At 41.1% G+C, this 115,343-nt stretch carries 90 protein-coding genes, 1 pseudogene and 1 riboswitch (1 of these 92 running past the window's edge); of the genes and pseudogenes, 28 read left to right on the top strand and 63 right to left on the bottom strand.

Translation table 11 applies throughout. The features are described 5' to 3' along the window. Positions 1-1,792, top strand: partial view of a glycerol-3-phosphate 1-O-acyltransferase PlsB gene (gene plsB / locus FQV37_RS04395; protein WP_420876976.1) — the 3' portion only. It extends 854 nt beyond the left edge of the window; only the last 1,792 of its 2,646 coding nucleotides appear in the window; its start codon lies off the left edge, out of view; its stop codon occupies positions 1,790-1,792. Positions 1,793-2,051: 259 nt separating this feature from the next. Here plsB and ettA read toward each other — a convergent pair whose 3' ends face one another. Further along, positions 2,052-3,713, bottom strand: coding sequence for an energy-dependent translational throttle protein EttA (gene ettA / locus FQV37_RS04390; protein ID WP_160021447.1), 1,662 nt, complete (start codon positions 3,711-3,713; stop codon positions 2,052-2,054). Positions 3,714-4,115: 402 nt separating this feature from the next. On the opposite strand from ettA, the gene FQV37_RS04385 reads away from it, so the two are divergent. From FQV37_RS04385 to FQV37_RS04370, 4 genes are all read left to right on the top strand, one after another. After that, complete coding sequence (locus FQV37_RS04385; protein WP_240990940.1) at positions 4,116-5,366, top strand: flavin reductase family protein; 1,251 nt, start codon at positions 4,116-4,118, stop codon at positions 5,364-5,366. A gap of 141 nt (positions 5,367-5,507) precedes the next feature. Then, positions 5,508-6,956 carry a fatty acid desaturase family protein gene (locus FQV37_RS04380; protein WP_160021446.1) on the top strand — a complete coding sequence of 483 codons (1,449 nt, stop codon included), beginning with the start codon at positions 5,508-5,510 and terminating at the stop codon, positions 6,954-6,956. Between the two features lie 200 nt (positions 6,957-7,156). Beyond that, positions 7,157-7,450: a GNAT family N-acetyltransferase gene (locus tag FQV37_RS04375; RefSeq protein ID WP_160021445.1), complete on the top strand. Its 294-nt coding sequence runs from the start codon at positions 7,157-7,159 to the stop codon at positions 7,448-7,450. A gap of 157 nt (positions 7,451-7,607) precedes the next feature. After that, positions 7,608-7,901: a 4a-hydroxytetrahydrobiopterin dehydratase gene (locus tag FQV37_RS04370; RefSeq protein WP_057757953.1), complete on the top strand. Its 294-nt coding sequence runs from the start codon at positions 7,608-7,610 to the stop codon at positions 7,899-7,901. Between the two features lie 132 nt (positions 7,902-8,033). On the opposite strand, the gene FQV37_RS04365 is transcribed toward FQV37_RS04370, so the two are convergent. After that, positions 8,034-8,189 carry a DUF1328 domain-containing protein gene (locus FQV37_RS04365; protein ID WP_082624527.1) on the bottom strand — a complete coding sequence of 52 codons (156 nt, stop codon included), beginning with the start codon at positions 8,187-8,189 and terminating at the stop codon, positions 8,034-8,036. Between the two features lie 472 nt (positions 8,190-8,661). Between FQV37_RS04365 and FQV37_RS04360 the strand changes: the two genes are divergently transcribed. Next, positions 8,662-9,948, top strand: a complete 1,287-nt coding sequence (locus tag FQV37_RS04360) for a saccharopine dehydrogenase family protein (RefSeq protein ID WP_160021444.1) — start codon at positions 8,662-8,664, stop codon at positions 9,946-9,948. A 750-nt stretch (positions 9,949-10,698) separates the two neighbouring features. Further along, the gene (locus tag FQV37_RS04355) at positions 10,699-11,295 is read left to right on the top strand and encodes a hypothetical protein (RefSeq protein ID WP_160021443.1); all 597 of its coding nucleotides are present in this window, start codon (positions 10,699-10,701) and stop codon (positions 11,293-11,295) included. Positions 11,296-11,411: 116 nt separating this feature from the next. Here the strand turns inward: FQV37_RS04355 and FQV37_RS04350 are convergent, their stop codons facing one another. Further along, on the bottom strand, positions 11,412-13,958 hold the full coding sequence (locus FQV37_RS04350) for a Tex family protein (protein ID WP_160021442.1): 2,547 nt from the start codon (positions 13,956-13,958) through the stop codon (positions 11,412-11,414). Positions 13,959-14,336: 378 nt separating this feature from the next. On the opposite strand from FQV37_RS04350, the gene ompR reads away from it, so the two are divergent. Together ompR and FQV37_RS04340 are read left to right on the top strand one after the other, a co-directional pair. Further along, complete coding sequence (gene ompR, locus FQV37_RS04345) at positions 14,337-15,095, top strand: osmolarity response regulator transcription factor OmpR (protein ID WP_057757943.1); 759 nt, start codon at positions 14,337-14,339, stop codon at positions 15,093-15,095. A 79-nt stretch (positions 15,096-15,174) separates the two neighbouring features. After that, positions 15,175-16,422, top strand: coding sequence for a CobW family GTP-binding protein (locus FQV37_RS04340; RefSeq protein ID WP_240990939.1), 1,248 nt, complete (start codon positions 15,175-15,177; stop codon positions 16,420-16,422). A 253-nt stretch (positions 16,423-16,675) separates the two neighbouring features. Here the strand turns inward: FQV37_RS04340 and FQV37_RS04335 are convergent, their stop codons facing one another. The 5 genes from FQV37_RS04335 to ubiG all read right to left on the bottom strand — a co-directional run bounded on the left by FQV37_RS04335 (position 16,676) and on the right by ubiG (position 20,674). Next, positions 16,676-16,942, bottom strand: coding sequence for a DksA/TraR family C4-type zinc finger protein (locus tag FQV37_RS04335; RefSeq protein ID WP_101204603.1), 267 nt, complete (start codon positions 16,940-16,942; stop codon positions 16,676-16,678). A gap of 177 nt (positions 16,943-17,119) precedes the next feature. Beyond that, positions 17,120-17,914, bottom strand: a complete 795-nt coding sequence (locus FQV37_RS04330) for a substrate-binding domain-containing protein (RefSeq protein WP_025651116.1) — start codon at positions 17,912-17,914, stop codon at positions 17,120-17,122. Between the two features lie 242 nt (positions 17,915-18,156). Continuing rightward, complete coding sequence (locus FQV37_RS04325; RefSeq protein ID WP_227526659.1) at positions 18,157-18,993, bottom strand: YciK family oxidoreductase; 837 nt, start codon at positions 18,991-18,993, stop codon at positions 18,157-18,159. A gap of 75 nt (positions 18,994-19,068) precedes the next feature. Next, positions 19,069-19,779 carry an HAD family hydrolase gene (locus FQV37_RS04320; protein WP_102093348.1) on the bottom strand — a complete coding sequence of 237 codons (711 nt, stop codon included), beginning with the start codon at positions 19,777-19,779 and terminating at the stop codon, positions 19,069-19,071. Between the two features lie 67 nt (positions 19,780-19,846). Continuing rightward, positions 19,847-20,674 (bottom strand): bifunctional 2-polyprenyl-6-hydroxyphenol methylase/3-demethylubiquinol 3-O-methyltransferase UbiG, encoded by an 828-nt coding sequence (ubiG, locus tag FQV37_RS04315; protein ID WP_160021440.1) that lies wholly within the window; start codon positions 20,672-20,674, stop codon positions 19,847-19,849. Between the two features lie 505 nt (positions 20,675-21,179). On the opposite strand from ubiG, the gene FQV37_RS04310 reads away from it, so the two are divergent. Beyond that, positions 21,180-21,800 (top strand): thiol:disulfide interchange protein DsbA/DsbL, encoded by a 621-nt coding sequence (locus tag FQV37_RS04310; RefSeq protein ID WP_102093345.1) that lies wholly within the window; start codon positions 21,180-21,182, stop codon positions 21,798-21,800. 183 nt (positions 21,801-21,983) lie between these two features. On the opposite strand, the gene yjgA is transcribed toward FQV37_RS04310, so the two are convergent. The 8 genes from yjgA to mazG form a co-directional block, all read right to left on the bottom strand. Then, on the bottom strand, positions 21,984-22,496 hold the full coding sequence (yjgA, locus tag FQV37_RS04305; protein WP_057757930.1) for a ribosome biogenesis factor YjgA: 513 nt from the start codon (positions 22,494-22,496) through the stop codon (positions 21,984-21,986). 49 nt (positions 22,497-22,545) lie between these two features. Then, positions 22,546-23,511 (bottom strand): RNase adapter RapZ, encoded by a 966-nt coding sequence (rapZ, locus tag FQV37_RS04300; protein WP_160021439.1) that lies wholly within the window; start codon positions 23,509-23,511, stop codon positions 22,546-22,548. A 51-nt stretch (positions 23,512-23,562) separates the two neighbouring features. Then, positions 23,563-24,465, bottom strand: coding sequence for a pantoate--beta-alanine ligase (gene panC, locus FQV37_RS04295; protein WP_160021438.1), 903 nt, complete (start codon positions 24,463-24,465; stop codon positions 23,563-23,565). 66 nt (positions 24,466-24,531) lie between these two features. Then, the gene (gene panB / locus FQV37_RS04290; RefSeq protein WP_160021437.1) at positions 24,532-25,332 is read right to left on the bottom strand and encodes a 3-methyl-2-oxobutanoate hydroxymethyltransferase; all 801 of its coding nucleotides are present in this window, start codon (positions 25,330-25,332) and stop codon (positions 24,532-24,534) included. Between the two features lie 119 nt (positions 25,333-25,451). Then, positions 25,452-25,973 carry a 2-amino-4-hydroxy-6-hydroxymethyldihydropteridine diphosphokinase gene (gene folK, locus FQV37_RS04285; protein ID WP_160021436.1) on the bottom strand — a complete coding sequence of 174 codons (522 nt, stop codon included), beginning with the start codon at positions 25,971-25,973 and terminating at the stop codon, positions 25,452-25,454. A gap of 1 nt (position 25,974) precedes the next feature. Further along, a complete protein-coding gene (gene pcnB, locus FQV37_RS04280; protein ID WP_160021435.1) occupies positions 25,975-28,197 on the bottom strand; it encodes a polynucleotide adenylyltransferase PcnB in 2,223 nt (740 codons plus the stop codon). Positions 28,198-28,363: 166 nt separating this feature from the next. Beyond that, a complete protein-coding gene (locus FQV37_RS04275; RefSeq protein ID WP_160021434.1) occupies positions 28,364-28,738 on the bottom strand; it encodes a ComEA family DNA-binding protein in 375 nt (124 codons plus the stop codon). Further along, entirely contained in the window at positions 28,722-29,603 is an 882-nt protein-coding gene (mazG, locus tag FQV37_RS04270) for a nucleoside triphosphate pyrophosphohydrolase (protein WP_160021433.1), read from the bottom strand. Before mazG ends, FQV37_RS04275 begins: the two co-directional genes overlap by 17 nt. A 234-nt stretch (positions 29,604-29,837) precedes the next feature. Here mazG and FQV37_RS04265 point away from each other — a divergent pair, with 234 nt between their 5' ends. From FQV37_RS04265 to FQV37_RS04255, 3 genes are all read left to right on the top strand, one after another. Next, a complete protein-coding gene (locus FQV37_RS04265; RefSeq protein WP_160021432.1) occupies positions 29,838-31,322 on the top strand; it encodes a phosphohexomutase domain-containing protein in 1,485 nt (494 codons plus the stop codon). A 154-nt stretch (positions 31,323-31,476) separates the two neighbouring features. Then, positions 31,477-32,871, top strand: coding sequence for a glycosyltransferase family 4 protein (locus FQV37_RS04260; protein WP_160021431.1), 1,395 nt, complete (start codon positions 31,477-31,479; stop codon positions 32,869-32,871). An 11-nt stretch (positions 32,872-32,882) separates the two neighbouring features. Further along, a complete protein-coding gene (locus FQV37_RS04255; protein WP_160021430.1) occupies positions 32,883-34,304 on the top strand; it encodes a glycosyltransferase family 2 protein in 1,422 nt (473 codons plus the stop codon). Between the two features lie 58 nt (positions 34,305-34,362). Here FQV37_RS04255 and FQV37_RS04250 read toward each other — a convergent pair whose 3' ends face one another. The 12 genes from FQV37_RS04250 to FQV37_RS04195 form a co-directional block, all read right to left on the bottom strand. Continuing rightward, positions 34,363-35,643, bottom strand: a complete 1,281-nt coding sequence (locus tag FQV37_RS04250) for a UDP binding domain-containing protein (RefSeq protein WP_160021429.1) — start codon at positions 35,641-35,643, stop codon at positions 34,363-34,365. A gap of 25 nt (positions 35,644-35,668) precedes the next feature. After that, on the bottom strand, positions 35,669-37,327 hold the full coding sequence (gene pgi, locus FQV37_RS04245; protein ID WP_160021428.1) for a glucose-6-phosphate isomerase: 1,659 nt from the start codon (positions 37,325-37,327) through the stop codon (positions 35,669-35,671). A gap of 176 nt (positions 37,328-37,503) precedes the next feature. Continuing rightward, positions 37,504-38,376: a UTP--glucose-1-phosphate uridylyltransferase gene (locus FQV37_RS04240; RefSeq protein ID WP_160021427.1), complete on the bottom strand. Its 873-nt coding sequence runs from the start codon at positions 38,374-38,376 to the stop codon at positions 37,504-37,506. Between the two features lie 77 nt (positions 38,377-38,453). Further along, complete coding sequence (locus tag FQV37_RS04235) at positions 38,454-39,431, bottom strand: DHH family phosphoesterase (protein WP_160021426.1); 978 nt, start codon at positions 39,429-39,431, stop codon at positions 38,454-38,456. 11 nt (positions 39,432-39,442) lie between these two features. Then, on the bottom strand, positions 39,443-40,045 hold the full coding sequence (gene cysC, locus FQV37_RS04230; protein WP_160021425.1) for an adenylyl-sulfate kinase: 603 nt from the start codon (positions 40,043-40,045) through the stop codon (positions 39,443-39,445). Between the two features lie 64 nt (positions 40,046-40,109). Continuing rightward, positions 40,110-41,837: an SLC13 family permease gene (locus FQV37_RS04225; protein ID WP_160021424.1), complete on the bottom strand. Its 1,728-nt coding sequence runs from the start codon at positions 41,835-41,837 to the stop codon at positions 40,110-40,112. A 62-nt stretch (positions 41,838-41,899) separates the two neighbouring features. Beyond that, positions 41,900-43,342, bottom strand: a complete 1,443-nt coding sequence (locus FQV37_RS04220) for a mannose-1-phosphate guanylyltransferase/mannose-6-phosphate isomerase (protein WP_160021423.1) — start codon at positions 43,340-43,342, stop codon at positions 41,900-41,902. Between the two features lie 205 nt (positions 43,343-43,547). Continuing rightward, the gene (locus tag FQV37_RS04215) at positions 43,548-43,649 is read right to left on the bottom strand and encodes a hypothetical protein (protein ID WP_167514295.1); all 102 of its coding nucleotides are present in this window, start codon (positions 43,647-43,649) and stop codon (positions 43,548-43,550) included. Between the two features lie 326 nt (positions 43,650-43,975). Continuing rightward, positions 43,976-45,037 (bottom strand): hypothetical protein, encoded by a 1,062-nt coding sequence (locus FQV37_RS04210; RefSeq protein WP_160021422.1) that lies wholly within the window; start codon positions 45,035-45,037, stop codon positions 43,976-43,978. Between the two features lie 140 nt (positions 45,038-45,177). Continuing rightward, entirely contained in the window at positions 45,178-45,828 is a 651-nt protein-coding gene (locus FQV37_RS04205) for a glycosyltransferase family 32 protein (protein ID WP_160021421.1), read from the bottom strand. A gap of 222 nt (positions 45,829-46,050) precedes the next feature. Further along, the gene (locus tag FQV37_RS04200; RefSeq protein WP_160021420.1) at positions 46,051-46,785 is read right to left on the bottom strand and encodes a sulfotransferase family 2 domain-containing protein; all 735 of its coding nucleotides are present in this window, start codon (positions 46,783-46,785) and stop codon (positions 46,051-46,053) included. Positions 46,786-46,788: 3 nt separating this feature from the next. Then, positions 46,789-49,491 carry a glycosyltransferase gene (locus FQV37_RS04195; protein WP_160021419.1) on the bottom strand — a complete coding sequence of 901 codons (2,703 nt, stop codon included), beginning with the start codon at positions 49,489-49,491 and terminating at the stop codon, positions 46,789-46,791. A 369-nt stretch (positions 49,492-49,860) separates the two neighbouring features. Between FQV37_RS04195 and FQV37_RS04190 the strand changes: the two genes are divergently transcribed. The 6 genes from FQV37_RS04190 (at position 49,861) to FQV37_RS04165 (ending at position 59,561) form a co-directional block, all read left to right on the top strand. Continuing rightward, complete coding sequence (locus FQV37_RS04190; protein WP_160021418.1) at positions 49,861-50,646, top strand: sulfotransferase family 2 domain-containing protein; 786 nt, start codon at positions 49,861-49,863, stop codon at positions 50,644-50,646. Between the two features lie 51 nt (positions 50,647-50,697). Beyond that, the gene (locus tag FQV37_RS04185; protein ID WP_160021417.1) at positions 50,698-54,387 is read left to right on the top strand and encodes a rhamnan synthesis F family protein; all 3,690 of its coding nucleotides are present in this window, start codon (positions 50,698-50,700) and stop codon (positions 54,385-54,387) included. Continuing rightward, entirely contained in the window at positions 54,387-55,346 is a 960-nt protein-coding gene (locus FQV37_RS04180; protein WP_160021416.1) for a hypothetical protein, read from the top strand. Before FQV37_RS04185 ends, FQV37_RS04180 begins: the two co-directional genes overlap by 1 nt. A gap of 1 nt (position 55,347) precedes the next feature. Then, positions 55,348-56,349 (top strand): hypothetical protein, encoded by a 1,002-nt coding sequence (locus tag FQV37_RS04175; RefSeq protein WP_160021415.1) that lies wholly within the window; start codon positions 55,348-55,350, stop codon positions 56,347-56,349. 68 nt (positions 56,350-56,417) lie between these two features. Further along, positions 56,418-58,598, top strand: a complete 2,181-nt coding sequence (locus FQV37_RS04170; protein WP_160021414.1) for a glycosyltransferase family 2 protein — start codon at positions 56,418-56,420, stop codon at positions 58,596-58,598. 36 nt (positions 58,599-58,634) lie between these two features. Beyond that, a complete protein-coding gene (locus tag FQV37_RS04165) occupies positions 58,635-59,561 on the top strand; it encodes a sulfotransferase family 2 domain-containing protein (RefSeq protein ID WP_160021413.1) in 927 nt (308 codons plus the stop codon). A 99-nt stretch (positions 59,562-59,660) separates the two neighbouring features. On the opposite strand, the gene rfbC is transcribed toward FQV37_RS04165, so the two are convergent. The 19 genes and pseudogenes from rfbC to sdhC all read right to left on the bottom strand — a co-directional run bounded on the left by rfbC (position 59,661) and on the right by sdhC (position 84,604). Then, entirely contained in the window at positions 59,661-60,200 is a 540-nt protein-coding gene (gene rfbC / locus FQV37_RS04160) for a dTDP-4-dehydrorhamnose 3,5-epimerase (protein ID WP_160021412.1), read from the bottom strand. Positions 60,201-60,294: 94 nt separating this feature from the next. Beyond that, the gene (gene rfbA, locus FQV37_RS04155; RefSeq protein ID WP_160021411.1) at positions 60,295-61,164 is read right to left on the bottom strand and encodes a glucose-1-phosphate thymidylyltransferase RfbA; all 870 of its coding nucleotides are present in this window, start codon (positions 61,162-61,164) and stop codon (positions 60,295-60,297) included. A 113-nt stretch (positions 61,165-61,277) separates the two neighbouring features. Beyond that, positions 61,278-62,186 carry a dTDP-4-dehydrorhamnose reductase gene (gene rfbD / locus FQV37_RS04150; RefSeq protein WP_160021410.1) on the bottom strand — a complete coding sequence of 303 codons (909 nt, stop codon included), beginning with the start codon at positions 62,184-62,186 and terminating at the stop codon, positions 61,278-61,280. Then, the gene (rfbB, locus tag FQV37_RS04145) at positions 62,186-63,259 is read right to left on the bottom strand and encodes a dTDP-glucose 4,6-dehydratase (protein ID WP_160021409.1); all 1,074 of its coding nucleotides are present in this window, start codon (positions 63,257-63,259) and stop codon (positions 62,186-62,188) included. Before rfbB ends, rfbD begins: the two co-directional genes overlap by 1 nt. Before the next feature lie 122 nt (positions 63,260-63,381). Beyond that, the gene (gene sat / locus FQV37_RS04140) at positions 63,382-64,632 is read right to left on the bottom strand and encodes a sulfate adenylyltransferase (RefSeq protein WP_160021408.1); all 1,251 of its coding nucleotides are present in this window, start codon (positions 64,630-64,632) and stop codon (positions 63,382-63,384) included. Between the two features lie 86 nt (positions 64,633-64,718). Beyond that, positions 64,719-65,823, bottom strand: a pseudogene (galE, locus tag FQV37_RS04135) (UDP-glucose 4-epimerase GalE). A 46-nt stretch (positions 65,824-65,869) separates the two neighbouring features. Then, positions 65,870-66,997, bottom strand: a complete 1,128-nt coding sequence (locus FQV37_RS04130; RefSeq protein ID WP_160021407.1) for a stealth family protein — start codon at positions 66,995-66,997, stop codon at positions 65,870-65,872. Between the two features lie 61 nt (positions 66,998-67,058). Then, the gene (locus FQV37_RS04125) at positions 67,059-70,127 is read right to left on the bottom strand and encodes a CDP-glycerol glycerophosphotransferase family protein (protein ID WP_160021406.1); all 3,069 of its coding nucleotides are present in this window, start codon (positions 70,125-70,127) and stop codon (positions 67,059-67,061) included. Positions 70,128-70,356: 229 nt separating this feature from the next. Beyond that, complete coding sequence (locus FQV37_RS04120) at positions 70,357-70,713, bottom strand: transposase (RefSeq protein WP_160021405.1); 357 nt, start codon at positions 70,711-70,713, stop codon at positions 70,357-70,359. A gap of 40 nt (positions 70,714-70,753) precedes the next feature. Continuing rightward, entirely contained in the window at positions 70,754-71,104 is a 351-nt protein-coding gene (locus tag FQV37_RS04115) for an IS630 transposase-related protein (protein WP_160021404.1), read from the bottom strand. 336 nt (positions 71,105-71,440) lie between these two features. Next, on the bottom strand, positions 71,441-72,316 hold the full coding sequence (sucD, locus tag FQV37_RS04110) for a succinate--CoA ligase subunit alpha (RefSeq protein WP_160021403.1): 876 nt from the start codon (positions 72,314-72,316) through the stop codon (positions 71,441-71,443). Positions 72,317-72,466: 150 nt separating this feature from the next. After that, entirely contained in the window at positions 72,467-73,633 is a 1,167-nt protein-coding gene (sucC, locus tag FQV37_RS04105) for an ADP-forming succinate--CoA ligase subunit beta (RefSeq protein WP_057757869.1), read from the bottom strand. Between the two features lie 158 nt (positions 73,634-73,791). After that, the gene (lpdA, locus tag FQV37_RS04100; protein ID WP_160021402.1) at positions 73,792-75,246 is read right to left on the bottom strand and encodes a dihydrolipoyl dehydrogenase; all 1,455 of its coding nucleotides are present in this window, start codon (positions 75,244-75,246) and stop codon (positions 73,792-73,794) included. Positions 75,247-75,507: 261 nt separating this feature from the next. Continuing rightward, a complete protein-coding gene (gene odhB / locus FQV37_RS04095; protein ID WP_160021401.1) occupies positions 75,508-76,755 on the bottom strand; it encodes a 2-oxoglutarate dehydrogenase complex dihydrolipoyllysine-residue succinyltransferase in 1,248 nt (415 codons plus the stop codon). Between the two features lie 155 nt (positions 76,756-76,910). After that, entirely contained in the window at positions 76,911-79,787 is a 2,877-nt protein-coding gene (locus FQV37_RS04090) for a 2-oxoglutarate dehydrogenase E1 component (RefSeq protein ID WP_160021400.1), read from the bottom strand. Between the two features lie 907 nt (positions 79,788-80,694). Next, positions 80,695-81,405, bottom strand: coding sequence for a succinate dehydrogenase iron-sulfur subunit (locus tag FQV37_RS04085; RefSeq protein WP_055123743.1), 711 nt, complete (start codon positions 81,403-81,405; stop codon positions 80,695-80,697). A 223-nt stretch (positions 81,406-81,628) separates the two neighbouring features. Further along, positions 81,629-83,479 (bottom strand): succinate dehydrogenase flavoprotein subunit, encoded by a 1,851-nt coding sequence (gene sdhA / locus FQV37_RS04080; protein WP_057757857.1) that lies wholly within the window; start codon positions 83,477-83,479, stop codon positions 81,629-81,631. Positions 83,480-83,810: 331 nt separating this feature from the next. Next, entirely contained in the window at positions 83,811-84,215 is a 405-nt protein-coding gene (sdhD, locus tag FQV37_RS04075; protein WP_057762261.1) for a succinate dehydrogenase, hydrophobic membrane anchor protein, read from the bottom strand. 2 nt (positions 84,216-84,217) lie between these two features. Then, entirely contained in the window at positions 84,218-84,604 is a 387-nt protein-coding gene (gene sdhC, locus FQV37_RS04070) for a succinate dehydrogenase, cytochrome b556 subunit (protein WP_082624524.1), read from the bottom strand. Between the two features lie 1,017 nt (positions 84,605-85,621). On the opposite strand from sdhC, the gene gltA reads away from it, so the two are divergent. Next, positions 85,622-86,902, top strand: coding sequence for a citrate synthase (gene gltA / locus FQV37_RS04065; RefSeq protein ID WP_160021399.1), 1,281 nt, complete (start codon positions 85,622-85,624; stop codon positions 86,900-86,902). Between the two features lie 128 nt (positions 86,903-87,030). Here gltA and FQV37_RS04060 read toward each other — a convergent pair whose 3' ends face one another. Both FQV37_RS04060 and FQV37_RS04055 read right to left on the bottom strand, forming a co-directional pair. Continuing rightward, on the bottom strand, positions 87,031-87,960 hold the full coding sequence (locus FQV37_RS04060) for a hypothetical protein (RefSeq protein ID WP_160021398.1): 930 nt from the start codon (positions 87,958-87,960) through the stop codon (positions 87,031-87,033). A gap of 211 nt (positions 87,961-88,171) precedes the next feature. Then, positions 88,172-88,705 (bottom strand): type IV secretion protein Rhs, encoded by a 534-nt coding sequence (locus tag FQV37_RS04055; RefSeq protein ID WP_160021397.1) that lies wholly within the window; start codon positions 88,703-88,705, stop codon positions 88,172-88,174. A gap of 453 nt (positions 88,706-89,158) precedes the next feature. Between FQV37_RS04055 and FQV37_RS04050 the strand changes: the two genes are divergently transcribed. After that, entirely contained in the window at positions 89,159-90,448 is a 1,290-nt protein-coding gene (locus FQV37_RS04050; protein WP_160021396.1) for a replication-associated recombination protein A, read from the top strand. A gap of 354 nt (positions 90,449-90,802) precedes the next feature. Then, positions 90,803-91,915 carry a bifunctional 3,4-dihydroxy-2-butanone-4-phosphate synthase/GTP cyclohydrolase II gene (gene ribBA, locus FQV37_RS04045; protein ID WP_057757842.1) on the top strand — a complete coding sequence of 371 codons (1,113 nt, stop codon included), beginning with the start codon at positions 90,803-90,805 and terminating at the stop codon, positions 91,913-91,915. Positions 91,916-92,056: 141 nt separating this feature from the next. Here the strand turns inward: ribBA and FQV37_RS04040 are convergent, their stop codons facing one another. The 6 genes from FQV37_RS04040 to FQV37_RS04015 form a co-directional block, all read right to left on the bottom strand. Further along, positions 92,057-92,548 carry an acyl-CoA thioesterase gene (locus FQV37_RS04040; RefSeq protein ID WP_160021395.1) on the bottom strand — a complete coding sequence of 164 codons (492 nt, stop codon included), beginning with the start codon at positions 92,546-92,548 and terminating at the stop codon, positions 92,057-92,059. A 52-nt stretch (positions 92,549-92,600) separates the two neighbouring features. Next, a complete protein-coding gene (locus tag FQV37_RS04035; protein WP_160021394.1) occupies positions 92,601-93,635 on the bottom strand; it encodes a hypothetical protein in 1,035 nt (344 codons plus the stop codon). A 60-nt stretch (positions 93,636-93,695) separates the two neighbouring features. Continuing rightward, complete coding sequence (locus FQV37_RS04030) at positions 93,696-94,610, bottom strand: uroporphyrinogen-III synthase (protein ID WP_420876975.1); 915 nt, start codon at positions 94,608-94,610, stop codon at positions 93,696-93,698. A gap of 183 nt (positions 94,611-94,793) precedes the next feature. Next, the gene (gene hemC, locus FQV37_RS04025) at positions 94,794-95,828 is read right to left on the bottom strand and encodes a hydroxymethylbilane synthase (RefSeq protein ID WP_160021392.1); all 1,035 of its coding nucleotides are present in this window, start codon (positions 95,826-95,828) and stop codon (positions 94,794-94,796) included. Positions 95,829-96,056: 228 nt separating this feature from the next. After that, positions 96,057-96,794 carry a LytR/AlgR family response regulator transcription factor gene (locus FQV37_RS04020; RefSeq protein ID WP_134292274.1) on the bottom strand — a complete coding sequence of 246 codons (738 nt, stop codon included), beginning with the start codon at positions 96,792-96,794 and terminating at the stop codon, positions 96,057-96,059. A gap of 329 nt (positions 96,795-97,123) precedes the next feature. Continuing rightward, positions 97,124-98,149, bottom strand: coding sequence for a histidine kinase (locus FQV37_RS04015; RefSeq protein ID WP_227543656.1), 1,026 nt, complete (start codon positions 98,147-98,149; stop codon positions 97,124-97,126). A 227-nt stretch (positions 98,150-98,376) separates the two neighbouring features. Between FQV37_RS04015 and argH the strand changes: the two genes are divergently transcribed. Together argH and FQV37_RS04005 are read left to right on the top strand one after the other, a co-directional pair. Beyond that, a complete protein-coding gene (gene argH / locus FQV37_RS04010) occupies positions 98,377-99,750 on the top strand; it encodes an argininosuccinate lyase (RefSeq protein WP_134292393.1) in 1,374 nt (457 codons plus the stop codon). 316 nt (positions 99,751-100,066) lie between these two features. Then, positions 100,067-100,357 carry an oxidative damage protection protein gene (locus FQV37_RS04005; RefSeq protein WP_057757820.1) on the top strand — a complete coding sequence of 97 codons (291 nt, stop codon included), beginning with the start codon at positions 100,067-100,069 and terminating at the stop codon, positions 100,355-100,357. A 97-nt stretch (positions 100,358-100,454) separates the two neighbouring features. Here FQV37_RS04005 and phoU read toward each other — a convergent pair whose 3' ends face one another. From phoU to pstS, 5 genes are all read right to left on the bottom strand, one after another. Then, positions 100,455-101,240, bottom strand: coding sequence for a phosphate signaling complex protein PhoU (phoU, locus tag FQV37_RS04000; protein WP_134292272.1), 786 nt, complete (start codon positions 101,238-101,240; stop codon positions 100,455-100,457). 115 nt (positions 101,241-101,355) lie between these two features. Beyond that, positions 101,356-102,192, bottom strand: coding sequence for a phosphate ABC transporter ATP-binding protein PstB (gene pstB / locus FQV37_RS03995; protein WP_134292392.1), 837 nt, complete (start codon positions 102,190-102,192; stop codon positions 101,356-101,358). A 172-nt stretch (positions 102,193-102,364) separates the two neighbouring features. Beyond that, complete coding sequence (gene pstA / locus FQV37_RS03990; protein WP_102078265.1) at positions 102,365-103,270, bottom strand: phosphate ABC transporter permease PstA; 906 nt, start codon at positions 103,268-103,270, stop codon at positions 102,365-102,367. 71 nt (positions 103,271-103,341) lie between these two features. Continuing rightward, positions 103,342-104,295, bottom strand: a complete 954-nt coding sequence (gene pstC, locus FQV37_RS03985; protein ID WP_160021391.1) for a phosphate ABC transporter permease subunit PstC — start codon at positions 104,293-104,295, stop codon at positions 103,342-103,344. A 209-nt stretch (positions 104,296-104,504) separates the two neighbouring features. Then, positions 104,505-105,671, bottom strand: coding sequence for a phosphate ABC transporter substrate-binding protein PstS (gene pstS / locus FQV37_RS03980; RefSeq protein ID WP_160021390.1), 1,167 nt, complete (start codon positions 105,669-105,671; stop codon positions 104,505-104,507). A gap of 293 nt (positions 105,672-105,964) precedes the next feature. Beyond that, positions 105,965-106,109, top strand: a riboswitch (TPP riboswitch). Positions 106,110-106,358: 249 nt separating this feature from the next. Here pstS and thiC point away from each other — a divergent pair. Beyond that, positions 106,359-108,473, top strand: a complete 2,115-nt coding sequence (thiC, locus tag FQV37_RS03975) for a phosphomethylpyrimidine synthase ThiC (protein WP_240990942.1) — start codon at positions 106,359-106,361, stop codon at positions 108,471-108,473. A 124-nt stretch (positions 108,474-108,597) separates the two neighbouring features. Here thiC and FQV37_RS03970 read toward each other — a convergent pair whose 3' ends face one another. Together FQV37_RS03970 and FQV37_RS03965 are read right to left on the bottom strand one after the other, a co-directional pair. Then, the gene (locus tag FQV37_RS03970; RefSeq protein WP_160021389.1) at positions 108,598-109,488 is read right to left on the bottom strand and encodes a fructose bisphosphate aldolase; all 891 of its coding nucleotides are present in this window, start codon (positions 109,486-109,488) and stop codon (positions 108,598-108,600) included. A gap of 175 nt (positions 109,489-109,663) precedes the next feature. Continuing rightward, positions 109,664-110,512, bottom strand: coding sequence for an EamA/RhaT family transporter (locus tag FQV37_RS03965; protein WP_160021388.1), 849 nt, complete (start codon positions 110,510-110,512; stop codon positions 109,664-109,666). Between the two features lie 369 nt (positions 110,513-110,881). On the opposite strand from FQV37_RS03965, the gene FQV37_RS03960 reads away from it, so the two are divergent. The 3 genes from FQV37_RS03960 to FQV37_RS03950 all read left to right on the top strand — a co-directional run bounded on the left by FQV37_RS03960 (position 110,882) and on the right by FQV37_RS03950 (position 114,411). Further along, the gene (locus tag FQV37_RS03960) at positions 110,882-112,798 is read left to right on the top strand and encodes an ABC transporter ATP-binding protein (RefSeq protein WP_160021387.1); all 1,917 of its coding nucleotides are present in this window, start codon (positions 110,882-110,884) and stop codon (positions 112,796-112,798) included. Between the two features lie 84 nt (positions 112,799-112,882). Further along, positions 112,883-113,773 (top strand): alpha/beta fold hydrolase, encoded by an 891-nt coding sequence (locus FQV37_RS03955; RefSeq protein WP_102092667.1) that lies wholly within the window; start codon positions 112,883-112,885, stop codon positions 113,771-113,773. A gap of 20 nt (positions 113,774-113,793) precedes the next feature. Continuing rightward, positions 113,794-114,411: an alpha-ketoglutarate-dependent dioxygenase AlkB family protein gene (locus FQV37_RS03950; RefSeq protein WP_160021386.1), complete on the top strand. Its 618-nt coding sequence runs from the start codon at positions 113,794-113,796 to the stop codon at positions 114,409-114,411. Between the two features lie 32 nt (positions 114,412-114,443). Here FQV37_RS03950 and FQV37_RS03945 read toward each other — a convergent pair whose 3' ends face one another. Next, the gene (locus tag FQV37_RS03945) at positions 114,444-115,256 is read right to left on the bottom strand and encodes an EcsC family protein (RefSeq protein WP_160021455.1); all 813 of its coding nucleotides are present in this window, start codon (positions 115,254-115,256) and stop codon (positions 114,444-114,446) included. Positions 115,257-115,343 lie beyond the last annotated feature (87 nt).

Below are 115,343 nucleotides of genomic sequence, written 5' to 3'. Positions count from 1 at the left end.
TCGCAGTCAGGCCAGAGGCTATGCTAATGAGATGGTCAATGACTACTCTCATTCTATCATCCGTGGTTTTTATAAATTTTTGACATGGTTGTGGACGCAGTTGTATGACGGCGTAGAAGTCCATCATTTCGAGCGAGTACGTGACCTTGCGACCGATTATGAGCTGATTTATGTGCCTTGTCATCGCAGCCATGTCGACTATCTATTACTGTCTTATGTCATCTACAAACGTGGCCTGAGTATCCCTTATGTCGCTGCTGGTGACAACTTAGACGTGCCCGTATTGGGGCCATTACTACGCGGCGCCGTTGCATTCTATATTCGTCGTAGCTTCCGTGGTAATGCCCTCTATACCGCAGTATTGCGCGAGTATATGCACACCCTTATTACCCGCAATACACCGATTGAATACTTTATCGAAGGCGGTCGCTCACGCTCAGGTCGCCTGCTACCGCCAAAGATGGGCATGCTAGCGATGACGGTACATAGTCAGTTACGCCATACCAATAAGCCTGTGGTATTTATTCCGACTTATATTGGTTACGAGCGCATCATGGAAGGCGGCACCTATGTTGGTGAGTTAAAAGGTAAGCCAAAAGAATCTGAATCGCTCATCGGTTTACTAAAAGTTGGCCGTAAGATTGAGCGTATCTTTGGTAATGTGCATTTAAGCTTTGGCACACCGCTGCACCTTAGCGATTTTATGACCAAGTTTGACGTGCCAGCCAATAGCTTGCCTGCCGATCGTACTGATACGCCACTCGATGACAAAACCAGTGCCATGGTCGATAACATCGGCGTAAAAGTCATGCAGCACATCAATAAAGCCGCTGTGGTCACGCCAGTATCACTATTGTCACTGGTATTGCTTTCAGCACCGAAAGCAGCATTAGATGAAGATATCTGCCGTGAGCAAATCGCCCTCTATCAAGGTCTTGCTCAGCAGCTATCCTATTCAGAAGATACCGTCATCACTGAGATGAGCCCGCAGCAAATCATTGATTATGGTATTAAGCTTAAGCTTATTGAGCGTACGCCGCATATCTTGGGTGACATCATTCAAGTCGCTGGTAAGCAAGCAGCGTTACTTAGCTACTTCCGTAATAATATATTGCATGTCTTTATTTTATTGTCGTTCTTATCTGCCTTAGTAGCTCGTAATGGCCGTATCGAACGCAGTCGTCTAGACAGTATTGCCGAGCAATTATATCCATTCTTACAAAGTGAGCTGTTCTTATACTACCCAGCACATGGCTTGGCCGAGACGCTCAACAAAAAAATCGACAGCCTACTCTCTCATGGATTGATTGTTGAATTGAGTGACGGTGTCCTTAGCGTGCCCGAGTCTAATAGCAAGTGCTATCAGCAGCTACAAGTACTCGCTACACCTGTCGAGCAGAGCCTTGAACGTTACTTTATGACGCTGGCACTACTGGCTCAGCAAGGCTCGGGCAATCTAACCGAAAACGAAGTCGTTGACTTGTGTCATCTGCTTGGGCAGCGTTTGTCTGTGCTGTATGCCGACGACATCCCTGACTTCTTTGACCGGGCATTATTTACCAGCTTTATCAGTGCGTTGACGCGTCTTGATTACTTGCAGAAAGATGATGAAACAGGGGTATTAACCTTTGATCATCGCATCAATGACATCGCCCATCATGCCAAGTACGTCCTAACGCCTGATATGATGCAAATCTTGCAACAAGTGGCGAGCTTAGATGAAGAAGAGATTACCCATGCGATTACTGAGATTAGCAATAAAAAGCAGCGTAAATTTGGCCGTAAACGTTAATTTATAGCAGCTACCTTGATTATCTTAAGTACAAAAAAAGACCTCTAATTGATCAGAGGTCTTTTTTATTATCAATTTTAGATTCCTAAACAGCCAATTTTTATTAGCTGCTAGATAGTTATAGTCAAAATATCCTAAAAACGCTACGGTATTGCTGATATCAATTTTTTGTAGCCTCTGTCTGCGTAGGCACAGCAAGCAAGAAAAATTAATATCAGCAGCGCGTGATGTATCGATATTACTTTTCGCTGACTATATCCTAGGTAGTAATCTTTTTATACTTCATACGCTTAGGAGTAGCATCATCACCCATGGTCTTTTTGCGATAGGTTTCAAACTCAGAATAGTTACCATCGAACCAAACTGGGCCTTCATCTTCGAATGCCAAGATATGAGTCGCGATACGGTCAAGGAACCAGCGATCATGCGAGACCACCATGACGGTACCTGGGAATACTTGAATCGCATCCTCTAGGGCACGTAGGGTTTCGATGTCCAAATCGTTTGAGGGTTCATCAAGAAGCAATACGTTTGCGCCCTGCTTTAGCGTCTTAGCAAGCTGCAAGCGGTTACGCTCACCACCTGATAATTGACCGACATGCTTTTGCTGATCTGAGCCTTTAAAGTTAAAACGTCCGATATACGCGCGGCTTGGCGTGGTGTAATCACCAACGGTAATGATATCAAGGCCGTCAGAAACTTCTTCCCATACGGTTTTGTTATCATCTAGATGATCACGTACCTGACCAACATAGGCAACTTTAACACTTTCACCCAAATCAACTGAACCTGTATCTGGGGTATCGCGCTCAGTAATCATGTTAAATAGCGTGGTCTTACCTGCACCATTTGGACCGATAATACCAACGATACCACCAGCTGGTACGTTAAAGCTTAGGTTTTCATACAGCAGACGATCGCCGAATGATTTAGAGATGTCATTGATCTCAATAACCTTGTTACCCAAACGTGGACCAGGTGGAATATAAATCTCAGAGGTCTCATTACGTTTCTGGAACTCAGTTGAGTTCAATTCTTCAAAACGCTGTACACGAGATTTAGACTTAGCCTGTTGGCCTTTTTGGTTTTTACGAATCCACTCAAGCTCTTTTTTCAGCGCTTTAGCAAATGACTCTTCTTGCTTATTCTGCTGCTCTAGACGCGTGTTCTTTTGCTCTAGCCACTCAGTATAGTTGCCTTCATACGGATAGCCATGGCCACGGTCAAGCTCCAAAATCCACTGAGCAACATTATCCAAGAAATAGCGATCATGGGTAATGGCAACGATAGTACCGCTGTAATTCTGCAAGAACTGCTCTAACCACGCAACAGACTCGGCGTCCAAATGGTTGGTTGGTTCGTCAAGTAATAGCATATCAGGGCGCGACAATAGCAGACGACATAGTGCCACACGGCGTTTTTCACCACCAGACAGTTTGCTAACGTCCGCATCCCATGGTGGCAGACGGAGCGCATCGGCTGCTTTTTCTAGCTGGTTATTTAAGTTGTGCGCATCCCAAGACTGGATGATATCTTCCATCTTGCCTTGCTCTTCAGCAAGCTTATCAAAATCAGCATCAGGCTCTGCGTATTCAGCATAGATAGCATCTAGACGTGCAAGCGCATCTAATGCTTCGCGCATACCGTCTTCGACATTACCACGAACGTCTTTGCTGTCATCTAGCTGTGGTTCCTGTGGCAGATAGCCAACTTTGGTACCTGCTTGCGCGCGTGCTTCACCACTAAACTCAGTATCCACGCCTGCCATAATACGGAGCAAGGTTGATTTACCTGAACCGTTGATACCCAAGACACCAATTTTGGCACCAGGGAAAAACGATAGGTTGATATTTTTTAGGATTTCACGCTTAGGGGGAACAAGTTTTGACACGTTGTTCATCGTGTAAATATATTGAGCCATTAACACTCCGATAGACTGCATAGAAGAGAACAGCAAATGCAACTCAGCGATGATGCCAAGCGTGCCGTACCTCAAAATCAGGGTTACAAATTATAGGTCATTATCGCATTGTGGCGCATACCCTGCAAGCTGACAGGTTGTTTTACCAGTTGTTTTACTGTTTTTGACAGCAGGCTATGCCTTTTGGCTATAAAACTCGCTTTAAAAAATAACTCAAGGAGTCTTATCTTAATGAACTAACTTAACATTTTGATTCATTAGCGTTTTATAAAGACCACAAAAAATAGCATCAAAACTTTCGCAAATTTAATCAATAGCCGTTAGCATATTAGTGTGGCTTAACAAGGTCTATCGGCTCGATTTCATTTTCGATTATTAGAATGAATTATGAACTGACTTTGTATGCGTTACATCATTCACTTTCATAGCAATCATACAGGTACTGATAATATGGCCAACGGCTATCGCCCTGAAATTATTCAACGTGCGTTTGTCGATTTTATCGGATCGCGCTTACATCCGTTTTGGTCATTGACGACTCCTAAGTTACGCCTGATCGCACGCTATACATTAAGTGATAATTTGATAGCACTTCGTTTTGAGACCAATAGAGCCTTTAAACAGCAGACTTCTGAGATGATGGGTGGTTGGCAAGGCGGTCAATATCTTGATTTGCGCGTTTGTATCGATGGAGTTTATCACCAGCGTAGCTACTCGATAGTGGGCTTGGCGCATCAACCCCTCTGGTGGCTCGACGATGCTACCGAGAGACATACGGCAGACCAACGTCATACGGTAACTATCGCGATTAAACCACAAGGGTTGGTATCTGACTATTTAACTAAGCAGATGCCACTGGCTAGTGTCGTTGACACAAGCTTGCCACTTGGAAATTTCACTTTGGAACAAACCTCAATACTAAGGCAGCAAATATCAGAGAATAAGCAACCCTCTCCTTTGCTATTCATCGCTGGTGGTAGCGGTATCACGCCTATGCTCGGACTTATCACTCAAGCCTTGAGTAATGGACATCAGGTAACGCTGTTGCATTATAGTCGGACTGTTTCATCCAAGCTGCAACATCAATGGCAACAGCTGAGCGATATATATCCAGACTTTATTTATTATCTAATCCATACTGAAGATCCGACTACCTATTTGGCTGTTACAAGATACTTAAGTGCAGAGGGTCTGCTGTCGCTAAACTTACCTCTAGCAGATACGCAAATATTTGCCTGCGGTTCACAAGCGTTATTAGCTGGCTTATATAAAGCCGCCGCAGAGATAACCTTACCTATAGACGAACAGCTGCGCGATAAAATCATCGTAGAGAACTTTGGTAATGCCCTAGCTAATGTTGATAACGATAGCAATCAAATATTTGACAAAACGATACCTGTAGAAGAACACACTGTCTATTTGCGGTCACGGCAGCGGCAATTTGTCAGTGACACGACCATACTGACTGCTGCTGAAAATGCAGATATACGACTAGCATATGGTTGTCGGCAAGGTATTTGCCAGTTGTGCCGCTGTAATAAAGTCAGCGGCGTGGTCAAAAACGTCCAAACAGGGAAAGTGAGTGGTGATGGTTACGAGTCTATTCAGACTTGTATCAACATTGCCATGACTGATGTGGTACTCGATGTTTAATGACTGGCTTAATAGAAAGCATATGCTAGACAACCTATGAGAAATAAAAGACAAACGTCACTTTATAGGCTAAAACTCAGATAACTTATCAAACCGGATGCAGTGCTGCTTATTCATGCCGTTTCGGTTAAGGATTTATTTATGCGCTTATTACCACCCGTTACTACGCCACAATCTGCTGTGCCTATCTTGACGCACCTGTCCGATACACAGCTAGCGAAAAACGCGCCTCTGCCTTTGACGCCGCAAACGCCGTACTCGCAGCTTAATGTTGAAGCAATCAATGATAGCGATCAGTCAGACACGTTAATACGGACTCGCTACCCAACGTTGACTGGCGCACCTTTATCAAAGCTTCAAAGTGATGCTTTAGCCGTAGAGCTCAATGCCCTATATAAAAGCGTCATGGACTCGCTAGGCAGTAAGGATGCACGCTATATACAGCGGATATATGCCACCGTGGTATATAGTGAAATTATCGCCCGTGGTCTACTTGCAGCGGCTGGGCGTATGCCATCGAAACGCAGTCTAGTCGCTACTTGGCTACTAGGCACGTCTTTACTTAGCTTTAGCAAAATATTGAACAACATGGAGCTGGGTCATAACGTCATGCATGGTCAATATGACTGGATGCAACACCCGCACCTTAATAGTCAAAAATTCGACTGGGATATTGTCTGCCCTGCTCCATTATGGCAACACTCTCATAATTATCTACATCATACTTTTACCAATATTGTTGGCCGTGACCATGACGTAGGCTATCACTTAATTCGAGTGACTGACGAGCAGCCTTGGACGCCAGAAGATCGCTACAATATGTTTAGTACAGCGGTACTGGCATTTGGCTTTGAATGGGCAGTAGCTTTTCACGACATCCAAATCAGTGCCGATGAATACGCTGACTCCCCTGATCTACACAAAATCATGCAACAAAAGTCTCGCGCCTTATTTGCCAAAATTGGGCGACAAATAGGCAAAGACTATATCGCACTGCCATCTGTAGTAGCGCTGACACTAGGTCGTCGTAGCGCCTTGAGTACGTTGAGCGGTAACATGACTGCCAACACTGTCCGTAATCTATGGACGTGGGCGGTAATTTTTTGTGGGCATTTCACTGAGCAAGCGCATATCTATACCCATCTCGATGCCAATGAAAGTAAAGGCGACTGGTATGTACGCCAAATCCTTGGCTCTAGCAATATCAAAGGCAGCAAATGGTTCCATCTTTTGACAGGTAACTTGTCCCACCAAATTGAGCATCATATATTTCCTGATATGCCAGCTGGCCACTATGCAAAGATTGCGCCGCAGGTACAGGCCATATGCCGTAAGTATGGTTTAAGCTATAACACTGGCCACTTTGGCACACAACTCAAGCAAGTACTGGGACGTATTTATCACTTTAGCAAACCTAGTGAAAAAGAATGGCAAGCCTATGTACAGTCAACGAAAAATGCAGATAGTACTACTCATAAAGATGATAGGTCAGCTGTCAATTTAGAAAACAAATTAGCGATAGAGAACACTGATGGTCTCACTCGCTTTTTGCCTCCAGTCGTCCGTAAAGCTATCTCCTATGCATGGTGACATATTCATATTTGCAACTAGATACGGCCATGATAAGGTAGGACAACAAACATAGGTGACGTTAACAGTCGTCCCATCAACCATTACGGTAAGCGTCTAGATTGTTAAGTATCAAAACTACATACTAAACTGGCACTATCGAAATTAATAAAATATTTAGTTCATAATAAAAATTTGATAATAAGAAATGGAGTATATTAGTGAGTAATCAAGCCTCTAAACCAAATCTAGAAATTGTTCATAATCAAGCAGCGAACCGCTTTGAGACATCTATCGACGGTCAGACAGGTTATATTAGCTATCAGGACAGTGCTGACAAATTGGTCTACGATCATACTATCGTACCGCAGCAATTAGGCGGTCAAGGCATTGGTTCAGCACTCGTTAAGCACGCATTGAATTATGCACGTGAGCAAGACAAGAAAGTGATACCACAATGCTCATTTGTCGCGTCATACATTAGCAAACATCCTGAGTATCAAGATTTGATTTAACTAGCTAAGTAATCGGCTCAATTAATTCGTTAACTAGGCTTAGTTAAGTGATATCGGGCGAAGCAGAAAAAATATGTAGATATTTATTTAGCATAGGAGACATACCCTAGTACCACTTTTAATAAACCAATTCGACATAACAATAAAGGTTATTAATATGAGTAGTTTATCTGACAAACAAATCAATCTACAGCTAGAAGAGCTTGCTGGTTGGCAACGTGACGGCAATAGCATCGTCAAAACCTATCATTTTAGCGATTTTATCGAGGCTATGAGCTTTATGAATCAAGCGGCATTTCATGCTGAAGCGCTTGAGCACCATCCAGAATGGCGTAATACCTACAATATCGTTGAAGTTCGTTTAACCAACCACGACACAGGTGGCATATCTAGTCTGGATATTCGTTTAGCCAAACGCATGGAGCATATTATTCAGCCCAAACGGTTGTAGTAGCAAGTCTACAACGTATGCCTTGATGCCGATTATTTTAGCTTTCTAACGATTACCTTCGTTAAAGCAGACAAAAAAGACCCTCAATTGAGGGTCTTTTTTATAGTAGGTATTTACAACGATAAGCTGTGTTTACATCTTACGACTGACAAAGGCAACGATAAACAAAATCACAGCGACTGCTAAGAAAATGTATGCCAAATTAGCAGACAATCCTGCGACACCGCCAAAACCTAGGAAACTCGCTAATAATGCGATCACTGCAAAAATAATAGCCCAACGAAACATAATCTTCTCCTCAAATAATGGTAAAAAACAGATATTAGAATTTATATAGCATCTATTTAACTTGTTTTTATCTAATGCTAGTTATTACTGTTTACGCTTATAGATTAGCAACGTTCCTCTCTAGAAAACGTTCATTTTAGTAATAATACCGGTAGGTTATGTAAAGTTTGTAGTAACTGTTAATGTCTCATACCTCTTTTTCTTTAATAGATGATATTTTCGAAATAGAATTATATTTCTGAATGCAGCGTTATTTAACTGAGAGTTGTTTAACTACATGTTTTTTTACTGAACTCTATTTCTCTAGCTGTATGCAGAACTATTTTAAATTCCTCACGTTATATGTGATGTTGTATGTGAGGTGGGCTGCAAACTATAAACTGTAGCGACCTCACAAACCTCTAACCTAATCAAACGACTTGGTTTATAGTTTACTATCCACCTATTCTCAAATCTATTAAGGACAATACATATGGATACCAATACGGATACTGAAAACCCTACACAAAAAACCAGCAGCGACACACGCCCTTATGCAGTCGTTCTATATGGTGCGACTAGCTTCGTCGGTCAGATCACTGCCCACTATTTAACCAATTTTTTGTCAAATAATAAGAACGAAGATGGCTCAAACGTATCATGGGCGATCGCAGGTCGTGATGAAGACAAGCTCAACAAGTTGCAGGCCAAACTTGAGAGTAAGGTAGACATTATTATTGCTAACAGTAACGATGCTGCCAGCCTTGATGAGATGACCAAACAAACTCAAGTCATCATCTCAACTGTCGGTCCTTATCTAAAATATGGTGAGCCACTGATCAAATCTTGTGCTGAAAACGGTACAGATTATGTTGATCTTACTGGTGAGGCCATTTTCATCAAAGATATGATGGACAAATACCAAGACACTGCCAAGCAAAGTGGTGCTCGTATCGTCAATTCTTGTGGTTTTGATTCTATTCCATCAGATTTGGGCGCGTACTTTACCCAAGCCAAGGCAGAAGAAAAATTCGGCGAGACCTGTAATGTCATTCATATGCGTGTCAAAGCAGCGAAAGGTGGTATCTCAGGCGGTACTATCGCATCGATGGCATCGATATTTGAAGAAGCTGGTGAGGACAAAGCACGTCGCAAACAAGTGGCCAATCCTTATTTGCTAAACGATGATACTGATGCACCAAACGTACGTCAGGACAATGTCAGCAAACCAGTATATGACAGTAATCATAAGCGTTGGTTAGCACCGTTCGTCATGGCGACCATCAATACACGTATTGTCCATCGTACTAATCAATTACTCAGCTATGAGTACGGTCGCGATTTCAAATATGACGAAGCAATGTGGATGAAAGATGGCGTCAAAGGAAAACTGTCTAGCTATGCTATGAGTGCAGGTTTACTAGGCTTTGCTACTGCAATGATGATTAAACCAAGTCGCGAGTTACTATCCAAGCACGTTTTACCAAAAGCTGGTTCAGGTCCTTCTAAGGACGAGCAAGAAAACGGCTACTTTGATATTCGTCACTTTGGCCAAACGGCCAAAAATGACACTATTACTGTTAAGGTAACAGGTGATAGAGATCCTGGTTACGGCAGTACCTCTCGTATGATTTCGCAGGCCGCATTATGCTTGGCACAAGATATCAGCAAAGTGGACATTGGCGGTGGATTCTGGACACCAGCATCTGCGATGGGAGATAAGCTCATAACACGTTTAGAAGCGCATTCTGGTCTTAGCTTTGAAGTGATTGAGAGCTAATCTATTGAGTGATAATAAAGGCTAAATGTCTTTATGACCGTATCTTGGTTTCGAGATACGGTTTTTTATTGTCTACTCTAAAATTGAGACAAAAATTAAATTAAGAATAACGTATTTTTTTGGTGAACAATGTTTCTGTTTCCCAATTATTTAATACTTTATGATACTAACCATTAATCCAATATTGCTACTATCGTTTTATAAATATTGTAGAAAAATTATATGTAAACATTAATGTAATGAAGTATATATTATCAAAGAATTTATATAATAGAATTTAAGAACTATCTAAACATTGGCTTTGAATTATAAATAAAAACTACTGATAAAAATCTCTGTAATACTGACAAATAGCACTTAAAAAATTATTAATAACAGTTGCCTAAGTTCAAATAACAACTATGAGCAACCAAATATCCATATTTTTAATACTAGAGACATCGGTAAATATTTATTATTATCAGACTCATTTATTAACAGCTTTAATAACACAAGAAACCTTTACTATTAATGAGTTTTGGGGAAATCTAGAAGTTAATATAACGACTAGACTTTAAGTATGGCAGTTTCATAACGTCACAAGAAAACATTAAACTGTTAGAACCTTAATGAGTTCGCTACTGAAATATAAACCACATCGTTGATAATTTGCATACAGTATTTACAGACACCTTTGAGTAAAAACGGCTTATCATTAAATATGAGTTATCGTTTTTAATTATTACTAATAATACATATGGGAGCTTTATAATGAAAAAGAATATTTTATCGTTAATTTTAGGTACTACGCTTGCATTGCCTACACTTGCAATGGCTATGCCGACCAACAGCAGTGATTCTATGCAATCACGTATGCCAAGTAGCTCTGTCAAAAGCAATGTACAAGTCGGTGTAGAAGGACCAACTGGTAAATTGGGAGCTGCACAGCCTAGCCATGTCAATATCAATGACTCTAGCAATAAGATGAACGACTCTCGTAGTGAGATGAATGATTCGAACAAGAGTATGAACAACTCTGACAACAGAGTGAACGAATCTAATGACAAGATGAATGATAAAGCTGGCACTATGAGCAATAGTAATATGCCTACTATGAACGGTAACGTGCCAACGACAACGGGTGCAGCCTCTACACAGTCTACCCAACGTACGCAAACGCCAAACATGCAGCATAGCAATGCAGACTATCAGCCTTTAATCGCTGGTGAAGCCGCTTCTAACAATAAAACGGCAAATGCTACTAGTACATTACAAGAAAAGAAAAAAGACAAGCGTGGTGAGTTATTAGCTACTCAGCCAGCAAACGTACAGTTCAAAGAGAACCGTCGTATCGCTGTATCACGCTAAGCAGGCAACTAGTTTAGTAGATTAGTTTGTAAGCATATTACTTATATAAAAAGGCAGCCATATGGCTGCCTTTTTTATTATACCCAACTATAAATTTTAGCTATTTTTAGCAGTATTTACTTCTTAGTTTTAGTCACACCAGCTTCTTGTAATAAAGCGCCGAGTGTACCCATTTTACTTGGGGCTTCAGCTTTATCATTTTTTACTGGCTTACTACGATTGCTCGCGTTGTCTTTATCCTGACGCTTGCCACGCGGCTTAGACGGACGTTTATCAGCAGCTGGACGGCTATTATTTGGACGGTCACTATTTGCGTTATTATTGCGTGAACGACTGGTTTTCTCGCCATCTATACTAGCTGTCGTAGACTTGGCAGCCGTACGTACAGGTTTTTCAGATTCAGGTTTCATGCTAAAGCCGATACGACCACGTTTTTCATCGATAGAGATAACCCGTACCGAAACGATATCGCCAGGTTTGACACGATTCATAGGATCTGCGACAAAGTCATTGGCCATCTGTGAGATATGTACCAAACCATCCTGATGCACACCGACGTCAACGAAACAACCGAAGGCTGTTACGTTCGTTACCACGCCTTCTAAGGTCATACCTTCGCTCAAATCTTTGATACTATTGACGTCATCACGGAAATTGGCCGTTTTAAATTCAGGACGAGGATCGCGAGCAGGTTTGGCAAGCTCTTCGATAATCGCTTTTACGCTGACATTATCGTCATTAGCAGCCAGTGTAGTCGTATCAATCGTATTTAACACGCCATCATTACCGATGACTTCTGACAATGGCTTGCTCGCTTGTGCAAGTAAACTATCGACCAATGCATAGCTCTCTGGATGCACACCAGTGGCATCTAATGGATTGCTACCATTATGAATACGCAAGAAACCAGCTGCCTGCTCAAATGTCTTAGCGCCTAGACGTGGGACGTTTTTAAGCGCTTCACGACTATCAAATGCACCGTGCTCTTTGCGATAGGTTACAATTTGCTGTGCCACATTGCGGTTAAGACCAGCGATATGAGCCAAGATAGCTGGACTGGCTGTATTTACATCAACGCCAACCGCGTTTACGCTGTCTTGAGTTACTTTATCAAGGCTATCTGCAAGCTGGTTTTGATTGACGTCATGCTGATATTGACCCACGCCAATGGCTTTTGGATCAACTTTAACAAGCTCTGACAATGGATCTTGCAAGCGACGCGCAATAGAAACCGCTCCGCGTACAGAAACGTCTAGATTGGCCAGCTCATCACTAGCAAGTTCACTCGCTGAATAAACAGACGCTCCCGACTCATTAACGATAACCGCTTTGGCTGTTAGTGCATCGTTCGCGGCTAGAATCTCTTTGATCATTGCATCGGTTTCGCGACTTGCCGTACCGTTGCCGATGGCGACCAAATCAACGTTGTAAGTGCTTAATAGCTCATCGATGATTTTTTTGGCTTCAGTCATTTTGTTGTCAGGTGCAAACGGATAAACCGTCGCGATAACAGGCTTCTCTTCGTTATCTGACATCACATGACCTTGCGCATCGACGATGGCCATTTTTACGCCATGACGGATACCAGGATCAACGCCCAAGATCACTTTAGGACCTGCTGGCGCAGACATCAGCAGATGCTGTAAGTTGCTAGCAAACACATCAATCGCATCCGCTTCTGCAGCTAGACGCTTTTCAGTCAATAAACGATGCTCGATATGCGGACGCCATTTGTCTTTCCATAAGCTACTGGCTGCTTCTACCAAAAACTCACGGCGTTCTGCTGGCGCTTTGGCATCGACGTCGAAATGACTGATGATCTTTTCGATAAATGGAGCGTCTTCGCCTTCAATTTTTAGACCCAAGACATTTTCTTGACGACCCCGCAACATCGCTAATAGGCGATGGTTAGGTAGACGGGCAAGGCTTTCACTATGTTCAAAGTAGTCTTTGAATTTTTCGCCGACTTCACGCTTTTCCTCACTCGCAACGCTCGATACGATACTGGCAGTCTTCGCAAACCCGCTGCGTAAGTTGTCCAACAAACCCAATGCTTGTGTCCATTCATCAACGATAATGGCTTGTACGCCTGCGAGTTGTTTTTCGATATCGCTAAAATCAACTTCGATTTCATTACCACTGTCATCAGTGATACTTGACTGGACTTGATAATCAGCCAAGGCATCCATCGGGGTGATTTCTTGGGTCAAGACCGCTTGGGCAGCAGTATCAAGACCAGCGGCGCGAGCTTTGGCAGCAGGTGAACGACGACGCGGACGATATGGCAGATAGATGTCTTCAAGCTCAAGCTTAGACGTCGCATTATCGATACGCGTCTGTAGCTCGTCAGTCAGATTGCCCTGTGTGCTTAGCAGCTCAGTAATTTTGAGTCGACGTGTTGCCATGTCACGCTCATAATTAAGAGACTTCTCTAAAGCACGCAGCTGCGCATCATCAAGATTCTGAGTCTTTTCTTTGCGGTAACGCGCAATAAAAGGAACCGTCGCGCCTTCATCATAAAGTTTGACAAACGCATTGACTTGAGCAGTCTTAATGCCAAGCGCGCGAGCAAGCTTGTCGTGAATATTCGCGTGTGTGGTTGCATCTAAAACCTGTGCATTTGTCGAGGTTTGAGATGACGTTAAGGTATCAGTGCTACTCATATACGTATCAATCGTTGAGAAATGTAGCTTTGCATTATAGCAAAAGCTGCATGAATAAAAATCCTTTTTATCTTTTCGTTATTTATTGCGCATTTTAGGACGCAAATCGTTCTATATCACACATCCTATGGACTTGTTAAACAAACGCATACAGCATTTATTATCATGGGTGATGCAATTCTCGGTGCAATCTTATACACTAAAGTATCAATAACACAAATATTGATATGTGCTGACATATTGAACAATAGTTTTTAATTTTATGAAGTGCTTATTCTTAACCAATAATTAAATAATGATAATTAATGGCAGTGTTTTTGCTCATAGCTATTTACTTGTAGTTTCTGATAACAATAATTTTTATAAAAGGATGCCTGTATGACTGATAACAACAGCCCTGACACGTTGACTCAGCGTATTTTAGTCGTCGATGATGACGCTCGTCTGCGCTCTTTGTTGCAACGCTTCCTAGAAGACGACGGTTTTGTCGTTCGTACCGCTCATGATGGCAGTCAGATGGACAAACTCATGCAACGTGAGCTTTTCTCACTAGTGGTATTAGATTTAATGCTACCAGGCGAAGATGGCATCAGCATCTGTAAGCGTCTACGTGAAGACAATGCAGATATTCCTATCATTATGCTGACTGCCAAAGGTGGCGATGCTGACCGTATCGCAGGTCTAGAAGCGGGTGCAGATGATTATCTGCCTAAGCCTTTTAACCCAAAAGAGCTGTTGGCTCGTATCAAAGCTGTATTACGTCGTCAAAACCGTGAGTTGCCAGGTGCACCAAGTCATCAAATGGAAGTGGTCGAGTTTGGTCCATGGACACTAGATCTATCGACTCGTACGCTCAAACGCGATGGTAACGTAGTCACTTTGACGACAGGTGAGTTTTCAGTGCTAAAAGCGCTCGTACAGCATCCACGTGAGCCATTGACCCGCGATAAATTGATGAACCTTGCCCGTGGTCGTGAATGGGGTGCGATGGAGCGTTCTATCGACGTCCAAGTATCACGTTTGCGTCGTCTGATTGAAGACAACCCTTCACAAGCGCGTTATATCCAGACCGTCTGGGGCGTTGGTTATGTGTTCGTTCCTGATGAAGCTGAGGTAGAAACCATCAAGAGTGAATAACTTTTGACTGATCTAATTTCTTTTAATATAGGCCGTGTTTGTTTACTCACAAACATGTGCCAATATGATGAGCCTATTTGTGAAAAACCCAATTATTTTTCAAAACATACCCTGCACATTAGTGACAGGGTTTTTAGGTGCTGGCAAAACCACCGTAATTAATCAGTTACTGGCCACAAAATCTGATGACGAGCGCTGGGCTCTCTTAATCAATGAGTTTGGCCGTATCGGTATTGATGGCGCACTCCTTGCAAGCTCCCAAGATAACGATCTTGAGCAAAAGAATATCGCCATTCGTGAAGTCAGTGGTGGCTGTATTTGCTGCACCAGTCAGCTGCCCTTACAGATTGCAATCAGTCGTCTGCTCAGTGAGCATCATCCACAGCGATTGTTAATCGAGCCCACAGGATTGGCACATCCACGTGAGCTGATACTACAACTCAGCGCGCCGCACTGGCAAACCGCCCTAAAAATGAATGCGGTGATAACCGTGCTAAGTGGCGAGCAGTGGCAACAGATTAGGTATCGTGATCATGATGGTTTTCAAGCGCATGTCCATGATGCCGATGTGCTGATAATCAATCGTTATGTCCAATTAGATACTAACGAAAAACAAGCCTTGGTAGAATGGATAACCAAGCTAAATTCACAAGTAAAAATTATTTGGGCAGCATCAGGACTAATGGCATCTGAGACAACAGCTTCATCAGATGTCCATTCATCAGATAAGTTTGTAGCAAATAAACTTGTAGCAGATGCATACTCGTCTACTTTAAACGACCAACTGAATAAGCCCAGCTCTATCATTTCGAATCAACGAAAAATCAGTATTGCTCATCCTCAAAAATCGATGATTGGTGTACAGTCTCAAGCCAATTCTTTAGCAGCTGCGCCATCATCGAGTTCATCTACCGATGATGGCGCAGCTCAGTCCAGTGCTGATAGTGATCTGCCCTATCGCTACCATGAAGAGCAGCAAGACTTTCAATTGGCAGGATGGCGACTACCCGCTCACTACATATTAAACGCTGATGATTTACAGAATTGGTTGTTAGCATTGCCAAACTGGCAACGCATTAAAGGCGTGGTACATACTTCTGATGGATGGATGAAGATCAATTTTAACCCTGGTAGTCTAACCACCAGAACTATTGACCCACAGACTGATAGTCGATTGGAAATTATTTTGCAATTAGGCAATACTGTCGATACAAATGCTGTCGACAAAGCTACAGAAAAATCAGAAACTGAGAATGATGCCAAAGCGTCATCGGCCTTGATAGATTGGGAAGAGTGCGATCGCGAACTGATGGCACTGGTTATATAGCAATAAGCATAAAAAGGGCAGGCATTGCTATTTTATCTAGCCATGTCCGCCCTTTCATTTTTCAACGCAACTAGGGCGTGTCCTCATTTTAAAAATGGTGATAAACATGAGATAAATCGCAGTCAAACAAGGAAAATAGCGCAGATAATATCGAGATATTAGTCAGCTATTTGACGCCGTTTGGCAAGATTTAGCCATTTTTAACCCATTTAGATGACTATCGATTGAATTGAGGACACGCCCTAACTATTTTTTAACGCAATTGACTGTCTTTACTACCACGACGATTAAATAGCTCGGCTGCTTTTGCTTCTTGTTCAAGCTCCGTCTGACAGCTAACGCAGTGCTGAATCCCGGGCACTGCCAGTCGCCTTGCCTCTGGAATAGGCTTACCACATTCGTCACACAGCTCAGCACTTACACCTGTCGGTAACGAACGTCGCGCTCGCTCCAATGCATCATTTACCGTTGCATCCATTTGTTCGTGCTCAGCACCATCTCTTGACCAACCACCTGCCATAATCCCATCCTATTTATTTTTTAATGATCATTGCTTTATAGATAAATTCTTTAATAACAAATAGATGGGGTGGTTATTGCTAATTACAATATGCAAATAACAAATGTGTTTGAACGATTAGTGAGAATTATATTTAGGGTATTTACTTTTTAAGAGTGTATGCCTAAAACCTTCTACTCAGCGTTGCCACCCTTCTGTTTTCATGATTTTTTGTCCTTTTTTAGTGATTAAAAAGTTAAGAAAATCTTTTGTTTGAGGATCAGCTTTTGGTGATACAACGATGTTTAAATCACGCCAGATAGCTCGATCCTTATCTATACTAACCATGTCCATATCTTTGGAATTATTAAGCGGCCAATTCGGCCAAGTTATCCAAGCATCTGCTTTTTCATCTTTAAATGCTTTAAAACTGGCTCCAGATCCTAAAGAATACGCTACTATATTATCTCGAAAACGAGCAATATCGTTTAAGCTTCCTTTGCGTCCTGCGAGATCCTCCCAAACTCCAGTACCCGAAGTGTTATATGTTCCTTTACCTTCGGTCACAACTATTTTAATCCCCTTAGCTAATAAATCATCAAAGCTACGTATATTTTTAGGATTTCCTTTTTGTACAGCTATGATTGCTGGTCGGATATAAATGGGTTCAACTTTTTCATGATCAAAAGTTTCGTATGTCTCAAGAAATGCAGTCATTGATTGCTCAGAAGTTCCCCACAGAGCATCGGCATCAGCTTGAGCGTCAGCCGACCATTTGTCTTCAGGTCCTGCTATTAATTCTACCTTGGTACCACCTTGCTTTTCCCAGACATCTGCCACTTTTCTTAAAGCGGTATGTGGGCCACCTGCTCCATACAGCTTTATGACACCATCCTGAGGATTGTGCTCGATGGAAGGATCAAAAAGCGTGGTTTGCGCAAAAGCTGAAGTACAACTTAGCAGCACACATGCAGCAGCAATGGACTTATTCATAAGTATTATCCTAAGTAAAAATCATTGGTAGTTTTGACAAAAAACAGAGTCGTATTTACTATAAAACAGATATCTTGCTGTTGGTATATATTTTTTGTAGCTTCTATTAGCACATCAAGCAACTAAAGAAAATTTATACCAGTTTCGCATCCTAGTACGACGCATCTATTTCATTTAGTATCAACTATAGCTACCCAAATTACTTTTACGCTTTGTATTCATGCAAGTTTAAGTAACACCTCTTAATCTTTTGGCTGTAGCTCAACCACTTGCCCGCGTACACCAATACTTTCGTTACTCATCAAGCAGACGTAGGCTGACATGATGTCTTCCGGCGTTTTTAAACTCATGGGATTTTCTCCTGGATAAGCATGAGCACGCATGTTGGTGCGGATACCACCCGGATTGATACAATTAAATCGCAAGTTGGTCGTGTTTTGCGTCTCTTGAGTAAAGATATCACTCATACCTTCTACTGCTTGTTTGGAGAGTGCATAAGCTCCCCAAAATGCGCGAGGATGTGTACCTACAGTGCTAGAGGTGAAAACAACAGAACCATGATCAGCATCTTTTAATAGTGGCAATAGCGCTTGAGTCAGCATAAAAGTCGCTGTGAAATTTACTTTCATCACTTGGGCAAAAGTATCGACGTCATACATCTCAAGCGGCGTCAGTTGTCCTAATACACCAGCATTATGTAAGATACCATCTAACTGGCCGACTTCTTTATTGATTAGCCCTTCGAGCTGCTGCATTTCGGCGTAAGTTGCCCCTTCTAGATTCATCGGCAACATAGCAGGCTGCTTACCTCCAAGGCTTTCAATCTCATCGTAGACGTATTCAAGCTTGCTACTAGTGCGTCCTAACAATAAGACAGTGGCGCCATAACGCGCATAGGTCAATGCGGCAACACGGCCAATACCATCCCCCGCACCAGTCACCAAAATAGTCTTACCATCTAAGCAGTTACTTGACGGTACAAAGCTACGAATATCATCATGAGTCAAAGGCTGAATAGGACTTTGAACCGTTTTTTTATTGTCTTGTGGATCGACTGGTTGATTATTATTGTCACTCATGGCATTACTCACTACTTATCATTAAATCGTTGAGGATATGTGCTTATGGTTGTAAATCTGGTGATATATAGCAGTCTATAAATACTCAAACTTACCAGACGATAGCAGCAATTTATTTAGCTGCTCAGGCGTATCCGTAATATAGTCGGCGCCCCATTTTTTCAAAGACTTTTGATCTTCAGGTGGAATATATCCATAAGCGGCCAAAATCGTTGGCATGCCAGCAGCGTTGCCAGCTTCAATATCACGTACATGGTCACCGACATAAAGTACGCAGCCTGCAGCCCCTCGCGGAATACCGAGTTTTTCTAGCGCCATGTACATTGGCTCTGGGTCTGGTTTGGTACGTGATACGTCATCTGGACAGACCAAAACCGCACAGCGTTGATCCAGTTGCATCTCACTTAATAGCTTTTCGGCTAAATAACGTGGCTTGTTGGTAACGATACCCCAAGGCACGCCCTTTGCTTCAAGTTCAGTCAGTACCGCTTCAAGCGCCTGAAACACGCAGCTATCGACACAGATATCTGCTTCATAATCATCTAAGAACTGCTGACGAAACTCAAGCAACGCTTCTTCGCTGACTTCGAGTTGATTGTTATGTCTTAGCATCAATTGCACCATGGCCGAGGCACCCGCAGAGACTTGCTCGCGGATTTCCGCTTCAGGCGGTGCCTGCCAGTCATTTTCGAGACTCATTTTACCAATGATACGAACAAAATCAGCAGCAGTATCGATTAATGTCCCATCAAGGTCAAATAAAACAGCTTTTACAAATTGGGTCATAGTGAATGCTCTTGAGATTGATGACGTGTTTAGTGAAAGTATGGCAAATAAATGGCTGCGTGCAGCATTAAACCAATGGCTTTTGTACGGCTATCATATAATTAACATCGACGTTTTGGGCAAGCCAGTAGCGTTTGGTCAGCGGATTATAATGCAAACCGATAATATCCTGACGAACAAATCCAGTATTGAGTGCCATTTTGTCTAATTCTGCTGGCGTAACAAATTTGGCATAGTCATGGGTGCCGCGATCAAGCAACCGCAGTACATACTCTGCACCAACGATGGCAAACAGATAAGACTTAGGATTGCGATTAATCGTTGATAGTACACAGACACCGCCAGGAGCTAACAACTCATAACAAGCCTGCACGATCGAGCTAGGATCTGGCACGTGCTCTAGCATCTCCATACAAGTCACTACATCAAACTGACCAGCATGTGTTTTTGCTAACTCTTCAACAGGTATATGCTGATAGCGAAGCGTATTCTCTAACTGGCTTTGCTCTGCATGTAACGCAGCAGCTTTTAGGTTTTCTGTACCTAAATCAATTCCTGTCACATCAGCACCGCGGCGTGCCATAGATTCTGACAATATTCCGCCGCCGCACCCTACGTCGAGTACTTTTTTGCCAGAAAGTCCTTGCTCAGTGGTTTTATTAGCATCGTTTTGATAGCCACGTTTGACGTTTTCTTCTATCCAGTTTAAACGTAATGGATTGATCTCGTGTAGCGTTGCAAACGCCCCTGTGTTGCTCCACCACTCACTCGCCAAGTTATTAAATTTTTCGACTTCGCTAGGATCTACGTTGATGGTGGTAGACTCTGTACTATTGAAAGCGCTATTATTATTTTGATCATTTGAAGTTGATGAAGAATTTAAAGCAGAGCTCATGGTATGTTCCTTGATTGTCACTATCGTTATTATCGTTTACAGTGCATGATTATGTGCTTAATATTAGCATGAGAGTAGCAGTTTTGTCGTAAGCACATCGTCAGCGATTGTGAATAGGCTTAAACTTTACCCTGTTTTTTGGGCAGTATCTTGATATAGAAAAGATACGTATCCTTGTGACAATATCGCATTCTGATACTTTTGAATCTCTTAAGTTCCATATAGAAATAAAGCAGACACTTGAGAAACAGTAGATTCAAAAAGTAACAAGCAATATACCTTAAATAATAGCTAACCGCTTTACAACTATCGGTTAAGAATGCGATTCACAAGTACATATATTTTACGTTATCATAGTCGATACTTTGTTATTGTTCGATTATACTCGACACTGTCTGGTTTAGACGCTTTAAAAGCTATATATTTTAGAGTGTCACATGTTTAACAACCATATAGACACCAACCTCTTAACCCATTCTAAGTCTCCACACCTCAAGGATAAAGTATGAAACGTGTCATCACACTGACTGGTCTAGCCATGGCCATTGGACTTGCCTCTATGGGCGCACAAGCTGCAGACTATGTCGCTGGAAAAGATTACCGTGTGCTAGACAACCCAGAGAAAATCAGCGGTGATGCTATCATTGTTCGTGAATTCTTTTGGTATGGTTGCCCACATTGTAATGTGCTTGATCCGCATATGGAAAAATGGGCAAAGACTAAAGACAAAGATGTTGCATTCTTCAAAACACCAGCGGCACTTAACCCTGTTTGGGAAGCCAATGCACGCGGTTTTTATGCGGCTCAGCTTTTAGGGTTCGAAGACAAAACTCATTCTGCATTATTTGATGCTATCCACAAAGATGGTAAAAAACTGTTTGATCAATCATCATTGAGCAAATGGTACGCGTCAAAAGGCGTGAATGAAAAGAAATTTAACAGCCTATATAACTCATTCGCTGTTGGTACAAAAATTGGTCGCTCACAAGAAGGCGCTAAACGTTATCAGCTTTCTGGCGTACCAGCTGTGGTGGTGCAAGGCAAATATGTAGTCACTGGTGAGAGTGCTAAAGTACCTAAAGTCGTCGACTACTTGGTCGACAAAGCCCGTGCTGAAAAGAAATAACTCAAGCAATAAATACTTGAATAATAGACATAACGCACAGTACATCCGTACGTCATGCACAAAAAAGCCAATCATAAATTGATTGGCTTTTTTGCATCTTAACATTTTAGCTATTCATTTTTTAACTACTAACCTGTCAACTAATAATCTTTCAATTAATAACCTTCTAGCTTGGTGTAGGTATTATTTTTTCAGCTGCGACAAAATAGCCACTTCACGAATATAACTCGCTAAATCTGCTTTAGATTCTGCCAGCAACTCATCGTCTTGCATATGTTTGGCATATTCTATCCACAACAGCAACTGATACATACTGTGGTGCTCAGAAGCTTTATATTGCTTCACAAACTGCTTGAGCGTACCTTCATCATTGATATTTAGACGCTCGTACCAGCTCTCTATTTTTGAGACTTGCTCTTTAGGAAAGAAGGCATCAAATAACGCCTTTATCAGCTCATGGCGATTCTCTTCAATCATCAGCTTGCCAACACGTTTGGTCTGACGATTGCGGGCATTGGCACTGGTAATATCAGCAAGTGCCATTAGCTCCGCCATAAAATAATCACTGGCAGGTAAGGCTTTTAGCTGTTTTTTCGATAAGCTAGCAAGCGGTATAGATAACTGCTGTAAGCGCTCATGGGCTTTTTTGAGTTCTGTGCGCGAGACGCGCATATCCTGTTCTTTCCAGTCAATCATAAAAGCTTTCCAAAATAATAATTAATAAATTAAATAGTATCTGACATCACTACCAACGACTTTTTTCGCGGTGTTTTGCCAATACCTTCACACCTTTAGGCATAGCGTCAGCAAGGCGGCGTTGTAGATGATCAGTGATAAAAACAGAGCGGTGTTTTCCGCCCGTACAGCCTATGGCAACTGTGACCGTATGACGATTATTGTGCAAAAACTCTGGTAGCCAACGAGTTAAAAACTTATCAATGTCATTCATCATTTCTGCTACTTCTGGATAATCTGAGAAGAATGCGCCTACTTCGGTATCCAATCCTGTCGAGTCACGTAACTCAGGGTTCCAATGTGGATTCGGTAAAATTCTAACATCGAATACAAAGTCAGCATCGATAGGACTACCGTATTTAAAACCGAAAGACAGTAGATTGATGACAATCTGATTGTCCATGCCTATATGTTCACGCAAGCTGTCTTTTAATTGATGAATATTTAGGCTACTGGTATCAATCCTAATATCAGCATGACCAGCAATTGGCTCTAATAGCTCAACTTCTTTTTTGATAGCAGCAGGTAAATTAAAGGCTATATGCTTAGCGTTATCACTATCGATATCTTGTGACATCAAAGGATGTACACGGCGCGTCGCGTTGAAACGGGCTATCAGCGTACTCTCTTGTGCAGTCACATATAAAATTTGTACCGCATGAGATCCATAAGTTTCCTTGAGAGAAGCATACGTTACTGCAAAGTTAGATAAATCAGCACGTGGCGTTCGAATATCGACACCCAGCGCAATACGATAAATGCCGCTTTCATTGACCAGTTTATGAGCAGCATTAGGTAATAAAGACAGCGGCAGATTATCAATAGAGTAATAGCCTAGATCTTCTAAGATATTCAATACTGAGGTTTTACCAGATCCTGAACGCCCTGAGACCACCAATATACTGAGCTTATTCGTAGACGTTTGATCCGCTATCGTTGCTGCTGCATTACTATTTTGATCCTGACTTACACCCATGATCTACTCATCCAAGTCTATTATATCTAGTCTACTGCTACGTCATAAAAGCTAATTTACCACTACCAACTGATTGTCTAATAAGCGTGCTCGTCCTAGCCATGCTGCGACTAAAATAACGATGTTTTTGTTTTCTATATTAAAGGTTGTAGAGTCGCTCATAATAGAACCTAACTCATCAGTCTTTATTTCCAAATAATCAATAACAAAGCCTGCGTCACTAATACGTGTCCGCGTATCTACTAATAGCTTATCAAATGCTTGCTGACTAAGAGCCGTACTTTTCAAACTCTGCGCTAATTCTTGCAATGCTTGATGTAATACAGGAGCTACTTGTCGCTCATTTGCACTTAAGTATTGATTGCGCGATGATAGCGCTAAGCCATCATCAGCACGAACAATAGGCGCACCAATGATATTAATAGGATAACTCAAGTCACGTACCAACTGCTTAATGATAGCAAGCTGCTGATAGTCTTTTTGTCCAAATACTGCCACATCTGGTTGTACGATATTGAACAGTTTAGCGACAACAATACCAACACCATCAAAGTGTCCAGGACGTGATTGACCACATAACTGATTGGCAATAGCACCAGACAATACAGCAGTAGGTGGTGGTAATACTGGATACATCGCATCAATGCTAGGTGCAAACACATAATCTGCATCAACTGTCGCAAGCTTAGCCACATCTGCATCTAGTGTACGCGGATAGCTGTCAAAATCTTCCCCAACGCCAAACTGAGTGGGGTTAACGAAGATACTGACCACCACTACATCTGCATGCTGTTTGGCAATCTTTACTAGCTCAAGATGACCGTCATGCAGATTACCCATCGTTGGTACTAACGCAATGCGCTGCTGACGGCCCTGTTTGTCATTTTGCTGACCACGATAAGGCTGCAGCGCTTCACGTAGTGACGAGATATCATGATAAATAATTGGAGACATGATTACTTTTCTTCTATTCAAACGTTCTGTTGTTCAATAGCGTAAATAACTTTAATAACTTCAAAATCAGCTAAATTGGTGCTGCTCAGTCGGGAAGCTACCTTCGCGTACTGACTGCTGATAGAGCGCAAAAGCACCTTCGATACTGTGTGCACTATTGCGATCATCTGTTAAAAAATCATGGATAAAACGTGGCACTCGGCCATGCGCCATACCTAGCATATCGTGCATAACCAATACCTGACCATCAGTATCAGCTCCAGCACCAATACCGATAACTGGCACGGCAACCGCATCTGTCACTGCTTTTGCAAGCACGGCTGGAACACACTCTAGCACTAGCAGTGCAGCACCTGCAGCGACAACTGCTTTGGCATCGGCAAGCAGTTTATCAGCCGCTTCATCACCGCGACCTTGAATTTTATAGCCACCAAACACGTTCACAGACTGTGGGGTCAAACCAAGATGTACACAAGTTGGTGTGCCTGCTTGTGCCAAGGTCGTTACCAATTCACACAGCTCACTGCCACCTTCGATTTTTATGACATGCGCACCTGCTTGCATCAGCGTGCGGCTATTAGCAACGGCTTCTGGCAGTGTCACATAACTCATAAACGGTAGATCAGCCAATATCAGCGCGTGTTTGTTACTACGGGCAATATTGGCAGTGTGATAAGCCATATCATTGACTGTCACAGGTAGTGTTGAATCATGGCCTTGTACAACCATGCCCAAGCTATCCCCAATTAAAATCGTATCAATTTCGGCTTTTTCCATCATTCGTGCAAACATCGAGTCATAACAGGTCAAGCACGTGAACTTGGTACCGGCTTTTTTAAACTTATTTAGAGTAGATAATGTTGTCATATGACCCTCAATTAATCTGCAATGCCTTTGATTATCAATACTGGTACTATTCTAGCTATAATCGAGAAATCTTAGACCAATATCCCAATCACCTATTACTTAGCATTAGTTATTTATAATTAATCGCTTGATAGTAATGTTAAACCTGTCCAATCACGACTTTGTGAACAGTCACTTATCGACTTACCTGCGATGGTTAAATTTGGTGCCAACTCTCGCAGTGGTATTAAAACAAAGTTGCGCTCACTTAAGCCAGCGTGCGGTATCGTCAGTGTTGGATCTGTAATCTGTATCTCACCGTATAGCAAAATATCAACGTCCAGACTACGTTCACCCCAACGGCGTAAACGTGCTCGCTTGGCCATGCTCTCTAACTGCTGACAAAAAGCAAGCAGCTCATAGGGTGTGAGCGTTGTCTCAAAACCAGCCACTGCATTAACAAAATCTGGCTGATCTTGTGGCCCCATCGGTGCTGAAGCGTAAAAAGAAGAGACACTTACCTCACGTATCTGCTCATGTGCTCGCATCATTGCAAGCGCCTGCTGTAAATGATCGATTGGCGAACCCAGCTCATTAGCGAGGTTGCTACCCAAGCCCACATAACAGGTAACCCAGTTACTATTATCTGTACTGTTATCCATATTATGCGCTTTCAGTACTAGGCTGACGGCGGCGGCGCTTCGATGGTACAGGGCCTTTGTTATCAGTGACTTTCACAGCAGGCATCTGATCATTCGTATCTTGCTTCGCTTTAGCAGCCTTTGCAGTAGTTGCTTTTACCGATTTCTTGGCTCTCGCAGGTGCAGCGGTTTTTGTAGCGTCTTTGCTATCTACTGCCTTGCTACCTACTTCCTTTACACTTTTAGTATCGCTTTTATCAGTCGATTCAACTGCAGGTTTAGGCGCTTTTTTCGCATACTTCGCTGCTGGCTGTGCTTTGCCATTACTGCCCTTCGCATCGCTATTGCCTTGTACTTCGATATTGCTCGCACTATCTACAGTAGGTTGACGACGGCGACGCTTGTGCGGGATCGGCTCGTTATTCATACTAACTAACGCAGGTGATCTTGCGATCGAGCGAGCCGGTCTAGCTGATGCTTGAGCTTCTGGCTGGCTGGTATTAGACAGCTGAGTGCTACTATTTACGCGCTCGGCTTTAACCGCTTGCTGTGGTGCATCTTGATCGGTTGATGCTGGCTTTCGTACAGGTGCTTTGCTGCGCTTCGACGTATCGTCAGCTGACAGTTGCTTCTGCAATGGCGGCACAACATTCTCGTGCTCGATAACAAATAATGGCTTAGGCTTTACCTGTTGACTTGCCGATTGTTTGTTATTAGCAAGAGACAACTGCTGTAGCTGAGCAAGCTCGTTATTGTCTTGCTCTACTTGCTGCACATTGTGTCTGCTACTGTCGTTGCGGCCAGCTTTAGGTTGGCTGGCAGCGCGGCGGCGGCGAGCTGGAATATTTGACGAATCATTTACCATTGTTTGATCACTTCTACCTTTTTCAGCACGGTCATCGGCTTTGTTTTGCTTTGTACTGTTCTGATTAGGTGCTGCATTATCAGTAGTCTGTGTTTTTGATTCTTGACGATTACGTCCGCGACCACGTTGCCCTTTTTTATAAGCACCTCGGCGAATATTTTCGTCAAATTCATCAATCGCCTGCTGTTGCTCTTGTTCAGACAAGGTTTGATACGTCTGCCACCAGTCACCCATATCGTTGGTTGACTCTGATAGCGGATGCTCAGCATCGCCACATTGCTCACGCAATAACAAAAAGTCAAAGCCAGCACGGAAACGCGGATGCTCAGATAGCTGAACGATTTGCTTGCTACGCGGGGCTGCAAGTTTTGGCTGCAATATCCAGATATCTCGAATGAATTGCTCAGCAAATTTCGGAATAGCGGTTTTGATACGCTGACGGTCAATGACTTTACCAGCAGCATGCATTTGCGCTTCGGCAAACGGCATATTACGTTTCTTGGCTTTTGCCAATTGATGTAGGTAATTTTCCCACAGTAAGGCAGCATAGAAGAACGCAGGGTTGATACTCTTGCCTGCTGCAATGCGCTTATCAGTATTAATAGCTACCTGATTGACTAAAGCACTTGGCTCAGATGGTGGATAGATAATGAGACTATCAATCGCACCTGATTCAAACAATAGCGGTAACAGAGGTACTAGATAGCCACCAGTAAACATCTTTTGCGTTTCATCATAGAGACGATGCGGTGATATTTGCTCAAGCAGCGCCCAATTCCCATCATTAAATTGCTCAGACAACGCTTCATCAAACTCAAAACCTAACTTGGCTTTGAAACGTAAGGCACGGAGCAAGCGCACAGGATCTTCTTCGATACGTACTGGCGCATTGCCCAATAGACGAATGATTCTGTTATCAATATCATCAAGCGCGCCGCAGAAATCATGGACGATGCCTTTGAGCGGTTGATAATAAAGCGCATTAATAGAGAAATCGCGACGGGAGAAATCTTGCTGGATATCGCCCCAAACATTGTCGCGCAGAATCATACCGTCTTGATTGGTATTAGCATCATTGGTTGGTGGACCACGGAAAGTAGCAACTTCAATCAACTCGCGACCTGAATACACATGCGCTAACTGGAAGCGGCGACCGATAATGCGGCAGCGCTTACCAAAGACATCTTTAATCTCATGTGGCTTGGCATCGGTGACGGCATCAAAGTCTTTTGGGCGCAGACCTAATAAAGTATCGCGCACACCACCACCGACGATATACGCATCAAACCCAGCACGGGTCAATGTGGCAATCACTTCAGTAATGGAATTGGGTAATTCAGATTTGTTCAGTTCTAACTGCTTGGCGGCACGCTCGGCCATGCATCTACTCCTCGCCGGTATTCTTTAACTACCCCTGAATAACACAGCGTTTATCAGGCGGATGTACCCGCTAGTTTAACAAATTTTGGACCTACTGGGGGTGTTATGACATTTACTTACATGCTATTTTGTCAATATTGGGGTTAATTAATGCAAAACACCGTCATTAATCGCGCACGCTTAAACGTCTTTGGTTTTTTTCGACTGTTTTTGCACCGATACCTTTCACCTTTGCTAACTCATCCACCGTCTTAAAATCGCCAAACATATCTCGATATAAAATTATCGCCTGCGCTTTACTGCTACCGATACCATCTAACGAAACCAGATCGCCTTCATTGGCTCGATTGATATTGATGACTTTCTGCTCACGCGCTTGTGTGATAGATTTTTCTCTTGCGATTAAATACTCATAGGCACGCTGAGGGTCGTCAAAACAAGGATCTGCATTCGCATTACTGAGTGCGACCACAGACAATAGGAGACTAAAAGCGGTGGTCATCAGTAAGCTGACAAATGAAAATTTACGATGAGCGTTCATATTGTTTCGCCGCTTCCCACAGTGCATCCATTTCTATTATATCGCTGTCTTCAATACGCTTGCCAGCGAGTTCTAGCTGCTCCTCAATATAACCAAAGCGTGACTTAAACTTGTGCACGCAAGTTAAGGTTGCTGTCTCTGCATCGAAATTTAATTTGCGTGCGACATTGACCAGCGCAAACATACAATCACCCAGTTCCTTTTCAATATCAATAATATTGGCTTTGCTTATGTCATATCCAACAGCAGTTGTAGAACTATCTGTCAGCTCATGCTTTAGCTCAGCAATCTCTTCATCCAGTTTATCAAAAGCACCGCTAACACCTTCCCAATCAAAACCCAGTTTAGACGCTTGTTTTTGTACGTCTTGCGCTTGCATCAATGCACTACCCGCTTTGGTATTATCCAAACGGCGTTTTAATTTACCACGTGCCTCGCGTGATTGCTGCTCCTCCGCTTTAATCTCATCCCAGCGTACTTTTACCGCTGCATCGTCTGTTAGAGTTTCGGCTTCAAACACATGAGGATGACGACGAATCAGCTTCTCTTGTAGAGTAGTAATGACGTCACTCATATCGAAGCGCCCTTGCTCAGCATACATCTGACAATGAAACACAACTTGCAGTAGCACATCGCCTAGCTCGCCTTTGATATCTTCATCATCATCGGTTTGTACCGCTTCGCCTAGCTCATAAGCTTCTTCGATGGCATAAGGAATCAGGCTATGATTGCTTTGCTTTTTATCCCATGGACAATCAACTCGCAGCCGTGCCATCAATGCTAAAAGATCATCAAGCTGTCCTGTGGCTTCTGGTGTTCCTTGTACTGGTGCAGGCACTGTGATTTTATTATCAGGAGTATTCATAAGGGAGGCTCTTATTTTTGCTTATTGCTTAATGTAATAATTGTGGCTTATTCAATGTACAAAGGGGATAAAGCAATCAAATGCAGCTGTATACATGGCATTTCACGCCAGGTTAACGCTTTCACTCTTTTGTAATAAGTTGACGATAGTGTAGCATTGAACACTTATTAGCTTATAATTGTGCCATCTACCTTATTATTTTACCATTGCTCACGCGCAAGGAATTTTCTTATTATGTCTACTTCTACGACCATTATCTATCAGCCAAAAACTGAATTTAATCCTATTACGATCAGCTCATTCAAAGCTTATGATATTCGTGGTGAGCTTGGCGTTAATTTGGATGAAGAAATTGCTTACCGTATTGGGCGTGCTTTTGCTCAGATTTTGTATCAACGTTATCATGCCGCTAGCACTCAGCCCGATGATACAACGTCGCTACGACCTGCTATCGTTATCGGTAGCGACATTCGTCACTCGAGTGAACAACTAAAGCAAGCAGCGATCGCAGGTATGATGGATGCAGGCATCGATGTAATCGATCTGGGCATGAGTGGTACTGAAGAGGTGTATTTTGCCACCAGTCATTATCAGGCATTAGGCGGTATTGAAGTCACTGCCAGTCATAATCCTATCAACTATAATGGCTTAAAATTGGTCAAAGAGCATTCAAAACCAATCAGTGCCGATGATGGTCTGGCAGAAATTCAGGCGCTTGCTGAGTCTGGCAAATTCACGACTGACAATCCATCAGGAAAACTACAATTACTGACCGATAAAAGTACTTATGTCGATCATGTCATGACCTTTATCGATACTGATAAACTAAAGCCACTCAAGCTGGTCATTAATTCAGGCAATGGCAGCGCCGGGCCAGTGGTGGACTTATTAATTGAGAAGCTAGCACAAGCTAATACACATGTTGAAGTCATTAAGTTACATCATGCCCCTGATGGCAGCTTCCCTAACGGCATTCCCAATCCTATGATTGAAGCCAATAGAGTGGCTACCCAGCAAGCTGTTTTAGAACATAATGCCGATCTTGGTATTGCCTTCGATGGGGATTTTGACCGTTGCTTTTTATTCAATGAAAAAGGCGAATTTATTGATGGAAGCTATGTGGTCGGTATGCTCGCGCAAGCCTTTTTAAATAAGTACCCTAACGAATCTATCGTCTATGATCCACGAGTAATTTATAACACCGAAGCCGTTATTAACGACCATGGTGGCAACGCTGTCATTAGTAAATCAGGGCACTCTTTCATTAAGCAGGTCATGCGTGACTCTAGCGCTGTATATGGTGGCGAGATGTCTGCCCATCACTATTTCCGTGATTTTTTCTATTGTGATAGCGGCATGATTCCGTGGCTACTGACCATTGAGTTACTGTCTATCACGGGTAAAACCTTGTCAGAGTTGGTCGCAGGTTATATCGAGGCATATCCTAGCTCAGGTGAACTGAATTTTCGTCTCACCACTCACGATGCACCAGCTATCATCAACGCGATTGAAAAGAATTTTAGCGTGCAGAATCCAGTCAAATCAACGTTAGATGGCTTAAGTCTTAATTTTGGAGAATGGCGCTTTAATTTACGAGCATCTAACACAGAGCCACTTATCAGATTAAATATCGAAAGTCGTGGCGATAGGAAATTATTGGATACTAAAATACAAGAAATAAATGAATGGTTAGCAGCACAAGGTGCGAGGCCAGCTTAACCTTAGTTCTCCATAACCGTACTTCTGAATACTATGTGGCTATTTACAGCTAATAGTATTCAGAGTATCTCTTAAATTGATCTTACTCACTATGAAAGTATACTAATACCCAATGTGTGGAATGATTACTTAGTACAAAACCAAGGTAGATAGCTTGTTTTTACTCAATCAAATAAATGCTAATTACTATAAGTATCAGGCAGAAAAAGCCTATCGAAAAAAAGATTGGCAACAATGTATTTATCAGTTTTCTGGTACCTTAAAACATAAAGCCACACTAACAGACTTCCAAGCTGATATGTTTAATGATGCTAAAAAACAACTTCAGCTTGAGAACTTTAATAAAGGAAAAAAAATAGCCGTCTGTGGCTGGGATTTATCACATAATGCTGCTGGTAGAGTACTCACTTTAGCTGAGCTCTACCAGCATTGTGGATACGATATCTCTATTATTGGATGTGTCATTTCATCTAACCCCAAACGTCCAAAGCAACTGTGGGAGCCGATGCAGCTTTCAGATATTCTTTGCAGTTTCATAACAGTAAAAGATACTGCAGAACTAATTTATAAAGCCTTTGATTTCGTCCGATCACATCCTTTCGATATCATACACTTGTCAAAACCGCGATTACCAAACTTAATCATAGGTAGACTATATCAACTGATTTGGAATACTCACATAATTATGGATGTTGATGACGAGGAGTTAGGATTTGGTCAATTTGACAAGGGTTTTCTTCCAAAGAATACAGATATAACTAATATTCGTAGTGATTACTGGCTTAATAAAAGTGTCAGTTTGGCCAACACTTTTGATGCTATCACTGTATCCAATGCCGCACTACAGTTTAGATACTCAGGTACAGTAATCCCTCATGTTAGAGATGCTAATAAGTTTTTACCCTCAAAACAGCTTACTTTAGAAATGCGAAATAAGTATGACGTACCACCTGCACAGAAAGTATTATTGTTTTTTGGTACACCTAAACCACATAAAGGCATAATTGAGACTGCGCAAGCTCTAGCTCGAATAAAAGAAAACGACTTTTTGTTCCTCATTATCGGTGATTTTATTAGTAAAGCCTTTCAAGACAAACTCACAGCTATAAAAGGGGTTAATTTTAAGTTCTTACCAAACCAACCCTATCATAGTATCAGTAAGTTTGTTTCGATGGGTGATGTATGTGTCATCTTACAAGATACTGACTCAATCATTAGTGAGTTTCAACTGCCTGCAAAACTTATCGATGCTCTAGCCATGGGCTTAACTGTTGTATCAACTGAAACATCGGCTTTAAACTCGTTAATTGAAGCTGGAGTCATTATTCCAACTAATAAAGAACAGCTGCCATCTACATTGATACAGATATTTTCTGAGCCAAGCAGGTCAGCGTTTAACCGTGACTATTTTTTACAAAACCTAAGCACTCAAGTCTTTGTCCCAGTACTTACAGGCTTATTAAAAGAATTGCGATCACAGAACCATCCCATCTACTCAAACAAATGTTACGATATTATCACCTTAACTGAGTATCACTCATCTCCGTAGGACATATCCATATGCCTAAATTCATATTTAGAATACCTACTTATTATCAGCAAATCCAAAAACGCAATTTCGCGCAAGCTTTAGCCCTGTTGCCCAACTATCAATGGACATCAACAAGTAAGCGACGTTGGATGTGTGCACGGTTAGGTATTTATACCCCACTATTAGAAGCTGAGTGGCAAGGGGGTAGTGTCAGATCTGGTGTGGCTTATGTACAAGCACTATCAGCTTACGGCAAACTAGAGGAATGCGAAAAGGTTATTAATCGACTTATAAAAAGGCCAAACATATCCCGCTATTTGCCAGAGTTGATAAGAGAGCTTGCAAAGTACAACTTACCTCTAGCAATCAAACTTATACATACACTACCCACAACCAAGTTTACGATCTATCATCGTGCATTGCAGTCAGCCTATTTACTTCAAGGCACCACTAAAAAAAACCATCTAGAGAAATTTTTTGACTGTCAAAAATACATGGCTCATAAAGATTTAGTATCTAATAGTATTGAATACCCAGATCTCCTACTATTAGAGAGCAATTGGCAAGCGAATACTCATACGGATAAATTATATTATCTAAATAACTATCAATCACACTTTGATTTACCTAACTATGAAGTCATTGATGATAATGCCGCGTTTAACAGTCTAAATTTGCAAGTAGAAAATACCATTTATACCGCCCCCTTGTCCATGAACAAAGAAAAACAATTCAAGGTCAGTATTTTAACTACTATGTATAATGCAAGTCAGTATATTCGATCCACTCTAGAGAGCTTTCTAAATCAGAGCTGGCATAATATTGAAGTGATATTGATAGATGATGCCAGTACCGACGATAGTTTAAACATAGCGCAGGAAGTCGCCATCAAAGACACTCGTATAAAAATTATCCACCAAGAAAACAACACAGGTACCTTTTTGGCAAAAAATAACGGGTTAAAACACGCATCTGGTGAATTTATTATCTGCCATGATTCAGATGACTGGGCTCATCCTTTAAAGATTGAACAACAAGTAATGCCATTATTTTTAGACCAAACCTTAATGGCTACTACTTCAGATTGGATCAAAATTGACAATCGAGGCAATTACTTCGCCCGCGCAGCATTCCCTTATAAGCAAAAAAACCCGGCTTCTTTGATGTTTCGGCGTCATACTTTAAAATATATGTTACAAGATGATTTTTTATGGCAGCCTGTCCGTACAGGAGCAGACAGCGAGTTGTTTGAGAGGTTTAAGTTAGTATTTGGCAACCAAAGCATTCGTCACATTAGTAAACCATTAACGTTAGGGGCTCATCGCTCTGACTCATTGATGAATGCAAAACATACAGGCACCCAAAGTACTGACTCTCGTATTCAGAGACTACAATACTGGGAAAAATGGCGATTAGAACATATCGAGATGTTGCGACGAGCACACTATTAACTATATGCTCATTTACTTATCATATTGAAAATCAGTAGAAAACAATAGAAACAGCCATCTAGCCGATTCCTCGGCCAATGCCTGTGTAATAACCTTCTAACTGCTGAATTTCTACTCGCCTAAGTAGGTTTTTAGCATCGAAAATAGGAGTCTTATTCTGATTTATTAAGGAGATATCTGGACGATATTCCTCCGACCAATTTATAATAATAATAGCATCGATATGCTCAAGGTTCGCATAAGGAAAGTCGGTAAACTTCAGACGTTCATCAGAACTGTACTCTTCACTCAATTCATCTTTAGCTAAAGGATCGTAAACAGTCGTGATAGCATTGTGTCCCCATAGCAAAGGTAACACATTGTGAATCGCACTCCCTTTAGTTCTTCCTGTTCCTTCTTTATAACCAGCACCCCATATCATTATAGATTTACTGGCAATATTTGAATCGAAATATTGCCATAACTTACGGAAGATTAGTTCTTTCTGGTCATTATTTATATACACTACTTCATCAACAATATTGGCAGACAGCTTTAAATCTAGTAGGTGCTTTTTTAAAATCTCATTTTCTTTAGGTAACGTACTCCCACCGTACCCCCAACCTGCTTTTAAAAATCCTACGCCCAAGCGATTATCTAGTTTTAATAGTGATTCGACTTCTAACATGTCTACAGAACAGTGGTCAGCCAATCTTGCTAGCTCATTTATTAAACTAAGCTTACTGGCCATCAAATTCATCATGCAGCTTCGTGTAAACTCGATAGTTTTTAAGTTATGTAAGCAATAATTGTCGGTATGCTCTAAAAATGCTCTACAAACCACATTATCCTTAGCAGTTTTTTCTGTTTTCTCACCTATCAGCAATAATCTTGGCTTAATAGTGGCCAAAAATATTGAAGCATCATTAAGAAACACAAACGGAATATAAAATACATTTTCTGAAGTTAATTGTTCAGCAATGCTTTCTATACGGCCAATTTGGACAATACCACTCAAACACACATCGCAAGATTGATACTTTAAATAATCCAACACTGTCTGCTGAACATCATCTGTCATTTGATCTAGAAATAACCAGTAGGTATCGAAATTTATTGAAGGAAGAACCGCTTGATCAAATGTACAATATATCAGGCTACCATCGTCAAGACTTTTTTGCCATTGATTGCACAGTGTTTTATCAAATTGATATCGGCGTACATGCTCATCTGCTGATTTAGATAGAGCATAAAAGGTAACTGATAGCCCAAAATAAGTAAGAGCCATAGCTCCTGCTACTGCTTTAGCATTGTTACCAATAATACAAATACTACTTGCTTGTGTAGATGTTTTTTTCATAGTTTATTATCAGGGTTGAAGATAGTTATAGGTTGCAAATACGCTTGAGCAATGCATTCGTCGAGTCGTCATAATCTAAAGATTGTTGATGAATAGCATCATTTAACTGCTTTGCCATCACCTTACCAATTTCCACACCCCATTGGTCAAATGGATTGATTCCCCACATTACAGACATCACATAGACTTTATGTTCATACATAGCAAGTATCATGCCCAGTGTTTTTGGTGATAGCTTATCAATTAATATGGTAGAAGATGGTTGGTTTCCTCGATAGTTTTTGTGCATAGCAGACATTGCGCTACATACCTCTTGTAAATCGACAGCTTCATTGCCAAATGCTAAAACTCGACTTTGGGCTAAACAGTTGGCCAAACTTAGTTTATGTTGTAGTAGTAGCTGTTGGTCGATATCTTGACGCTCTTCGTCATAGCGATTGATGAAAGCAATAAAGTCACAAGCCACTTCTTGGGTACCTTGGTGCAGAAGTTGGTAAAAAGCATGTTGAGCATTTGAACCAACTTCTCCCCATAATATAGGACAAGTATTAAAAGTGATCTTTTGACCTTTTAAATTCACTGACTTCCCATTACTTTCCATCTCTAATTGAGTCAAATAGTTAGGAAAATATTTCAAACGCCCATCATAGGGTAGGATAGCATGAGCATTTATATCCAAAAAACTACTATTCCATACAGCGAGCAACCCCATCATAACAGGGATGTTATCTGTAAAAGGAGTTTCGATAAAGTGCTTATCCATTAGATGTGCACCTGCTAATAGCTCATTGAAATTTTTCATTCCAATTTTAATAGCAACTGTCAAACCAATAGAAGACCACATGGAAAAACGTCCGCCAACCCAATCCCATAGATTCAACTGATTAGCCTTATGTATACCCCATGCATTCATTTTCTTAACATTTGCAGAAATACCAATAAAGTGATTTCTTTTGATACTCTTCTCATTATCATAGTTATTAGATAACCATGCCAAAGCAGTCTGAGCATTTGAAAGTGTATCAGAAGTGGTGAAAGACTTAGATGAAATAATAAAGGCAGTAGTTTCAGGATTAAGCGTGCTTAACAACTTATCTAACTGTGTACCATCCATATTAGAAACAAAATGAGTTTCAATACAATTATAAAAAAGTCCTTCTTGTGTAATCTGTTCCTCTCCTGTCCATTCTGACAATGCCATACAGGTCATCAGCGGCCCAAGATCAGACCCTCCTACACCAATATTAACAACATCCTGGATAGCCTTACCCGAATAACCCCTCCAAGTGCCCGACGTCAATCTTTCTACGATAACGGCCATGCTATCCAAGCTTTGATGAACCTGTTTAGTCACATCAATGTCATCCACTATTAAACTAGCACCTTTAGGTAATCTTAAAGCAGTGTGTAATGCGGGACGGTTCTCTGTAGTATTTACTTTGTATCCAGATATCAACTTATCAATAGCATCACTCAAACCCATCTGCTCTGCAAATTCAATCAGTAATTTTTTAGTTGATTTGTCAATTAGTTGCTTTGAGTAATCAAAGCACACACCCTCAAAATCAATTAGTAAATCCTCCGTTCTTCTATCGTTATTTTCGAAAAGAGTTACTAAATCTGCAATTGTATTAGAGTGGTTAACCAATTTTTGCCATTGTGGAGCTAAAGTAGGATCATTCATGGCTTTGTCCAATATTGTATCTAAAAATATTTATATTCGTCGGCTTTATCTTTTATTTCCAATGAGCACTTAGCATGATTGTAAAGAACTATCGCCTAGGAGTTGTCACACATAGATTTATGAAGAGTAATAAAGAGAAATTTAAATATAGCGCAGACACTGATTTGATAGATTAACTATGTTTGTTGCTCAGAAAAATAAGCAAAAGCTTTGAGGTAGGTGGACATACTACCTGCATCAAAACTATCTCCAATCATGGTAGTTACATCAACTCTTGTTGATGCAATCAATGCATCAATAGCATCTGTCAGTTGAATTTCCCCTTTTTTATCAGGTGCTGTTCTATCTAAATAATCTAAAATCTGATGATCAAACACATACCGTCCCACTACAGCCAAGTTCGAAGGAGCATTTTTAGCTTCAGGTTTTTCTACAAATCCGGCAACTGCTATACTTTGGTTTACTTTAGACTTGCTATAAACTTGGTTCTGTCCATCTAATCTAGCAATACCATATTTATGGATATTCTCTTTTTCAACAGGATCAACAAGTATTTGAGAGTACCCAGTTTCAGAGAACTTCTGAGTCATATAGGCTAAATTTTGTTTTGCATAATTAGTTTTGAAAGGATCAATTACCACATCGGGCAGTAATACTGCAAAATCATGACCTTCGATGATAGGTCTAGCTGCCGCAACCGCATGACCAAGACCCAATCGCTTGCCTTGTCGTATACTAGAAATCTTCACATCATCAGGTAGCCATTGTAAATTATCTGCTAAAGATATTTTGCCATCATCACGCAAGGCTTCATCCAATTCGACATTGATATCAAAATAATTTTCAATAGCCTGCTTTTGTGGATGTGTGACCAATACGATATGCTTAATGCCTGCTGCAATAGCTTCTTCAATGACGTAGTGGATAACAGGAAGATTACCTAAGGGCAACAGCTCTTTGGGAATACTCTTTGACAAAGGTAGCATGCGTGTACCAAAACCGGCTACTGGTATCACTGCATGTCTTACTTTCCTAACTTTATTAGTCATATTAAATCCATCCCGCTAATTTTTGTCTTTTTTTGAGTAAGCATACTTGCTTCATAATGAGATAATAGTATTTATATCTACGTATAGTACTTGCGCACTACTTCTACAAATTTATTTAAATCATTCTTTGGTAGTGCGTTGATTCCTGCAGCCCCTTCACGACCACCTCCAGTATTAAACTGACTGCATATAGTGCTTGCACCATAAGGATTATTTTTAGGTGCTCTTAGGCTTATTGCATATGAACCTTTAGCGTTATCAGTTACGATTACGACAGGCTTGCCTGGATTGGTCGCTGCTAACTGGTTACCATAGGTACCACTGATTCTACGAGCCCAGGGAGCGTCCTCTAGTATTACTACAATAAGGTCGTCATCAACCAACTGTTCACTGGCATCAGCTTTTGCAATGTCAGCTTCATAGCCCTGCTTGAGCAGCTGATACGGAGATTCTGAATCATTGACGACCTCTAATGGGTTATCATAATTCACTAATCGTTGGTACAAATCTGCGGGATCAAAGTACAAGTCAGCAACCGAGTTACCATAACCATTGTAGTTGACTAAAATGCCTAGTTCTTTTAGCTGCTCACATTGTGTTTGAGTTAACCCTAAACGTTTGACATGTTCACTAGCAACACTGTCTAAGCCATCACCATAAATCGCAGCCAATGCCCATAATACATTTTTATCATTCAACATATTATTAACCAATAGCCCTGTACATACTGTGGGCTCGGTATTAATGACTGTCATTAAATTCTTATGCTCAAACAGCTTATCAGCTTTATGATGATCACAATAGAATAATGACTGGCAATGCTCTAAGACTCGCTTTACATCTTTGTCGTTTTTATCAAATGATACATCTAATACGGTGATCTGAGCATCATTTGCGAGGTTTTCATCAATCTTACTAACTAAAGCAATATCACGTTTTACACCAGTAATGAGTATTTGCTTATCATAAGCAGTGATAGGATGCGATTTCCTCAATTGTATTAAAGAAAAGATTCCATCAGCATCACCATTAAATACATCTATATACTTACTCATTAGTGAGCTGCCTATTTGATAAACTGATTATTGAGCAAGTAGTCCACTACTTGACTGGCACATTGTTCGATGTCATCACAATTGGTCGATAGATGGATACTTGGAGCAAGTGGTGATTCATATGGTGAATCAATCCCTGTAAAGTTTTTGATCATACCATCACGTGCCTTCTGATAAAGACCTTTAGGATCACGCTTTTCACAGGTTTCGAGTGGCGCGTCAACAAAGACCTCAATGAAACGTTCATCACCGATCAATGCTTTTGCTTGCAACCTATCAGCTCTGAAAGGTGAGATGAAAGCTGTGCTTACGATGAGTCCGGCATCCAAAAAAAGGTTACTGACTTCAGATATACGGCGAATATTCTCTACCCGGTCTACATCACTAAATCCTAAGTCTTTATTTAGACCATGGCGCACATTATCACCATCTAGCAGATAGGTAGTATAGCCCTTATCAAACAGCAATCTATCTACAGCGTTCGCCACAGTCGATTTTCCAGAACCTGAAAGCCCTGTATACCATAGTATGCAAGGTTTAGAACCTATTTTCTCTTGTCTCTCTTCAGGACACACACCTGCATCATGCCATACAATATTGGTAGCCTTACTCATACTTCATCCTTAGTTTCAATAAAATTTCTAATACAACTATTAATTAAGTCTATTTAGTGGGTGTTTAAAATGGATAAATGATAGGAATCATAATAACACAGACTAAAGTGTACACTACGGTGATCAATCCACCCACTTTTACAAAGTCTTTTATCTTATAAAGTCCTGTGTTATATACCATCAGATTAGTCTGATAACCAAAAGGACTAATAAAAGAGCAAGAGGCTCCAAAGCACACTGCCAATATCAATGGAAAAGCATTGACATCCATACCAATCGCTAAGCTATAGGCTATTGGAAACATCAAAGCAGCGGCCGCATTATTGGTCAAAAGCTCAGTTATCATGATTGTAAGAACCATCACGCCCAGTAATGTCCATACAGGTGCATAACCTGACAAGCTATTAGCAGCGAAGCTAGCTATCTGTCCATCCATGCCTACAGCTTGCATCGCGTTTGCTAAACTCAGTGCACTGACTACAATCAGCCAAATACTCACAGGAAAATGACGTTTTATTTCGTCGACACTAATACAACCTGTAAATAATAAAGCCGCAAATAAAAACAGTGATAAATCAAATAGCGATCTGCCCGTGACGACTGAGCCAATAATCATCGCTACAAAACCTACCATGACAAGTTTTTCGCGCCAGCCTGAAATCATATTATCTGGCGTGACTCCTGATAGTATGTAAAAGTTTTTGCGTAAATTGTCACGGCTGGCGAAGTCAGTACCTGTCGCTAGTAGCAATAAATCACCTGCTCGTAAGTGCACTTCTCCCAACTTACCACTGACCTGCTCCCCCTCGCGACGTATCGCCACGACAGCAGCATCGAACTTTGCTCTAAATCCCGTCTCTTTTAAGCTTTTTCCGACCAAGTTAGAGTCTTGCTTAATAGCAACCTCTGTCAGCTCTTGAGTTAACAATCCAGTTTTATGAGCAAAAAGCTTCAGTCCATCAAACTGATCCAACACTTGTATTTTTTTTACATTACCGCTGAACAGTAGCTTGTCCCCAGCCCTCAGCATTTGAGAGTGTGAAACAGGCCTAACTAACCGGTCGCTGCGTATGATTTCTACTAAAAACAAATCGACTAGGTTTCGCAGACCTGCCTCTTCCACTGTTTTACCGACTAAGCTTGAAGTGCTTTCTAATTTTGCTTCTACAAAATACTCCTCAACATCCTCTTCAACCATCTCTTTTTTGGGTAACATAAGACTGGTGAAATAAAGAACAATAGCACCCAGCAAAAAGACAATGAGTCCGATTGGGGTTAAATCAAAAAATCCGATAGCGTCATGACCTTGCTTCACCCACATACTATTAACGACTAAGTTAGTAGAGGTACCTATCAGTGTCATCGTACCGCCTAACGTTGCAGCAAAGCACATAGGTAGCAGTACTCGAGCAGTATTCACTTGCGGGTTTTTTTGTATGCTGCTTATCATCGCAGCTACCACAGCTGTATTGTTTAATAACGCTGAGGATATGCCTGAGAAGCTAATGGTGCGTACTATCGATGAACGTTCAGATTTAGAAAACAATGAGCGAGTAAGCTGTGTAAGGATACTGGTCTTCTCTAATGCATATGCAATAAGGATTAACAACACCAACGTTGCTAATCCTTCGTTTGCTGCATTACCGAGTAATGTCTCGCTGTCCACCCACCCTAATGCAAATATCAAGACAAGCACACTGCCAAAAATGGCTGTAGTATGTTGTTGAAACTTGACAAGTAAAACAACTAAGCCAACTAAAATAATAGTTAGCAACCACATGGATAGGGTCATATAGGCTTTTATCCCAACCTAAAACAAAACTGTATATAATATCATAAACAATAGTTTATCTGTTAATGGTCATTCCGACCATAGATATCACTGAATCTGACAATATCATCCTCTCCAAGGTATGCACCAGACTGCACTTCAATGATCTCAAGCGGCACTTTACCTGGGTTTTCAAGAGAGTGTATCTCCCCTATTTCTATATAGATAGACTCATTCTCACGTAGTAGATGTTCAGTTAACTTGTCTTTATCAAACCCTTTTTTGACCAAAGCAGTACCACCTACGACCACCCAATGTTCCGCTCGATGATAATGCATTTGCACCGACAGCTTTTGTCCGGGTTTCACAGTGATACGTTTTACTTGGTAGCGGTTGCTACTATCCACACTATCAAACTGCCCCCAAGGTCTGTGTACCTCACGGTGATAAATGTATTCAGGGCGCTTCTCTTGTTTTAACGTGCTAACCAAATCTTTGACTTCCTGTGAGCAGTCGAGGTTTGCAACTAGTAAAGCATCATCTGTTTCTATGATCGCAACGTTATCAAGGCCAATGGTGGCAATCAGCTTTTTGTTTTCAGAACGAATGATACTATTGGTCGTTTTTATGGTGATGGTGTCAGCGTCGATAACATTGCCATCTTTATCTTTGTCTCGGTAGTCCCAAATAGCATTCCACGAGCCGAGATCATTCCAGTTGACATCGAGCTTGGCAACCAGACCTTTGTCAGTATGCTCCATAATGGCATAATCTAAAGAATCATCAGGACAACTGGCAAAAGCTGCTTCATCTATAGTATAAAAATCTGGATGAGTCTCATCAGCTGTGTAGGCAGCCTGACAAGCCTTTAAAATGGCAGGCTGATACTTTTCCATCTCCGCGACTAAAGTACTCGCTTTGAACATAAAAATACCGCTGTTCCACAGATAGTCGCCATGTTCTAAGTATTTATTTGCGGTCTCTAAGTCTGGTTTTTCTACAAACTGAGCAATCGCACGCAATTTGTTTTGGTTCTGCGCATTTATATGCGCGCCCATCTGAATATAACCGTAACCTGTCTCAGCTACAGTGGGAGTGATGCCAAACGTAATAATATGCCCAGACTCTGCATAAGAAAAACTCTGGTTAATGCTATCGAGCAAATCTTCGATATTGGCAATGGCATGATCAGAAGGTGACAACAATATGATACCGTCATCATGATGCGCTATGATATGTAATGCCGCTAATAATGCCGCCGGCGCGGTGTTTTTGCCCATGGGTTCAAGAATGATATCTGCTTCAACGCCGCTATCCGTAATAGCATCAGCAGCAAGGAACTTGTGATCTTGGCTACACAGTAATAAGTTACCCGCGATATCAATACCCGATAGCCTAGTCAGGGTATCGGCTATCATTGATTGATCACTGGCCAGATTAAAGAATTGTTTTGGATAGGCTTTACGAGATAGTGGCCATAGACGACTGCCAACACCACCAGCCATTACTGCATGGAATAACTTCATTACATAACCTTATTTAATTAGAGATAACTGTCTATTAAGTTTAGTCACTACCAAATAAATCTCGTATATAGAATTTATCACTGATATCTTTTATTTCATTGCCATGACTACGTCAGGATTTATTGTCATAATATCTTTTATAACAGGATCTACTGACTAAGTATTAAAATAATTTGTTTTGATTGATTAATCAATTGAAGTCTTTTTATTTTTTATCAATATCGACTGCCACAAATTCATTATTCTGAGCGAGCGACAGAGCGCTCGATATCCCTACATAACCTATGCCTACTACTGCAATCTTCATATTAAAGCTCTCTCAAGGAACTAAAAGATAGAGTTATGGCTTAACTTCACTCTTGTTCTAAAAAAATACCGATGTTCTAAATATTTATTTGTGGTTTTTAGGTCTATCCTTGCTCCAAACTGAGAATTCATACAAATTTTTTTGCTGATAACTATTTTTCAGTTAAAATGGATGAAATATATTTTATACTTTCATTAATATAAAAAAACTATCCGATACTATTGATTCATTGCTGAGTACATTAACCTTACATAGCTATTTTACAGTGACTTTACAAGGCAGAAGGCATTTACTATTAAAAATCTCAAAAACTCTTACTGCTTTAATCAGCGTGATTGATTGAGCTTATTTATATCTGTTAAATACTCAGAAAACTCTTTTGAAACATTTAAAAGATCTTTACTTGTATAAATAAAATGGTCTTTTTCTTTAGGATAACTATCGAAACTAGTGTCAAACAGTTGCTCGGTACTATTTCCTAATTCCAACAGTAGTTTATTATTAACTTTTTCAAAGAAACCATACCACTCACTTGCTTCGCTTTGAGTAGGTAAATAACCATTGCCACCATAATTTCTCTCTAAAAACTCAATTAAATGGCGTCTTTGTTTGTGAAGCCTTGGGTCTAACCCTTTAGGATTGATAGCGTTATAATATCTCAAGTATGACTGCCCAAGTGCATTCAATGATGGATTTGCTTTTGCAGGCATTAGCCACTGCGTACCATTTATTACATTTTCATGGAAACCTACTGCCTTTAAAAAATCTAACGTTAAGTCTTTTTTATAAAACTTATCTCGTTCAAATATGCGTACATCAATATAGTTCTTACCAAAAACCTCTGACCACTTAGAATACATCATATGATAATCAAACCTACCATTCACTGGATTCCTATAATTGAATGTAAATTCATGTACAGAACCAGCTTTCAAAGCTGTAGAGTATAGGCTAACTGCATATTTATCCTGCCGCCTGATATAAAGAACAACCTCAATAGTATCGAAAAATCTTTGAAGATATACTTTCAAGCGTGTAATTTCGTCTATACTAACGAGCCTAGAAGATAAATGTTCACTACTAAATATATAATTTTTATAAGTATTGTTATTATTAATTTCCTCCGATAACTGATCAAGAAAAACATTACGCCAAGTATTAAATGAATCAGCATCTTGAATTTCAAGTGCTTTTCTAGCATCATCTACATGATCCATGTCTAGCATAGCTGTAGCAAGCTTACGATGATTGAAATTTCTAGAAGATATAGCGGGAGCTATTGGAATATAACAATCATTATCTGAAAATATTCCTCTATTTTTTTGCAGAAAGCTCTGTATTGATGTAGTTCCAGACTTTTCAGTTCCAATATGTAAAACACATTTCAAAGCAGATACCTTTTATATTACTGTAGATACATTATAATTTAGGTTGTAGTTACAAAACTTTGGTTTAGATTAGAATTATAATACTTATATATTAGAGTTACTCTAAATAGTAACATGACCTTGAATGAAGTAGATAACCCCTATCTAAAATCATTATTATTGTAATAAGCATTTTCGATACTATTAATAGTTGTCCAGTGGTCGTTTTTTCTCTCATATAACTTATCTCCACTTATATACTTTAGGACATCTTGCTTCTTTAATACAACACAATTTTCATTACTAAGAACTTTATTAAAGTTAGCCGGTCCTGTTACATGGTAAGCTCTATAGTCATCTCTACGGGATATATTTCCCAATATGTTCTCAAATATAACTCTCAATAAGCTGTTATCTTTAGGTGTTAAAATCATACCATTGATGATAGACCCTGAATCTCTGCTAAAAACTATTAGCTTATTTATCTTAAATATTATCTCATTTAACGGTTTATGAGCTTTTTGAGATATATCCATGTACATGCCGCCATTAGCCAATAGATAAGCTATTCTAAATAAGTCTGACTGCATTGCTGGAACTTTTAAAACCTCAAAAGCATTTACAACTTCTCGGTTATAATTTTCTGTTAAGAAATCAATGGCTGACTCTCTATTATATAATTTGTAATTATAGTCAGGATATACTTCTACCCACGAACTACTTAGCTTTTTCAAATTCTCAGATATATTCCTATCTGACCAATACTGTACAATATTTTTTGGTATTTTTTGCTGTTCACTTATATTTGACATTCAAACCTCTTTTTAAAATAACATGACTGACTTGAAGATTAGTCTTTTTCGACATCAGAAAAATCATGTATGATCATACTAATATAAAAAAATACAGAGGAGCGATACTAATTTTTCTTATCCTCTTTCTGAATAGACATAGAAGACAATAAAGAAATCTATATATCACACAGCATAATATACATTTTATTTAGTATCGACTACAACTTCAGACGAGAAAAACTATCTATTATTATCAGACAAAAACTCATACAATTCTAAATCTTCTTTATTAGCAGCCATCAGCTTGTTATAAAGCTCATCACCCATACTCTCATGCAGGCTCTTTAGCTTTTCATCGATAGTCTTTGGCTGTCTTGACACATTCTTTCTCTCTGCTGTCAGATCTACCTCTAAACCATTATCTTTCAACAATGCCTCTAACCGTTTGATAGAGTTATCAAAATCCCCCACATCACCAACGAAAGGCAAAGCTTCGATGGCTTTTTTTGCATTCACAAGTCGCTGTGTAAGGCTGTTTCCTTTACCAAACATTCGGCTAAACTTTTCGACATGAAAATTGCGGCACTGATGATCATTAGGTATTGATAGGCGGGTCTCAATATAGCCACTGAGTGCCGTATTTCGAGCCAGAGTCGAGCCGAAGGTATCTGCACCTTGATCACGCTCAAACGAATAAGCAGATATAATACGATCGATGGGATGACGCATAAATATCACTGGGATAATAGTGACATTTTCGATTTCTGGTGGTGGCAAAAAAGCAGTATGCGATGAAAAACAAATGGCTTGCGGTTCGTCGATAATCCACTGCTTAAGTTGTTCTGCATTACTTTTAGGATCACTTGGGAACTCTCTAGTGACCCATAAATCACCAGGGAAGTTTCTGTTTAAAGTCGCATCCATCGAAGTGCCAGCATTCTTAAACAAGTGATAATGCAATATAACTGTTCTCATAAGTTACCCCGTATAAATACCAATATAATTGAATATTTTTTGCATCATCTCTACACCATGTTTGTAACTAAAGGATTCTTGCGCAATGATTTGAGAGTTTTCTGAACACTTATTCCATAGTTGTTCGTCATTGTAGAGCTGCAACACACCCTCAGCCAACCCTTGTTCCTCATCTTTAATCCAAGCACTGATTTTGTGATTTAGACCAGTAGCTTCCGCACCAACGCTTGTCAATACCTGAGGCACACCATAAGCCATAGCTTCTAACACTTTACCCTTGATACCAGCACCTGATAACAAAGGCGCCACGATAAGTCTATGATTATGGAATACATCATCTAGGTTTTCAGCAAAACCCACTATTTTAATATTGTCTGACTCAAGCATTTTAATTTGCTCAGGTACATGACTGCCATAGACATAAAATATAATGTTTGGGTTTGCTTTGGTAATCAAAGGCATCACTTTCATCGCAAAGAACTCAACAGCTTTTACGTTAGGATGGTGGCGATATCCCCCTAAGAAAGCGATACCCTCACGCTCTGCAAAGGACTTGCCCGCTGTTTTGGGTGAAAGCACCCAAGGGCATTTGAAAATATTATCTTGCTTCAATATATGCGATAAGATAACTGCGTGCTCTGTCTCATTATAGCTGAGCACAGCGTCTACCTTACCTAACACATCGAGCTCTCTGCCACGAGTTGCTAGCGCTTGCTCTAGCGTATACTCATTAGTTTTGCCAACTGTTCTTAACTCTCTTAAGAAGTGTAGGTCTGCATTATTGAAGATAATTTTCGCTTGAGTACGGGCGCGTATAGCGTCAAGATACTTTTCGGCAACTGAGAATCTGGTGATATAAATAGCATCGAACTCATTGATGCGTTTCTCAATAGCATCAAACACTGAGTTATAGAAAGGCGCATATAACACCTCAACCCCCATGCGTTGTAAGTCATGGGTTAGACTGCCCAAATGCGCCATGTTTTCAGGAACGAAAGTAACTTTAATGCCCAGTGCTTGTATTAGCTTAATCTCTTCTACCGCTGCATAACTACCAGCATCAGTGGTTGGATTGGGAGTGGCATAATCAATCATCAATACTCGGTGATCGATACCTCTATCTTTTTCGATGTCTGGGGCGACCCCTTGCTTGCCATTGTGTTTGTATTCTTGGAACCACTTAGACTTAAAGGTAGATTCATTGACCACTTGATAAGCTTTGAGCCCTTTAGTGACATCGGTACCATGGCTCTGCCCTTCAAAGTGCACCACACGAGACAGTGGACAGTAGATAGTCGTGTAGCCATGCTGACGAACTTTAAAGGCAATGTCTGTATCTTCATAATAACAAGGCACAAGCTCGGTACTAAACCCCCCTACCTGCTGCCAAACGGTTTTTGGTATACAAAGTGATGCACCTGATAAGTAATCTGCTTGACGGTTGTAGTTATACTTAGGCTCCGAAGCATTGCCGCCATTTCCATAGTTCCAAGGCTGACCACTGCCCCAAATAATTCCTCCGGCCTCTTGTAGAGTACCATTGGTATTCAGTAGCTTAGAACCCGTTAAGCCAACCTTATCATCTGTTTTGAAAGGAGCGATTAACTCATCTAGCCAATAGCTGGTTACTTCAGTATCATTGTTTAAAAAGACAATATAATCGCCTTTGGTATACTCGGCCGCATTATTACAGTTTAGTAAAAACCGCAAGTTGTCTTTACTTTTAACATGTACCACATTGTCTACAAAATCTTCTAAATCACTGGTTTCATCGCTAGAGTTATCATCTGCTACTAGCACCTCGTAGCTGGTTTTATTGAATGCTAAGATGATCGATGCAATACAATTGTAGGTGAGTTCAAACTTATTATAAGCAGGAATAATGATTGAGACATCCGGATTGTCATGCTTAGGTAATGTCAGTTTAGGGAATTTTTTCCTTCCCTGCCAGCCTTCAGCGATAACGTTATGCGCGGCGCCAACCACACTACTCTTTATCTGATTGTTCAAATTCAGCGCCAATGACTCATAACGGAACTGCGCTTGCTTGGATAACGCCATCATACCTTGGCTATTAGAAGAGCTCTTTAGATACTCCCAAGGCGTTAGGTTGTCTGCGAAATAAATATAATCTGACCATAAAAGGAAAGGAAAACCATCCACTCCTAGAGATATGAGCTTGCTGGTATTATCAAATAGAGCATGTGGTATATTAACCTTAAAAAAGTTTTCACCTTTATTCAGCATCACCGGTTGTCTATAAATAATACCCTCATTGTGGTATAACGAGATATTACTTTCACCTTCAAAACTCTCAGAGACGATGGTACAGTTCAATTCACTGGTTGGCAGCTTAAGCACGGCCCCCCAAAAATAACCGTTATGATATTCTAAGGTTGCTTTGCCACTTTTTTCTACTAAATTACCGTTAACATATAAATTGAGCTTAGAATCTGGTTTGAGTTTTGCATCTATATGGATTGGTAGCTGAAAGCCATTTGTGCCCTTTTCTGCTATACCCTTTTTGACTAAGTCCCCACGGAAAATTTCTGTGACACCTTTAGCTACTATTTGACCGTCGCTTGTCTCTATCATAATGGTAGATACATCATTGTTACTGTCTTTATCCAAACCCCAACCAAAGATAAAACCAGAATCAATTCTATCAATATATCCCATTACTTCATTTGCAGGTGCGACTGTCATATCGTTATATCCTCTACCATCTCATATAGCTTAGATTCAAAGACGAATCCAAGTAAAATTAAATTATTAAATTTTGCGGTTATCCATATTTGTAAAGTGCCAACCTGTAAGAAACTAGAGCATTTCTCAATTATTTCCTAAATAGCATCATCGGTCAGTTTGTTACACTAGTAAGTACTGAATGTATCATTATACATAAAACCCTATCCTAGGTACTAGGCATTTGCTAGGTTCTCCAGATATTCATACTCATTGTGAATATCTATTAACTTAACCCTAAGCTCAACAGATAATGCATTCGAATATTTCTTACTTAAAGTTCATGATATACTTTTATTAACTACATCTGAATAGAAATTATGGGGTTTTATGGACACTCATTTCCTACATCACGTTTTGCTACATCTGCATATTTTTAAAAATGCAGGTACCACCTTCGATCGTGCTTTATCAAAACTCTTTCAAGATCAAATGACTTCTTACGATACTGAAAATCCGGGTGCCCGTATTAGCATCGAACATCTAACTCAAATACAACAAGCTCATCCAGAATCTCGGGTCATTACATCACATCAAGTAGGGCTACCCGTACCTGTCTACTCAGGTGTAATATTCCATCCTGTCTTTTTCTTACGTAACCCTATAGAGCGTATCCAATCATGCTATCACTTCGAAAAAGACGTACAAAAGTTGATGAATGATGACGTTACGATGGAGATGTATGTTCGCCGAAATTTAAATAATCCAAAAATTAATGCATGCTTTGGAATACAACTTGCGACCATTGCAGACAACCGTTATATAAAGAACTGGAATCGTGATGAGCTGACTGACATCGTTGTCAATAGCGCATTAAATAACATGCAGACGGCTAGATGTTTTGGTTTAGTAGATCGTTTCGATGAATCTTTTGAATTCATTTGTCACCGTTTAGAGACTTACTTTCCTGAGCTTACAAAAAACATTAAACCTGCTCAGCAGAATATATCAGAAGCCTCCAAAAATATCGATGACAAAACCAAATATGTTCAAGACAACCTTTCCAAAGAGACTTATTCTAAGATGTTAGATGCGTTGAAGGGAGAAATTATTTTATATGAAACTGCTCAAAAAGTATTTGAGAACAGATACAACAAGTACTCAAAAAGAACCTAACTGAAAAGACAGACGGTCAACATAAAAAAACTGATAGGAGTGGTGATATAAATGTTCGTTTATAAATACAATAAACTCACTAAAAAGCAACTAGAAATAGTTCGCCAAATAAAAAATTCAAAATTATTTAATGAAATTTGGTATAAAGCCCATTATCCAGATGTTGTCGAAAACAATTTTCACCCTATCACTCATTATGTACTACATGGAAATGACGAAGGCCGTGACCCTAGTCCTCATTTTAATACCAATTTTTATAAAAAACATGCGGGTATCGCAGATGGCGTTAACAGTCTATACCACTATATAACGCACCCAGATAACCAAGAGTACGTGACTGAAAGCCAACTAGCACGTATCGACCAGGATATGACGCGACTTAAAAAAAGCAAGCTTTTTGATGCAGATTATTACTTGGACACCTATCCTGATGTCATCAATGCTGCAGTAGACCCTGCTCTACATTACCTGAATAACGGTTGGAAAGAAGGCCGAAACCCTTCTAAGCTTTTCGATACAGGGTTTTATTTGTCCAAGCATCCTGATATCAGACAAGCTGGTGTTAATCCGCTCATACATTTTCTTCTTCATGGCGTTCATGAAGGTCGACAAACGTCCCCTGCGATATTTCATCAAAACCTGTCTAAACTCCCTGCATCGTTGAGAGAGGATTATTTATTGGTTAAAAGTAGCAATACTTTTGATCCTCATTTTTATTTGAATAAATATCCAGATGTTCTAAATGCAGGAATGGACCCGCTTACCCATTACTTACAGTTTGGGTCTTTCGAAAATCGTGATCCGAGTGCCACTTTCAACAATCGCTATTATAAAGCTCAAATGACTCCTGATGAGGTTAAGACACTCAACCCTCTAGTCCATTATATAAAGATTGGTCAAACTCAAGGCTATTCTACCAATGCTTTGAGTCAAACCATCCCTCAAGCGTTGGCAACGGGGCACTTTTTTGATGTCGTGGCTCAGCCAGATGCGCCAGGTACTATCGCCGTTATGGCTCATATGTATTATCCAGAGCTTAGTGACACCTTTGTCAGATACTTAAATAACATACCCTACCCTTTTGATCTATTGGTATCCACCGATACTGCAGACAAAGCCATTATTTTAAAGAACACATTTAATAAAATTGATAACTTAGATACTCTAAACATTAAGGTACTACCTAATCGTGGTAGAGACATTGCTCCGATGGTTATTGGGTTTGCCAAAGAGATGCTAGAGTACGATTTTGCCTTGCATCTGCACTCCAAGAAGAGCCCCTATGGAAGCGCTTTATCAGGTTGGCTTGATTATAGTCTTGATAATTTACTACATAGCCCCGTCTATATAAGTCATCTGTTGGATAAACTGGCGGATAAGAAGAAAAATATTGGCGCCTTAACTGCCCTACCATTTCCAGCAATTGTAGAACACATGCACTGGGAAAGCATGTTGGATTATGGGAAGAGCACCCTGACCAAACTTGGCATAGATAACAACATACTCAGTCGCTTTGAGCTGCAATTTCCAGCAGGCTCTATGTTCTGGTTTAGACCAAAAGCAATGGCTCCCTTATTCTCAGGTAAATTAAGCTTAGAGGACTTTGAGACAGAAGATAGCCAGATGAACGCTACCTTAGCACACGTTATTGAAAGACTGTTTCTTTACATTGCTGCAGATAGTGGTTATGACTTTGAGGTTATTCGCCCTGCCAGTCCATTTGAAGGTGCTACGCCATTCTTACTCAGTCATCAACGCGATCGAGGTTACCAAATCTCTCATGTTGATGAACCAATGGTATCGATCATTGTACCTGTTTATAACGAGTGGTCTTATACAGCAGATTGTTTGGCCTCTATACTTGCCTTTACCAATCAAGATGAAACGCCATACGAGATTATATTAGCAGATGACTGCTCAACCGATGAGACAATCAACGCCAGCAATCATTTTAAAAACTTAATCATATCGCGCACACCAAAAAACCTAGGCTTCTCTGGTAACTGTAATCTAGGGGCAAGTAAAGCTCGTGGGAAATATCTTCTATTTTTAAATAATGACACCCAAGTTCAGCCTCATTGGCTCTCGAGCTTAACGTCTGTTTATGAGAAGTACCCAGAGACACTCATCACAGGATCAAAGTTAATTTATGCTGACGGTAGCCTACAAGAGGCAGGTGGTATTGTTTGGGAGAATGCAGGCGGCGCCAACTATGGCCGTAATGATGACACACCTAGTAAACCTGAATATTGTTATATCAAACCTTGCGACTATATTTCAGGCGCAGCCTTAATGGTCACCCACGAGTTTTGGGGAAAGGTTGGCGGTTTTGATAAGTTATTTGAACCCGCTTATTATGAAGACACTGACCTATGCATGCAGGCGAGAGATAATGGTGGTCAGGTAGTTCTGCAGCCAGCCTCCCAAGTAGTTCACTTTGAGGGCAAATCGCATGGTACAGACACAGGCTCAGGCATCAAAGCTTATCAAGTTATTAATAAACAGAATTTTTTCGAGAAATGGGAAGAAACCTTAGCTCGTGAGCATACTACTGGTGCGCATATTCTTAATGCGCGAGAGCGCAGTATAGACAAGCCTGTTATCGCCATTATTGACTATCTATTGCCCGAATACGATCGTCACGCAGGTGCTAGACATACCTTTAACTATATCGAGCTGCTACTAGATAAAGGCTATGTTGTGAAGTATCTTGCTTGCAAAGTAGAGAACTTAAGACAGTTACAATTTGCACGTGAGCTTGAGCAGATGGGTATAGAAACCTTTTACCCACCAGCACTCGGTGTAGAGTATGATTGGAATAACTGGCTGATTGGTACTAAAGGCTATGTGGACGCAGTTATATTAAATAGACCTCATGTGGCAGCATCTCATGTAGTAACGTGCCAAGAGCATCAAATACCAATGCTTTATTTTGTCCACGATATCCACTCTTTGCGTGAATACCGACAAGCGATCAATGCTGGAGATACAAAGCTAGCAGAGCTAATAAAACGAAATGAACCAAATGAAGTGAAGCTCATTGCCAGTATGGATTTTGCCTTTACGCCAAGCGAGTATGAAAAGCAGTATTTAAGAGATAAATATAAACTTGATAACGTGGGTGTCTTACCACTTTATATTAGCAAAGATATGAATCAGATCCCCACATATAATGAGGCACCAACTGGTCATGAAGTAACTTTTGTAGGTGGCATGAACCATAAACCAAATCAAGAAGCTGTTATTTGGTTGATAGAGTCGATATTGCCTCATATAAGTGACAATAGTATCATTATCAATATTGTCGGCCCAAACCCAAGTGATGAGATATACAAACTAAGTGAAAAACATCATAACGTTATTATTCACGGCGCGGTGTCTGATGATGAGTTAGATGCTATTTATCACCGCAGTCGTGTAATTGCTATACCTTTACTATCAGGCGCTGGTGTTAAAGGAAAGGTTATCGAAGGATTTAAGAATGGCATCCCTATTGTGTCGACAGCTATAGGCTTAGAAGGAATCAAAAATGTGGCAAGCATACTATCAGCTTACGACGAACCTGAACTATTTGCCGAGCAAATTGCTACTATCATGCAGATGAGTGATGAGCAATGGTTGCAGGCATCTACAAATATGCAAAACTTCTACCGTAGCAACTACTCATTTGATGCTGGCTGGCTGGCGCTTTTAGAAGGATTAAATAGAATATCCTTATCCCATCAAGAAGAAGGTCTGTAATGAAAAAGGTAATACTGCACATTGGGCGTCATAAATCTGGCACATCATCTCTACAAGGCTTTTTGCATACTAATAGCGATATTCTAAAAAACATGGGGGTTTTGTACCCTAATACTGGTCGAGGCAAACAGGTCGCACATCATCGTCTAGCTTCTTTCCTTGAAAGACCGGAACGCGATAGCAAAGAATATCAACAACTAAAAGCCCAACTAAAACGCGAGGTTAGAAACTTTGATAATATCATAATAAGCAGTGAAGGCTTTCAAAACTGTAGGGACTTAGACGGACTTCGCGATTTTTTTAGTGACTACCACTTGCATATTGTTGTGTACTTTCGTGAAATTTTAGACTACTTGCAAAGCGCTTATGCTCAAAGAGTACAAAACACTAATGAGTCTAGAGACTTCGAGCTTTATGCGGAACAGACTCAGCTCAATTATCAAGCCTTCTATAATAGGTGGGCAGAAATTGCAGACAGTATATCGGCACACTATTTTCATAGAAGCGCACTGAAGAATCAAGATATTATAGATGACTTTCTATCTATTTCAGGACTAGACTTGCAAAAACCAGAGAGTGGATTTAAGCAACTAGAAAGCGAATCAAATCCGTCTATAGGTGGCAATCTTTTATATTTTAAACTCCAGTATAATCGGCTTGGATACAGTTCAGATGCACCGCTATATCGAAGACTCTCAAAAATTGCTACGACTAACAAACCCCTCTTTGCAAATGGTTTTTTTATTGCTGATAGCGTCGCTACAAAATTACGTGAGTTATATCACGATAATAATCAATTCCTAAGTAACCGATGCACTACCTTAATAATGCGAGATTTCGCTGATAAACCAAAGTGTCCAAACACTGCTACTCTTGAGGAAGATTTAGAAACTATTATTCAGCTTATTCCTGAAAAAAAGCTGTTATTAAGTAAGTTTATTGACGAAAAGGTTGAGTAAAATGTCGAAAAGCACCAAGCTTTCTGAAATAGTATTAACTAAAAAAAATATTACACGCCCAGGTTTTTCCAACCTAGCTTTTGAAGAAGTAAAAATATTTTCAGAGGATGGCCCTCTATTTGATAGATTTAATAATATTATCGATGATTTGGTTGAAAGCAACTTGTCAAAACCGGAGTGTGAAGATTTACTCATCGCTAAATTGCAAGAGTACATATCCACCTATAGACCTTTTTCTCTGATTAGGCTTGGGGATGGAGAGGGTAATATATTATTTTGGTACTACAACTCTGTCAAATATCCATATTTGGCAAGTTACTGTATGTATTATATATTGGATATGATGTTCGGCAATAATGCACCAGAGGCCAAGCAGTGGGATACCTTTTCAGAGTATTTGATCAAAGCCATACTCAATGCAGACTTTATTGGCATACCAACTAAGGCTCAGCATAACCAGCAACTTCAGAACATCACAACTCTTCCTAAACAAGAGCTAAAACTTAGGGGGTCTACTGGTGTGGTTAGTGTGAGAGCGTCTCTTATGCAATTGCCCGCCTATACTCTCTCTCAAAAGATATTATGCCAATGGCATGTACATAAACAACTTGCACCCTGTCTACCTGAGCTATTGAAATATGCTCATAGAATATCCGTAATTACTTGTTATCCAAACCTACTATCTACGATGGAAAAAGCTTTTGCGATAAACCCAGGTAAAACCATTCTGATCCCTCCCCAGGCTTTAAATATTAGCTCAACACCTGAAAACATTCATTACCCGAATAGGTTTGAAGAAATTATAAACAGTGAACTTATTGATAATGTAGAAAATGGTGAGTTATTTTTAGTCAGTGCTGGGCTATTAGGAAAGTATTACTGCTCCGTAATTAAAGATCAAGGAGGGATGGCTATAGACATCGGTAGTCTAGCTGATGTTTGGTTAGGACAGTCTGTTAGAAACTATCATAAAAGTAGCTTTATTAATGAGAATAAAATTTGATAGATATGACTTAAAAGGATCGAAAATGCGTTACTTAATATCTCTAAAATATAATGATATAACTGTCTATGAAAATCCTTTCTTGGCTTAACTATAAAATCACCCCTCAAGTTAGAGCAGCAGCTTCTTTTAATTTTGTCGACACTGAACTAACCACGAGACAACCTACTATCTATCAATTGCTTTTTTCATCTTTTGAAAAAAGCCTACTATATGGTTTCTATTTTTTTGAGCTGGATGCGAAATGTGAGTGCTCACTAGGTTATTATAAAATTCATATTCAGTTGAAATCTGATAAATCGGTTTACTACTCACTACCAGTAGTTAGAAAAGGGAAGCATAAACGTCTGATATGGCTGCCTGAGTCTATTCAAGAAATCTTCTTATCATCTGATAAACCTTCAAAAACGATAGATATATCGATAACAATCAATAAAGTTTCTCAAAATTTTGCAAGGAAAAAAATTCAGCAAAAGATAATCAAAAAATCAGAATATTCTAATGATGAACTGAAAGAGTTATCCTTTGAAGAGTGTTGGGAGCTATACGATACTTTCTTTCCTACTCATAAAAACCAGAGTAACTATATACAATGGATTAGATTTAAAGAGCCCAAACTATGGTTCCCCGTCATATCCGATACATTAGAGTTTCAAATCATCTTGATGGCACGTACTCCCTCGCAGCTTCGTAACTGTAAACAACTCATAAATCAGTTGATGCACTTTGAGACAAAAAATAAAGTCTTATTATTGAGCACCATTGCTTGTGACAAAAAAAGCATCCTAAATGAACATACTTCTGAAACCCTTGATGTGATAACGGTAAGTGTCGATAAAATTGTATACCGCTTAAACATTTTTCTAAGTGTTAACAAACCTTCACATTGTCTTTTCATCGACAGTACTCAAGCTTGCACACTGTCACCATATATCTTTAGCGAGCTAACTCATTATATAAAACAACAATCAAACTGTGAAATTATTTATTTTGATGAAGACCGTCTCTATAAAGAGCAAAGAGTGCATCCTATCTTCAAGCAAAATTTAAATATTGATCTACTCTATTCACAAAACTATATTGGCAATAGTTGCTACATCTCTTATTCTAGCTTTGTAAAACAATGTGGCTTTGACCCTGTACTCCAAGATTCATTTCTATATCATCATTATTTAAAAACGAGCCAACAGTCACCTCACAATATTGCTCATATTTCTAAGATATTATTGCATAGGGTTTTGAGAGATAAAACAGATAGTACCGCAAGTACATATTCTCTAAGCTATGAAGGGCCTATAGAGTTGCAGCATTTTAGTAGCTTGCAATGCATTACACAGTTCTTTAAAACAGTAAACCCCAGTGTCACAATCAATGCAGGCATGCTTCCAAATACTCACCATATTATTTGGCCACTTCCACATAACCTACCTAAAGTAGCCATAATTATTCCTACTAAGGACCGTATTGACCTTGTAAAAACAGCTGTTGATAGCATTTTTACCAATACAACCTATACCAACTATGAGATTATTATAGTTAACAACAATAGTGAAAAAGCCAGCTCTTTAGAATACTTTGAGCGCTTAGTATCACAACATACCAATGTGACTTGCTTGGACTACCCTTATCCTTTCAATTATTCAGCAATCAATAACTTTGCTGCCAAACATACCAGTGCTCCAGTGTTAGTATTCTTGAATAATGACGTAAAAGTCATAAGTGCCAACTGGTTAACAGAACTGGTACGCCAAGCTCTAAGAGAAGATATTGGCTGTGTGGGTGCTAAGCTATATTATGAGAATGGCCTTATTCAACATGCAGGGGTCATTATGGGCCTAGGACATGTGGCAGGCCACTCGCATCGATTTTTTGATCAAGACAGCGATGGTTACTTAGGTAGGCTGAAACAGGTTCAGAACTATTTAGCGGTCACTGGTGCATGCCTAGCTATTCGTCGTTCTGTCTTTGAAGAAATTGATGGGTTTGAAGAAGAGAAATTACCGGTTGCTTATAATGATGTTGACCTGTGTCTTAAGTCTTTCAAAAAAGGGTATCGTAATGTTTGGACTCCTTATGCAGAGTTATACCATTATGAATCATTATCTCGTGGCAAAGATACCACACCTGAAAAGAAAGCTCGATTCTTAAAAGAGGTGGGATATATGCATCACAAGTGGGACACCTATATTAAGAGCGACCCATATCACAACCCTAATTTTGCTGCAAATAAAGAAAACTTCACGGTCTAATGTGAGCCCATCGTTACTACTTTAGTTGGTTATAAAATGAATGAAACACTGTTTTTTATACATATCCCAAAAACTGCAGGCACTAGCTTAAGACACGCCTTGGAAAGGGAGTATCCTAATCGCTTATTAAAGGATTATGGACAAAACTCAGAAACAAGCGATGTTATTCATAATATCCGCAATAATGGCTTTGACTTTGAAAGCTATCTAGAGACTCATAATGTTAAAGTATTTACAGGGCATACGAGACTAAAAACGAATAGATTCCACTTCCGATCTCAAAATATATTCTGTTTCATTAGGAATCCTATAGATCAAGTATTGTCTCACTATAGCCATCACACATATCACAACAATTATAGCGAAAGCTTAGAGACCTTTGTTACTGATAAACGCTATCAGAATGTTCAGTCAAAATATTTAGCTGGTTTGCCACTTCGTCAAATCGGCTTTATAGGTATGACAGAACAATATGCATTAAGCCTAGCTATGATTAATAAAATGTACAACTTAAACCTAACGGAACTCAATAGCAATAAAGGCATTATTAAGAAACCCGAGCCTACCACTGACGTTTACGAATTAATCAAAATAAACAATAAAACTGATTTCGATCTTTACGAAATAGCCCTTCATATGTTTGAGGAAAGAAAGGCTTTATTTAAGCAAACACAGCCTTGGACGTATGGCGATTCTTCTATCGAAAAGCTACGCATACATGGTTGGGCCTATACCATGGATAATGATGAGGCTGTTCACTTAAGTCTTTATATAGACGAAGAGCTCTTCCAAGAAATAACTGCAGACCAGCTTTTACTAAACATGAGGACCTTTGGTGTGCCACGTAACGGCTATGTTGGGTATGCTTGCAAACTACCTAAAGCTGCCTTTGCCGCAAAATCTACGATTAAAGTAGTCAACTCGACTACCAATCAAGTGATTAATACACATTACCTAACCTAGGTTAAGGTTAACAGCCACTTACTTCAAAAGATTAGCTAGCAAAAAGCCTCTATCTTAAGATAGAGGCTTTTTGTATATGATAACCAATGGTGGGGTGAGCTAAAACTTAGGTGCTTCTTCGAACGTAAGCCCCTTAGCGTCTTTATCTGAAAGTATTGGTTCAACACCTGCAGGCCAGTCAACTCCAATAGTGTCATCATTCCACATCAAAGAGTATTCATCACCCGGATTGTAATAGTCCGTGCATTTGTAAACAAACTCAGCTTGCTCACTGGTAACGATAAAACCATGGGCAAAACCAGAGGGAACCCAAAGCATTCGTTTGTTATCTGCACTCAGGTATTCACCTACCCACTGACCAAATGTCGGTGAGTCTTTACGCATATCAACAGCCACATCAAATACTTCACCCCGAACAACTCGGACCAGTTTCCCTTGTGGCTTCTCATGTTGATAATGCAAACCGCGCAATATATTTTTTGATGAACTGCTGTGATTATCCTGCACAAACTGGTAGTTACCACAGTTTTTTTCAAACTCTGATTGACGGAAGGTTTCCATAAAGAAACCTCTTTCATCACCAAATACAGGAGGGGTCATTAAAACCACATCGGGTATTTCTAACTTCTTATATTCCATAGCATTCAACCTTGATTACGCACTTATTTAATATTTTACCAATATTTTGTATAAGCAACTGTGCCAAAACGAGAGAGAGGTAAATTATTAGGTATTAGCTTTCAAGCAACTTTAATAAATACTGTCCATACTGCGTTTTCTTGAATTTATTACCTTCAGCTACAAGCTGCTTGTCATCGATCCATCCATTACGCCAAGCAATCTCTTCAAGGCTAGCTACTTTTAAACCTTGACGATGTTCAACAGTCTGTACATAACTACTTGCTTCAAGCAGTGAGTCATGAGTTCCCGTATCTAACCAAGCAAAGCCGCGGCCTAATTTCTCAACGTACAAATCTCCACGTTCTAAATAAGCATTATTGACTGAAGTGATCTCAAGCTCTCCACGATCAGATGGCTTAACAGACTTAGCAATTGAAACAACATCGTTGTCATAGAAGTACAGGCCAGTAACAGCATAGTTTGATTTTGGATTAGCTGGCTTTTCTTCAATCAAGATGGCTTTTCCATTCTCATCGAAATCAACCACACCAAAGCGCTCAGGATCATTAACCAAGTAACCAAATACTGTTGCACCATTTTTACGTTCAGCAGCTTGTTTTAGCTGTACAGAAAAATGTTGACCATGGAATATATTATCACCCAGCACTAAACAAACGGAGTCATCACCAATGAACTCCTCACCGATAATGAAGGCTTGGGCAAGGCCATCTGGATTTGGCTGAACTGCATAACTGAATTTAACGCCAAACCTTTCACCCGTGCCTAATAGTTTTTGATAGGCTGGCATGTCATCAGGCGTAGAGATAATCAGTATTTCAGAAATTCCAGCAAGCATTAATACCGAAATTGGATAGTAAATCATAGGTTTGTCATAAACAGGCAGTAGCTGCTTTGAAACACCCATGGTGATAGGGTGCAACCGTGTTCCCGAACCGCCTGCCAGCACAATACCTTTTGTCATAATTGCTTCAACCTTATTAATTTTATTTTCATTTAAAATACAGATAAACTTAATTTGCAGTTAAGCTATTTGTTCTAGCCACACCAATTTCACTCAAATCTCACTAAAAAAACCTAACTTTTATTCATTTCCAGCCATTCATCAAATGTTAAGCATAACTGACTTTGCCATGTTGGCATTGCTAGACCAAACGCTGATTCTATTTTATCGAGACTTAAGCGCGAGTTTAAAGGACGGGCTGCTGGTGTTGGGTATTCAGTAGACTCTATTTGACCCAGACCGTCTTCTTTTAAGGCTAACGTGACACCTTCTGCACGCGCTCTTTCAAATATCATTTGAGCAAAGCCATGCCAACTGGTGAATCCTCTTGGTGCTAAATGATAAACACCGCTCAATTTATTAGCATTGTTAGACGCCATAAACTTTTGAATACACAGTGAGGTGACCGTTGCAATCAAACGTGCTGGTGTTGGTGCGCCAATTTGATCACTCACAATATTAAGCGCTTCTCGCTCTTGACCCAACCTCAGCATACTGAGCAGGAAATTGTTGCCTCGAGCCGCATAAACCCAACTTGTTCTAAAAATCAGAAATTTTGAGGCAATACTCTCTACTGCTAAATCGCCTTCAAGCTTTGACCGACCGTATAAATTCTGAGGTCCTGTTAAGTCATCTTCTGACCAAGGTTTTTCACCATCACCAGGGTAAACATAGTCAGATGAGTAATGAGCCAATAGAGCATCATGCGTCACGCTTAGTTTTGCCAAAACCTCTGGTAAGTCTCTATTTAAAGCAAAGGCATTGTTCTCATCTGTTTCTGCCTTATCAACTGCCGTATATGCAGCAGCGTTGACAATAATGTCAGGCGCTAGCTCATCAATATGCTTATACACAGCATCAGAGTCTAAAAAGTCCACGTCACCACGACTGACTGTGATAATAGAACCCAAAGACTGTAACTGACGATGTAACTCAAAGCCAACCTGCCCTGTATGTGCAAGGAGTACTATCTTCTTAGCCATTATTTTTTCGCCAATTTGTTGTTGATGTCTTGGTAAGAGCCATCTTGGATAGACTGCCACCAAGTGGGATTATCCAAATACCACTGCACTGTTTTCTTGAGACCTGTGTCAAAGGTCTCATTTGGTGTCCAGCCAAGCTCTTTTTCTATCTTCGATGCATCAATCGCATATCGAACATCATGCCCTGGTCTATCAGTAACATAAGTAATCAAATCTTCGTAATTTGAAACACCTTCAGGCTTATTAGGTGCTAATACCTCAAGATGTTTACAAATCGTTTTGACAACTTCGATGTTCTGCTTCTCATTGTGACCACCGATATTGTAGGTTTCACCAATATCACCTGTCGTTGCCACTAAAACTAAAGCGCGTGCGTGATCTTCAACAAACAGCCAATCTCTAATTTGTTTGCCATCTCCATAAATCGGTAAAGGCTTTCCTGCTAAAGCATTTAATATCGTTAGTGGAATCAACTTTTCAGGAAAATGATAAGGACCATAGTTGTTTGAACAGTTCGTTATCAACGTCGGCAGTCCAAATGTACGCTGCCAAGCTCTGACAAGGTGATCTGAAGAAGCTTTACTTGCTGAATATGGACTGCTAGGTGCATAAGAAGTCGTTTCAGTAAATAAATCATCGGTCCCTTCTAAATCACCATACACCTCATCTGTTGAGATATGGTGGAATCGAAACCCAGCTTGCTTATCATCACTCAAACCTTGATAGTAAGCTCTAGATATCTCCAACAGGTTATAGGTACCTATAACATTGGTTTCAATAAATTCTTTTGGACCGTCAATAGATCTATCAACATGACTTTCAGCCGCTAAGTGCATAATAATATCTGGCTGAAACTCATTAATAACAGACTGACACTTCTCAAAGTCACAAATATCTGCTTGAACAAACTGATAGCGATCAGAACTTTCAACATCACTAAGAGATGCCAAGCAGCCCGCATAAGTTAGCTTATCTAGATTTAACACCGTATGATCCGTATCATTTATTAGATGTCTAACTACAGCTGAACCAATAAACCCTGCACCACCAGTAACTATAATTTTCTTTTTCATAATGTATCTAATTTATAAGCCATTTACTGTATAAAAAAACCGCATTTTAATAATCAAAGTTGAACTTACTATTATTATCATGCGGCTCGGTTTCTATTTAAATTGTAATTATGTTTCTTTAATTACTTAGCAGAAGCACCTTTCAGCTCAACTTTGGCACGGTCTTCTTTTGCAATCGTTGCATAGTAGTCGCGAAGAATCTGTAATACTTCTGGGCGGCTAAAGTTCTCAGGAACCTCTTCATCTTCAGACAATGCTTTACGCAGCTTGGTTCCTGACACTTTAATATGCTGATCTGCATCGTGTGGACATGTCTTGGTAGATGCCATTGATTGGCAAGCATTACACCAGAAAGTCCAATCAATTTTAATTGGTTTGGTCTTCAGTGCATTTTCTGGAATTTGATCGAAGATATCTTGAGCATCAAATGCGCCGTAATAATCACCTACACCTGCATGATCACGTCCTACGATTAGCTCTGAACAACCATAGTTCTGTCTAAATAAAGCGTGCAGTAACGCCTCACGAGGCCCTGCATAACGCATATCTAATGGATAGCCAGACTGAATTACCGTATCTTTTTTGAAGTAATTATCAATTAGAGTTCCAATCGCTTCTTGGCGTACTTCTGCAGGAATATCACCTGGTTTTAATGCACCAAGTAGCGAGTGAATCATCACGCCATCACAAATTTCAACTGCAATTTTAGCTAGGTATTCATGTGAACGGTGCATTGGGTTACGTGTCTGGAAAGCAGCAACTTTCTTCCAACCTTTTTTTGCAAACTCTTCACGTGTTTGCGTTGGTGTCATATAGATACCAGCATACTCCGTTGGGAACTCGCCTTGGCTGAACACTTCAACACGACCTGCCAAATTTACATCAGCTTGTTCCATGACTTTTTTAACGCCTGGGTGGTCAGTATCTGTTGTACCAAACACTGTTCTGCATTCATGCTCTTTATCAATGGTGTACTTCTCTTCAAGCGTTAAGATACCCATGATTTCGCCATCTTCGGCTTTCAGGGCAATTTCATCACCAATCTCAAAGCCTTCCGCTTGCTCTGAACTGGCTGATAATGTGATAGGAATTGGCCAGAATAGACCTTCATTCTCCCCTGATTTCAGCTCCATGTCATCACAGACACCTTGCCAATCCGCTTTGTTCATAAAGCCGTCTAGAGGAGTGAAGCCACCAATACCAAACATGATTAAATCACCACGCTCACGTGAACTCATTGTAACACTTGGTAATGTCTCTGCTTTTTTCAAAGCATTTTCTAGCATTTCGCCTTCAAGCAAAAGAATATTTAGGGCTGGGCTACCATGTGGCGTTACTAAGTTATCAAGTGCTTGCTCAATGTTATATGACATAAATTATGTCCTTCTTTAAGATTAGAAATATGATTTGAAAAAACTATATACTATATACTATATACTATATACACCAATTAGAAAAATTATGATACATAATAGCCATTCGGATTTTGACTTTGCCAGCGCCACGTGTCTGCACACATCTCAGCGACAGACAGCTTAGCGTGCCAGCCAAGTAGCGCTTTGGCCTTATCGGCACTGGCATAGCAGCTGGCGATATCTCCGGCACGGCGCGCGACAAACTGATACGGCACGCGCTGCCCTGTGATATCGGTAAAGGCATTGACCAGCTCTAACACAGACGTACCTGTACCAGTCCCTAAATTAATAGGCAAAAACCCTACTGAGCTTTGCTGTACATTGACTTGCTGCTGTAAATAATTCAGTGCCGCGACATGACCTGCTGCCAGATCAGTGACATGGATAAAGTCACGCACGCCCGTGCCATCGACGGTCGGATAGTCATTGCCAAAGATGCTAAGTTTCTCCAGCTTACCGACAGCGACTTGCGAGATATAGGGCATGAGATTATTTGGAATGTCGTTTGGGTCTTCGCCTATCTGCCCTGATGGATGCGCACCTACTGGATTGAAGTATCTCAGAGAGATTAGACTCCAGCCAGTATCGGAGACTGCTAGATCTTCTAGGATATGCTCGATCTTCTAGGATATGCTCGACGGTCAGTTTGCTCTGACCATAGGGATTGGTACAAGAACGCGGGGCGGTCTCATCGATAGGCAGGGTCTCAGGATCACCATAAACCGTAGCTGATGAAGAAAACACGAGGTTTTTAACCTTATACTCCGCCATGACTTCGAGTAAGGTGATGGTACCACTGACGTTGTTATTATAATATAGTAAGGGCTTGGCCACGGACTCACCGACGGCTTTTAATCCCGCAAAATGTATGACACCAAAGAATTGATGAGCATCGAACACTTGTCTCAATGCCTTGACATCACGGATATCACCCTTAACAAACTCAATGGGCTTGCCGATAAGGTAAGAGACACGATTGATCGCTTCACGGCTACTGTTAGATAGATTGTCATAAACAACTATCTCATAGCCTGCCTGATGCAAGGCTATACAAGTATGAGAGCCTATGTAGCCTGCACCGCCTGTGACGAGGATTTTATTTTTCATGCTATCCTTATTATCTTTGTCAGTGTTCATTATAGATTTTATCTATCTAACATCAATGGCTTAGTTTAACAGTAAACTAAGTCAATAATCATTCATAATACTCTTCTAACATTGCTATCAAATGCTCATGATAATCCTGTAACACGTTGTCCTTTTTACTTGTAAAGTCATTGGCACAGAAAGAATGTGGTGAAGCATTTTCCGCTTTTAACTCCAATAGTTTTTTATAGCGCGTTAATGCATGACGTGTACGTATATTAAAATAATAACAAATATCTATTTTTTCAATTGCTTTCGCCTCACAGTATAACAACCAAGGAACCAAGAACGATGCCATGTTAATATCATTGTGCCCACGAAACTTGTTAGGTAAAAACGATGTTATTTCATCGTTAAATAAAGACCACGCATGCTCATACCCTGATTTTTTCAGTGGGAAATAAGTATGTACTAAGGTATTTTTGATCTCATAAGGGTAATGCCTCCTAATAAGGTCGATACTTCTAAACGATGCTTTTAGCGTTGGTGTCTCTACTCCTCGTCGTTGCATATCATATAAATTTTTAGTAGAAACAAAAAGCGAAGCGATATTATTTGCCGAAAAGAAATGCTCTTGAGGCAACCCTTTTGCTACAAAAACATCATCGTTGAAATAGATAAAATTCTCTGCCAAACCAGGAATACGATATAAAAAAGCCTCGATGACATGTGAATTAAACGTTGGCAAATACTGAGGGTCTATGATTTCAGTATGATCAACGACTGTTACTCCTGTCATACCATGCAGCCACTGAGGTGTCTGATTGTCTGTGACGATATAGATATGCCTAACCCATGGTAAGTAGCTTTTTACTGCTTTGACTGAATAAAACAGTTCATTATGGTCTTCGAAACGCGCTTTATCAGTGGCATGTAAGCCAATCTGGACACGATCATAGGCTTGCTCAAAATTTTTGTACTTGTCTTGCCATACGGGGTCTAAATTGTTGACCCAAGTAAATACCACATCTATAGCCCGATCTTCAGGCATGGCAACAGTGTTGATATTTGAGTACTCTAAAAAAGCAGTTTCTGTGGACTCGTTAACACCCATTTCCGTATTGGTAACAGGATAGCGTTTATTAAAATAGTCGCGGAAAAATAAACCAGGTGTTTCTCTTAATTTTTTGAATTTGCGCTGATATTGACTAAAAGTTGTTTCTTTATTACGTGTCATCTGATTGCTATACCTATGAAAAAAGAGCTTATACAAGCTCTTTTTTTGATCGAAGTTATGTCTATATACTAGCCAACTGTGTATAAAACTGCCAGTCTTCGGTAGTACATTGTTCGTTATAGTTTTCTAGTAATAGCTTCTGTGAGTCTCGAGCTAATACGAAGTCATTGTTCAAGATAGCCAGTTTAACCCGTAAACGCAATAGCTCCTCTGATGCCTCTATATCATCTATTTGTTTAAGAGCATCTAGCGCTTCTTCTGCACGATCCTCTTGCCATAATATATTAGATAATTTAACAGGTTCGTTTTGGTAGCCAGTTTGAAGCACAGACTCTTTTATTTGTATAATTTTTTTCACTTGCGCTTGCGTAATATCAGAATGCTGAAGAGCATTACCGATACGCTCTAATGCAAGATCCCAAGCTGCATGAGTTATTGCTTTCTCAGCATACTCCATTATCTTTTCAACAGAAGTTACCGATGTATCAGGACGATCTAAGTCTAAAATGGCTTCATATACTCGCTGACAATTATTGGTATCACGATAAATAAAAGTATTTTGCATCCTTGTTAAATAGGGTTCAATCGGCTTTCCTTCGTTTTTCAATACCTTCTCTAGCTCAGCTAATAAAGCATCCTCTTCATTAACTACAGGACCGAAACCATGTTCTCTATATATAAAGTAGTTAGGTTTAGAAGTATGAGCTCCAGATAAAAACTCCTTCTCGTCAAATTGATAATAAAAAACCTGCTTATTTAAAAACGCCATTTCAAATGCCACTGAAGAGTAGTCTGTCACCATAAACGCTGATTTTTGAAACAAAGGTTGAATACTGCTTGTAGCATGTGTAACGACTTCGATGTGATCTGGAATATCGAATAAATGTGAGTAAATTTGTACATTCGCATGGGGAAAATAAACAATCTTATAGCCGTACAACAAGCTCAATTTTTTTAGCTTTTTATTGTTTAAAAGACTTTGCCATCTTTGAGCATACTCAGTCTGCATGAAATTTGGATTAAATTCACGCTCAGCAGTTTTACCACTAACAAGACTCCCTACTATATCCTTACGCCAAGTAGGCATTATAAGAATTTGCTTTTGTGTATCATTGCCTGCAAGCAAACTGTCATAACGAGGTTGACCTGTCAGTTTTACCTCTCTATCTGTGAAGAAGTAGTGAGATATATCTCCTGAAATACTATGATACTCATCTACTGTACTTGTTAAGAAAAAGTCAAAGTTTTTCGCCTTTAACCATTTTGATAAATCATTGTGTATAACACCATGCTGTAAGAACACAAAATTTTTGTTTAATAAACTATTTCTTCCATCGAAATACATAATATAGTCACTAGCATTTGAGCTCAAAATCTTATCACTTGCTTTTAATGCTGTATTGGCATCAGGCCCCTGAACATCTACAAGGTTGAAACCCTCTGCTTTTAATCTATCCCAGTCATGTGAGGTCGAATTTAATCCAAAAAGCAATTGATCTTTACGCATCTCCGTATTATTCATAACATAGCGATAAAAATGTTCTGCATTATCATCAGCTTTCAAATCACTATCAATGAAAAACCAAGTTTGTTTATTGAGGGGTGTAATTTCACCAGTATCTTTGAAAAAATCAAATATATTTTTTATTCCTAGATTTTTAAAACGCCGAGTTCCGAGATGTAGAATCGCTTGACTATTTTCAATAAACAAATTTAAAATATCACTTTTTTCTGGAATTTTTACCCACACTATATATTCAAAATAAAACACTCTATCTAGAAAGTCATGCTGTAGGACCTTAATATGACTAGGTATAACATCATTGCCATCGAATTTGAAGCTTATCAAATCATTGCGACTGTCACTAAAATATCTAACGCGAAATAATTTTTTATTATGGTTATAGCTATCTATGTATGCTCTTTGTAGCCCAACATCAATAGCTTCACCTTTGAATACATTTAATAGCCCAATTTTATTAGAAAATAAAGACTTAGAATAACCATAGCTAAGGATGCTCTCTTTATCAATATAATAAAATATTTCGTCTAGTAAAGCTAGAAATCGCTGTTTTTGACTGTCTTCGAGAAAAATAACAGCTAGATCATTAGCTACTATTTTTGCGACTATCCAAGTAATATGATATAGCACAACTGTTTGAATACTAATCGGAATATAATGCAACTTAGCTAGTGAAATCTGACATAGGTCCAATAAGCTTTCTGAAATTGTAGTGTCGAAATTACTAGCTTCTTCCCATACTGGATCAATTGTATGAGCTTCCATATTACGATGATAATATTTAGCATTTTTAACAAGCCCAATCTTGCCTTTATAATTGAACAAAATATACTTATTAATGAAGTGTGTGTCCTCAAAAACTATATTAAGGTTTTCGTTAAATTTCAGGTCAGCTTTATGTTTATCTAGCAAAGATTTACGTATGAAAGTGCCGCATACTGAAGTTAGAATGTTAGAGCCTTGGTTCTTCGTATTAACAACCTTCGTAGAGCCTTTAAAAGCGAAACGTTTTTTTAAAGGATGCGAATCAGTATAACTATTATACTCATCATATCGCATAATATTAGCTACTACTAAATTCAAGTCTTTTTCCTTCGAAATACATTTTTCTATCTGGAAAAAAAAATCAAATTTAATAAAATCATCAGGATCTATAAAGGTTACCCAATCCGTATCGACATATTGCAGACCTAGATTGCGTGCAGAAGCTTGGCCTCCATTTGTTTTATAAACATACCTTATGTTATTAGGGTGTTTTTTTTGCCATTTTTTAATAATTTCAGCAGAATTGTCAGTAGAGCCGTCATCTACTAGTATAAGCTGGATATGTCTTTTAAAACTTAAACTTTGATTAACCAGACTTTTAAAGTAATCATCTAAATATTTCTCCACGTTATAGACCGCAGATACGACTGTGAAGTTATTATCACCTCTATGCTTGATAGGTGTCTTACTTAATATCTGAGCGCTACGCTTTTTATACGATGATTGAAAAAAACCTTTTGGATCTCTTTTTAGCTTATTAATACGACGATTTAAAACATTCTTTTTCCCACTATCGATTGGCAATTTTCTGACAATAAAACTTTCAATTTCCTGCATTTTCATAGAGAGTTATCCATCAAGAGTATTAAGTACAACTAATTAAACATCCAAACTTATACATTATGATATAGTCAGTTCAAAATAAAATTGTTATTCCTTGAACAAATATCATAAAACAATTTAGATAAATCATTCTCCATCCAGCCTTGGCGTAGAAACTTCACCTGAGCCCATTTTTTCTCCCACTCGAGCACAGCTCTCGTCTTGCGCTCGGGCAAAGCAGTGCTTTGCTTTATCCTCGCTCAGGGTTCAAATCAGGGCTATAAGGTGGCAGCCATAGTATACGATGACCATGCCTGTTGAGTAGCTTTTGAACGCGTTTGTTTTTGTGAAATCGAGCATTATCCATCACAATCTCGCATTTGGTTTTAAGACTTGGGATTAGCTTGTGTTTGCACCAGTGATAGAAGACGATGCTGTTGATGTTGTGCTTAAAGTAATCTAGGGCAAACAGCATCTTTTCATATAGAGCACCGATAACGTTGGTTCGCCTTTTACCTTGCCAGTTGTAGCTATCGATACAAGGCTCACCAATCGGTGCATAGCCATGAGAGCGAATGGTCTCGTGCTCAAAGCCGCTTTCGTCCATATATACAATGGGGTAGCCTTGCTGCTTAAAGTGCTCAAGCTTATTCTGATATATCGCTCTTTTGATCGGACAGGCTTTTGGATGTTCTAAAGTCTTTTTTTTGACTGATGCCTAGACGCTTTAGGGCATGATGAATGCCTGTTTTACTACAGTTTAGACGACGTGCTCGTTCATACTGGTAATCATCGGGATGTTCTTTGACATCATTAAGTAGCACGTCATCTGGTATTTTAGTGGGTTTGGTTTGTCTGGTTGTTTTGCTATGAACACGCCGCTTCCAGTTTTGTATGGTGGTTGGGCTGAGATTATAGAACTCAGCCGCCTCGGCAAAGGTCATACCCTCGTCTAAGCTTTTAAGAACTTGCATACGGAAATCTAGTGAGTAAGTCATGGTCTTTATAATAACAATTGGGTTTGATAATTAGTTTATAACACTTTTATATGGTCTTGACTATAGTCAAATACTATTATTGTTTAACTATAGTGAGTTCAGTATAAAAACGATACAGTGGGACTGGGATAAATTTTACGCAGCCTCTGTCGGTGCAGGCACAGCACGCAAGGAAAATTTATACCAGTTCCACGTTGACATATAACGTATTTGTTTTATTTAGAATCGACTATAGGAGGTTATTAGACAAAAAAAAGACACCCCATTGTAGAGATGTCTTTTTGATAATTCAATACAGCTTTCGTGGCTTTTTGTAGACTTATGCTGACGCCTACCTTACCAGCCAGTAACTTCTTTTAGCTTATCGCCTAGCTTCGATGGGTCACGTGTGTACGCGATACCAGCATCTTCAAACGCTTTGAATTTCTCTTCAGCAGTACCTTGACCACCAGAGATGATAGCGCCAGCATGACCCATACGTTTGCCTTCTGGAGCAGTAACACCAGCGATATAACCAACAACTGGCTTAGTTACATGGTCTTTGATGTAAGCAGCAGCTTCTTCTTCAGCAGTACCACCGATTTCACCGATTAAGATGATAGCTTCAGTTTGTGGATCCGCTTCAAATAGCTTCAGTGCGTCAATCTGGTTCATACCAGGGATAGGATCACCACCAATACCGATACAGGTTGACTGACCAAAACCAAGCTTAGTAGTTTGAGCTACAGCTTCGTAAGTCAATGTACCAGAGCGTGAGATAATGCCCACTTTACCTGGCAGATGGATATGGCCTGGCATGATGCCGATTTTGCATTGACCTGGCGTGATAACACCTGGGCAGTTAGGACCAACCAAACGTACGTCGCCAGCTTCTTCAAGATAGCGTTTTGCTTTTAGCATATCGATAGTCGGTACGCCTTCAGTGATCACAACGATCAACTTAACGCCAGCATCGATTGCTTCAACGATAGAGTCTAGTACAAATGGTGCTGGTACGTAGATAACAGAAGCGTCAGCTTGAGTCGCTTCCATCGCCTCGCTCATAGTGTTAAATACTGGTAGGCCTAGGTGCGTTTGACCACCCTTACCTGGAGTCACACCACCAACTACTTTTGTACCATATTCGATGGCTTGTTCAGAATGGAACGTACCATTTTTACCAGTAAAACCTTGTACCAATACTTTGGTATCTTTATCGATTAATACACTCATTATATTTTCCTTGTATTCGGTTGTCTTGTAACAGCGGCCTTTATGACTATCATTATCAAATTTTGATAACCAATTTTTATTATAAAAACCGCTATTACGATTTGACTACTATGCCTAAGCGTTTATCTCTAAACACTTATGTTTAAAGACTTACGCTTTAACAGCATCGACAATTTTTTGAGCCGCGTCAGATAAACCTTGAGCTGAAATCAATTTCAGACCAGACTCTTCTAGGATTTGTGCGCCTAGCTCAGCGTTGTTACCTTCTAAACGAACAACAACTGGTACTTGTACGTCAACTTCTTTGATAGCAGCGATAATAGCTTCTGCAATCATGTCACAACGTACGATACCGCCGAAGATGTTGATTAGAACGCCTTCAACACTGCTGTCTTCTAGGATGATTTTGAACGCTTCAACAACGCGATCTTTAGTTGCGCCGCCGCCAACGTCCAAGAAGTTAGCAGGCTTGCCGCCATACAATTTGATGATGTCCATGGTCGCCATTGCAAGACCAGCACCGTTAACCATACAACCGATGTTACCTTCTAGAGCAACATAGTTTAGGTCAAATTCAGCAGCTTTAAGCTCACGCTCATTTTCTTGAGTCTTGTCTTGTAGCGCTGCGATTTTTGGCAGACGATATAGTGCGTTTGAATCGATACCGATTTTGCCATCAACACAAACAATTTCGCCATTTTCACGAACAGCTAATGGGTTGATTTCCATTAGAGCAAAGTCGTTTTCAACAAATGCTTTATAAGCGCCAGTCATCAATTTAACGAACTGGTTAATTTGCTTGCCTTCTAGACCAAGTTTGAACGCAACGTCGCGCGCTTGGAAAGGCATTAAACCAACTAAAGGATCAACATTTACTTTGAAGATTTTTTCTGGAGTGCTGTGTGCTACTTCTTCGATATCTACACCACCTTCGGTAGATGCCATGAAAGTTACACGACGAGTTGCACGATCAACGACTGCGCCAAGATATAGCTCAGTTTGTACTGGATACATATCTTCTGCAACTAATACGAAGTTTACTGGCTGGCCATCAGCATCAGTTTGGAACGTTACTAGGTTAGTACCGATCAGCTCTTCAGCAACTTGCTTAGCTTCTTCACGAGTTTTAACCAGTTTTACACCACCAGCTTTACCGCGACCACCAGCATGTACTTGCGCTTTGATGACCGCAATGTCAGTTGGGGTTTTATCAAAAGCTGCAGCAGCTTCTTCGCCGTTATGAGCGATGATGCCTTCTTGAATTGGCAAACCGTAGCTTTTTAATAGCTCTTTTGCTTGATACTCATGTAAATTCATTGATTGTATCCTTTATTTTTTACAATTAATAAAAAGTGAAATCAAGTGCGCACATATACATATTAATCATACGTCTGACGCACTCATGATTGTGGTATCACCAAGATAGCGATACCCCAATCAGGTTGTAAATCGATAATAACTAAACGAGCAACTACTTATTTCTTACGTTTTTTGCGCTGGATAGCGTGGATAGCACGGCCATCTGCAGATAGAGCAGCTTCATGCACGGCTTCTGAGATAGTTGGATGAGCAAATGTCATCAACTGCAAGTCTTCGATACTAGAAACAAATTCCATCGCGATCATACCTTGATGGACGATATCACCAGCACCAGCAGCGATAGCATGCATACCTAATAGACGATCTGTTTTCGCATCAGCAACAACTTTGATAGAGCCTTGTGCTTCACTTTGCGCTAATGCACGACCGTTAGCAGCTAAGTTGAAAGAACCTGTTTTAACTTCATAGCCAGCTTCTTCAGCTTCTTGCTCAGTCAAACCTACCCATGCGATTTCTGGGTGAGTATAAATGACATTGATGATAGTGTCATAGTTAACTTGAGGTTTTTCGCCATGAATACGCTCAACAGCCATCATGCCCTCTTCCATTGCTTTGTGCGCAAGCATAGGACCACGGACCAAATCACCGATAGCATAAACGCCATCAAGATTGGTTTTGCATTGGTCATTAACATCGATAAGGCCACGTTCAGTCAACGTGATACCGCTGTCATCGCCAAGCAGTTTCTCAGAATAAGCGCGACGACCAACACAAACGATTAGCTTATCAAAGCTCTCCTCGCTCGATTCGCCTTTGCTTTCGCTAGTGACGACAACTTGGTCACCTTGTACTTCAGCATTGGTTACTTTGGTATCGACACGGATATCAAGACCTTGCTTTTTCAACATTTTGCCAGCTTCTTTTGAGATGTCTTTGTCAGCAGCAGCTAAGAAGCTAGGAAGTGCTTCATACACCACTACTTCTGCACCTAGACGACGCCATACTGAACCAAGCTCAAGACCGATAACACCAGCACCGATAACGCCTAGACGCTTAGGTACTTCAGTGAAATCAAGTGCGCCAGTTGAATCAACGATACGGTCACCGTCAGTTTTGGCAACAGGAATCTCGATAGGCACAGAACCTGCCGCAAGAATGACATTCTTAGCAGTGATCGTCGTTTCGCTTTCGTCTTCTAGAGCAGTAAATTTGACTTTTTTGTCAGTGCCCGTGCCATCAACCAATGTACCCCAGCCCTGTAGCCAATCAACACCATTGCCTTTTAGCAACGCAGCAACACCGCCAGTCAACTGCTTAACAATACCTTCTTTACGCTCTATCATTTTTTCGATATTGATAGCAACGTCACCAGTACTGATACCGTGCTCGTCAAGGTCATGCTTAGTAGCTTCGTAACGATGTGAGCTGTCAAGTAGGGCTTTTGATGGGATACAACCAACGTTTAAGCAAGTACCGCCAAGTGCTGGCTCGCCTTTATAAACGCGCTTTTCAATACAAGCAACGCTCATACCTAACTGACCTGCACGGATAGCGGCTTCGTAACCACCAGGACCGCCGCCGATGACGACTAAATCATAATTGTCTTTCATAGTACGTTCCTATTTTTAATTGTATGTGTCATTTAAACTGGTTGTTATCTCGCTGATAGATCAGCGTTATCTACACTTGATAGCTAATACGCTATGTCCGTGAGAGAAACTCACTCATCGATAATCGATAGCAAGTCACCATTATTAAATTCATTTAAATACAGTTATCAGCGCATCAAGTAATCGCTGATTCATAAAAATCATTATCTATACCAAAGTTAAAAAGCTTGTATCAGCGGTTGCCAATACAAGCTTAAAAGCTTACAGGTCTAGTAGTAGCATTGCAGGGTCTTCGACCAACTCTTTGATAGTTACCAAGAACTGTACTGCTTCTTTACCATCAATCATACGATGATCATAAGATAGCGCTAGGTACATCATTGGTAAGATTTCAACTTTACCATCGACAGCCATTGGACGGTCATTGATAGCGTGCATACCTAGGATAGCAGTTTGTGGTGGGTTCAAGATAGGTGTTGACATTAATGAACCAAATACACCACCGTTAGAGATAGTGAACGTGCCGCCAGTCATGTCTTCTAGACCAAGCTTACCTTGTTGTGCTTTACCGCCAAACTCACGGATTGTGCTTTCAACGTCAGCCATACTCATGCGATCAGTATCACGTAGTACTGGAACAACTAGACCGCGATCTGAAGATACTGCTACGCCGATATCATAGAAACCATGATAAACAATATCATCGCCATCTAGTGAAGCGTTTACTGCTGGGAAGCGTTTTAGTGCTTCTGTCGCTGCTTTTACGAATAACGACATAAAGCCTAAACGTACACCATGACGCTTTTCGAATTTCTCTTTGTACTTAGCACGCATGTCCATTAATGGCTTCATGTTCACTTCGTTAAACGTCGTCAACATAGCAGTATCTTGTGATGCTGATAATAGACGCTCAGCAACACGCTTACGAAGACGAGTCATTGGAACACGTTTTTCAGTACGCTCACCCATTGATTCAGCGACAGGACGGCCGCTATCAGACTTGATGCTGCTGTCTGATTTCAATGTTGGGTTAGCCATATCAGTTTTGGTTACACGACCACCGCGGCCACTACCTTCAACTTCTTTAGGGTCTACACCTGACTCTTTTGCTGCTTTACGAACTGCTGGGCTTTGATCTTTATGATCAGCTTCGCCTTTCTTATCTGTTACTTGAACAGGCTCGCCACCATCGGCAGCTTGTTTTGCTTGAACTGGCGCAGCTGGTTGATCAGGATCTACTGCTGGCGCTTCTTCTGCGCTAGCACCAGCATTTGCACCAGCTTCAAACTGAGCGATAAGCTCATCAGACAATACAGTATCGTCAACTTGCTTCACGATTTTGGTCAATACACCATCATCAGGTGCCACAACTTCTAATACAACTTTATCAGTTTCAATTTCAGCCAATAGGTCATCACGATTAACTTGTTGACCTTCAGTGACGTGCCACTCAACGATTGTGCCATCGGCAACCGATTCTGGAAAAACGGGGGCTTTGATGTCAGCCATCGATATACTCCTTAGATTTGGATATTCATACTTATTATTAAGTCGTGATAGGCAGTCAGTAGTTTTCTAATAACTTTGCTTATATTTTATTAAAAAACACTGACTGTCATCGCCTGATTCATTTATCTTCTATAATCTTTTGATTAGACAAGGTGTTACTGAGCTAATTCATCAACACTTATACCAAGGCCACCAGCAATGAGTGCTTGCTGTTGTTGAGCGTGCAGTTTCGGTGATCCTGTTGCAGGGGCTGCACTAGGAGGACGCGCTACTGGCTCCATGACTTTTGCTTTGGTTGGATGCGGTACGACAATACGGAACATATGCGGTGCTAAATAGTACCAAGCGCCTTGGTTCAATGGCTCTTCTTGCGTCCATACGATTTCGGTTAGGTTGCTGTACTTTTCGATTTCAGCGATTAAGCGAGTCTCTGGTAATGGATACAATTGCTCAATACGAACGATAGCCACATGATCAAGACCTAATGCGCGGCGCTGCTCTAACAAGTCATAATAAACCTTACCACCACACAGAACCATACGAGTCACTTTATCTGCGTTGTGATCATCCATCTCTGGCAATACCGTCTCAAACTTACCGTTCGCAAGCTCTTCTAGATTAGAAGTCGCTAGCTTATGACGTAATAAGCTCTTTGGTGACATAACGATCAGTGGCTTACGAATAGGACGTACTGCCTGACGACGTAATGCATGATAAATTTGCGCAGGAGTCGTTGGGGTAATGACCTGCATATTGTCTTCAGCACATAGCTGTAAGAAACGCTCTAGACGTGCAGATGAATGCTCAGGTCCTTGGCCTTCGAAACCATGTGGTAACAACATCGTTAAACCACAAACACGCTGCCATTTGGTCTCACCGCTTGAGATAAACTGGTCAATCACAACCTGAGCACCGTTAACGAAATCACCAAACTGTGCTTCCCAAACGATCAATGCGTTCGGTACTGTAGTCGCATAACCATATTCAAAGGCTAGTACCGCTTCTTCTGACAACAATGAGTTGTAAGTAGCAAAGCGCGCTTGATTTTCGCTCAAATGAGACAACGGTACATACATGCTGCCATCATTGACATTGTATATTTCACTGTGACGATGTGAGAAAGTACCACGGCCTACATCTTCACCAGTAATACGTACTAATACGCCATCGTTATCGACCAATGATGCATACGCCAATGTCTCAGCTGCACCCCAGTTAAGAGGCTCTTCGCCAGTTTGCATCGCTAGACGCTGTTCAACGACTTTTTGAACCTGACGTTGTAGCTTATAACCTTCTGGCATTTCGGCCATACGGCGTCCATAGCCTTTAAGCTTTTCGATATCAACACTGGTATCCCAGTCATCAACCAAGTCATGACCTAGATAAGGTTTCCAATCTACAAACAGCTGCTCGTTAGGCTCTTGAACCAATGAGCTAACAACATAATCACCACGGTCTAACGACTCACGATAATCATCTTCGTACTGTTTCTCTTCTTCGGCATTCAAGATACCTTCTGCGATAAGCTTTTGTGCATAAAGAGTACGAGTAGTCGGAAGCTTCTTAATAACAGCGTACATCAATGGCTGAGTTGCAGATGGCTCATCTGCTTCATTATGGCCATTACGACGATAGCAGAACAAATCGATGATGATGTCTTTATCAAACTTATGGCGATAATCTAATGCTAACTGAGCAGCAAATACGACTGCTTCAGGATCATCACCGTTTACATGAAGGATAGGAGCATGAACCATCTTGGCAACGTCAGTACAATATTCAGTTGAACGAACATCTTCTTGACGGCTAGTAGTAAAGCCAACTTGGTTATTAATCACGATATGCACAGTACCGCCAGTGGTATAAGCACGGGTCTGTGACATTTGGAAAGTTTCTTGAACCACACCTTGACCAGCAAAAGCAGCATCACCATGAATCACGATAGGTAATACTGAATTACCACCAGTATTATCTAGTAGTGGCTGATCGTTACGGCGTACTTGACGGGCACGTACTGAGCCTTGTAGTACTGGAGCTACAATTTCAAGATGCGATGGGTTAAATGCTAAAGCCAAATGCGCTTCGCCACCTGGTGTCATCACGTTAGATGAAAAACCATTGTGGTATTTAACGTCACCTGAGCCTTTTTCTGGCTGTACTTTACCATCAAACTCATCAAACAAGTCTGCAGGGTTTTTACCCAAAATATTGACTAATAGGTTTAGACGGCCACGGTGAGCCATACCAATGACCATTTCTTTTGTGCCATATCCGCCAGCACGTTGAATGATTTCATTGATCGCAGGAATGAAGCTCTCACCACCTTCCAAACCAAAACGCTTAACACCTGTATATTTACGAGCAAGATATTTTTCTAGACCTTCAGCAGCCGTCAAGCGCTCAAGAATAGATAAACGTTTTTCTTTATCGAATTTGATATAGCCTAAATTGGTTTCTAGGTATTCTTCCATCCAGCGTTTTTCTGTACTGGTGGTAACGTGCATATACTCGACACCGATATGGCCACAGTAAACACGTTCCATGATTTCGATGATTTCGCGCAATGTCGCTTCATCTTTACCAATAACTAAATCATTGGTCGGGAATACGGTATCGAGATCAGCTTCTGACAAATTATGATAAGCAAGCGTTAAATCTTCTACTTCTGCACGTGGATGCAAATCTAAAGGATCAAGTTTGGCACGGCGATGACCGCGACGACGGTATGCTGAGATTAATTGCTGTACGCCCATCTGTTTAGGATCACAGTTGGCAGAGCTGCCAGAGTCGGTATCAGTACTGCTACTCTTATTTGCCGTTTGATTACGAGCAAGTAGTAAGAACTGATCTTTGATAGCGTTGTGCTGAGCATCGTTCTGCGACTTATACTGTTCAAAGTACGTCTGCCAGTCAGTATCAACACTATCAGGGTCTGTTAGGTATTGCTCGTAGAGAGCTTCTATATAGTTGGCGTTATCGGCAGCCAGTTCAGTATGTACTTGGCCAGATTTTTCTTTGGTTATACTATTCATAATAATCGTCTATTTGATAGATAAATGAATGGAATCGTGCTTATTATTGTGTCAGTCGTTGTATGCTCAGGTAGTTAGACAATGTGTCATATCCTGTTAAATACTATTCGATAAAACACTTTTATCCCTAAGTATTGCCATCACCATAGAATATTGCTGTCATTGTCTACAAGAGCAAGTGATGCTAAATAGTGGTAACAAGTCTTATTGCAATACCCGTCTAAAAATAAAACTATTTGTGAACGCTCAGTTTTCTTATCTAGCTCGTTTCACAACATTAATTTATATATACTTCTTTGAGTCATAACCAATCCATTAATGATAAGCTATTAATAGACAATTATATTTTCAGCTAACCTATAAACTGGTTATTAATGCTGAATTACCCTAAATTTGCTGATAAATTCTGCCTTTTCAGACAGACATACATTGCTGTATAGATTATCATGCCCATTTTTTGCGACATAGTTTGTTTATTCAATACTAGGTATTTATGTAATGAATATCTATCATCAATTATAAACGCATAATCATTGTGCGCATAGTATTTTAGCCTGATAATGTCATAATCTGCTCGAACGGCACATATTAAGCGCTAAAAAAGATGCTTTGATCATCTTATTAAATACAATTATACCAAAATTCGACTATGTCTATATTCGATTATATAGGGTGATTGTCTATATATTATTTCTTCTTACATACGACCAACGTATTGACCATACAGTTTTACTCTTAAATCATTTAATACCTATTTTTCAATAGGCTAAATTCACTATACTTTTAAATGACAAGTTAGCTATACAAAGTAGTAAATCTATATATCAGCTTTTTAACTAACAAAAACACCACCTAATGAATAGGTGGTGTTTTTCGTATAGTAACTATAAGGATCAATTATTTATGCTTAACCAGCTTGGTCAATCAACATATTACGTAAGTGACCGATTGCTTTGGTTGGATTCAAGCCTTTTGGACAAACTGATACACAGTTCATGATACCGCGGCAACGGAACAAGCTAAACGGATCGTCTAAGCGAGCTAAACGCGCTTGAGTATCACCGTCACGGCTATCAGCAACGAAGCGATAAGCATGCAGTAACGCTGATGGACCTAAGAACTTATCAGGGTTCCACCAGAAAGATGGGCAGCTGGTTGAACAGCAAGCACATAGGATACATTCGTATAGACCGTTCAGCTTTTCACGCTGTTCAGGCGACTGTAAACGCTCTGTTGGCGGTGCTGGCTGATCATTAATTAAGTACGGATGTACTTTCTCATACTGCTCATAGAACTGGTTCATATCGACAACCAAGTCACGAACCACTGGCAAACCAGGTAGCGGACGAACCGTTACTTTTTCTGGTAGCGTGTTCATGTTGATTAGACATGCCAAACCGTTCTTACCATTGATGTTCATGCCGTCAGAGCCACAAATACCTTCACGGCAAGAGCGACGGAAAGTAAGCGTTTCATCTTCTTTCTTTAGGCGTAATAATACGTCAAGCAACATACGATCTGAATCAAGTAGCTCAATCGTATAAGTTTGCATGCGTGGCGCTGCGTCCAGATCAGGATCGTAGCGATAGATTTCGATGGTGCGAGTACCTCGGCTCATAATGCTAAACTCCACACGTAGGTGATGGCGGGCATACAAAGATTGCAACATATTTGCGCTAGCTATTAATCAGTACTGATAACCAATATCGGATACCAATTAATAGCGTCGTAGCGCTGGCATGAGCATGTAGCTGGCGGTCACCTTTTTAATAAATTAATAAGGGATAAAACGTTAACACTGCTGTTATCTATCAACTATATATAAAGTATGCAGTCTAGAATTAGTAGACGCGGACTTTTGGTTCGATATAATCAACGGTTAATGGCACTTTACGTACTGGCTTATAAATGATGCGATTACCTTCAGAGTACCATAAAGTATGCTTCATCCAATCGTGGTCATTACGGCCGTTAGGTGCGTAATCATCATCTTCTGGACGATCATAATCGGATACACTGTGCGCGCCGCGGCTTTCATGACGCTTCGCTGCAGATATCATTGTCGCTTTTGCTACTTCATACAAGTTAGCAACTTCGAATGCTTCAATACGCGCTGTGTTGAACACTTGTGATTTATCGCCAAGATGGATCTTGTCGATCTTTTCACCTAGCGCTAAAATTTTCTCAACGCCTTCGTCCATCATCGCTTGCGTACGGAATACACTAGCGTGTTTTTGCATCGTAGCACGAATCTCATCAGCCACGTCTTGCGCGTTGTAGCCTTCAGTAGACTGTTGCAGTTTGTCTAAACGCTTCACTGTAAAGTCAAGGACGCGTGGATCAAGCGGCTTATAGTTATGATCAGCATGATGGAACTCATCAACAATATGCTTACCAGCTGCACGGCCAAATACCAATAGATCTAGTAGAGAGTTCGTACCTAGACGATTAGCACCATGTACACTTACACAAGCACATTCACCGATTGCATAAAGACCTTTCACCACATTGCCTTTAGCATATAGGCCGTCTTCATCCGTACCTGCTTCTAGATCCGGTACAATCACTTGACCATGAATAGTGGTTGGAATACCACCCATCATGTAGTGAATGGTTGGGATTACTGGAATTGGCTCTTTAGTGATGTCAACGTTGGCGAAGTTTTTACCAATCTCAAATACTGATGGTAGACGCTTCATGATGGTTTCAACACCTAGATGCGTCATATCCATTACGATATGATCAGCATTAGGACCACAACCACGGCCTTCTTTGATTTCTTGGTCCATTGAGCGCGATACAAGATCACGCGGTGCCAAGTCTTTCACGGTTGGTGCATAACGCTCCATGAACGCTTCGCCATCTTTGTTACGCAAGATAGCACCTTCACCGCGGCAACCTTCAGTCAATAGTACACCTGCACCATGGACACCAGTTGGGTGGAACTGCCAGAACTCCATGTCTTGCAACGGAATACCAGCACGTACTGCCATGCCAATACCGTCACCAGTATTAATATAAGCATTGGTAGAAGCTGCGAAGATACGACCAGCACCACCTGTCGCTAGGACAGTAATTGGTGACTGGAATACTGCAATCGTACCCGTCTCTTGCTCAAGCGCGACCACACCGTTGATGTTACCAGCTTCGTCTTTGATCAAATCAAGAGCGATCCACTCGATAAAGAACTCAGTACCCTGCTCTAGGTTTTTCTGATATAGCGTATGTAGTAGTGCATGACCTGTACGGTCAGCAGCGGCACAAGCACGTTGTACTGCTTTTTCGCCATAGTTAGACGTGTGACCACCGAACGGACGCTGATAAATCGTACCGTCTTCGTTACGGTCAAACGGCATACCCATGTGCTCAAGCTCATAGACTACTTTTGGCGCTTCACGGCACATATATTCGATAGCGTCTTGGTCACCTAACCAATCTGATCCTTTAACGGTATCATAGAAGTGAAAGTGCCAGTTGTCATTGCTCATGTTACCCAAACTTGCACCGATACCACCCTGAGCGGCAACTGTGTGCGAACGCGTTGGGAATACTTTGGTAAGGACTGCAACCTTCATGCCTGCTTCCGCTAAATGCAATGAAGCACGCATACCTGAGCCGCCGCCACCAACGATAACTGCATCGTAGTTTAGGGTCTTGATATTACTAATGGTATTGTCTTGTCTAGTTGCCATTACGGTTTTCCTAATGCCTGTTAATGCGTAAAAGTAAATCAAAGACTGTTTAAGACATCTCTATTACAGCTATAAAGGCTTACTATTTGGCCATTTCATACGCTTATAAAATAAAGACTCTCAATAATCATTAACCACTTAATTTGCATATCTATCGTTATACTGAACTAAGCCTACTCAACTATAATCAGATTAGCTGATCAGTAATGCCAGTCCAATGCTATGACTATTCTTGGCTATCAACGGATGACTCTAAAATACTTTGCCAACTAATGTATTAGTTGGATGCATCCGTCGTTATATATAGATATCAGAGCTTTTTATGAGATGGTTAAACGGCAGCGATACCGAAACCGTTACCCCAAAAAATCATGATGCCCCAAAATAGAAATACTAAAATAGCGATAATCATCAATGACTGTAGTACTAAACGTAAACCTGCTGCGCTTGAGCCCAGTTTGCCTGTTGTAATATAGTCAGTAAATACTGTCCACATCCCAACCCAAGCATGACCAGCTAGTGCAAGTACTGCAACCAAGCTGAATAGACGCATCGGTAGGCTGGTCATAAATGATGACCATTCAACAAAAGTGACATCGCCATGGGTCAAAAAGAAGCCCAGCAACACCACACTATAAACGGCTAAAACAACAGCACTAATACGCTGAATAATCCAATCACGTGAGCCTGAACCTGTCAGACCAGTAGCACTTTTGATTCCTGAATCATTTTTTATCATTAGAACATCACCCATACAAATGACGCGACAACTAAAATCGCTGCAATCACAAAACTGACCATAGAGGCAGTGCGGCCAGATTTTAGCTCTTCGTTCATACCCATATCAGCAAATAAATGTTTGATACCCATTACAAAATGATATGCAATGGCAGCAACAAATATCCATGCTAAAAAGCGCACAAGTACGTTGTCAAATACGGTCGCAAAACTCTCAGGCGATGCCAATGAGTTCTGTAGTATCCATAACATGACAGGAATCAATAAAAATAAAATAATGCCAGAGATACGATGCAAGATAGAGGCGATCGCGATCGGTGAGCGATTAACGCTAATCACTTGGCTTAAAGGCAGATCAATAGGTCGGTTGCTTTTCACAGCGGGCATCCTTTTGCGGTTATACTCCTGTATCTGCTATCAACGCCTGACATAAATAGTGCCAATTGAGCATTGAGCAACACACGAGACGAATAAAGTAAGGAAGAGCTAGCTGACTTCGTTTAGTTTGCGCTAAATATGAAGAAAGGATCATGTATATAAAGGTATTGATAGACTGTTCAATGTCGCTTGTCGAATCGACAGGCCTATCAAACAACCTATCTATTATACAACAAAGAGAATAAACATGAGTAACATCGACTAACCAGTCTATTTTAGAGGTCGTATGAATAGTAAGACAACGTTACTATGTCTTCTATATCAGAGCAGACCTTATATTAGGCACTTGAAATCCTATGCCAAGCAAATAAAAAAGATTGGTTAAGAAGAAAGTTCAAACCATAGAATGCGGTTTGGTCTATCGTAACATCAGACAATCGTAAACAAGCATGAATAGAAGACGCTCTGAACGACACTATAACATGGTCATTTATTAATTCGCGCAAAGCTAATGCCAGTTAATTCCTACAATTATAAAATGCCTGAGCAATAATTACAAATTTATCCATTCAGTAAGAATATATACATATTTAATCAATAAATGAATGGATAAGGATAATACTGGTTTTAACAGTGATTATTATGACAAACTTTAATCCGCTTACTAGGCATAGTCTGCCAGTTTTTGGTGTCATTATTTATGAGTTTTGTCTCTAAAATATATTTAGAAACCCAAAATATTGGCTCGATAATGCTGCTATAAACTTGCTCAAAAACAGAGGAATTTTAAGCAAAATAACCTGACAGACATATTTTGATACAAAAATTACAGCGAATAACTACCGCCACACCGCGCCAATTGGACACATGGTCCATAAAAGTTTTTTCAAATCATCAAGAATTGCTGCTAATATACCCTGCGTACTAAATGAGTTGAATGCACTTTTACCGTTCAACCGACAATGACGCGAGGGTATGCGTCTGTAGTAATTTATTCTAACAAGTCAAACCAATGGAGAGCAATTTATGGCTGATACTAATGCCAAACTAACCGTGAATGGTGAAGAATACGAACTTCCTATTATTAAAGGTACTTTAGGGCGCCCAGTTATCGATATTGCTGCTTTACAAGAATCAGGATTTTGGTCTTATGACCCTGGTTTTAAAGTAACTGCTCCTGTTGAATCAAAGATTACTTATATTGATGGTGGCAAAGGCGAGTTATTACACCGCGGCTACCCTATCGACGAGCTAGCGAACAATGCTGAATACCTAGAAGTTGCTTATGCACTTTTACATGGTGGCCTACCTACTGCTGAGCAAAAAGCAGAATTTTTTGAAAAAATCCGCGAGCATACTCCTGTTCATGATCAATTGCGTAAGTTCTTTGAAGGCTTCCGCCGTGACGCGCATCCAATGGCTATCATGGTTGGTGTCGTTGGTGCTTTATCAGCGTTCTATCATGAAGACCTAGACGTGAGCAATGAAGAGCATCGCGAAATCACAGCTATTCGTCTGATTGCTAAGATGCCTACGCTTGCTGCGATGAGTTATAAATACTCACAAGGCGAACCGTTCATGTATCCGCGTAACGACTTTAACTACGCAGAAAACTTCTTATACATGATGTTTGCAACGCCTGCTGACGTAGACTACGAGAAAAACGACGTTATCACTCGCGCAATGGACAAAATCTTTACTTTGCATGCTGACCATGAGCAAAACGCTTCTACGTCAACGGTACGTTTAGCTGGTTCTACTGGTGCAAACCCTTATGCATGTATCGCTGCTGGTATCGCAGCCCTTTGGGGACCATCACATGGCGGCGCGAACGAAGCTGTTCTTGAGATGCTAGATGAAATCGGTACTGTTGAGAACGTGCCTGAATTCATGGAAAAAGTGAAGAGCCGTGAAGTGAAGCTAATGGGCTTTGGTCACCGTGTTTACAAAAACTTCGATCCACGCGCTCAAGTAATGAAAGAGACTTGTGATGAAGTATTAGAAGCACTAGGTATCAACGATCCTAAGCTTGAATTGGCGATGGCACTAGAGAAAATTGCGTTAGAAGATCCGTTCTTCATCGAGCGTAACTTATATCCAAACGTTGATTTCTACTCTGGTATCATCTTGAAAGCTATCGGTATCCCAACGTCAATGTTTACCGTAATCTTTGCATTGGCTCGTACTTCAGGTTGGATCAGCCATTGGTTAGAAATGCACAGCGCTCCGTTCAAAATCGGTCGTCCACGTCAGTTATACACTGGTGAAACGCGCCGTGATTTTGTAAAAGTTGAAGATCGCAAGTAAGCAAAAATAATATTTATCCAATAAAAAATCCCGCCATCGTGCGGGATTTTTTATTGTCTTAATTCTCTTTATTCGATACTAACTGTTTTATAAGAAATAACTAACTAAGTTTATAAAATTATAGTCAGTTACTGAAACTCTTTTAACGTTTGCTCATATTTGGCAATCTGTTCATCGTATCCTTCGATAGTTTCATTAAATTTAGCCATTAAAGCTTCAAACTCTTGTTGCTGCTTCTGCTTCATTTGCTGCATATCAACCACTTGCTGGGCTTCTATTTGTTCCCATACCTGATGTTGGATGATTAAACGGGCAAGTGCCGGACTTTTTGCACTTACTCTGCCAGCAATCTCTGCATGCTCAAATAACTGCGGCACCAACGTCGCCACATTGATTAATGTATCAGAATCCTCTGCGCTCAGCGGTGTTGTCACCGGTTGATATAAAGCGTCCATGGTCTGCTGATAGCGTTCTATGATTTGGTCCTCGGTCAACATAACAGGTTTACGCGGCTCAAGACTGATACGTTTTAAAACCGTTAAGTCACGCTCACCAACTTCAGTGCTAGTATTGACGTTAACCTCTGCATCTACATTTGGATTGCTGTTTATCGGGGCGATATCGATATTCGATGACACCACTTCTTCAGAACTGGTAGTAGTATTTGCGTTAGGAGCGGTATTATCGGTCGCTACTTCGTTATTACTATCTGTATTTTCACTATTATTAGTATTCAGTAATAATAGTTCCTCACTGTCTGATGCATCTGCTGCTTGCAATGACTCATACTCTGCTTGCAATCGTCTCTGTAAGCTCTGCGCTTGTGCAACATATATCGGCTGAAATTGATCTATGCGCGCCGCAGCTGAGTCGCTTTTTGGCATAGGCTGACTGTCTTCTACGCTTGTTTTTTCACTGGTTTGACTGTCATCAGCTACAGGTGATGTGTCAGACTGCTGACAGCCTGTCAAAAACAATACTCCTAACAGTGCGGCTAAAAGCAAAGTCGGTGGGTAGCGGGTATCAACACTAGGCTTTACTGACAAAAATTTAAACATGAGAGTGCATATCCTTTGGTAAAGCAAAATTATTAAAGGGTAAATTACAATTGCGGTTCATTATTCTTTGTTTTGTAGCGACACAACTGACTGTTAAATCGTCCAATATGGTTATCCAGTATTTATCCAACTGACCTATGTTTCAGTTAATGTATCGTTCTATAGCTCGGTTATGACTTATCACAGCCAAGCTTACTGTTATTTTTAAAAACTAGATGACTGATGGATCATCAGTACCTGTTGCCTTAACAATAGGCTGCTCTGTCAAAAATGGAATACAAGCTTCCCACTCTTGGCAGTTCTGACCACGCTGACGACGTACAAAATAGTCTTGTACCATGCGTGCCTGCTGCTCAATACCATACTTAAAAAATGATTTACCTGTTTCTAACACGTATTCGTATTTTCGGTTGATAATTGCTCCGCGTACCACTTTTAAGCCTTGCTGTAACTGCCATACGTGCGTTAGCTCATGTATAAGCCAGCTTTGTTTGCTCAATGGAGCTTCGCTAAAATCCGTAATCCAATCGACTGAGTTAAAATAAATATTGCCATTGGGGCTGACTGCATAATGTTTTAGTACCCACCATGCTGTCTTTAACTGCACTTCGTCGAGTTTGATACTATTACCAAATACTGAGTGCGCCAATGCTATCTCGCCAGCTGTCAGATAACGTGACTGCTGCTTGCCTATATCACTACGCAAGTAACGATTGAATAAGCGTTTAAGAGTCGGTTCAGACATCGTAAATGTAATACCTTATATTTGATAAGCTACATATTTGGTAAGCTACTTCTAATAGTTAATGGTCGCGATTGGCCAACCTTTGCCATCAATACGGTAGAACTGTTAATAGTAGAGCCATTAATATAGATGAATGATGAAAACTAAAGTGCTCGGGACACAAGCTATACGCTTAGTTAGCTTTCATTAACATATTTTTGCGCTAACCTAGCGCGTATGACTTATAACAAGTACCATCCTTATAAACTAGCTTACTTCTACTGCTGATGTCTAATACTCATTGCCATTATAAAATTGCTGCGAAAATCATGCCAAACGTATATGAGTGTTAAAATCCAATGAGAATGGTGAAGTTAGCCTGGTATGCTGTTATTTAGATTTAACTATAAAGACCTTGCCATTACTACCTCTGCAGCTAGTAGATAGTTTTTTTATTTTCCGATCGAGAGTCTTATGCCACCTAAATTCCACGCCGATACCCCACTTGCTCAGCGTATGCGCCCTACTTCTCTTACCGATATTATTGGTCAAGAGCACTTGCTGGCAGCTGGTGCACCGTTACGCCGTTTGGTAGAGCAAGGGCATCTGCCGTCTATTATCCTGCACGGTGAAGCAGGTATTGGCAAAACAACCATTGCGATGTTGTTAGCCGATGCCGTGAATAGACCTTTTCACGCGCTCTCCGCGTTAAATACTGGAGTCAAACAGTTACGCGAAGTCCTAGATAATAAAGATTCGTTGGCATTTGAATCACCTGTGGTCTTCATTGATGAAATTCATCGCTTTAATAAAGCACAGCAAGATGCTCTATTGGGTGCGGTAGAGTCTGGTGATATTACTCTGATTGGTGCTACCACTGAAAACCCATCATTTAGTGTCAACAACGCTCTACTATCACGTTGCCAAGTATATCGTTTAGAGCCGTTAACGCCTGAGCAGATAAGTGCCGTGCTGCAACGAGCCCTTTCAGAAGATAATATACTCAAAAAACTAACCGTCGACTTACAAGCAAAAGATACCATTAGTCAATTGGCCCACGGTGATGCTCGAAAGGCGCTAAACTTATTAGAGTTAGCTATTCAGACCGCTGATGCCAAACAGTCGCCAGTGATTATCGATGATCCATTGGTCAGCCGAGTGGCACAGACTGCTTTGGTAAGATATGACAAAGATGGTGAGCAGCATTACGATATTATCTCAGCAATGATAAAATCAGTCCGTGGCTCAGATCCGGATGCGGCATTATATTGGATGGCACGTATGCTCGTAGGCGGAGAACCTGCTGATTTTATTGCGCGGCGCTTGGTGATTTTGGCCAGTGAAGATATCGGTAATGCCAATCCTAATGCCTTACTCCTAGCTGATGCAGCATTGCGTAGTGTGCAATCTATTGGTATGCCAGAAGCACGTATTATTTTAGGTCAAGTCGTGGTGTATTTAGCAACCAGTGCCAAAAGTAATAGCACTTATAAAGCGATCAATGCTGCAATGGCATTGGCTGAAAAAGATGCCTCACCTGTACCGCTACATTTGCGCAATGGCGTCACCAAACTGATGCGTAGTCAAGGCTATGGTAAAGGTTATGCTTACCCGCACGATTATCCCAACCATTACTATCCTCAAAGCTACTTACCAGATAATTTGATTAATACCAGTTTCTACGAGTTTGCAGATAATCAGCGTGAGCAGCACAGTAAGCAATTTATGGATTGGTTAAAAAACCAAGCAGCGAGCAATGATTAACTGCGATATAGATTAAATAGATTAATAAAAATATAACGCCTAGATTTATGAGCCAGTTTTAATGTTCATTGATAATATTTATGACTATTTTTGACATACTGAACGATATAGTGGGAAGATGGCGCAGCACGTGACGCTGAAAAGCGTTAAAATAACCTCATAATGATATATACAGGCAATTAAGCGAGTCACTTTTATATCAAATGATATTGCTTATAGCGCGATTTACTTGACCGTAGTAGCGCTTTGCTTGACCGTAACAGCGCTTTGTATTATCTACTGCTACAATAAGCAGATAGAGCCCTATATTCCAAATGACACCTATTTATAAATAATAAAATATTGAGATTTACTATGAGTTTAAATGCAATCCCTGAGATTATCGAAGACATTCGTGCTGGAAAAATGGTCATCTTGATGGATGATGAAGACCGCGAAAATGAAGGTGATATCATCATGGCAGCGACGCATGTCCGCCCTGAAGATATTAACTTTATGATTACTCACGCGCGTGGTCTTGTTTGTTTGACCTTATCACAAGCACGTTGCCAGCAATTGGCACTGCCACTAATGTCAGATCGTAACGAGGCAAAGTTTAGCACCAACTTTACTGTTTCAATTGAAGCGGCTGAAGGCGTCACTACGGGTATTTCTGCTGGTGATCGTGCACGTACTATTCAGGCAGCGGTATCTTCATCAGCAAAGCCTGAAGACATCGTTCAGCCTGGACATATTTTTCCAATTATGGCCCAAAACGGTGGTGTTCTTCACCGTGCAGGCCATACAGAAGCGGGTTGTGATTTAGCACGTTTAGCAGGTCTAGAGCCTGCAGCGGTGATTGTAGAGATTATCAATGCAGATGGTACGATGGCGCGCCGTGACGACCTTGAAATATTTGCAAAAGAGCATGACATCAAGATAGGCACGATTGCTGACCTTATCAATTATCGTATCGCGAATGAGCAAACGGTAGAAGAGATTGAGTCACATCCGTTTGAAACTGAACACGGTACTTTTACGCTACATCGCTTCCGTGAGTTTGGCGCTGAAGAAACACATTTAGCCTTGGTAAAAGGTGATGTCAGCGAAGGCGTCAGCACTGTACGTGTACACGGTTTCCACCCATTACGCGATTTGTTTGCAGCTAAAAATGATATGACTGGCCGTAGTGGCTGGAGCGTACAGTCAGCACTAGAAGAAATCAGTGCTTCAGATCGCGGTGTGCTGGTATGGATTGGTAGCAATCAGCCAGTTGATTTGGGAGATGCGCTGGACAAAGCCGCAGACAACGAGTCGCAATCAACCATCACGCAACAGCCATATCGTAGTATCGGTGTTGGTGCACAGATATTACGTCATTTAGGTGTCCGTGATATGCGCTTATTATCATCACCAATGAAGTTTTTTGCATTATCAGGTTTTGATCTAAACGTGGTTGATTTCGTTCATGCACCGCAACAAGACTAAAAACTGTTTAAGAAACTGGTTGCAGAATGAGTGATAAAAAAGGCACGCTAACATTATGTTAGTGTGCCTTTTTTGTTTTTAGATTCTAATTTGGGATAGTTTTTTTGAAGAAATGAACAATCGGTTCATATAGAACATGCCCTAAAGCTCAGGCGTATGACCAAACTTGGCTTCCAGTGCTAGCAGCTGTTGACGCTCTGCTGCTGTCCATGGCAACTTACCTTTTCCATCCCTATCCAGACGTACTACCACAGCCTCTGCCGTAGCTACAATTTTCTCTTGCGCGGTACTATAGTAACTATATTCCATCGTCATACTTGTATTGCCCAAACGCTTACAACGAACCCCTAATAATAATGTATCAGGATAGGTGACTGGACGTAAATACTGGCAGCTAGACTGAGCTAAAACGGTGACCATACTGCCATCAAACATACCTAGCGCATGCAAATAACTAATGCGTGCTGACTCAGCGTAACGATAGTAAACCACATTGTTCAGGTGATTGAAGGCATCCATCTCTCCCCACTGTATCGGCTGATGATGAATAACAGGATAATGAGCTAGTAATTCGGGGCGGTGATCGTTTGCTGCGTCAGATATAGATGCTGACTTTTCATTAGAATGGGTCATTACTTACCTTACATTTTATATTTTCTGTATTAACTATTGTGACTAACTCTCTTTAGCGTTGCGGCTTGTCTAAGATTTCTGTCGTCAATAATGGCGTTGGTTTGGGTGCATGAGCAATCAACTGATTTAGCCATACAATTACTTCTGGTATGTCACTTGGTGCTTTCATTGTCTCAAGATTACTTTGACCATCGATTCGTTTTTTATCTGCTTGTACAATGCCAATCGCACCAGCTTGTGCTGACTTTTTATTGTCGCTAGTTGAAGCTTTAGGTACCAACGTTTTTAACTGTTTGCGTGCCTGCGTCAAATAGCTGACCAGTTGATCTTGCTTACGCATATTGCTGGCTTGGCTTGCTAAATTCAACGTCATGATGACTTCATGAATAGTGAGCTGACGACGCGTTAAATTTGTATCACTAGTCGCTGAAGTATCAGTGGCATTGGTTGCTTTAGGCTGCTGTTTATTTTCAATAGCTGCATCTACCAGCTCTCGACGCTGTAGATCCGTACCTTCATAACTGCCAAGACGCTCATGACTGTGCAAAAATTCCTGAATGTTCTGAATCGCAAGATTTTGTATTTGCCACGGGCTTGGCTGCGAGCTTTGTGCTTGCAGACGCTCAATATCTTTTAGCAAACTTTGCTTGATAACGATGGTTAACGCAGGCGCAATCTCATTACTGCTTTGCGATAACTGCCAATGTAAACCCCACAATAGCTCAATCGCGGCACTGTCATTGCTATCCGCCAACAGTCTATCAGCAGCTTTGATTTGGATACGCAATAGGTCCAACTGATTCTGAGCTTGGCTACTGGCTTTAACTCTAGGTTCTGGCAGCGTCTGCTGACTCATAGCAAATAGACGATCGTCCATTTCGTTTAGTCGACTGATTACTTGCTCATTGCTCTGCAAACGATCGTTGACACTATGCTGAAAGCGCTGCTGACTAATATATAACCACAATAATGCAGCGATCAGTAATAAGATAACCAGCCATTGCATCCGTAGCAGCAAAATATTTGCTTGCCGGCGCTGCTGAACAGTAGAAAGATCCTTAGATAAGGACTCAGAATTCATTGACATAAGGCAGTACCGTTATTGGTATAGATAAACATGTTTAAAGCAAATGAGAAGTTTTAGGTATTATATTTTAGAATAAATGGCTGAGAGAATCGTATCTGGCGACAAATCCTCTACTCGCCAGTAACTCAACTGCTGTGCGGCAACCATATTGGCAAGACGCTCACCCAACACAACGTAAGAAAAATCTTTTAGCGTAAGCGAAAGCCGCTGTTCTATATCAGCCACTGCATCAGAATTTTGCTCTTTTTTTAACGTCTTCGATTGCTCGTCATTGACGATACTTGACCAATGCTCAAAAGCCGCCGCACTGCTGATCACGACAGTTGGCTTTGGCTGCTGTGGTGAAGCAGTACTATGAGTAAGAAACGCTTGTTGCCACTGCTGATACTCAGCTATTGCATCGATAGGCATCGTACGCTCGTACCAAGCAATACTATCGATATGTACACCGCGCGCCTGCAATGTATCAACCAATAATCGTCGACCACCAAGCCCGCGCCATATCAGTAATTTATCGCCTGCTTGTAAGCTATCGATTTCAGGCATTGCTAGCATGCCTTCATTATTGGCCGTCTCAGGCTGAAGTATTTGATAGCTTGTTGTATCTATACGCACCTGACTGAACTCTGCCGCTGTTGCTTCACCAACCGCAACCAGAGGACTAGGTAATGATAAACCTTCTGACAATCTCTGCGCATAACTGTCTGTCGTTTTGTATTCGCACTCTTTAAATTCATTTTCAAGTGACTGCCAAGCGACTAGCCCTGAAGCTGCCGCAGTTGGACTGACGATAACAAGCGCTTTGTACTCCCCCGCCATCCACTGACGCATTAATGCAATATCTAGATCAGTTGTTGGACGTGGTCGTAGCGTCAACATTGGCATATCAACCACTACCAATCCTGCCGCTTGCAAATGCTGAGTCAACGATGCTGCTCGCTCTACTGGGCGAGTATTGATGACAATTTGCGGCATTACTTTTGACTTCTCATTAGAATGATTCTTATGAGAAGTTATGTATGTAGATTGAGTTGGCACTGATGACATAGGTATACCATGACAAAAAATGAGTGAAAAAGGCTTAAGCCTACAAAAATGGCTGATGCTTATATAAGCCTATTTTAAGGTTAATCCAACCTATAGCGACTGTACTTTGTACTACTCAGGCTGATAAATGGCTGACAAAATAGCGCCTGCACCATCGGCAAGTAGCATTTCTGCGACATCGATACCCAGTTGATTGGCTTGGGCTTCTTGCTCAGCTTGTGTCCCAACCAACGTAGCTCGTTTGTCTGCCTTCAACAATTCGCTACCATCAGCCTGACCCACTCGACCGCGTAGCCACAACATATTACCGCTGTCGTTATTGCCGTTATCGCCATTGTTATCATTATTAACACTGGTTTCTTCAGCTGTCTGCAGAACTGCATAAGCGGCGATCGGTACTTGGCAACCGCCCTCTAGATGACGGTTCAGGGCGCGCTCAGCGATAAGTCGAATACGAGCTTTATCATCATTGAGCGGTGCTAACAGCTTGAGCACTTCATCATCACCTTCACGGCACTCAATCGCCAAAGCGCCTTGTCCAACGGCAGGCAAGCAAGCTGCAATATCAAGCTCACCGCGTATTCTCTCGTCCAGCTCAATACGTTGCAAGCCGCTCGTTGCCAGAATAATGGCATCATACTCGCCAGCATCTAACTTGCCCAAACGAGTGCCGACGTTGCCGCGCAAGGTTTTGATTTGTAGGTCAGGTCGATAGGCTTTGATCTGGCATTGACGACGTAAACTTGACGTCCCAACGACCGAACCCTGTGGTAACTCGTCGATACTATTATAAGTATTAGACACAAAAGCATCCGTTGGTGAAGCACGTTTGCAATAGACACCTAATGTTAGGCCTTCAGGAAGCTGCATCGGTACATCTTTTAGCGAGTGCACTGCAATATCGGCTTGTTTGTCATACAGCGCTTGCTCAAGCTCTTTTACAAACAACCCTTTGCCTCCGATTTTGGCCAAAGGTGTGTCCAAAATCTTGTCACCTTTAGTGACAATTTTTAGTAAATTAATCGTCAGATTAGGATACAACGCCAATAAACGATCACGAATATGCTCAGCCTGCCATAGGGCTAAAGGACTTTGACGTGTAGCGATATTTAGAGTAGTCAAAACAGGTTGCTGCGAATTGCTCATAAAGGGCCTCAATAAGTTCGATACTAATACTATAGTGGCTATAGTCCCTATGTCAGTACTATTCGTATTTATACTGAATAATATCGATATTACTCGATAGGGTAAATTTGCCAAAGCATAGGCGACTCAAATGATTAATAGTAGATGCTGACGCAAAAAAATACCCCTATTTAAGCATAAATAAGGGTTTGATGATATGGAATGATTGGTCGCTATCAGGACAGCCTATCACATGCTTTGGATTTTATCACGTAAGGCAGGTAAGTGACGACGACTGACCGCTAGCGTCTCATCAATACCTTTAAAACGTATCTGATACTGGCCTGCATCTAGAGTTTCTAAAAAGTCCAAATAACTAAGGTTGATGATGGCATTGCGATGTACTCGGAACAGACGATCATCAAACTCTTGCTCTAATTCTTTTAGCGTTTCATCAATCAATACCATGCCATCTTTGTGACGCACTTTGACGTATTTTTGATCTGCTGCAAAATAGTAGATATCTTTTAGCTTAATCAGTTCAACACCGCGATGCGTACGAGCAGCGATATGTTCACGTATCGGACGTGCTATCGGGTCTTCAAGCTTGCGAATTTCGTTTAGTTGAGCGGCATTTAGGTTCTTTGCTTTGTTTAATGCCTCTAGTAGCTCATCTTTGTTTGCAGGTTTCAGCAAATAGCCAATTGCATTGGCTTTTAATGCTGCGATCGCATAATGATCGTATGCCGTCACAAATATAATCGCTGGTGGATGCTCAAGTTTGGCAAGTTCTTGAGCACAGCGTACGCCGTCCATTTCAGGCATTCGGATATCTAATAATATAATATCTGGCTGCTGGGTTTTTACAGCGACGATGGCTTCTGCACCTGTTGTGGCCTGAGCAACGACTTCATGGCCTGACTCCTGTACAATTCTCACCAAGCGCTCACGCGCTAGGGGCTCATCATCACAAACTACGATACGCATGCAAACTCCCATCCAAGGACATACTTAATATTTTATTTAATAATATTACGGATATATTAGCACTCATTATCAATCACTTAGAATATAAAATCTAAATTATTTAATAAAATTCTGACAAAAACCACCAGTTTTTATAGCGGACAATATACTCCTGCTATCGGTAGATTTTATATGGTGTAATTGTGTTTCACGGTAGTTATGATATTACTTATTCGTAATCATTATTTATCAAACATAAATTATGACGTCTATACATGGCGATGCAATAAGTATGCCAAATAGGCTTTTAAGAGTTGAAAAAATGGAGAAAGCTAATAAAGAACAGTAGGTTATAAACCGACGTCTTGTAGAGGATAGTCGATGATGGTGATAATTTGAGTGCTGGCTACCGAGCTTTGAATGTCAGCACTTTGACCAAAATGGGCACGCAAACGATCAGCTTGAATATAGAAATTCATATGCTGGCGCAAATCATGATTGATAATTAATGTCTTTTTGGGAAGCGCAACATCAATCATGATTTTAACTCGGTGTTGTTCCCACATGACTTCGATATTAATGCAGATAGTTTCTGTCGTCATCTCTACCACATTGAGCAGTATTTTCTCTAGCACGCTTTGTAGCGTTAGTGCAGTGATAACCATGTCATACATGATATCTTCTTCAGGTAACGTCCAATTGACTTCGAGCTTGTCTGCTAAACGACTAGATTCGATTGCCAAATAATGCTCACAGAGATCGACCTCTTCTTCAAAGCTAATCTCGCGTGTACCACTAAAACTAGCACGGAACAATGCAGAGACGTGCTGTAATAAGTCAGCGGCTTTAGGCGGGTTTGACTCAATCAGTGATACGAGTGTATTGATAGTATTGAAGAAAAAGTGTGGAGCCGTACGCGCTTTTATTAGATCGTTTTGCGCAGTCAATTTATATTCAAAGGACAACTTAAGCGCATTAAGCTCACGGTAGCTACGCAAAAAATACAATAAGAACACAGCAGTAAAACCACCGGTAAGCACTGTGTTGAAAAGCAAATTAATGACAAAAGCTTGACGGTTATACTCCATCCACCCTAGATTGATCATAACCAAAACCACCAACACCATAGAGACCGTGGCAGAAAACATCATTAGCATGACAATACGCAAACTCACACTAGGAATGCTCGCGTTTTTGAAGACAGGACGCAAATAATCGACCAAATATAGTGCGGGAATAACTGTCAGTGCATTTTGTATCACGCGAGAAAAAAACTTGATAATAAAATCAGACCAGCCTGATAGACCATGGTGCTCAATCACCGTCACAAACAGTGACCAAAAAAAGATATACAGCAGCCACTGCCAAGGTCTCATGACATCCATGAGCTTGGGAATAAAAAACTCTAAGCGCGCAGCTAGTAAGGCAACCTCATCATTTGCTATACTTGAGCTCTTATTCTCTTGACTTGTCTTAGACCGATATGAACGCCAATTCTTCAAATCCTAGTAATCCCGATTCAAATAAAAATTCATCTGCCACTGATTTTAGCACAGATGCCCCTATAACAAACGCAGCGCCACAAAACAGCCAAGGCCAACAGATGTGGGGCGGGCGCTTTAGTGAAGCGACGGATAGCTTCGTTGCCGCCTTCACCGCTTCGGTTGGTTTTGACCAACGCTTCGCGCGGCACGATATTCAAGGCTCGATTGCGCATGCCACCATGCTTAAAGAGTGCGATATCTTGAGCGCCGAGGACGTTGCGACTATTATTGACGGTCTACAACAAGTACTACGTGAGATTGAAGCCGGTGAGTTTAACTGGTCGATTGCGCTTGAAGACGTGCATATGAACGTTGAATCACGCCTGACAGATATCGTCGGTGCGGTGGGCAAAAAGCTACATACAGGTCGTAGCCGTAACGATCAAGTCGCCACCGATATCCGCCTGTGGCTACGTGAAGAAACTGATAATATCATCGCCCTATTGGTACGTTTACAAAGCGGCTTGCTAGATTTGGCTGAGCAGCATACTGATACTATCATGCCAGGCTTTACCCATTTGCAAACCGCGCAGCCCGTCAGCTTTGGTCATCACGTAATGGCATGGTTTGAGATGTTATACCGCGATACCGAACGCCTCGTTGACGCGCGTCGCCGTATCAATCAAATGCCGCTCGGTAGCGCCGCCCTTGCGGGTACGACCTTCCCCATCGACCGTAAGATTACGGCCAAACTGCTAGGTTTTGAAGGTATTTGTCAAAACTCACTCGATGCGGTTTCAGACCGAGACTTTGCCATTGAGTTTACCTCAGCAGCTTCTATTCTAATGATGCACATGTCACGCATGAGCGAAGAGATTATTCTTTGGATGTCCGCGCAATTTAACTTTGTGCAAATTCCAGATCGCTTTTGTACCGGCTCCTCTATCATGCCGCAAAAGAAAAACCCTGATGTACCTGAGTTGGTTCGCGGTAAAGCCGCCCGTGTCTTCGGGCAGTTAATGACGCTATTAAGTCTAATGAAAAGTCAGCCGCTTGCCTATAACAAAGACAACCAAGAAGACAAAGAGCCACTCTTTGATTGCGTCGATACCTTAACGGGTTCGCTATTAGCGTTCGCTGATATGCTACCAAATATCACGCCAAATAAAGAAAACATGCGCGCTGCTACGATGAAAGGCTATGCGACAGCGACTGATTTGGCTGATTATTTGGTGCGTAACGGTGTCGCTTTCCGTGATGCTCACGAAGTGGTTGGTCATGCCGTCGCTTTAGGGATCAAAGAAGGTGTTGATCTAAGTGATTTGTCATTGGCACAGCTACAGCAATTTAGCGATGCTATCGGTGAAGACGTCTTCGACTATCTAACGCTAGAAGGCTCATTAGCAGCTCGTGACCATTTAGGTGGCACTGCGCCAAACCAAGTCAAGCAAGCGGTGATCAATGGCCGTGCTCGCTTAAAAACTTTTGCCTAACCAGTACTTTTGAATAAAAGCTAACCTGCTAATATAAATTTAACACCCGCTACTTATGCGGGTGTTTTTATTTGTCCTATGACCTTTACCGGTTTAGCCAATGTCATTTTCAAAATATCACTAGCTTTGAAAATTTCAATAAAAAGGCTGAACGTGGATAATATTTGTCATACACCAACTACCAGAGACTGTATAACAAATGAATAGAGGCTTGACGGTATACATTAGTACCCTTTGCTAAATCTACCAAGACCGTTATCATAGACTCATATGATATTTGATTTAACCACTTAATATAATGAATAAGGAATGCCTTATGACTGAGACTTTTAACCCTCAAGCAAATACCGTGTTTTGCCGTAAATATAAGCAAGATTTACCGAAAATGCCGCATCCACCCTTCCCTAATAAAAAAGGTCAAGAGCTGCAAGAGACCGTATCTGAAAAGGCGTGGAAAGAGTGGCTTGAGCATCAAACAATGCTTATTAATGAAAACCATCTAAGCATGATGGATCCTGCTGCCAAAAAGTTTTTGACAGAGCAGCGTGATAAGTTCTTAGACAACGAAGACTATGAGCGTGCACAAGGCTGGACACCAGAAAGCTAGTATTTACTGGCTTTCTACTAGCTACATTTAGTAGTTATAAAAAAACGCGCTTACTTTAGCGCGTTTTTTTATTATAAGGTGAAGATCACAGTCATTCCTAGCAGCCTTCATCACTATCTGACGTTTCAAGATCATTGGCTGACAATGTACTAACTTGACGAGCAGCTAAGCGATTATTGGCTTCTTGTACCGCTTTTTTGACCATGGCATAGTCTGAATGACGCACGTCTTGTCCACTGATATAGTTAATCACTAGCTCTGCGACATTTTGTGCATGGTCACCGATACGCTCTAGCGATCGTAATATCCACATGATATTGATGACTTTTGATACGTGGCGCGAGTCTTCCATAATATAGGTCATTAAGGCACGAATGGCTGACTGATATTCGGTATTGACCACGCTATCATTACGCATCACTTCAAACGCTTGCTCCGCATTCGACTGACTAAAAGCTTCTAGCGAGTTGTTTAGCATCAGACGAACTTGATTGCTCAGATGCTGAACTTCAGCGTAACCGTATGCTGATTTACCTTCTGCCGCTATTTTACTGGCCATTCGCGCAATTTTTACCGCTTCATCGCCGATACGTTCCAAATCGACCACACCTTTACTAATCGACATGACTAAGCGCAAATCACTGGCAGCTGGCTGGCGCTTGGCAACCAATAATAAAATGTGCTCGTCGAGTTCGACTTCCATTCGATTGATATCGAAGTCCATATCGATGACTTCTTGCGCCAGTGTTTCATCTTTATCGATCAGAGCATGAATGGCTTTGGCCACTTGGTTGGCCGCGCTATCACCCATGTATAAAAATAAACGGATGGCTTCATCAAGATCTTGGTCAAAACTTTTGGAGATATGCTTATCACTTTGCATGAGAGGTATTCCCTAGAATCTATATTTTAATAGCGCAGTGTGCCTATGAAGTTAGAAAGTCGGCTTATGGCTAATCAGCTTTGTCTGCTTGTACCGATTTCATTCCCAATCAATGTTAGCCATAACGACCTGTAATATAGTCTTCCGTCGCGGTTTGGGTAGGCTTGGTGAATATTTGATCGGTCTCACCCATCTCAATCATATCGCCCAAATACATATAGACCGTGTAGTCAGATACGCGTGCTGCCTGCTGCATATTGTGAGTGACGATAGCGATGGTATAGTCGTTTTTCAGATCTTCGATCAAATCTTCGATAGCACCCGTCGAGATAGGATCCAGTGCTGATGTCGGCTCATCAAGCAACAGTACTTCAGGCTTAGTCGCCACACTACGTGCGATACACAGACGCTGCTGCTGGCCACCTGATAATGACAATCCCGATGCTTTTAGCTTGTCTTTCACTTCTGGCCATAGCGCTGATTTTTTCAGTGCCCACTCGACGCGATGATCCAGCTCGTCTTTGCTTAATTTTTCATACAGTCGTACGCCAAAGGCGACATTGTCATAGATTGACATCGGAAATGGCGTCGGCTTTTGAAAAACCATGCCAACTTGTGCACGCAGTAAGTTCACATCGATGTCTTTACCCAAGATGTTTTTGCCATCTAGATTGATATTGCCCTCTGCACGCATACCTGGATATAGATCGTACATGCGGTTAAAGGTACGTAGTAGCGTAGACTTGCCACAACCTGAAGGACCAATAAAAGCGGTCACTTTTTTATCCGCGATATCGATATTGATGTTTCTCAATGCCTGAAAGTCATCGTAATAGAAGTTTAGATCTCGAACTTCCATTTTTGCAGCAGGCATATTCTTAGGAATATCTTGAATCGTTTGCTTATTAAAATCAGCAGTGTTTGGTTGCTGAGCTTGGGCGCTAGTAGACATGGGTCTATTTAATAGGCTGCCTGTTGCCGTATTAAAGTTGTCAGCAGTCGTGTTCGTACGGACGTTGCTTAGGACATCATTCATAATATTTCAACCTAGCTCAATTAATTTCATATAAGTTTAAGTAAATGCTTAGCGTGTAGCGTACTACAGTCTGGTCTGCTCTCAGCCCTTATTTGGGCTGACCTCTACCACCGATAAATCTTGCCAATATATTCAACACTAGGACAGACGCGGTGATAAGTAATGCTGCCGCCCAAGCCAATGTATGCCAGTTGTCATAAGGACTCATCGCAAACTGGTAAATGGTATTGGGTAAGTTAGCAATAGGCTGACCCATATCTGTACTGAAGTATTGATTGTTAAGTGCGGTAAATAGTAACGGCGCTGTCTCACCAGTGATTCGAGCAAAGGCCAGTAGCACACCTGTGGTCAGTCCAGCTCGTGCAGCTTTTACCGTAACTTGAGTGACCAACTTCCATTTAGGAGTACCTAGCGCATAGGCTGCTTCGCGTAGACTATTCGGTACCAGATTCAGCATGTTTTCTGTCGTACGCACGACCACTGGAATAACAATCAGCGCCAATGCCAACGCGCCCGCCCAACCAGAGAAACTTTGACCTTTTACCATCAGTGCGTAGATAAATAGACCGATGACAATCGATGGCGCCGACAATAGAATATCATTTAAAAAGCGTGTGACCTTGCCTAGCATACTGCCTTTAGAAAACTCAGATAAGTAAATACCTGTCATAAGACCAATAGGGGCACCGATAAACAATCCTGAAAACGCCAACATGACCGAACCAACGATGGCATTGCGTAAACCGCCTGCACTCATCGGTGGCGGCGTATCAGCAGTAAAGATTGGTAGCTGCACCATGCCTTGGAAGCCTTCAACAAACAAAGTCACCAAAATCCATGACAACCAAAACAGGCCAAAAACCATCGCTGACATGGCAAAGCCTAGACCTAACTTGTTGGTCAAACGACGCTTGTTATACAGGCTTTGATTGTAGCGGGTAGCGCCGTTTGGCTTAGTAGGTAGTGGTGCATTGATCGCATTGTTAGCAGGCATAATATTTATTTCCCATATCTTTTATCAATATCTATCAATATCTATCAAGGTTCAATAAATCGGTAACAGATCTATCGATTACCTGCTTTGTGATCCATGCGCATGAGCATCAGTTTTGCTAAAGACAGCACAATGAAGGTGATGACAAATAAGATTAAGCCTAGATGTAGTAAAGACGCTAGATGCAGCTCACTAGACGCTTCAGCAAACTCATTGGCCAAGGCCGAGGTAATTGTCACACCAGAAGTGAATAGGCTTGGACTGATATTAAACGCATTGCCAATCAAGAAAGTAACTGCCATCGTCTCACCCAATGCTCGACCCAGACCCAAAATTACGCCACCAACAACACCAGCTTTGGTATAAGGTAGGATAATTTTGAACATGACTTCCCAAGTCGTCGCGCCCATGCCATATGCTGACTCTTTCAGTAAATCGGGTACGACAGAGAAAACATCGCGCATGGTGGCAGCGATGAACGGTATGATCATAACGGCAAGTACTAGGGAAGCGGTAAACATACCCAGTCCCATAGGCGCACCTGCAAACAGCTTACCAATAATAGGCAAAGGGCCGACGTGCTCAATAAACCATGGCTGAATGTGATCACCAAAGAATGGCGCAAATACGAACAATCCCCACATGCCGTAAATGATAGATGGAATACCAGCCAACAACTCAATGGCGATACCAAGTGGTTTTTTGAGGAACTTAGGGCACATCTCGGTTAAAAATATCGCAATACCGAAACTGACTGGAACCGCGATAACAATAGCGATAAATGACGTGACTAAAGTACCGTAAATAGGCGCTAATGCCCCGTATTCATTGGCGACTGTATCCCAGTTATTGCTGGTGTAAAATCCCAAACCAAACTCTTGAATACTCGGCCATGCTCCAACAATTAGAGACACCAAAATGCCCCCTAAAGATAGGAGGACGAGTATGGCAAACGCTTTAGTAGAGTTGACAAATAAAGCGTCGTAACGTTTTTGTTTAGCCAGTTGGGACCTTAAGTCTGTCATAAGTGTCTCAGCATTTAATGGGATGAATCGAAATATTAAAAAGATGTATATCAGGTCTTAACACAACAAACTTAAACGGTATGAGTAAGCATATCTATCGAGATGTATTCATCAAATTTGCTGTGTTAAAACCTCTCAAACAACTACCGGAGAATAGTTATTCGAGAGGATAACTTGTAGGATACTAAATAGTATTTAGCAGAAACAAATTACTGAGCTGGCTTGTAGACAGGCTGTCCATCGCTACCTTTCACTTCGTTCCACTTCTCTTTGAACAAGGCTACTGCCGTGTCAGAGAATGGTACGTAGTCTAGTTCCATGGCGCTGTCATCACCTTGGGTATAAGCCCAGTCAAAGAAGTTCAACACGCCAGCGACTTGCTGAGGATTTTCTGGTTGCTTATGTACCAAGATAAAGGTCGCAGCAGCGATAGGCCATGCTTGGTCAGTTTCAGAGTTGGTGATGACTTTATAAAAGCCTTCTTGTTGTGACCAGTCGATATCACCTGCTGCAGCAAACGTCTCAGCAGATGGCTGTACGATGTTACCAGCTGCGTTTTTCAGCGCAGTATGTGACATTTTATTTTGCTTAGCGTAAGCATACTCAACATAACCGATAGAGTTTTTCATGCGGTTTACGTAGCTTGAAACGCCTTCGTTACCTTTACCGCCTGCACCAGTAGCAGAGGTCGGCCATTTGACGGTTTTATCAACGCCAACAGTGTCTTTCCAGTCTGGTGAAACCTTGGCAAGATAGTCAGTGAAGTTGAAGGTCGTACCTGAACCATCTGAGCGGAATACTGTTGTGATTGGGGCATCTGGCAAGGTCAAATCTGGGTTCATCGCCTTAATCGCAGGGTCATTCCAGTTGCTAATCTTACCCAAATAGATATCAGCTAAAGTCGTACCGTCTAGCTTCAGTGCACCAGGCTCAACGCCATCAATGTTGACGATTGGTACAACACCACCGATGACTGTTGGGAACTGAATCAGACCTGCTTCGTCTAACTCTTCAGGCGTCATTGGGGCATCAGAAGCACCAAAATCTACTGTTTTTGACTGGATTTGTTTGATACCACCAGATGAGCCAATCGATTGATAGTTGACTTGGCCACCAGTCGCAGCATTATAGTCATATGACCATTTCGCATAGATAGGCTGCGGGAACGACGCACCTGCACCTGTAATATTCATAGCGATATTTTCAGCAGATTTAAAATCTGACGTAGCAGTAGATGCTGTCTGAGAGGTTGTTTCAGCTGTTGTCACAGCGCTACTGCTAGTATCAGCAGTTGGCTCCGCCGTATCTGTTGACTTATTACACGCCGTAAGCATTAATGTACAACTGACGGCCACTGCTAATAACGAATAACGCATGTAGGACTCCTGAAGTTTAACAACGGTATAAAAAAGCATTGCTTGTGATATGCGTGTTATCTTGCCAAATCTTTATGACAGTTTAATGACAACTTCTAGAATCCTTCATTCGCTTTACATAATATTTGAATAATTCGTCTACAACCTAGCAGTATTAAGCACTCTCATCTATCAACACTCAGAAAAATTATTCACGAAAATATTGAACCGTGTGTTTGACACGGAATATTTGTATCCAAATACCATTAGCCGTTGGTACAGAATTTTGTTAGTATGGAGGCTGATTTACAACACTGACAGACTCGGGGTGCGGTGTATTTTTGGCTCACTTTATTAAAATTACTTTATTAAAGTAGTCGCCTTGATACATTCGCTGAGAGATCACCCGCCGAACCTGATGCGGTTAGTACCGACGCAGGGAAGTCTTAAGCACTTTGTTATTTATGACAAAGGGCGCGTAGAAATACATTTTTATCGTCACTACTGTCTTAATATGCGTGATGCATAGCCAGATAAGAAGAGAGGATATAAAGCTGCGTCCAATATTTGATGAGCACCATGCGCGACGATATTTTTTGGTCGAAGTTGTGGGTTCATGATATAAACTTGTCTAGATGATGGATGGCTACCCCCGCAGATACTGGCGGTGTTGATTTTATTCAAAAAACCAACACGCTAGGACAGCATATGACTACTGCAGACACCACCTCAATTGCACCGAAAGCCCAAACGCATAACCCAGCCGACAACACAACGCTTGCCTCAAATGCTGCTGACACGACCAACGTCAAAGCAGATAAAAAAGCAGATGCGCTAAAAACCCCTGCTCACCGCGATCAGACAGACGTGCGCTTTGAAGAGGATGCGCGCGACTTGCACCGTATTTTGCCTGCGTCCCGTAAAGTTTATATCGAAGGCTCACGCCCTGATATTCAAGTACCTATGCGCGAGATCACGCTTGACCCTACCCCTGTGCAAGGCGTTTCTGAAAAAGAATGGGAACAGAACCCACCCTTTTATGTCTATGACACCTCTGGCGTTTATACCGATCCTAACGTTGAGATTGATTTGACCAAAGGCTTGCCAAAGCTGCGTGAAGGCTGGATAAATGAGCGCGGTGATACCGAACAATTAAGTGGATTGTCTAGCGCTTATGGTCTGGCGCGCGCTCGTGACATCAGCACTGCTAACTTACGATTTGCTCACATTGATAAACCGCGCCGCGCCAAAGCAGGACAGAACGTTACACAGATGTACTATGCGCGTCGCGGCATCATCACTCCTGAAATGGAATATATCGCCATACGCGAAACGCAAAAGCAGCATGAACTGACCGATATGCGTCAACATGATGGCGAGAGCTTCGGTGCCAATACGCCTCAAATCATCACCCCTGAATTTGTCCGTGATGAAGTGGCGGCTGGACGCGCAATTATCCCAAACAACATCAACCACCCTGAATCTGAGCCGATGATCATCGGGCGTAACTTTTTGGTGAAAATCAATGCCAATATCGGTAACTCAGCGCTGGGTTCGTCTATCGATGAAGAAGTGTCCAAAATGACGTGGGCAACACGTTGGGGTGCGGATACTATTATGGATCTATCAACGGGCAATCATATTCATGAAACCCGTGAATGGCTAATCCGTAACTCTCCTGTACCGATTGGTACGGTACCGATTTATCAAGCACTAGAAAAAGTCGATGGCGTCGCTGAAGACCTAACGTGGGAGATATTCCGTGATACGTTGATTGAGCAAGCAGAGCAAGGAGTCGATTACTTTACTATTCACGCCGGCGTACTATTACGCTATGTACCGCTCACCGCAAAGCGTCTGACAGGTATTGTCTCACGTGGTGGTTCTATCATGGCGCAGTGGTGTCTAGCCCATCACAAAGAAAGCTTTTTATACACGCATTTCGAAGATATCTGCGAGATTATGAAACAGTACGATGTGGCATTTAGTCTAGGTGATGGCCTACGTCCTGGCTGCTTGCAAGATGCCAATGATGAAGCGCAGTTCGGTGAGCTACGTACGCTTGGTGAATTGACCAAAGTCGCATGGGAGCATGATGTACAGGTGATGATCGAAGGCCCTGGACACGTCGCGATGAACCGCATTAAAGAAAACATGGACTTGCAGCTTGAGCTATGTGCTGACGCGCCTTTCTATACTCTAGGGCCATTAACCACAGATATCGCCCCAGGCTATGACCACATCACTAGCGCCATCGGAGCTGCAATGATTGGTTGGTTTGGTACAGCGATGCTGTGCTATGTCACGCCAAAAGAACACTTAGGTCTACCAAACAAAAAAGACGTTAAAGACGGCATTATTACTTATAAAATTGCTGCACACGCTGCTGACCTTGCTAAAGGTCATCCAGGAGCACAGGCACGTGACAACGCGCTATCTAAAGCACGTTTCGAATTCCGCTGGGATGATCAGTTCAATCTAGCGCTCGATCCTGATACTGCACGTGAATATCACGATGAGACATTGCCAAAAGACGCACACAAATCGGCACACTTTTGCTCCATGTGTGGTCCTAAGTTTTGTTCAATGAAAATCACTCAAAACGTGCGTGAATATGCAGCAGGGCTGGATAAAGAGGCCGCTAACCAAAAAGTAACGCCACAAACAGGCGACTTAACCGATGCCGGTCACCTAATCAAAGAAGTAAATACAGAGCTCGTCGGACAAGTTGGTGAAGCCACTGCTGAGGAAATTCGCCAAGGCATGGCCGAGATGACTAAAAAATATAACAACGAAGGACGCCAGTTATATAAAGAGGTGTAGAGTTAATAACCTATACTTTTGAAATAAGAAAAGCCCTACTATTTAAGTATTTGCACACTTATCTAGTAGGGCTTTTTTTGGCTTATTTACTTATGCTTTATGTGCGAATTTTTATTTACTACGTTTACACTTTTGACGCTTCATAAATCTCTTCAATTGAGGCATTGATGGTTTCAGCAAACTCGCTATCGCTTTGTTGCTTACTCAAACCTTCGGTAAAGGCACGCGAGAAGCTCGCAATCATACCTGGGTTTTGTTTGAGCTTGGCACAAGCATCGCTACGACTATAACCACCAGACAGCGCCACTACTTTGAGCACTTTAGGATGATCAATCAGCTCCTGATAAAACCCCGCCTCTTCTGGCAGGGTCAGCTTAAGCATCACTTGATGTTTTTCACTTAAGCGTTCCAGATTGCGCAGGATATCTGCCTTCAACAGTAACTCGCACTCATGCTTTTGAGTGCTATCAATATTGACTTCTGGCTCGACAATAGGCATCAGACCTTTTGAAATAATCTGCTTAGCCACATCGAACTGCTGCTGTACCACAAGCTCGATACCGTCGACATTTGGCTCATGGATGACTGAGCGCATCTTAGTACCGAATACGGGATAGTTTTTTGCTTTATCTAATAATAGATCTAGATTCGGAATCGGCTTCATAACTTGTACGCCGCTCATTTGCTCAGCCAGACCTTTGTCTACCTTTAAAAATGGTACGATATTTTTATCTTCCCATAGGTAGTTGGCCGTCGACTTGTCATTGACTTCGCGATCCATGGTGTCTTCAAATAAAATTGCACCAAGTACACGCTCACTATCAAAACAGTCACACGTCATGATACGAGCACGCATTTCATGAACCAAATCAAACATGGCCTCATCATTATCATAAGCATCACTGCTGACACCATAAGTCTCTAACGCTTTTGGTGTGCTGCCACCACTTTGATCAAGCGCAGCAATAAAACCCGAACTATTTTTTATACGCTGTAATTGCTTATCGTATTCCATTGAGCCTGCATCCTATTTTTATTGGTTAAGTTAAATATCATAAACTAAGCTTTTTTATTCCATACAAGCCGTGTTATTTGTAGATAACCTTATCATAGGATGATTTGTATGCCTATATAGGATAAGTGACAATATAGTTAAAAAATCATGAAGCCAATATTTTGGACAGAGTGCACTAAGCCAAAAACAGCACCCCTACACAGCAGACTGCCAATACTAACCCTATTATATTGATACGGTTTAGCTGCTCTTTAAACACTCCTACGCCAATCAATGTCGCTACGGCAATAACGCCGACATTCATACCAGTGAAAACAATACTGGGAGAATCATGCAGCACTTGGTGTGCCCGTACATAGGCGTAGATATTTCCCATGTTTAGTGCACCAAGCAGCAAGCCTGTCATAAGCGCTTGTTTTTGCCAACGTACCCTTGTGACAAGTAAATAGATTAGAAGCAATACACCTGCTACCCCGAAGCTAACCAGTAGAGTCAATGGAAAAGCTGCTCCTTGTTTGGCAACTTGTTTGAACAAAATATCAATAATGCCGTAGCCTGCCCATACCCCGAATAACCACAGTGGCGTATGCTTTGCTTGCCGAGTAATATCGTTATGCTGTGGTCGATAGACAAGTGCACCTAATGCCAAAAATCCTAACGCCAATCCAAGTATACGTGTACCAGTCAGCACCTCACCGAATAGCAAAAAAGCCGCTACGATAGGAATGATAAGTGATAAGCGCTGAGACGCGTCGGTTGCTACCATCCCCACCGCTTCAATAGCCCGTCCCAGAATGATAAATACGGCAGGTAATAGTATCCCAAGCGCGATGATGATGCCCCAAGCGCTATCAAGCGCATGTATGGCCCCTATATCAGGTTTTAGTAATACCCAGGTCAGTAAAAAAGCCACAGGATAGCCTGCTACGATGGTCTGACGAATATCTATATTTTTCTGGCGCAATATTTTTAAAAGCACTGAGACAGCGACGCTACATAGCACCGCTATTATTAAATACATCATTCACTGCTACCTTTTGAACTTCAATGTTGAGTTATTACTGTTCGTATGTTTATAAAAACCATTAAACAAAATGCCTGCTAATCAGCTGATTTTCGCAATGAAATCATACTTATAAAAGCAATATTTAAACCATGGATAAGTTTAGATGTAGAATGTAACAAAATATTTTTTCTACAGCAATCTATTTATTATGGTCGTGACTAAGGCACTAAAGACACAGCTATTCTTAAGCAAATTACAATTAGCATGCAGGTATGATTAGTAATTTTGCTAAAATAGCACCTAATCCCAATCACAAAAGTAAAGATTCTAGATAACGAGTCCTCTCGTTCATCTTGACGTACTGCTATTGATGTTTTATTACTGCCTATGAATGCTTTATTTCGCTTTTTCGAAAACCGCCTACCCGCCTTTCCAGATACACCTATGCCATTGCCATCACCTCGCGATGGCATGCTGAAGTTTTTGTGGGCATGTACCAATGGCTTACGCGGCTGGCTACTAATTTTTATGATTTTGTCCGCTGGTATCGGTATCTACGAGGCCATGCTGTTTGCTTGGATAGGTAATATCGTCGATTGGTTGGGCGTTTATACGCCGCAAAACTTATGGGTAGAAAAAGGCGATATGCTGCTCATCATGCTCGCTGTCATGATAGTAAGCCCGTTGTGGATTGCCTTGTCATCGTTTATCCACTTTCAGACCTTGCAAGGCGTGTTTCCCATGCAGATGCGCTGGCGTTTTCATCAGCGCATGCTTGGGCAATCCATGCAGTTCTACCAAGATGAATTTTCGGGACGCGTCTCAGCTAAAGTAATGCAGACAGCCCTAGCAGTACGCGATACCGTGATGACTGTCACCGATATGTTTATGTATGTCTCTGTCTACTTTATCACCTCAGGGGTGATTTTGTTTAATTTAGACAGCTTACTACTCATTCCTTTTGTCATTTGGCTGGTCTTGGTTGCCATCACCATTTGGTACTTTATCCCTAAGCTCAAAGAGACAGCGATTGTGCAAGCAGATGCTCGTGCCTTGATGACAGGACGAATCACTGATGCTTATGCCAATATTATGACTGTTAAGCTATTTAGCCATTCGCGTCGTGAGCTAGGCTATGCCAAAAATGCCATGGGACAGTTTCTAGGTACGGTACATGCACAGATGCGCTGGGTTAGCTATTTAGAAGTATCGACCCATCTTATCAGTGTGATCTTGGTCAGTAGTACCGCAGGTATTGGATTGTACTTGTGGCAACAAGGCGCAGTTGGTGTTGGTGCCATTGCTGCTGCGACTGCGATGGCATTACGTCTAAATGGTTTGACGCGTTGGATTATGTGGCAGACAGCCAGTTTGTTTGAGAGTATCGGTACAGTTCAAGATGGTATGCGTACGTTGTCAGCACCGCAGACAATCATTGATAAACCTGACGCGCCAGCCCTAGCTGTCACAGACGGGCGTATCGTGTTCGATCATGTTGACTTCAGTTATGAGAATGACGAAGAAGACAATGGACAAACTGGCGAGCCTGTCGATGGTACTAGCATCGCTAAGCGCGCTCCTAACTCATATATCAAACTGTTGGACAACTTCCACTTAGATATTAAGCCGGGTGAAAAGATTGGTTTGGTTGGGCGTTCAGGTGCTGGTAAATCGACCTTGGTCAATCTGTTACTGCGCTTTTTTGATGTCGATAGCGGTAAGATTCTGATTGATGGTCAAGCTATTGATGAGGTCACGCAAGAATCGTTACGTCAACAGATTGGTATGGTGACTCAAGATACGTCATTGCTACATCGCACCGTGCGTGAAAATATCGCCTATGGTCGTCCTGATGCTACTGACGAAGAGATTATGATCGCTGCCAAACAAGCTCAGGCATGGGATTTCATCAAAGATTTGTACGATGATAAAGGCAATACAGGACTTGATACCCAAGTGGGTGAACGCGGAGTCAAACTATCTGGCGGTCAACGTCAGCGTATTGCTATCTCACGTGTTATGCTAAAAAATGCGCCGATTTTACTTTTAGATGAAGCCACCAGTGCGTTGGATTCTGAGATTGAATATGCTATTACCGAAAGCTTAAATGACATCATGACCGGCAAGACCGTTATTGCTATTGCCCATCGCTTGTCTACTATTGCCGCATTGGATAGACTGGTCGTTATGCATCAAGGCCGTATCATCGAGCAAGGTAGTCATGATGAACTATTGGCATTGAATGGTGTCTACGCTCGACTGTGGCAGCGTCAAAGCGGTGGCTTCTTAGGTGAAGATAACTAGGATTCATTAAGTCAGCTCAATCATAAAAAGCAAAGCTACGAAAAACAAATCACTCAAAATAAGCCACAAGGAAGTGTTTATTTTATGGAAGCATTCACAAACCGCATTAATCTTGGCGGAAAACAGGCACGCTATTATGACCTTAGCCAGTTTAATCAGCCGTTAGATTTCAGCTCTACTCCCCGCGCGCCAGCACATTTTTATAGTGGTAATAGTTTTACCGTTGGCACTTATACACCGCTATTAAGTAAGCTAGCCACTGAGTTTGATATCAGCTCACTTGCCCTACGTGGCTACTGGTATGATAAGCCGCAGAGCCGTCGTCTGACGCGCGAGCAAGATGCTGATATGCTGATTGAGTTTTTAGAAAAGACCCAAAATAAGCCTGTCATAGGTATTGGTCATTCGCAAGGGGCTACGGCTACAGCGATGGCAGCTGCCAAACGTCCAGAGCTATTTTCACAGTTATACTTGATCGAGCCAGTCACATTTACCAAACACCAAGCCACCTTATATAACCTTTTGCCACGCTCTGTCCTACTGAGCCGCGAGCCTTTCAAAAGCACCTTAACTAAGCAATCTACTTGGCCAAGTACCCATAGTTATTACGAGAGCCTACGTGCGCAGCGTGCTTATAAACGTATCAGCGATGAGCACTTGCAAGTATTTGCTGAACAAAGCCTGAGCAAAAACACAGATGGTAGCTATACGCTTATGTTTGCACCAGAACAAGAGCTGGCCAATTATTTTGGCGCACCTCATATCGATGCTGCCCTTAAAAAACTACGCTGTCCCTACACGTTGATTACAGGCAAGCCTACCCTGTTCATCAATGACAAAGTACGCAAGCAATGGAAAAAATTTGTCCCAGATAGCAGTCTTATTTCGCTGTCAGATTATGGTCATCTATTGCCAATGGAAGCGCCTGAACTATGCGCTCAAATTATCAACGAGCACTATCAAAGCAGTAAATAAGGATTTACAACGACTAAATTATGACTGACCTCTTTGCCCCTGCACCCACGGATAACTTACTACCCTATGATGGTAAGGTGAATGATTTAGGCGTGATTATCGACGATGCCACTGCCCTTTATCACACTCTACTAAATGAGCTACCTTGGCAATCAGATATCGTGACGTTATTTGGTAAGACCCATATAACCACTCGGCAAATCGTTTGGATGGGAGACGAAGATGCCAATTATCAATACTCGGGGCATGTGCGGCAAACCGTTCCATGGACAGATAAAGTGTTTCACGTGAAACAGGAAATTGAGCAAGCTTTAGTAGAGGTTGGCGTCACTGCTAATTTTAATACCTGCCTGCTTAATTACTATCCTTCTGGCGCTGATGGTATGGGCTACCATGCTGATGACGAAAAAGAGCTCGGTCAGCAACCAGTCATCGCCTCCTTATCGCTTGGTGCCACACGCAAATTTGTTTTTAAGCATAAAAAAACTCAAGACAAAGTTGAACTTTATCTTGAGTCTGGTCAGCTCGTTGTGATGCATGGTGACACACAAACCTTTTGGAAACATACGATCACCAAGACAAAGACGGTCGATGCTGGGCGAATCAGTTTAACGTTTCGGCATATGCTTACATCTTGATACTATCGCTGACTTAACGAGCCATCTAAATCTTACGCGAGACGATCTAAAAAGCGCTCACGATAACACTGGTAAGCAGCTTCACACACATTGGCAGTGTAGCTAGCATTAACACCACCTGCGACTACTGCACCCACCGCTGGAATGATTTGCGCCGCCTTTGTCTTAACGATGTTAGTGGCTACTTTAGTCACTGTCTGACGCAGTACACGAGACATAACTTCTTCATTAATCTGATTGAATGCTTGAGTTTCTGGATCTTTAATCATCGCCTGAGTGTCATCTAACGCCGCTTTACACTCCTCAACAGAGGCAGAAGTTGCTACAGCCAACAAAGACATCGCAAATAACTGTTCGCCTTCATCATTGATATCAAAGCCATAGTACGTTGCATATTCTCCAATCGCACGTAGGTTGGCTGTAATAAGCCCAACGACGTCAGCAGGGATACCTGCCCAGCCCACAACCCCTGTAGTCACCCCTTGCGCACTGGTTAGCGCTACATATTTGCTTTTGAAAAGCTTAACTTGTTTATCTACAACAGCAATGGGTAGACGTTTAATGTCAGACAGCGTTTTAATAGAGGAGTCATTAATATCTGCTGTCTCTTGATAGTTATCGATAATGCCTTGAGTGTCCAATGTCCAGTTGGCTGCATCACTTAAAGCAGTAATCGTTTCCTCAGTTGCTTTTTTTAGAGAATCGCCAAATTGTGGAGCTTCCATCAATGCATCACCAGCTGCTATCACAGGGGTATTAAGCACTGCTAACGTCTTATCCAAAATCCCTTTATCGGGGTTCTTCCATGCTTCTATCTCTGCACGGACTTTTGCTTCATAAGCAATGTGGTCATCTGTTTTTTCATTGCTGGTCTGTAGTGGTCAACTAATTTAGGACACCTGATAAGAGGTTTTTGTTAAAATAGCGTCTCT

Origin of the sequence: Psychrobacter nivimaris (assembly GCF_009812035.1) — a bacterium.
In the GTDB taxonomy this organism is placed as follows: domain Bacteria; phylum Pseudomonadota; class Gammaproteobacteria; order Pseudomonadales; family Moraxellaceae; genus Psychrobacter; species Psychrobacter nivimaris.
This window is presented reverse-complemented; position numbering and strand designations above follow the sequence as displayed.

What these genes read in the sequence shown, in the direction of transcription:
- argH (WP_134292393.1), top strand. Translation starts at nt 98,377, where the DNA reads ATGTGGGGCGGGCGCTTTAGTGAAGCGACGGATAGCTTCGTTGCCGCC.
- FQV37_RS04190 (WP_160021418.1), top strand. Translation starts at nt 49,861, where the DNA reads ATGGACACTCATTTCCTACATCACGTTTTGCTACATCTGCATATTTTT.
- panB (WP_160021437.1), bottom strand. Translation starts at nt 25,332, where the DNA reads ATGACAACATTATCTACTCTAAATAAGTTTAAAAAAGCCGGTACCAAG.
- FQV37_RS04275 (WP_160021434.1), bottom strand. Translation starts at nt 28,738, where the DNA reads ATGAACGCTCATCGTAAATTTTCATTTGTCAGCTTACTGATGACCACC.
- mazG (WP_160021433.1), bottom strand. Translation starts at nt 29,603, where the DNA reads ATGAATACTCCTGATAATAAAATCACAGTGCCTGCACCAGTACAAGGA.
- FQV37_RS04040 (WP_160021395.1), bottom strand. Translation starts at nt 92,548, where the DNA reads ATGACCCATTCTAATGAAAAGTCAGCATCTATATCTGACGCAGCAAAC.
- odhB (WP_160021401.1), bottom strand. Translation starts at nt 76,755, where the DNA reads ATGGCTGACATCAAAGCCCCCGTTTTTCCAGAATCGGTTGCCGATGGC.
- FQV37_RS04220 (WP_160021423.1), bottom strand. Translation starts at nt 43,342, where the DNA reads ATGAAGTTATTCCATGCAGTAATGGCTGGTGGTGTTGGCAGTCGTCTA.
- FQV37_RS04130 (WP_160021407.1), bottom strand. Translation starts at nt 66,997, where the DNA reads ATGACACGTAATAAAGAAACAACTTTTAGTCAATATCAGCGCAAATTC.
- ompR (WP_057757943.1), top strand. Translation starts at nt 14,337, where the DNA reads ATGACTGATAACAACAGCCCTGACACGTTGACTCAGCGTATTTTAGTC.
- FQV37_RS04020 (WP_134292274.1), bottom strand. Translation starts at nt 96,794, where the DNA reads ATGCGTATCGTAGTTTGTGATGATGAGCCCCTAGCGCGTGAGCGCTTG.
- FQV37_RS04360 (WP_160021444.1), top strand. Translation starts at nt 8,662, where the DNA reads ATGGATACCAATACGGATACTGAAAACCCTACACAAAAAACCAGCAGC.
- sat (WP_160021408.1), bottom strand. Translation starts at nt 64,632, where the DNA reads ATGTCATATAACATTGAGCAAGCACTTGATAACTTAGTAACGCCACAT.
- FQV37_RS04185 (WP_160021417.1), top strand. Translation starts at nt 50,698, where the DNA reads ATGTTCGTTTATAAATACAATAAACTCACTAAAAAGCAACTAGAAATA.
- FQV37_RS04165 (WP_160021413.1), top strand. Translation starts at nt 58,635, where the DNA reads ATGAATGAAACACTGTTTTTTATACATATCCCAAAAACTGCAGGCACT.
- pgi (WP_160021428.1), bottom strand. Translation starts at nt 37,327, where the DNA reads ATGAATGATCCTACTTTAGCTCCACAATGGCAAAAATTGGTTAACCAC.
- FQV37_RS03970 (WP_160021389.1), bottom strand. Translation starts at nt 109,488, where the DNA reads ATGGAATACGATAAGCAATTACAGCGTATAAAAAATAGTTCGGGTTTT.
- FQV37_RS04325 (WP_227526659.1), bottom strand. Translation starts at nt 18,993, where the DNA reads ATGAGTGACAATAATAATCAACCAGTCGATCCACAAGACAATAAAAAA.
- FQV37_RS04115 (WP_160021404.1), bottom strand. Translation starts at nt 71,104, where the DNA reads ATGACTTACTCACTAGATTTCCGTATGCAAGTTCTTAAAAGCTTAGAC.
- pstS (WP_160021390.1), bottom strand. Translation starts at nt 105,671, where the DNA reads ATGCGTTATTCGTTATTAGCAGTGGCCGTCAGTTGTACATTAATGCTT.
- FQV37_RS04235 (WP_160021426.1), bottom strand. Translation starts at nt 39,431, where the DNA reads ATGAGTAAGTATATAGATGTATTTAATGGTGATGCTGATGGAATCTTT.
- FQV37_RS03965 (WP_160021388.1), bottom strand. Translation starts at nt 110,512, where the DNA reads ATGATGTATTTAATAATAGCGGTGCTATGTAGCGTCGCTGTCTCAGTG.
- FQV37_RS04195 (WP_160021419.1), bottom strand. Translation starts at nt 49,491, where the DNA reads ATGACAGTCGCACCTGCAAATGAAGTAATGGGATATATTGATAGAATT.
- panC (WP_160021438.1), bottom strand. Translation starts at nt 24,465, where the DNA reads ATGTCTCCAATTATTTATCATGATATCTCGTCACTACGTGAAGCGCTG.
- FQV37_RS04200 (WP_160021420.1), bottom strand. Translation starts at nt 46,785, where the DNA reads ATGAGAACAGTTATATTGCATTATCACTTGTTTAAGAATGCTGGCACT.
- FQV37_RS04310 (WP_102093345.1), top strand. Translation starts at nt 21,180, where the DNA reads ATGAAACGTGTCATCACACTGACTGGTCTAGCCATGGCCATTGGACTT.
- FQV37_RS04090 (WP_160021400.1), bottom strand. Translation starts at nt 79,787, where the DNA reads ATGAATAGTATAACCAAAGAAAAATCTGGCCAAGTACATACTGAACTG.
- FQV37_RS04170 (WP_160021414.1), top strand. Translation starts at nt 56,418, where the DNA reads ATGAAAATCCTTTCTTGGCTTAACTATAAAATCACCCCTCAAGTTAGA.
- rfbA (WP_160021411.1), bottom strand. Translation starts at nt 61,164, where the DNA reads ATGACAAAAGGTATTGTGCTGGCAGGCGGTTCGGGAACACGGTTGCAC.
- FQV37_RS04320 (WP_102093348.1), bottom strand. Translation starts at nt 19,779, where the DNA reads ATGACCCAATTTGTAAAAGCTGTTTTATTTGACCTTGATGGGACATTA.
- ubiG (WP_160021440.1), bottom strand. Translation starts at nt 20,674, where the DNA reads ATGAGCTCTGCTTTAAATTCTTCATCAACTTCAAATGATCAAAATAAT.
- FQV37_RS04335 (WP_101204603.1), bottom strand. Translation starts at nt 16,942, where the DNA reads ATGGCAGGTGGTTGGTCAAGAGATGGTGCTGAGCACGAACAAATGGAT.
- FQV37_RS04355 (WP_160021443.1), top strand. Translation starts at nt 10,699, where the DNA reads ATGAAAAAGAATATTTTATCGTTAATTTTAGGTACTACGCTTGCATTG.
- sdhC (WP_082624524.1), bottom strand. Translation starts at nt 84,604, where the DNA reads ATGCCCGCTGTGAAAAGCAACCGACCTATTGATCTGCCTTTAAGCCAA.
- ettA (WP_160021447.1), bottom strand. Translation starts at nt 3,713, where the DNA reads ATGGCTCAATATATTTACACGATGAACAACGTGTCAAAACTTGTTCCC.
- thiC (WP_240990942.1), top strand. Translation starts at nt 106,359, where the DNA reads ATGACTACTGCAGACACCACCTCAATTGCACCGAAAGCCCAAACGCAT.
- FQV37_RS03955 (WP_102092667.1), top strand. Translation starts at nt 112,883, where the DNA reads ATGGAAGCATTCACAAACCGCATTAATCTTGGCGGAAAACAGGCACGC.
- FQV37_RS04060 (WP_160021398.1), bottom strand. Translation starts at nt 87,960, where the DNA reads ATGTTTAAATTTTTGTCAGTAAAGCCTAGTGTTGATACCCGCTACCCA.
- pstC (WP_160021391.1), bottom strand. Translation starts at nt 104,295, where the DNA reads ATGACAGACTTAAGGTCCCAACTGGCTAAACAAAAACGTTACGACGCT.
- rfbD (WP_160021410.1), bottom strand. Translation starts at nt 62,186, where the DNA reads ATGGCTAAGAAGATAGTACTCCTTGCACATACAGGGCAGGTTGGCTTT.
- FQV37_RS04050 (WP_160021396.1), top strand. Translation starts at nt 89,159, where the DNA reads ATGCCACCTAAATTCCACGCCGATACCCCACTTGCTCAGCGTATGCGC.
- pstB (WP_134292392.1), bottom strand. Translation starts at nt 102,192, where the DNA reads ATGTCTACTAGCGCCCAAGCTCAGCAACCAAACACTGCTGATTTTAAT.
- FQV37_RS04205 (WP_160021421.1), bottom strand. Translation starts at nt 45,828, where the DNA reads ATGTCAAATATAAGTGAACAGCAAAAAATACCAAAAAATATTGTACAG.
- FQV37_RS04240 (WP_160021427.1), bottom strand. Translation starts at nt 38,376, where the DNA reads ATGACTAATAAAGTTAGGAAAGTAAGACATGCAGTGATACCAGTAGCC.
- FQV37_RS03960 (WP_160021387.1), top strand. Translation starts at nt 110,882, where the DNA reads ATGAATGCTTTATTTCGCTTTTTCGAAAACCGCCTACCCGCCTTTCCA.
- folK (WP_160021436.1), bottom strand. Translation starts at nt 25,973, where the DNA reads ATGGATAACAGTACAGATAATAGTAACTGGGTTACCTGTTATGTGGGC.
- sdhA (WP_057757857.1), bottom strand. Translation starts at nt 83,479, where the DNA reads ATGGCAACTAGACAAGACAATACCATTAGTAATATCAAGACCCTAAAC.
- FQV37_RS04015 (WP_227543656.1), bottom strand. Translation starts at nt 98,149, where the DNA reads ATGAGACCTTGGCAGTGGCTGCTGTATATCTTTTTTTGGTCACTGTTT.
- rapZ (WP_160021439.1), bottom strand. Translation starts at nt 23,511, where the DNA reads ATGGGTGTAAGTCAGGATCAAAATAGTAATGCAGCAGCAACGATAGCG.
- FQV37_RS04225 (WP_160021424.1), bottom strand. Translation starts at nt 41,837, where the DNA reads ATGACCCTATCCATGTGGTTGCTAACTATTATTTTAGTTGGCTTAGTT.
- FQV37_RS04380 (WP_160021446.1), top strand. Translation starts at nt 5,508, where the DNA reads ATGCGCTTATTACCACCCGTTACTACGCCACAATCTGCTGTGCCTATC.
- hemC (WP_160021392.1), bottom strand. Translation starts at nt 95,828, where the DNA reads ATGAGCAATTCGCAGCAACCTGTTTTGACTACTCTAAATATCGCTACA.
- FQV37_RS04215 (WP_167514295.1), bottom strand. Translation starts at nt 43,649, where the DNA reads ATGAAGATTGCAGTAGTAGGCATAGGTTATGTAGGGATATCGAGCGCT.
- cysC (WP_160021425.1), bottom strand. Translation starts at nt 40,045, where the DNA reads ATGAGTAAGGCTACCAATATTGTATGGCATGATGCAGGTGTGTGTCCT.
- FQV37_RS04120 (WP_160021405.1), bottom strand. Translation starts at nt 70,713, where the DNA reads ATGGACGAAAGCGGCTTTGAGCACGAGACCATTCGCTCTCATGGCTAT.
- FQV37_RS04005 (WP_057757820.1), top strand. Translation starts at nt 100,067, where the DNA reads ATGACTGAGACTTTTAACCCTCAAGCAAATACCGTGTTTTGCCGTAAA.
- FQV37_RS04255 (WP_160021430.1), top strand. Translation starts at nt 32,883, where the DNA reads ATGCCTAAATTCATATTTAGAATACCTACTTATTATCAGCAAATCCAA.
- FQV37_RS04385 (WP_240990940.1), top strand. Translation starts at nt 4,116, where the DNA reads ATGCGTTACATCATTCACTTTCATAGCAATCATACAGGTACTGATAAT.
- ribBA (WP_057757842.1), top strand. Translation starts at nt 90,803, where the DNA reads ATGAGTTTAAATGCAATCCCTGAGATTATCGAAGACATTCGTGCTGGA.
- FQV37_RS04035 (WP_160021394.1), bottom strand. Translation starts at nt 93,635, where the DNA reads ATGTCAATGAATTCTGAGTCCTTATCTAAGGATCTTTCTACTGTTCAG.
- FQV37_RS04250 (WP_160021429.1), bottom strand. Translation starts at nt 35,643, where the DNA reads ATGAAAAAAACATCTACACAAGCAAGTAGTATTTGTATTATTGGTAAC.
- gltA (WP_160021399.1), top strand. Translation starts at nt 85,622, where the DNA reads ATGGCTGATACTAATGCCAAACTAACCGTGAATGGTGAAGAATACGAA.
- FQV37_RS04055 (WP_160021397.1), bottom strand. Translation starts at nt 88,705, where the DNA reads ATGTCTGAACCGACTCTTAAACGCTTATTCAATCGTTACTTGCGTAGT.
- FQV37_RS03950 (WP_160021386.1), top strand. Translation starts at nt 113,794, where the DNA reads ATGACTGACCTCTTTGCCCCTGCACCCACGGATAACTTACTACCCTAT.
- FQV37_RS04180 (WP_160021416.1), top strand. Translation starts at nt 54,387, where the DNA reads ATGAAAAAGGTAATACTGCACATTGGGCGTCATAAATCTGGCACATCA.
- pstA (WP_102078265.1), bottom strand. Translation starts at nt 103,270, where the DNA reads ATGCCTGCTAACAATGCGATCAATGCACCACTACCTACTAAGCCAAAC.
- FQV37_RS04365 (WP_082624527.1), bottom strand. Translation starts at nt 8,189, where the DNA reads ATGTTTCGTTGGGCTATTATTTTTGCAGTGATCGCATTATTAGCGAGT.
- rfbC (WP_160021412.1), bottom strand. Translation starts at nt 60,200, where the DNA reads ATGGAATATAAGAAGTTAGAAATACCCGATGTGGTTTTAATGACCCCT.
- FQV37_RS04370 (WP_057757953.1), top strand. Translation starts at nt 7,608, where the DNA reads ATGAGTAGTTTATCTGACAAACAAATCAATCTACAGCTAGAAGAGCTT.
- lpdA (WP_160021402.1), bottom strand. Translation starts at nt 75,246, where the DNA reads ATGAAAGACAATTATGATTTAGTCGTCATCGGCGGCGGTCCTGGTGGT.
- FQV37_RS04350 (WP_160021442.1), bottom strand. Translation starts at nt 13,958, where the DNA reads ATGAGTAGCACTGATACCTTAACGTCATCTCAAACCTCGACAAATGCA.
- FQV37_RS04175 (WP_160021415.1), top strand. Translation starts at nt 55,348, where the DNA reads ATGTCGAAAAGCACCAAGCTTTCTGAAATAGTATTAACTAAAAAAAAT.
- phoU (WP_134292272.1), bottom strand. Translation starts at nt 101,240, where the DNA reads ATGCAAAGTGATAAGCATATCTCCAAAAGTTTTGACCAAGATCTTGAT.
- sucD (WP_160021403.1), bottom strand. Translation starts at nt 72,316, where the DNA reads ATGAGTGTATTAATCGATAAAGATACCAAAGTATTGGTACAAGGTTTT.
- FQV37_RS04125 (WP_160021406.1), bottom strand. Translation starts at nt 70,127, where the DNA reads ATGAAAATGCAGGAAATTGAAAGTTTTATTGTCAGAAAATTGCCAATC.
- FQV37_RS04085 (WP_055123743.1), bottom strand. Translation starts at nt 81,405, where the DNA reads ATGAGCCGAGGTACTCGCACCATCGAAATCTATCGCTACGATCCTGAT.
- FQV37_RS04265 (WP_160021432.1), top strand. Translation starts at nt 29,838, where the DNA reads ATGTCTACTTCTACGACCATTATCTATCAGCCAAAAACTGAATTTAAT.
- FQV37_RS04030 (WP_420876975.1), bottom strand. Translation starts at nt 94,610, where the DNA reads ATGCCGCAAATTGTCATCAATACTCGCCCAGTAGAGCGAGCAGCATCG.
- FQV37_RS04330 (WP_025651116.1), bottom strand. Translation starts at nt 17,914, where the DNA reads ATGAATAAGTCCATTGCTGCTGCATGTGTGCTGCTAAGTTGTACTTCA.
- rfbB (WP_160021409.1), bottom strand. Translation starts at nt 63,259, where the DNA reads ATGAAAAAGAAAATTATAGTTACTGGTGGTGCAGGGTTTATTGGTTCA.
- yjgA (WP_057757930.1), bottom strand. Translation starts at nt 22,496, where the DNA reads ATGATTGACTGGAAAGAACAGGATATGCGCGTCTCGCGCACAGAACTC.
- pcnB (WP_160021435.1), bottom strand. Translation starts at nt 28,197, where the DNA reads ATGGCCGAGCGTGCCGCCAAGCAGTTAGAACTGAACAAATCTGAATTA.
- sucC (WP_057757869.1), bottom strand. Translation starts at nt 73,633, where the DNA reads ATGAATTTACATGAGTATCAAGCAAAAGAGCTATTAAAAAGCTACGGT.